General features: G+C 64.8%; 97 protein-coding genes and 3 tRNA genes (1 of these 100 cut by a window edge). 64 read left to right on the top strand and 36 right to left on the bottom strand.

The features are described 5' to 3' along the window. Positions 1-49 precede the first annotated feature (49 nt). On the bottom strand, positions 50-235 hold the full coding sequence (locus ACX17K_RS02625; protein WP_493773559.1) for a hypothetical protein: 186 nt from the start codon (positions 233-235) through the stop codon (positions 50-52). A gap of 27 nt (positions 236-262) precedes the next feature. On the opposite strand from ACX17K_RS02625, the gene ACX17K_RS02620 reads away from it, so the two are divergent. The 4 genes from ACX17K_RS02620 (at position 263) to ACX17K_RS02605 (ending at position 7920) form a co-directional block, all read left to right on the top strand. After that, entirely contained in the window at positions 263-1432 is a 1170-nt protein-coding gene (locus ACX17K_RS02620) for a methyl-accepting chemotaxis protein (RefSeq protein WP_493773558.1), read from the top strand. Between the two features lie 110 nt (positions 1433-1542). After that, positions 1543-1851, top strand: a complete 309-nt coding sequence (locus ACX17K_RS02615; protein WP_493773557.1) for an STAS domain-containing protein — start codon at positions 1543-1545, stop codon at positions 1849-1851. Positions 1852-1858: 7 nt separating this feature from the next. Next, a complete protein-coding gene (locus ACX17K_RS02610) occupies positions 1859-3556 on the top strand; it encodes a SpoIIE family protein phosphatase (RefSeq protein ID WP_493773556.1) in 1698 nt (565 codons plus the stop codon). 68 nt (positions 3557-3624) lie between these two features. Then, a complete protein-coding gene (locus tag ACX17K_RS02605) occupies positions 3625-7920 on the top strand; it encodes a response regulator (protein ID WP_493773555.1) in 4296 nt (1431 codons plus the stop codon). A 224-nt stretch (positions 7921-8144) separates the two neighbouring features. Here ACX17K_RS02605 and ACX17K_RS02600 read toward each other — a convergent pair. Further along, positions 8145-8229 (bottom strand) — tRNA-Leu (locus ACX17K_RS02600). A 182-nt stretch (positions 8230-8411) separates the two neighbouring features. Between ACX17K_RS02600 and ACX17K_RS02595 the strand changes: the two genes are divergently transcribed. Beyond that, positions 8412-9101, top strand: coding sequence for a Bax inhibitor-1/YccA family protein (locus tag ACX17K_RS02595; protein ID WP_463087476.1), 690 nt, complete (start codon positions 8412-8414; stop codon positions 9099-9101). A 126-nt stretch (positions 9102-9227) separates the two neighbouring features. On the opposite strand, the gene ACX17K_RS02590 is transcribed toward ACX17K_RS02595, so the two are convergent. Beyond that, positions 9228-12086 carry a GGDEF domain-containing protein gene (locus ACX17K_RS02590; protein WP_493773554.1) on the bottom strand — a complete coding sequence of 953 codons (2859 nt, stop codon included), beginning with the start codon at positions 12084-12086 and terminating at the stop codon, positions 9228-9230. Between the two features lie 248 nt (positions 12087-12334). Here ACX17K_RS02590 and ACX17K_RS02585 point away from each other — a divergent pair, with 248 nt between their 5' ends. Continuing rightward, positions 12335-13741, top strand: coding sequence for a purine-cytosine permease family protein (locus ACX17K_RS02585; RefSeq protein WP_493773553.1), 1407 nt, complete (start codon positions 12335-12337; stop codon positions 13739-13741). 4 nt (positions 13742-13745) lie between these two features. Here ACX17K_RS02585 and ACX17K_RS02580 read toward each other — a convergent pair whose 3' ends face one another. The 3 genes from ACX17K_RS02580 to ACX17K_RS02570 form a co-directional block, all read right to left on the bottom strand. Next, positions 13746-14984, bottom strand: a complete 1239-nt coding sequence (locus ACX17K_RS02580) for a M23 family metallopeptidase (RefSeq protein WP_493773552.1) — start codon at positions 14982-14984, stop codon at positions 13746-13748. A gap of 163 nt (positions 14985-15147) precedes the next feature. Continuing rightward, positions 15148-15588 (bottom strand): cytidine deaminase, encoded by a 441-nt coding sequence (locus ACX17K_RS02575; RefSeq protein WP_021477646.1) that lies wholly within the window; start codon positions 15586-15588, stop codon positions 15148-15150. 81 nt (positions 15589-15669) lie between these two features. Further along, positions 15670-16608 (bottom strand): ArgP/LysG family DNA-binding transcriptional regulator, encoded by a 939-nt coding sequence (locus tag ACX17K_RS02570; RefSeq protein WP_493773551.1) that lies wholly within the window; start codon positions 16606-16608, stop codon positions 15670-15672. 239 nt (positions 16609-16847) lie between these two features. On the opposite strand from ACX17K_RS02570, the gene ACX17K_RS02565 reads away from it, so the two are divergent. Both ACX17K_RS02565 and ACX17K_RS02560 read left to right on the top strand, forming a co-directional pair. Further along, the gene (locus ACX17K_RS02565; RefSeq protein ID WP_493773550.1) at positions 16848-19199 is read left to right on the top strand and encodes an EAL domain-containing protein; all 2352 of its coding nucleotides are present in this window, start codon (positions 16848-16850) and stop codon (positions 19197-19199) included. A gap of 65 nt (positions 19200-19264) precedes the next feature. Then, positions 19265-19900 (top strand): LysE/ArgO family amino acid transporter, encoded by a 636-nt coding sequence (locus tag ACX17K_RS02560; protein WP_231154125.1) that lies wholly within the window; start codon positions 19265-19267, stop codon positions 19898-19900. On the opposite strand, the gene ACX17K_RS02555 is transcribed toward ACX17K_RS02560, so the two are convergent. After that, positions 19870-20721, bottom strand: coding sequence for a LysR family transcriptional regulator (locus ACX17K_RS02555; protein ID WP_493773549.1), 852 nt, complete (start codon positions 20719-20721; stop codon positions 19870-19872). The genes ACX17K_RS02560 and ACX17K_RS02555 overlap by 31 nt on opposite strands. A gap of 112 nt (positions 20722-20833) precedes the next feature. Between ACX17K_RS02555 and ACX17K_RS02550 the strand changes: the two genes are divergently transcribed. The 3 genes from ACX17K_RS02550 to ACX17K_RS02540 all read left to right on the top strand — a co-directional run bounded on the left by ACX17K_RS02550 (position 20834) and on the right by ACX17K_RS02540 (position 23087). After that, the gene (locus ACX17K_RS02550) at positions 20834-21556 is read left to right on the top strand and encodes an SDR family oxidoreductase (RefSeq protein WP_493773548.1); all 723 of its coding nucleotides are present in this window, start codon (positions 20834-20836) and stop codon (positions 21554-21556) included. A gap of 251 nt (positions 21557-21807) precedes the next feature. Continuing rightward, complete coding sequence (locus tag ACX17K_RS02545) at positions 21808-22359, top strand: neutral zinc metallopeptidase (protein WP_021477100.1); 552 nt, start codon at positions 21808-21810, stop codon at positions 22357-22359. Positions 22360-22361: 2 nt separating this feature from the next. After that, positions 22362-23087 (top strand): hypothetical protein, encoded by a 726-nt coding sequence (locus ACX17K_RS02540; RefSeq protein WP_493773547.1) that lies wholly within the window; start codon positions 22362-22364, stop codon positions 23085-23087. Between the two features lie 19 nt (positions 23088-23106). Here ACX17K_RS02540 and pbpC read toward each other — a convergent pair whose 3' ends face one another. The 3 genes from pbpC to ACX17K_RS02525 all read right to left on the bottom strand — a co-directional run bounded on the left by pbpC (position 23107) and on the right by ACX17K_RS02525 (position 31539). Continuing rightward, a complete protein-coding gene (gene pbpC, locus ACX17K_RS02535) occupies positions 23107-25254 on the bottom strand; it encodes a penicillin-binding protein 1C (RefSeq protein ID WP_493773546.1) in 2148 nt (715 codons plus the stop codon). 73 nt (positions 25255-25327) lie between these two features. Then, positions 25328-25774, bottom strand: a complete 447-nt coding sequence (locus ACX17K_RS02530) for an HIT family protein (protein WP_493773545.1) — start codon at positions 25772-25774, stop codon at positions 25328-25330. Positions 25775-25857: 83 nt separating this feature from the next. Beyond that, positions 25858-31539, bottom strand: a complete 5682-nt coding sequence (locus ACX17K_RS02525; RefSeq protein ID WP_493773544.1) for an alpha-2-macroglobulin family protein — start codon at positions 31537-31539, stop codon at positions 25858-25860. A 417-nt stretch (positions 31540-31956) separates the two neighbouring features. Between ACX17K_RS02525 and tig the strand changes: the two genes are divergently transcribed. From tig to ACX17K_RS02485, 8 genes are all read left to right on the top strand, one after another. Next, positions 31957-33264: a trigger factor gene (gene tig, locus ACX17K_RS02520; protein ID WP_493773543.1), complete on the top strand. Its 1308-nt coding sequence runs from the start codon at positions 31957-31959 to the stop codon at positions 33262-33264. A 21-nt stretch (positions 33265-33285) separates the two neighbouring features. Continuing rightward, positions 33286-33918 carry an ATP-dependent Clp endopeptidase proteolytic subunit ClpP gene (clpP, locus tag ACX17K_RS02515; protein ID WP_493773542.1) on the top strand — a complete coding sequence of 211 codons (633 nt, stop codon included), beginning with the start codon at positions 33286-33288 and terminating at the stop codon, positions 33916-33918. 16 nt (positions 33919-33934) lie between these two features. Beyond that, entirely contained in the window at positions 33935-35215 is a 1281-nt protein-coding gene (gene clpX, locus ACX17K_RS02510; RefSeq protein ID WP_493773541.1) for an ATP-dependent Clp protease ATP-binding subunit ClpX, read from the top strand. Between the two features lie 143 nt (positions 35216-35358). Further along, entirely contained in the window at positions 35359-37773 is a 2415-nt protein-coding gene (gene lon / locus ACX17K_RS02505; protein WP_493773540.1) for an endopeptidase La, read from the top strand. 173 nt (positions 37774-37946) lie between these two features. Further along, on the top strand, positions 37947-38216 hold the full coding sequence (locus tag ACX17K_RS02500; protein WP_011136101.1) for an HU family DNA-binding protein: 270 nt from the start codon (positions 37947-37949) through the stop codon (positions 38214-38216). Positions 38217-38264: 48 nt separating this feature from the next. Next, positions 38265-38340 (top strand) — tRNA-Val (locus ACX17K_RS02495). Between the two features lie 7 nt (positions 38341-38347). Next, positions 38348-38424: transfer RNA gene (locus tag ACX17K_RS02490), tRNA-Asp, on the top strand. A gap of 71 nt (positions 38425-38495) precedes the next feature. Beyond that, positions 38496-40334 (top strand): SurA N-terminal domain-containing protein, encoded by a 1839-nt coding sequence (locus tag ACX17K_RS02485; RefSeq protein WP_493773539.1) that lies wholly within the window; start codon positions 38496-38498, stop codon positions 40332-40334. A 48-nt stretch (positions 40335-40382) separates the two neighbouring features. On the opposite strand, the gene ACX17K_RS02480 is transcribed toward ACX17K_RS02485, so the two are convergent. Further along, positions 40383-41306, bottom strand: a complete 924-nt coding sequence (locus ACX17K_RS02480) for a LysR family transcriptional regulator (RefSeq protein ID WP_493773538.1) — start codon at positions 41304-41306, stop codon at positions 40383-40385. A gap of 88 nt (positions 41307-41394) precedes the next feature. On the opposite strand from ACX17K_RS02480, the gene ACX17K_RS02475 reads away from it, so the two are divergent. From ACX17K_RS02475 to narI, 12 genes are all read left to right on the top strand, one after another. Further along, entirely contained in the window at positions 41395-42159 is a 765-nt protein-coding gene (locus ACX17K_RS02475; protein ID WP_347371892.1) for a sulfite exporter TauE/SafE family protein, read from the top strand. Positions 42160-42245: 86 nt separating this feature from the next. Beyond that, on the top strand, positions 42246-42536 hold the full coding sequence (locus ACX17K_RS02470) for a helix-hairpin-helix domain-containing protein (protein ID WP_493773537.1): 291 nt from the start codon (positions 42246-42248) through the stop codon (positions 42534-42536). Further along, a complete protein-coding gene (locus tag ACX17K_RS02465; RefSeq protein ID WP_493773536.1) occupies positions 42524-43156 on the top strand; it encodes a paraquat-inducible protein A in 633 nt (210 codons plus the stop codon). The genes ACX17K_RS02470 and ACX17K_RS02465 overlap by 13 nt, the downstream gene beginning before the upstream one ends. Further along, a complete protein-coding gene (locus tag ACX17K_RS02460; protein WP_031296362.1) occupies positions 43138-43773 on the top strand; it encodes a paraquat-inducible protein A in 636 nt (211 codons plus the stop codon). The genes ACX17K_RS02465 and ACX17K_RS02460 overlap by 19 nt, the downstream gene beginning before the upstream one ends. After that, positions 43760-45382, top strand: a complete 1623-nt coding sequence (locus ACX17K_RS02455) for a PqiB family protein (protein ID WP_260800000.1) — start codon at positions 43760-43762, stop codon at positions 45380-45382. The genes ACX17K_RS02460 and ACX17K_RS02455 overlap by 14 nt, the downstream gene beginning before the upstream one ends. Then, the gene (locus tag ACX17K_RS02450) at positions 45379-45972 is read left to right on the top strand and encodes a PqiC family protein (RefSeq protein WP_493773535.1); all 594 of its coding nucleotides are present in this window, start codon (positions 45379-45381) and stop codon (positions 45970-45972) included. Before ACX17K_RS02455 ends, ACX17K_RS02450 begins: the two co-directional genes overlap by 4 nt. A gap of 148 nt (positions 45973-46120) precedes the next feature. Further along, entirely contained in the window at positions 46121-47398 is a 1278-nt protein-coding gene (locus tag ACX17K_RS02445; RefSeq protein ID WP_493773534.1) for an MFS transporter, read from the top strand. 20 nt (positions 47399-47418) lie between these two features. Further along, positions 47419-48798: a NarK family nitrate/nitrite MFS transporter gene (locus ACX17K_RS02440; protein ID WP_343478938.1), complete on the top strand. Its 1380-nt coding sequence runs from the start codon at positions 47419-47421 to the stop codon at positions 48796-48798. A gap of 272 nt (positions 48799-49070) precedes the next feature. Continuing rightward, positions 49071-52769, top strand: coding sequence for a nitrate reductase subunit alpha (locus ACX17K_RS02435; protein ID WP_493773533.1), 3699 nt, complete (start codon positions 49071-49073; stop codon positions 52767-52769). Then, positions 52766-54316, top strand: coding sequence for a nitrate reductase subunit beta (narH, locus tag ACX17K_RS02430; protein ID WP_493773532.1), 1551 nt, complete (start codon positions 52766-52768; stop codon positions 54314-54316). Before ACX17K_RS02435 ends, narH begins: the two co-directional genes overlap by 4 nt. An 11-nt stretch (positions 54317-54327) precedes the next feature. Next, complete coding sequence (narJ, locus tag ACX17K_RS02425; RefSeq protein ID WP_343478936.1) at positions 54328-54969, top strand: nitrate reductase molybdenum cofactor assembly chaperone; 642 nt, start codon at positions 54328-54330, stop codon at positions 54967-54969. A gap of 73 nt (positions 54970-55042) precedes the next feature. Then, positions 55043-55729, top strand: coding sequence for a respiratory nitrate reductase subunit gamma (narI, locus tag ACX17K_RS02420; RefSeq protein WP_046156896.1), 687 nt, complete (start codon positions 55043-55045; stop codon positions 55727-55729). A gap of 1464 nt (positions 55730-57193) precedes the next feature. On the opposite strand, the gene ACX17K_RS02415 is transcribed toward narI, so the two are convergent. Both ACX17K_RS02415 and ACX17K_RS02410 read right to left on the bottom strand, forming a co-directional pair. Continuing rightward, a complete protein-coding gene (locus tag ACX17K_RS02415) occupies positions 57194-57841 on the bottom strand; it encodes a response regulator (protein ID WP_046156899.1) in 648 nt (215 codons plus the stop codon). Beyond that, positions 57838-59733 (bottom strand): type IV pili methyl-accepting chemotaxis transducer N-terminal domain-containing protein, encoded by a 1896-nt coding sequence (locus tag ACX17K_RS02410; RefSeq protein ID WP_493773531.1) that lies wholly within the window; start codon positions 59731-59733, stop codon positions 57838-57840. The genes ACX17K_RS02415 and ACX17K_RS02410 overlap by 4 nt, the downstream gene beginning before the upstream one ends. 138 nt (positions 59734-59871) lie before the next feature. Between ACX17K_RS02410 and mobB the strand changes: the two genes are divergently transcribed. Continuing rightward, the gene (mobB, locus tag ACX17K_RS02405; RefSeq protein WP_493773530.1) at positions 59872-60366 is read left to right on the top strand and encodes a molybdopterin-guanine dinucleotide biosynthesis protein B; all 495 of its coding nucleotides are present in this window, start codon (positions 59872-59874) and stop codon (positions 60364-60366) included. Between the two features lies 1 nt (position 60367). On the opposite strand, the gene moaA is transcribed toward mobB, so the two are convergent. Continuing rightward, entirely contained in the window at positions 60368-61342 is a 975-nt protein-coding gene (moaA, locus tag ACX17K_RS02400; RefSeq protein ID WP_493773529.1) for a GTP 3',8-cyclase MoaA, read from the bottom strand. Positions 61343-61626: 284 nt separating this feature from the next. Between moaA and ACX17K_RS02395 the strand changes: the two genes are divergently transcribed. Next, positions 61627-62568 carry a DMT family transporter gene (locus ACX17K_RS02395; RefSeq protein ID WP_493773528.1) on the top strand — a complete coding sequence of 314 codons (942 nt, stop codon included), beginning with the start codon at positions 61627-61629 and terminating at the stop codon, positions 62566-62568. Positions 62569-62641: 73 nt separating this feature from the next. On the opposite strand, the gene ACX17K_RS02390 is transcribed toward ACX17K_RS02395, so the two are convergent. The 8 genes from ACX17K_RS02390 to ACX17K_RS02355 form a co-directional block, all read right to left on the bottom strand. Beyond that, on the bottom strand, positions 62642-63211 hold the full coding sequence (locus ACX17K_RS02390; RefSeq protein ID WP_493773527.1) for a hypothetical protein: 570 nt from the start codon (positions 63209-63211) through the stop codon (positions 62642-62644). Next, positions 63208-63858 (bottom strand): DUF484 family protein, encoded by a 651-nt coding sequence (locus ACX17K_RS02385; RefSeq protein ID WP_231163539.1) that lies wholly within the window; start codon positions 63856-63858, stop codon positions 63208-63210. The genes ACX17K_RS02390 and ACX17K_RS02385 overlap by 4 nt, the downstream gene beginning before the upstream one ends. A gap of 55 nt (positions 63859-63913) precedes the next feature. Next, on the bottom strand, positions 63914-64744 hold the full coding sequence (gene dapF / locus ACX17K_RS02380; protein WP_493773526.1) for a diaminopimelate epimerase: 831 nt from the start codon (positions 64742-64744) through the stop codon (positions 63914-63916). Between the two features lie 171 nt (positions 64745-64915). Beyond that, complete coding sequence (locus ACX17K_RS02375; protein ID WP_493773525.1) at positions 64916-65701, bottom strand: anti-sigma factor family protein; 786 nt, start codon at positions 65699-65701, stop codon at positions 64916-64918. Further along, positions 65698-66168, bottom strand: a complete 471-nt coding sequence (locus ACX17K_RS02370) for a sigma-70 family RNA polymerase sigma factor (RefSeq protein WP_493773602.1) — start codon at positions 66166-66168, stop codon at positions 65698-65700. Before ACX17K_RS02370 ends, ACX17K_RS02375 begins: the two co-directional genes overlap by 4 nt. Positions 66169-66194: 26 nt before the next feature. Beyond that, on the bottom strand, positions 66195-67175 hold the full coding sequence (locus ACX17K_RS02365; protein WP_493773524.1) for a YncE family protein: 981 nt from the start codon (positions 67173-67175) through the stop codon (positions 66195-66197). A gap of 28 nt (positions 67176-67203) precedes the next feature. Beyond that, the gene (locus tag ACX17K_RS02360) at positions 67204-67578 is read right to left on the bottom strand and encodes a COG4315 family predicted lipoprotein (RefSeq protein WP_493773523.1); all 375 of its coding nucleotides are present in this window, start codon (positions 67576-67578) and stop codon (positions 67204-67206) included. A gap of 146 nt (positions 67579-67724) precedes the next feature. Then, on the bottom strand, positions 67725-68288 hold the full coding sequence (locus ACX17K_RS02355) for a C40 family peptidase (RefSeq protein WP_231163544.1): 564 nt from the start codon (positions 68286-68288) through the stop codon (positions 67725-67727). Positions 68289-68608: 320 nt separating this feature from the next. On the opposite strand from ACX17K_RS02355, the gene ACX17K_RS02350 reads away from it, so the two are divergent. Beyond that, positions 68609-69613 carry a substrate-binding domain-containing protein gene (locus tag ACX17K_RS02350; protein WP_493773522.1) on the top strand — a complete coding sequence of 335 codons (1005 nt, stop codon included), beginning with the start codon at positions 68609-68611 and terminating at the stop codon, positions 69611-69613. Positions 69614-69619: 6 nt separating this feature from the next. Here the strand turns inward: ACX17K_RS02350 and ACX17K_RS02345 are convergent, their stop codons facing one another. Together ACX17K_RS02345 and ACX17K_RS02340 are read right to left on the bottom strand one after the other, a co-directional pair. Continuing rightward, positions 69620-70351: a substrate-binding periplasmic protein gene (locus ACX17K_RS02345; RefSeq protein ID WP_493773521.1), complete on the bottom strand. Its 732-nt coding sequence runs from the start codon at positions 70349-70351 to the stop codon at positions 69620-69622. Positions 70352-70569: 218 nt separating this feature from the next. Beyond that, the gene (locus tag ACX17K_RS02340; RefSeq protein ID WP_493773520.1) at positions 70570-72483 is read right to left on the bottom strand and encodes an ATP-binding cassette domain-containing protein; all 1914 of its coding nucleotides are present in this window, start codon (positions 72481-72483) and stop codon (positions 70570-70572) included. A gap of 133 nt (positions 72484-72616) precedes the next feature. Here ACX17K_RS02340 and ACX17K_RS02335 point away from each other — a divergent pair, with 133 nt between their 5' ends. From ACX17K_RS02335 to ACX17K_RS02260, 16 genes are all read left to right on the top strand, one after another. After that, positions 72617-72973 (top strand): hypothetical protein, encoded by a 357-nt coding sequence (locus tag ACX17K_RS02335; protein WP_231163548.1) that lies wholly within the window; start codon positions 72617-72619, stop codon positions 72971-72973. Between the two features lie 5 nt (positions 72974-72978). After that, positions 72979-73437 carry a protein YgfX gene (locus tag ACX17K_RS02330; RefSeq protein ID WP_493773519.1) on the top strand — a complete coding sequence of 153 codons (459 nt, stop codon included), beginning with the start codon at positions 72979-72981 and terminating at the stop codon, positions 73435-73437. Continuing rightward, positions 73434-74702 carry a bifunctional tetrahydrofolate synthase/dihydrofolate synthase gene (folC, locus tag ACX17K_RS02325; RefSeq protein ID WP_493773518.1) on the top strand — a complete coding sequence of 423 codons (1269 nt, stop codon included), beginning with the start codon at positions 73434-73436 and terminating at the stop codon, positions 74700-74702. The genes ACX17K_RS02330 and folC overlap by 4 nt, the downstream gene beginning before the upstream one ends. A gap of 7 nt (positions 74703-74709) precedes the next feature. After that, positions 74710-75471 (top strand): SPOR domain-containing protein, encoded by a 762-nt coding sequence (locus tag ACX17K_RS02320; protein WP_493773517.1) that lies wholly within the window; start codon positions 74710-74712, stop codon positions 75469-75471. A 5-nt stretch (positions 75472-75476) separates the two neighbouring features. Beyond that, a complete protein-coding gene (locus ACX17K_RS02315; RefSeq protein ID WP_493773516.1) occupies positions 75477-75995 on the top strand; it encodes a CvpA family protein in 519 nt (172 codons plus the stop codon). 98 nt (positions 75996-76093) lie between these two features. Continuing rightward, positions 76094-77620: an amidophosphoribosyltransferase gene (purF, locus tag ACX17K_RS02310; RefSeq protein ID WP_493773515.1), complete on the top strand. Its 1527-nt coding sequence runs from the start codon at positions 76094-76096 to the stop codon at positions 77618-77620. A 106-nt stretch (positions 77621-77726) separates the two neighbouring features. Next, positions 77727-78467 carry a substrate-binding periplasmic protein gene (locus tag ACX17K_RS02305; RefSeq protein WP_493773514.1) on the top strand — a complete coding sequence of 247 codons (741 nt, stop codon included), beginning with the start codon at positions 77727-77729 and terminating at the stop codon, positions 78465-78467. A gap of 116 nt (positions 78468-78583) precedes the next feature. After that, positions 78584-79729, top strand: coding sequence for a methyl-accepting chemotaxis protein (locus tag ACX17K_RS02300; protein WP_493773513.1), 1146 nt, complete (start codon positions 78584-78586; stop codon positions 79727-79729). Positions 79730-79768: 39 nt separating this feature from the next. Next, positions 79769-80140 (top strand): response regulator, encoded by a 372-nt coding sequence (locus tag ACX17K_RS02295; protein ID WP_021479097.1) that lies wholly within the window; start codon positions 79769-79771, stop codon positions 80138-80140. A 13-nt stretch (positions 80141-80153) separates the two neighbouring features. Further along, positions 80154-80474: an STAS domain-containing protein gene (locus ACX17K_RS02290; RefSeq protein WP_493773512.1), complete on the top strand. Its 321-nt coding sequence runs from the start codon at positions 80154-80156 to the stop codon at positions 80472-80474. Next, entirely contained in the window at positions 80464-82632 is a 2169-nt protein-coding gene (locus ACX17K_RS02285; protein WP_493773511.1) for a chemotaxis protein CheA, read from the top strand. The genes ACX17K_RS02290 and ACX17K_RS02285 overlap by 11 nt, the downstream gene beginning before the upstream one ends. 30 nt (positions 82633-82662) lie before the next feature. Further along, on the top strand, positions 82663-84318 hold the full coding sequence (locus tag ACX17K_RS02280; RefSeq protein ID WP_493773510.1) for a methyl-accepting chemotaxis protein: 1656 nt from the start codon (positions 82663-82665) through the stop codon (positions 84316-84318). A gap of 11 nt (positions 84319-84329) precedes the next feature. Further along, positions 84330-84869: a chemotaxis protein CheW gene (locus ACX17K_RS02275; RefSeq protein ID WP_166440281.1), complete on the top strand. Its 540-nt coding sequence runs from the start codon at positions 84330-84332 to the stop codon at positions 84867-84869. Positions 84870-84884: 15 nt separating this feature from the next. After that, positions 84885-85736, top strand: coding sequence for a CheR family methyltransferase (locus ACX17K_RS02270; RefSeq protein WP_493773509.1), 852 nt, complete (start codon positions 84885-84887; stop codon positions 85734-85736). Then, a complete protein-coding gene (locus ACX17K_RS02265) occupies positions 85733-86815 on the top strand; it encodes a protein-glutamate methylesterase/protein-glutamine glutaminase (protein WP_493773508.1) in 1083 nt (360 codons plus the stop codon). The genes ACX17K_RS02270 and ACX17K_RS02265 overlap by 4 nt, the downstream gene beginning before the upstream one ends. A gap of 2 nt (positions 86816-86817) precedes the next feature. Beyond that, entirely contained in the window at positions 86818-88026 is a 1209-nt protein-coding gene (locus ACX17K_RS02260) for an EAL domain-containing response regulator (protein WP_493773507.1), read from the top strand. Positions 88027-88102: 76 nt separating this feature from the next. On the opposite strand, the gene ACX17K_RS02255 is transcribed toward ACX17K_RS02260, so the two are convergent. Continuing rightward, complete coding sequence (locus ACX17K_RS02255; protein ID WP_021479089.1) at positions 88103-88690, bottom strand: superoxide dismutase; 588 nt, start codon at positions 88688-88690, stop codon at positions 88103-88105. Between the two features lie 123 nt (positions 88691-88813). Here ACX17K_RS02255 and ACX17K_RS02250 point away from each other — a divergent pair, with 123 nt between their 5' ends. The 7 genes from ACX17K_RS02250 (at position 88814) to ACX17K_RS02220 (ending at position 97400) form a co-directional block, all read left to right on the top strand. Then, a complete protein-coding gene (locus ACX17K_RS02250) occupies positions 88814-89977 on the top strand; it encodes a BaiN/RdsA family NAD(P)/FAD-dependent oxidoreductase (RefSeq protein WP_493773506.1) in 1164 nt (387 codons plus the stop codon). Positions 89978-90056: 79 nt separating this feature from the next. After that, positions 90057-91463: a replicative DNA helicase gene (dnaB, locus tag ACX17K_RS02245; protein ID WP_031297003.1), complete on the top strand. Its 1407-nt coding sequence runs from the start codon at positions 90057-90059 to the stop codon at positions 91461-91463. Between the two features lie 20 nt (positions 91464-91483). Next, positions 91484-91792: a (2Fe-2S) ferredoxin domain-containing protein gene (locus ACX17K_RS02240; protein WP_463087417.1), complete on the top strand. Its 309-nt coding sequence runs from the start codon at positions 91484-91486 to the stop codon at positions 91790-91792. Beyond that, on the top strand, positions 91792-92400 hold the full coding sequence (locus ACX17K_RS02235; protein WP_493773505.1) for an alpha/beta hydrolase: 609 nt from the start codon (positions 91792-91794) through the stop codon (positions 92398-92400). The genes ACX17K_RS02240 and ACX17K_RS02235 overlap by 1 nt, the downstream gene beginning before the upstream one ends. Positions 92401-92457: 57 nt before the next feature. Then, on the top strand, positions 92458-93033 hold the full coding sequence (locus ACX17K_RS02230; protein ID WP_493773504.1) for an HD domain-containing protein: 576 nt from the start codon (positions 92458-92460) through the stop codon (positions 93031-93033). Positions 93034-93189: 156 nt separating this feature from the next. After that, complete coding sequence (locus ACX17K_RS02225; RefSeq protein ID WP_493773503.1) at positions 93190-96270, top strand: response regulator; 3081 nt, start codon at positions 93190-93192, stop codon at positions 96268-96270. Further along, a complete protein-coding gene (locus ACX17K_RS02220) occupies positions 96267-97400 on the top strand; it encodes an HD-GYP domain-containing protein (RefSeq protein WP_493773502.1) in 1134 nt (377 codons plus the stop codon). The genes ACX17K_RS02225 and ACX17K_RS02220 overlap by 4 nt, the downstream gene beginning before the upstream one ends. 105 nt (positions 97401-97505) lie before the next feature. On the opposite strand, the gene rnk is transcribed toward ACX17K_RS02220, so the two are convergent. From rnk to ACX17K_RS02190, 6 genes are all read right to left on the bottom strand, one after another. Beyond that, complete coding sequence (gene rnk, locus ACX17K_RS02215) at positions 97506-97910, bottom strand: nucleoside diphosphate kinase regulator (RefSeq protein ID WP_463087412.1); 405 nt, start codon at positions 97908-97910, stop codon at positions 97506-97508. A gap of 161 nt (positions 97911-98071) precedes the next feature. Next, positions 98072-98929 (bottom strand): flagellin N-terminal helical domain-containing protein, encoded by an 858-nt coding sequence (locus ACX17K_RS02210; RefSeq protein ID WP_493773501.1) that lies wholly within the window; start codon positions 98927-98929, stop codon positions 98072-98074. A 173-nt stretch (positions 98930-99102) separates the two neighbouring features. Then, complete coding sequence (locus tag ACX17K_RS02205; protein ID WP_021479079.1) at positions 99103-99237, bottom strand: hypothetical protein; 135 nt, start codon at positions 99235-99237, stop codon at positions 99103-99105. 123 nt (positions 99238-99360) lie between these two features. Then, on the bottom strand, positions 99361-100569 hold the full coding sequence (locus ACX17K_RS02200) for a vWA domain-containing protein (RefSeq protein ID WP_493773500.1): 1209 nt from the start codon (positions 100567-100569) through the stop codon (positions 99361-99363). A gap of 129 nt (positions 100570-100698) precedes the next feature. Continuing rightward, the gene (locus ACX17K_RS02195; RefSeq protein ID WP_493773499.1) at positions 100699-101712 is read right to left on the bottom strand and encodes an alpha/beta hydrolase; all 1014 of its coding nucleotides are present in this window, start codon (positions 101710-101712) and stop codon (positions 100699-100701) included. Positions 101713-101747: 35 nt separating this feature from the next. Continuing rightward, the gene (locus ACX17K_RS02190; protein ID WP_493773498.1) at positions 101748-102173 is read right to left on the bottom strand and encodes an organic hydroperoxide resistance protein; all 426 of its coding nucleotides are present in this window, start codon (positions 102171-102173) and stop codon (positions 101748-101750) included. A 118-nt stretch (positions 102174-102291) separates the two neighbouring features. Here ACX17K_RS02190 and ACX17K_RS02185 point away from each other — a divergent pair, with 118 nt between their 5' ends. The 4 genes from ACX17K_RS02185 to ACX17K_RS02170 all read left to right on the top strand — a co-directional run bounded on the left by ACX17K_RS02185 (position 102292) and on the right by ACX17K_RS02170 (position 106826). Next, the gene (locus ACX17K_RS02185) at positions 102292-103137 is read left to right on the top strand and encodes an AraC family transcriptional regulator (protein ID WP_493773497.1); all 846 of its coding nucleotides are present in this window, start codon (positions 102292-102294) and stop codon (positions 103135-103137) included. Positions 103138-103279: 142 nt separating this feature from the next. Continuing rightward, complete coding sequence (locus ACX17K_RS02180; RefSeq protein WP_493773496.1) at positions 103280-104707, top strand: coniferyl aldehyde dehydrogenase; 1428 nt, start codon at positions 103280-103282, stop codon at positions 104705-104707. Next, complete coding sequence (locus ACX17K_RS02175; protein ID WP_493773495.1) at positions 104707-105222, top strand: twin-arginine translocation signal domain-containing protein; 516 nt, start codon at positions 104707-104709, stop codon at positions 105220-105222. The genes ACX17K_RS02180 and ACX17K_RS02175 overlap by 1 nt, the downstream gene beginning before the upstream one ends. After that, positions 105219-106826 (top strand): GMC family oxidoreductase, encoded by a 1608-nt coding sequence (locus ACX17K_RS02170; protein ID WP_493773494.1) that lies wholly within the window; start codon positions 105219-105221, stop codon positions 106824-106826. Before ACX17K_RS02175 ends, ACX17K_RS02170 begins: the two co-directional genes overlap by 4 nt. A gap of 37 nt (positions 106827-106863) precedes the next feature. On the opposite strand, the gene ACX17K_RS02165 is transcribed toward ACX17K_RS02170, so the two are convergent. After that, the gene (locus ACX17K_RS02165) at positions 106864-108903 is read right to left on the bottom strand and encodes a site-specific recombinase (protein ID WP_493773493.1); all 2040 of its coding nucleotides are present in this window, start codon (positions 108901-108903) and stop codon (positions 106864-106866) included. Between the two features lie 141 nt (positions 108904-109044). Between ACX17K_RS02165 and ACX17K_RS02160 the strand changes: the two genes are divergently transcribed. From ACX17K_RS02160 to ACX17K_RS02150, 3 genes are all read left to right on the top strand, one after another. Continuing rightward, the gene (locus tag ACX17K_RS02160; protein WP_231154216.1) at positions 109045-109635 is read left to right on the top strand and encodes a TetR/AcrR family transcriptional regulator; all 591 of its coding nucleotides are present in this window, start codon (positions 109045-109047) and stop codon (positions 109633-109635) included. 74 nt (positions 109636-109709) lie between these two features. Beyond that, positions 109710-110201, top strand: coding sequence for a DUF4442 domain-containing protein (locus ACX17K_RS02155; RefSeq protein WP_234004395.1), 492 nt, complete (start codon positions 109710-109712; stop codon positions 110199-110201). Further along, positions 110198-111013 (top strand): crotonase/enoyl-CoA hydratase family protein, encoded by an 816-nt coding sequence (locus ACX17K_RS02150; RefSeq protein ID WP_493773492.1) that lies wholly within the window; start codon positions 110198-110200, stop codon positions 111011-111013. The genes ACX17K_RS02155 and ACX17K_RS02150 overlap by 4 nt, the downstream gene beginning before the upstream one ends. A 57-nt stretch (positions 111014-111070) precedes the next feature. Here ACX17K_RS02150 and ACX17K_RS02145 read toward each other — a convergent pair whose 3' ends face one another. The 4 genes from ACX17K_RS02145 to hemH form a co-directional block, all read right to left on the bottom strand. Continuing rightward, positions 111071-112126: a DUF418 domain-containing protein gene (locus tag ACX17K_RS02145; RefSeq protein WP_493773491.1), complete on the bottom strand. Its 1056-nt coding sequence runs from the start codon at positions 112124-112126 to the stop codon at positions 111071-111073. Continuing rightward, entirely contained in the window at positions 112123-112719 is a 597-nt protein-coding gene (locus ACX17K_RS02140) for a TetR/AcrR family transcriptional regulator (protein ID WP_493773490.1), read from the bottom strand. Before ACX17K_RS02140 ends, ACX17K_RS02145 begins: the two co-directional genes overlap by 4 nt. Before the next feature lie 330 nt (positions 112720-113049). Further along, complete coding sequence (locus ACX17K_RS02135; protein WP_493773489.1) at positions 113050-114252, bottom strand: branched-chain amino acid ABC transporter substrate-binding protein; 1203 nt, start codon at positions 114250-114252, stop codon at positions 113050-113052. A 289-nt stretch (positions 114253-114541) separates the two neighbouring features. Next, positions 114542-114734, bottom strand: partial view of a ferrochelatase gene (gene hemH, locus ACX17K_RS02130; RefSeq protein WP_493773488.1) — the 3' portion only. It continues 896 nt past the right edge of the window; the window shows 193 of its 1089 coding nt (coding positions 897-1089); its start codon lies off the right edge, out of view; the stop codon is at positions 114542-114544.

The raw sequence follows: 114734 nt of genomic DNA, 5'->3' as shown, positions 1-114734 counted from the left end.
GGAGTCGCCATTAAACGACAGCCGCGAGCGGCTGGCAAAGGACGAATCTTCAGGCGACGGCTGATTGCCATTCAAGCGTGGCGACATTCTGCAAGCGTGTCTCTTGCTGATCGGCGTCAAAGCCGCGCGTGTTTTTTGCAACGGGCTGTTTGACAGGGGTCGCCTTATGCGCCATATCGCAATAATCGGCGGCGTCCAATTCTATTGGCATGCCGCATGTATCGTCGGCTTTCAACCTGCTACTCCACATTCCGGCTGAGTGATGAATCCTTCCGACATCAAGGCGGATCCTAGACCCAAGATCCTGTTGTGCTGCGCCGCGCTGTGGCTATGCGCTTGCGGCTTGCTGGCCCTGCTTGGAGGCAGTGTGCCAGGTTATCTGGCAGTGTCCTTGCTGGCCGCGGGGTGTCTGCTGGCGGTTTGGCTGCTGGGCGCGCCGCCGCCTCCGCCGCTTGTCGACGATGGCGTGTCGGCGGCGCGGGAGCGGATGCTGAGCGGGCTGGGCCTGCTGGGCCACGGCATTTCCGACATCTCCGGCGCGGTGGAACGGGACGTGTCGCAGATGCAGACCATTCTGAGCGACGCCATCGTCAAGCTGGTGCAGGGCTTTTCCGACATCGAGGCGATGCTGCGCGAGCAGCAGGCTCTGGCGCTGAAGATCGTCCAGCATGGCGATCATGGCGACGGCGCCGGTTTCGACGCGTTTCTCAAGCGCACCTCGCAGAGCATGACGGAGTTCGTCGACAACACCGTCAGCACCAGCAAGACGGCCATGGTGCTGGTCGATCGCATGCACGAGATCAAGAAGCGGGTCGACGCGGTGGAGGGCGCGCTCAGCGACATGGCGGAAATCACAGCCCAGACCAATATGCTGGCGCTGAACGCCGCGATCGAGGCCGCCCGCGCCGGCGAGTCCGGACGGGGATTCGCGGTGGTGGCCGACGAGGTGCGCAAGCTGTCGCAGCGCTCATCCGATTTTTCCGGGCAGATACGCCAGTCGATAGATCTGATGGTGCAGGCCATCGAGCATGCCAAGTCGGAGATATTCGAGATGGCGTCCCGCGACATGAATTTCGCGCTGGACGCGAAGACCCAGATCGAGGACATGCTGGGACAGCTGTCGCGGATGAACTCGGATACGGGCCAGGCGGTGGACCAGCTGTCGCAGATCGCCGGACGCGTCGGGGACAGCGTGCGCGCCACGGTGACCGCGCTGCAGTTTCAGGATCTGGTTTCACCCTTGGTGCGTAATGTCAGCAGCCGGATGCAGGGCTTTTACCAAGTGGGCGACAGCATGCGCCAGATGGATGGCAAGGACGAAATCGAGAGGCTGGAGGACATGCGCCGCCAGTTGCAGCAACTGGTCGACAGGCACCGGGCCAACGGCGCCGCTCCACAGGGGATGTCGGCCGGCGACATCGATCTGTTCTGAGCGGAGCGACAGATCCCGCCAGGGTGAGCAGTCAACCGCGCGATCGAACCGAAAGCCGCGGCGCCGGAACAAACCGCTTCTGATCAGAGCGGCCAATGGAGGGCGGCGAGATGGGAGTCAGGCTGGGCAAGACGGCGGACAAGTCGGTGATCTCGGTAGAGGGCCGTTTCGATTTTCAGCAGCACGAGGCGTTTCGGGCATGTCTGGACGAGGCCCTGGAGCGCGGAGGCGGCCTGGGGCTCGAGGTGGACTTGTCGCGGGTGGATTATCTGGAAAGTTCGGCGCTGGGCATGCTGTTGGTGATGCGCGACCGGGCGAAGGCGCTTGGGATAGACAACATCGCGTTGCTGGGCTGCCGCGGTTTCGTGCGGCAGATTCTGGTCGTGGCCAGCTTCGACAAGTTCTTCTCCCTTCGCTGAGCGCCCCATGGACCGCACATTCACCGTGCTGGTGGCCGAGGACGTCGAGCCCACCCGGTTGTTGATGGGCTTGGTGATCGAGGAGATGGGCCATCAGGTCTGGTATGCCGAGAACGGCCTGCAGGCGGTTGAACAATGCCGGCAGGAACTGCCGGACATGGTGCTGATGGACATGATGATGCCGTTGATGGACGGCCATGAGGCCACCCGGCAGATTCGCCAGCTGTGTCCGGACCGCTGGCTGCCCATCATCTTCCTCAGCGCGCGCAGCGACGAGGAGGCCCATATCAGCAGCCTGGATGTGGGCGCCGACGATTACCTGCCCAAGCCGATCAATCTGACCATGCTGGCCGCCAAGATCCGCGTGATGCAGCGGATCAGCGAGATGCAGCGGCGGATTTCCGACGATGCCCGCCAATTGATCCGTTATTACCACACCAACGAGCGCGAACAATTGTTCGCCAAGCACGTGCTGGACAGCATAGTCGGCAGCGAGGAGCTGGATCTGCCGGAGGTGCGCAGCTGGCAGCAGTCCGCGGAGCAGTTCAGCGGCGACGTGCTGGCCCGCGCGCTGTCGCCGACCGGGCAGCTTTGCCTCATGCTGGCGGACAGCACCGGACACGGATTGTCCGCGGCGTTGTCTTGCCTGCCCGCGGTCGACATTTTCTACGCGATGGCGCGGCGAGGCTTCCCACTGACCTCGATGGCGCGCGAAATCAATACCAAGCTCAATCGCTTGTTGCCGGTGGGGCGCTTCGTCGCCGCGGCGCTGATCACCATAGATTGGGAACTGGGATGCGTGGAAGTCTGGAACGGCGGCATTCCCTGCGTGATGTTCGTCGATGACGATGGCTGTCCGACGAAAGAGTGGAAGTCGCAATATCCGCCATTGGGCATCTTGTCCGTCGACGAGTTTTGCTGGGGCAGCGAGACATATTTCTGGGAGCAGAGCGGGCAACTGGTGGTGTGTTCTGATGGATTGACCGAGGCTGAAAGCCCGGGGGGCGAACAGTTCGGCTTCGGTGGACTGCTGCAGGCGCTGATATCCAGCCCGGCCTCGCCGCTGGACGGCATTCGACAGGCTGTGCTCGGGCACTTGGGCGGCGCCAACAATCGCGACGATATCTCGCTGGGGGTGGTCCGGCTGGAGGCGGGCGTGAATGCCGCGCTGGACCGGGTGGCCGATCACCAGGGGCGAGATGACGGCGGCCAGCTGGGCAGCTGGAAAGTGTGCCTGGTCTTCGGCGCGGAGGAGTTGCGGCGCGATCAAAGCATTCCGCTGCTGATCGGCTGGCTGAACCAGCTGGGTTTTCGCGGACGGCAGTTCAAGGAAGTGTTGCTCATCGTGTCGGAGCTGTTCAATAACGCGTTGGACCATGGCGTGCTGGGGCTGGATTCCGGGATGAAGGACCAGCCGGACGGCTACGAGCGCTATTTCATGCAGAGGCGCGAACGATTGGCCGGCTTGGAGCAAGCGGAGCTTGAGCTTGTGCTGGAGCGTCGGCGCAGGGATGGCGGCGATGCGGTGCTGATACGCCTGCGGGACAGCGGCGCGGGATTCGATAGCCTGGCCTTGATGGCAAAACTGGATGGGCAGGCCGGCAGTCATCGCCATGGCCGTGGCGTCACCCTGGTGAAAGCCTTGTGCGCGCGATTGGCCTATCACGGCAACGGAAACGAAGTGGAGGCGGAATTCAGGCTGTAAGGTTTCGCCATCGATTAAGAGGGAGCCGGCTGTAAGGTTTCGCCATCGATTAAGAGGGAGCCGGTCTGATGATGTCCTTGCCCGACAGCCTGTCTGCTCCGTCCAGACGCGGCGCCGCCGCCTTGGCCGGCGCCGTCGCGCTGTCCACGTTCTGGGCGCTGGGGCTGGCTCGCGGCCAGGGTCTGATCGTTCCCCTTTACGGCAATGCGCTGGCCTTGCTGCTGCTGTGGCAGGCCTGGGCTCGGCCTGATCGCCATGCGCTGGCGCTGGCCGCATTCTGGCTGGGGGGCTGGGCCCATCTGGGCGCGCTGCCCGCCGCCGAGTTGGCCGCTGTCAATTGGCTGCAGGCGGCCGGCGCCGGATGGTTGCTGAACCGCGCCCTGGAGCGGGGGCCGAGGGAGGCTGGCGGCGGTATCGGCTTGCTGGCGGCGGCGCTGGCTCCGGGCCTTCCGGGCGCGTTGCTGCTTTGGATGCATCCATGGCTGGACTCGGGCGGCTGGTACGCGGGCGGCATTGTGGCGGGGCTGTCGCTGTTGCCGCCATGGATGGCGTTGCGCCGCTTCGGCGCCGCGGGCTTGAGCCTGGACCGCGTATTGATGTTCGTCGCCCTGGCGCTCGCCTGGTGCGCGCTGATGGCGAAGTGGCGGCCGCTGGGCATTGCCGATCTGGCGCTGCCCGTATTGCTGGCCTGTCTGCTGCTGGATACGGCAGGCGCGATGCTGGCGCTGCCGCTGATGGCCATTCTGGCCTGCGAAACCCTGATCCGCCTGTTCCCGGAAGCGATGCCGGCGCCGCTGCGCCAGCCAGAGCCGCTGGTCTGGCTCGCCCAGATGCTGTTCTGGCTGGGCGCCGCGTTTTTGCCCCATGCAGCCAGGCAGGTTCGCGGCGCGCGCGCGGAGCGGTCGCTGGGGAGGAGGCGCTTGTCGCAGGCGCTGAATGGCATTGAAAGCCATGGCGCGCTGCTAGACGGGGAAGGACGGCTGATCGAGGCGGGCGATGGCCTGCGCCGCTTGCTGGGCGACGGGCTGCGTGGCCAGGACATGGCGGCTTGCTGCGTTCCGGATGATGCGCAGCTCTGGCGCGAAGCCCTGGCCCGGCGCGGGGCGGCGCAGCGGTTGCGCTTGCGGCTGATGGCTGGCGAGGATGATTTTTGCCATTGCGAATTGGACCTGACGCCGCTGGAGGAGGGCGTGGACGGCATAGCCTGGCTGTTGCGGGTGGAGGTTCTGGCGCCGCAGAGACAGGATGGGCGCGAGGCTGAGGTTATCCAGGCGCAGTTGGAGTCGTTGGCGGCCGCATTCGATATCGGGCGGTGGACGTGGGACGCGGAGTCCCAGTCGCTGGCGTGGGATGGGCGGATGCGCGTGCTGCACGGGGCGGAAGGCGAGGACGAGGTCAGCTGGGCGCGCTGGCGGAGCTTCGTGCATCCGGATGAGCTGCTTGCCTGGGATGGGCTCTGGGCCGACGAGTTGCGCGAGCTGGCCGCTGAAGGGTGGGATTACCGCATCGTTGACGGCGAAGGCCGTTTGCGCTGGTTCCGGCTATGCGCACAGGTGGATCGGGACGACGCGGGAAGGGTGCTTTGGGCCGAAGGAGTGTGCTGGGACGCGGGCAGCCTTCAGGAGGGGCGGGCCGAATTGCGCCGCGTGCGCGACGAGTTGCAAACCGTGCTCGACTCGATGCCGGCAATGGTCAGTTATTGGGACGGCAATCTGCACAATGTTTTCGCCAACCGAGCCTATCTGGACTGGATGGGGCTGGAGATAGGCGACGTGATGGGGCGTCATCTGCGCCATGTGATCGGAGACGAGCGCTATCGCGCCAACCAGCCTTATATCCAGGGCGCGCTGGACGGCGTAGCCAGCCTGTCCGAGCGCTGCATCATCGACCTGAGCGGCCAGGAGCGGCATCTGCTGGCGCATTACGTTCCGCATTGGCAGCAGGAGCAAGTCAGCGGATTTTACGTGTTCGTCACCGACATCACGCCGCTGAAGCAGGCGCAGCGGGAGCGGCAAGAGGTGCAGGCCAGGCTGCAGGGCATCATCGATTCCGCCAGCGATTTCGCGATCATCGCCACCGATCTGCGGGGCGAGATCAGCATTTTCAGCGCCGGCGCCGAGCGCATGCTGGGATATCGCGCCGATGAGCTGACGGGGCTGGCCACGCCGATGATCCTGCATCTGCCGGAGGAGGTGGCCAAGTACGAGCGGGAGCTGTCGGAAGAGCTGGGAAGGCCTGTCGCCGGCTTCGACGTTTTCGTGGAGAAAACGCGGCGAGGCGGCAGCATCATCCAGGAGTGGACCTACCGCCACAAGGATGGCCGGCACATCCCGGTCAGCCTGGTGACTACCGGCATCTGGCAGGACGGCTGGCTGTATGGCTTCGTCTGCATCGCCAAGGATGTCCGCGCGGAGCGGGAGGCGACGCGGATGCTGGAACTGGCCAAGGAGCAGGCCGAAAGCGCCAGCCGGGCCAAGAGCGAATTCGTCGCCAACATGAGCCATGAAATCCGCACGCCGATGAACGGCGTGCTCGGCATGCTGGAGCTGCTGTCCAGCACCAGGCTGGACGGCGCTCAGCGCGACTACCTGGACATGCTGCAGCTGTCCTGCCGATCGCTGATGGCCATCCTCAACGACATCCTGGACTTTTCCAAGATGGAGGCTGGCAAGCTGGAGGCGGCCCGCGTCGATTACGACCTGAACGAGGTGCTGGGCGCGCTGGCGGCGATGATGTCGATGAACGCCGCGCGCAAGGCGCTGGAACTGGTGATCGCCGTCGAGCCTGATGTGCCCGCGAGTCCGGTCGGCGACCCTCTCAAATTGCAGCAGGTGCTGGTGAATCTGGCGGGCAATGCGATCAAGTTCACCGAACGGGGCGAGGTGGCGGTAACGGTGGCGCTGGAGAGGGGCGCGGCCGGCGACAAGCTGTTGTTCTCCGTCCGCGACACCGGCTTGGGGATGGACGAGGCGCTGTTGAAAACGGTATTCGATCCCTTTATCCAGGCAGACTCCTCCAATACGCGGCGTTTCGGCGGCACTGGCCTGGGCTTGACGATTTCCCGGCGACTGGTCGAACTGATGGGCGGCGAGATGGGGGTGGAAAGCCGGTTGGGCGAGGGCAGCCGTTTCTGGTTTTCCTTGCCTTTGCAGGCCGCCGGCGAGGCGCGCGCGGCTGCCGCCCCGTTTGGGCGCGTGCTGGTGGTGGACGACAACGCAGGCAGCCGGCAGGCGGTCTGCTGGCATGCGGCGCGCTTGGGAGGATCGCCTGAAGGGGCTGCGGGCGCGGGCGAGGCGCTGGCCGCCCTGGGGGAGGAGGCGGGGACGGCGTTCGGGGTCGCTCTGGTGGACTGGCGATTGTCGGGGGAGAGCGGGCTGGAGCTATGCGGCGAGATACGCCGGCGTTGGCCGGACCGCGACATCGTCCTGATCGCGATGGCGGGAGCCGATGACAGGGTCAGGTTGGACCGGGAAGCGGGGCGGGAGGCACTGGACGGCGTGCTGGTGAAGCCAGTGACGGCCGGCGCGCTGGCCGACGCCTGGCGAAACGCGCGCGCGCGCGAAGCTGAGTCCGGCGCGGGGCCATCCCGCGCCAAGCCCGCTGGATGGCGGCCGGCGCGGGTTCTGCTGGTGGAAGACAATCTGATCAACCAGCAGGTGGCTTGCGGCTTGCTGCAGCAGGCGGGCTTGCAAGTGGAGACCGTGGAGAACGGCCGGTTGGCGGTGGAGGCGCTGAGGGAGCGGGGCGAAGATTACGCGCTGGTGTTGATGGACAGGCAGATGCCGGTGATGGACGGCGATACCGCGGCGGCGTTGATACGCGGAGAGCTGGGACTGAAACTGCCCATCATCGCGATGAGCGCCGGCATGTCGCCTGAGGAGCGGTCGCAGTGCCTGCAAGCGGGCATGGACGAATTCATCGCCAAGCCGATACAGCTCGACCGCCTGTACGCGGTGCTGGACCGTTACCTGGCTTGGCCGCCGGAGGCCTCGGCGTCCGCCGAGGCGGATAAGGCGGTGTTTTCAACCGAGTTGCTGCGCCTGGCCGGTTCCAGCCCCGCCGCGCGCGAACGGGTGCGCAAGCTGATGCAGATGCTGATCGATACCAGCGGATCGGAAATGACGCGCATCCAGGCCAGTTTGGAGCAGGGCTTGCTGGATGCCGGCGCCAGGCAGCTGCACGCCATGCGCGGCAGCGTGGGCTCGTTTGGCGCGGCCGACCTCGTGTCTTTGCTCAAAAGCCTGGAGAAAGCGGTCAAGGAGGGGCGGAGCCAGAATTGGCCGTCATTGCTGCAGGATATCGAACGTGAGTTGGAGCGAGTGGCGAGCGCCGCACGGGCCTGGCTGGCTGACAACCCTGTCTGACGCGCGGCGCGGGCAGCAGAGTTCGCAAGGCTGGCCTTTGGCGCGCAAGTCGCAAGCCGTTTGTCGTCTCTTGGCTGCCATTTCTGGTCCAATTGTTGAGCCAAGCTTCGCGTATTACAGTGGTTCGTGCAGGGGTGTGGCGGGAAGTCGTTTCTTACGAAAGCCTTTGTTTGCGGGCTTTGATGTGATGTGGGGGCTGCTGAGGGGAACTTTAAAACTAGGGTTGGTGCGAAAGGAGAGACTCGAACTCTCACGCCTTGCGGCGCTGGAACCTAAATCCAGTGCGTCTACCAATTCCGCCACTCTCGCATCCAAATGGCTTGCAAACGCGGGCTGCCGCCCACATCTGTGCCTTGAGGGAAGGCGATATTACCCCAAGGATTCGTTCAAGACAAGCAGGAAGGAGAAATGGAAACTTATTCCCTTCGGCATGGTCTGTTGCTTACAATCCCAAAAGTCGTTCCAGAATAATCAACTCAGGAGAGTTTCACATGCACCCGGATTTTCAAACGGCCTACCAATCGACCCCGATGGCCGATGTTCGCAACAAAGTGTTGCGCAACACCTATGGCCTGCTGGGCCTGTCGATGATCCCGACCGTCATGGGCGCCATCGTGGGCACCCATATGAGTTTCGCGTTCCTGGCCGGCAGCCCCATCATCGGCATGCTGCTGATCATGGCGGTGTTCTACGGCCTGGTCTTCGCCATCGAGAAGAACCGCTACAGCTCGCTGGGCGTGTTCCTGATGCTGGGCTTCACCTTCATGATGGGCGTCCTGCTCGGACCCTTGCTGCAGTTCGCGCTCAAGTTCTCCAACGGCGGCCAGCTGATCATGACCGCCGGCGCGGCTACTTCGGTTGTGTTCTTCGTGATGGCCGGCATCGCCACCACCACCAAGCGCGATCTGTCCGGCCTGGGCAACTTCCTGACCGTGGGCGCCATCGTGCTGATGGTGGCTGTGGTGGCCAACCTGTTCCTGCGCATGCCGGCATTCCAGTTGATGATCTCCGCTGCGTTCGCGCTGTTCAGCTCGCTGATGATTCTGTGGCAAGTGAAGACCGTGGTCGACGGCGGCGAAAACAGCTACATCTCCGCCGCGCTGTCTATCTACATCAGCATCTACAACCTGTTCACCAGCTTGTTGCAGCTGCTGCTGGCCTTTGGCGGCAATCGCGACTGATCGCTCGATACCGGCAATCCAAACCCTCCGCCTCGGCGGAGGGTTTTTTCATTGCGGCTGCTGAGACGGTTTCCAATCCATGGGCCATGGCCGAGCGATTGGCGGCCTGGCAGGCGGCATTGCGCCTCAGCCCACCTGTATCAGCCGGTAGGTGTTTCGCCCGGCGGCCTTGGCCTGGTACAGGCCTTCGTCGGCGACTTCCAGCAGCCGCTCCGGCGTGATGTCGGGCATGTAGGCGTAGGCGACGCCGATGCTGGTGGACACGCGGCGGGGCGAGCCGGACAGCTCGGCATCCTGGCAGACGGCCGTCATCAGCTTGTCGACCACGGCCATCGCGGTGCGCTCGGTATCCAGGCCGACCAGCAGCACGACGAACTCGTCGCCGCCCAGCCGGGCCACGTGGTCTGTGCCGCGCACGTTTTGCCGCAGCCGCCCTGCGAAAATCTTGATCAGCTCGTCGCCGGTGGCATGTCCCAGCGTGTCGTTCACTTGCTTGAAGTGATCGATGTCTAGAAACAACAGCGCCAACGCCTGGCGCTTCAGGTAGTGGTGCTTGATCTCGTCGCCCAGGATGTCCATGAAGGCCGAGCGGTTGAGCAGGCCGGTCATCGCATCCTGGGTGACCTTGTTGCGCAGCTCTATTTCCCGCGCGCGTGACTGGGTGATGTCCCAGATCATCACGTAAAACCCCGACACCGTGCCGTCCGCGTGCTGTTGCGGAATGTAGCGGCCCTCCACATAGCGCTGGCTGCCGTGCAGGAACATCTCCATCTCGAAGGAGGCGGCCTGGCCTTGCAGCGCCTGCTCGACATAGGGCCGCACCGCCGCATAGCTTTCCTCCCCAAGGAAGTCTCGCATATTGCGGCCTATCACTTGCTCCGGCGCGATGCCGAACAGCCGGGTGTAAGTCTTGTTGCAATAGCGGTAGCGCTGATCGACGTCTACGAAGGCCACCAGCGCAGGAATGGAGTCGGTGACGGTCTTGAGCAAGGCCTCGCGCAGGACCAGATCCAGCTCGGCCAGCTTCTTTTGCGTGATGTCGCGCACGCTGATGCTGATGCCGTCTCCGGCGCGGACGATTTCCTGGTGGATCCAGGTGGGGTGGCTCGCGTCGTAGGCCTTGGGCACTTCTTCCGACAGCGGCATGCCGCTGTCGATGACCTGCTTATAGCTTTCGAAGTGGTTGGAGACATTCAGCGAGGCCGCCAGCGCTTTCCAGTTCCGGCCTATCGTTTCATCCCGGCGCAGCTGCCACATCCTTTCCGCCTCGGCGTTGATGTAGACCACGCGAAAATCGTTCACCACACCGATGTGGTCGTGCAGCGCCTCCATGATGATGAACGCGTCCATATTGGCTTCGGCGGCGTTGCGGAAGCGCTCGGCCGCCAATTCCGCCATCCGGTTGGACTGCAGCACCTCGCGCAGCAGCGGCGAAGTGCGCCAGCGCAGGATCAAGGTGCCCAGCGTGATCATCGCCAGCATGATCAGCGCGTCGATCTCCAGATCATGGCGGATCGGCGCCAGCAGGTCCGCGACCCTGATCTTGTAGCTGAAGGCGAGCCCGCTGTCGCCGACCGGCGCATAGGCGCTGATCACGTCGCGGCCGGAGTAGTCGACCGTGTGCAGCGAGCCGCTTTTCCCGGAAAAGGCCGGCCACATGGTGAAGTGATGGATGTTGCCGGCGATTGGGATCGTGGGGCCAGGCTCCCGAGGCGACTGCGAGAAACAGCGCAGATCGTGGTCATCGTGGCCGCACAGCGCGTACAGGCCGCTGAGGCCGTCGCGCGGGGCGGTATCCAGGACGATGCGGTCGAACATGTCCAGCCGCTGTTCCAGCACCAGCCGGGACGAGCCGGCCGAAGTGCGGTAGACCTCCACGGTGCGGTACAGATAATGGCCGTTCCACAGCAGCCAGGAGCCGGCGGGCGAGCGCAGCGCCAGGGATTGGCGGGGCTGGGTTTCGAAATAGCCGACCTGCACCAGCGCGCGGCCGGACGCATCCTGGATGGCGATGCCGTTCAGCGTCATATGGTTGCGCGCCGCCAGCTCGGCGGCTGCGGCGCTGGCGTCCAGCTTGCCCCGGCTGGCGTCTTCCAGCAGCTTTTGCATCGAAGGCCGCTGGTAGATGCGGCGGGCGATGTCGTCGCTGATGCCGAACTGGGCCACCAGCAGCGCGGCGCGCTGCCGCACGCTGTTGGCCATCACCGTGCTCAGGCTGCGCTCGTGCGCCTGGCTGGAGACGCGGTAGATCAGCAGGCCGGTGGCCAGCGAGATGGAGATCAGCAACGCGGTGGCGGCCACCGAAATCGAATCGGCCATGTCTTGGGAGCGCAGGTGGCGGCGCAGCGCCAGCTGCGTCAGCGCGTTCAATCCCAAAGCGGCGGAGATGACGCCCAGCGCGGTCAGCAGCGCCATCCGCACCGAGGCGCCCCAGCTGTACAGCAACTCCAGATTGACCAGATACGCCACTGCGCCCAGCACGCCGAGCAGCAGCGGCAGCAATACGCAGATTTTCACCGCCCGGCGCCGGGCCGGCGTGGCGCCTGGCTGCAGCAGCAGGCCGCAGCCCAGCGCGGCCAGCGCCAGCGCGGTCGACGGCGCCATCCGGCCCGGATGGGGCGCCATGTCATGCTGCCAGGCGTGCAGTTGGGATAGGTCCAAACCCAGGGATCTGCCGCTGAGATGCTCCAGCAATGCGATTGCCGCCATCGCCAGCACCAGCGCCGCGAGCAGCTGGTGCGCCCGCCATTGCGGCCGCCATAAGGCCAGCGGCAGCGCGAGTCCGTACAGGATCAGGCAGAACGCGGTGGCGATCACCATGTGGATGTTTTCCGGAATCAGGGCGGGAGTGCGGAGAAGCCAGCCGCTGATGACGCCGGTTCCCAGCAGGATCAGGAAAAGACTTGCCGCTATGGCCAGCAATCGGTACCGGTCATGCAGCAGCTGGCGTTTGAGTTCGGTGATGGATAGGGTGAATCGGTGCACTTCATTCCATTCTGCGAGCCGGCGCGAAGGGTTCCTATACAAAATGTTAGGACAAATATCGACGATGGCTGCCCGAGGGCGGGAATAAACGGCCTGGGGAGCATGGACAACCATGAGGAATCAATGATGCGATGCCGCATGGTTTGGATTTGCCCGCCTTCATGCGGACGGTATAGATTGTTTGGCGCAGGCCCGGAGCCGCGCCGCGGCAAGACGGCGTTCCGGATGCGGACAAAGGAGAAACCGTCATGAAAGCGAAAACATCCGTCGGCGCGCCGCTGATCGAGCGCCGTTCCATAGACTTTATTCCGGAAGGCGAGCGGCATGGCCGCGTGTTCAGCCAGTTCACGCTGTGGCTGGCCGCCAATCTGCAGATCACCGCCGTGGTCACCGGCGCGCTGGCGGTGGTGCTGGGCGGCGACGTTGTCTGGTCCATCGTCGGCCTGCTGCTGGGGCAGATCGCCGGCGGCGCGGTGATGGCCTTGCACGGCGCGCAGGGCCCCAGGCTGGGGCTGCCGCAGATGCTGGCCTGCCGCGCGCAGTTCGGCGTCAAGGGAGCGGTATTGCCGCTGGCGCTGGCTTGCGTCATGTACCTGGGCTTCAACGCCACCGGGATGGTGCTGTCCGGCCAGGCGCTGGGCCAGCTGTTCAAGATAAGCGACGCCGCAGGCAGCCTGTTGTTCGCGCTGGCGGTGCTGCTGGCCGCGGCGCTGGGCTATCGGGCGATACACCGGCTGGGGCGCGCGGCCAGCCTGCTTGGCCTGCTGGCTTTCTGTTATTTGTTCATGCGTTTGCTGGGGCGGGTGGATTTGCTGCCGCTGTTGGCGGCGCATACCCGTTTCGAGCCGGCCGCCTTCACCGTCGCGATATCGCTGTCGGCATCCTGGCAGATCGCCTTCGCGCCCTATGTGTCCGACTATTCGCGCTACCTGCCGTCGGCCACGCCGCCGGCGCGGGTGGCGTTGGCGATAGGCTTGGGTTCCGGCCTGGGCGCGCAGATCGCGATGTCGTTGGGCGTGCTGGTGGCGGCCGTCGGCGGCGCGGCGTTCCGCGGGCATGAGGTCGCCTACTTTGTCGGCCTGGGCGCTGACGGCGTGATCGCCGCCGCGTTGTTTTTCTGCGTGGCGTTAGGCAAGGTCACGATTTCCACGCTCAACGCCTACGGCGGTTTCATGTGCGCGGGCAGCATCGCGTCGGCGTTCGGCGCGCGGCCGGAAGCTTTGGGGCCGCGCCGGCGCTGGCTGATCGTCGCGGCGATGGCGTTGGTTTCTCTGTCCGTCGCGGTATGGGCGCAGCAGGGCTTCCTGCCGCTGTTCAAGTCTTTCCTATTGCTGCTTTTGGCTTTGTTCACGCCGTGGAGCGCAGTCAATCTGGTGGATTTCTATCTGTTGCGCGGCGGCAAGCTGGACGCGGCGGCGCTGGAGGGCGCCGATTACCGCTGGCCCGGCCTGCTGGCCTATCTGGCGGGCGTATTGCTGCAGTTGCCGTTCATCGACAGCGCCTTGTTCAGCGGGCCGATGGTCCGCGCGCTGGGAGGGGCGGACATTTCCTGGCTGGTAGGGTGGCTGGGGACGGCCGGCCTGTACTGGCTGATGATGCGCCGGGGCGCGGCCGCGTGGGCGGCTGTCCCCGGCGGGGGGCGAAGCGCAGGCTAGGCGTTTACCATGGCCGCGCTGGCGACGGGCATTGCGGCACGACGGGAGCGTTGCTGCCGGTGTCGATGAAGCCGTCGCTGATCCAATGGCCGGCGGCGGTGCGGTTCCAGATGTCGGTGCGGCCCCAGACGCCGTCCACCGCCTCGCCGCGCGCGTGGCATCGCAGCGGCACCTGCTCGCCGCGGGCGGCGCTGCCGACGATTTCTGCGGTCAAACTGGGGCCGCCGCGCAGGTTGACGTAACCGTCGCCGCCGCGCGGCGTGGCGACGCCGCTGGAGCCGCCCGGCGTCGGCGCGGGATCGCTGCCGCCATTGTAGTGGGTCAGGCGTCCGCCCACGTTCACCCGGCTGCCGTTGCGCGCGGCGTAGCCCTGGTAGGCGCGGCTGCCGGAGAAGAACTGCCACCCGCCCAGCCACTTGCGGTTCACCGGCTCTGCCTTGCCTTGGTGGATCAGCGAGAAGTGCACGTGGGGGCCGGTGGTGCTGCCGCCGCAGGGCAGGCCGTTGCCTATCTTGCCCAGGTAGGCCCCCTTGGCCACCCGCTGGCCGTCGGCCACCGTGTTGAGGTTGATCATGTGGTAGTAGGTGGATGAGTAACCGTTGTCGTGCACCAGTTTGACCAGCCCGCTGCCGTTGCGCAGGCAGCTTTTGTAGATCACGCCGGCCTGGGGCGCCAGCACCCGGCCGTCGCCGCCGGCGAAATCTATAGAGTCGTAGGGCTGGCTTTCGCCGCTGTAGCCGTGCGGGCCGCCGGTCATGCTCCAGCTTGATCCTTCCTGCCAGGGCAGGCCCAGGCCGGTGGCGTCGGGCGCCAGCCGCTTGGCCCGAATGGCCTGGCTGCGCCACGCGCGCCGCTCATCGGCGCTCAGCCAGCCGTCGGGCGCGGCCTCCAGCAGCGCGGCGAAGCCGTCTTCGCCCTCCATGGCCAGTTGCCAGCCTTGCTCGGTTTGATGGGCGAGGAACAGCCGCGACAGCGGCACCTGGTCGGCATCCGCGCCGGCCATGACGGGCAGAGGCTGGGTGGCCGAGCCCAACACCCAGCGGCGGTCGGCGCTTTCGCGGTTCACTTCCAGCAGGGGTTGCGGCAGGCCTCCCTTGGCCAGCGGCTGCGGCGAGAGCCGCGCCAGCGCGTCGGCGGCTTGTCTGCGCAGCGCAGGGTCCTGGGCTTCCTCGGCGGCATGGGCGGGCGCCGCGCCCAGGCAGATCAGCAGCACGGATAAATATGAAATGGCGGGTTTCATCATCACGGACTCCTTATCGTTCTGAACAGGAACTGCGTGACCGACCATATAGCGGGCGATGCTGGTTTTCAGCTGTCCCTAAGAGACGCGGAGGCGGGGGAACCTTTCGGCGGGCATGAAAAACGGGAGCTCTGGGGCTCCCGTGGGATGTGGGCAGGCGGGGCGCTCAGCGCTGGCCGGCGTCCTGCAGGTTCTTGGGGCCGAAGGCCGAGGGCAGCAGCGCGTCCAGCGTAGTGTCGATGATGTCCTCGCCGTCGCAGATCGAGCGCACATGCATGGCGGGGCCGAATTCGTTCAGCACCTGGCGGCAGGCGCCGCAAGGCGAAGTGGGCTTGTCTGTGGGGGTGTAGATGCAGACCGCCACCACATCTTGCATGCCATGGTTGGCGCGGGCGGCGAAGATCGCGGTGCGTTCGGCGCAGTTGCTCAGGCCGAAGGAGGCGTTTTCCACATTGCAGCCGATGTGTATCTTGCCGTTGCCGTCCAGAATGGCGGCGCCGACGGAAAAGCGGCTATAAGGCGCGTAAGCCTGGCGGGAGGCCAGTTGCGCGGCCATTTCCAGTTCGGCCCATTGTTCGTTGCTGGGTGCGTATTGCTTGCTGGTCATGCTGCCTCCATAAAACCAGGTCGGCGACGGATGATGCGCCAGGGGCCGGGCCTTGTCAACGCGGCGGACGCGCCGCGCGGATCAGGCATCCTGCTGCGATTCTCCAACAGATGCGTGATATGCCGCTTTGTCCTGGCGCAAGTGCCGGCCGCAGTAGTCCAGCATCGCCTCGGTCAGCGCCTGCGATAGCTCGGACTCCACCCGCCAGTGGTGCCAGTACAGGGGCAGGTCCATGTATTGGCCGGGAAACAGGTCCACCAGCCGGCCGTCCTCCAGATCGCTGTCCAGCATCAGTTCCGGCAGCAGGCTGTAGGCGACGCCCTGGCGGGTCAGCTCCACGAAACCTTGGGCCGAGGGCACGGTGAAGCTGGGAAAACCGCCCTCGTAGCCGGCCGCCTGGCGCAGGAACTGCCCGTGCACCGCGTCCTTGCGGCTGAAGAGGATGCTGGGCGCGCGAGCGAGCGCCGCGTGATCCACACCGTCCGGAAAATGGCGCGCGGCGAAGCGAGGCGTGGCCAGGCACAGGTAGCGCATCGCGCCCAGATAGTGCTGGACGCCGCTCTGGATCGGCACCGGGCGGGTGCTGACGCAGCCCATCACGTGACCGGTGCGCATCAGTTCGTGGGTGTGGTCCTGATCGTCTACCACCACGTCCAGCAACAGGTCGTGCGCCTCCAGCACCGGCGTCACCGCCTGCAGATACCAGGTCGCCAGGCTGTCGGCGTTGACGCCCACCGCCAGCGTGGTGAACTCGCGCTGGCGCGGCGCGGGGCTGAGCTTTTGCAGCAGCTGGTTTTCCATCAGCAGCAGTTGCTGGTAGTGCCGCAGCAACTGGCGTCCTGCCTCGGTGGCTTCCGCCGGCGAGGTGCGGGTGAGCACCGGTTGCCCCAGTTGCTCCTCCAGTTGGCGTATGCGCTGCGATACCGCCGACTGGGTCAGAAACAGCTTCTTGGCGGCCTTGTCGAAGCCGCCGGTTTCCGCTACCGCGGCCAGGGTTTGCAGTTGTCTGGGGTCGAACACTTTCGCTTTCCGTAGTCTTTCGACGATAAGAGATCGTTTAATAATGCGGCCGGACTTGCTTAAAAGCCAGCGCCGTGGCATGTTGCAGCCTTTGGCGGCCGGCCTTGTCTGATGGGGGTTTCAGACAGACCGCGCCAGTAGATACGGTACAAGAAATACCTGCTCCTGGGCAGGTGGGCGAGATAGTAGGGACGGCGGCCGGGCAGGCCGGGTCCCAGCCACGACAGGCGCAGAAAACAATGCATACGGATGAAATGGCACTCTTGGCGAATATGTGCCGCTTTATCGGAATCCGGACCGAACACCTGGCGCAGTTGCCGCGCCACGCCGATGCCGGCATGGCCCGCAGGGAGCTGCTGGGCAAGGAGCTTTACTGGCATTTGCTGAAAAGCCCCGGCGAAGCGGAGCGCCTGCAGCGGCATCATGGCTGCTGCCAGGACGAGCTCGCAGCGATGCTGCTGGCAGAGTGGGACGCGCTTTTGAGGATGCCCTTGGATCCGGCCGTGGCAGCGGCTTTGGTCGAGCAGGGCGAACTGTATTGCCGGCTGGGCGTGAGCCTGGGCTGGCTGCAGGGCCTATACGAGCGCTGCCAGCCGCATTTGCTGGCCAGCCTGGAGCAAGCGGCGGGCTTGGACGCGGCGCGGCTGCTGCGCAAGCGCATCTTGCTGGACCAGATGCTGAAGACCCACGGCTACCAGCAGGCGCTGAAGCGCGAGGCTTCGCGCCATGGCGAGCACTTCCAGGCGATGTCCGGCCTGTACGCGACCCTGAGCGGCGTCAGCCTGGCGCTTGCCGACAGCGCCGATCGCCGCATCCTGCTGCAGACCATCTGCGACGTTTGCGTGCGCGAGGCCGGTTTCGAGTTGGCCTGGGTGGGGTTGCTGGACGCCGACGAGAAGCGGGTGGAAGTGGCGGCGTTGTCCCGCGGCGAACGCGCGGCCATGCCCGGCGAACTGCCGGCGCATGCCGAGGACGCGCAGGCGCCGGGCCTGGTGTCGCGCGCGTTGCGCAGCCGCGCGGCCCAGGTCAGCAACGACGCGCAATCCGACCCCGCGCTGCGGCCCTGGCACGGCGCGCTGAGCCGCCAAGGCATCCGCAGCCTGCTGGTGGTGCCGCTGCTGGTGCGCCAACAGGTGGTGGGGACGCTGGCGCTGCATGCCGGCGAAGAGGGTTTCTTCGACCAGTCCCGCCGCGCCTTGTTTGAACTGATGGCGCGCGAGATCGGCCGCGGGCTGGAGCGCCACGACGCGCTGGAGCGCAGCCACCGCGCCGAAACCGAACTCGCCTTCCTGGCCCAGCACGATGCGCTGACCGGTCTGCCCAACCGCAGCCGCATGCAGGAGCTGATCGCCCGGCTGCTGAAGTCGCGCCGCGACGGCGGCCAGGTGGCGGTGCTGGCGATCGCGGTGGAGGGCTTTCACGACATCAACGCCCGCCTGGGCTACGAGGGCGGCGATCTGGTGTTGTGCGAGATGGCGCGCCGCCTGCGGCAGGCCATCTATCCGTTCGGCCATGTCGGCCGGGTCGGCGCCGCGCGCTTCGTCGCCTGCTCGGAACGCACCGACAGGCTGCAGGAGCTGGTGGACGAGCTGATGAGTTTGCTGCCGCAGCCGGTGGATGCGATGGGCGCCCAGGTGGAGATACGCTGCAGCGTCGGCGTCGCGGTCAGCGGCGACGCGCTGTGCGACGCGGCCAACCTGTTGCGCCGCGCGGGACTGGCCTTGAACCGGGCCAAAGATGAGGGCGGCGGCCATTCCCGTCATTACGACGCGGCGATGGACGAGGAAATCCACAAGCTGCACGCGCTGCGCAGCGCCTTCGCGCTGGCCATTCCGCGCGGCGAGCTGGCGCTGTACTACCAGCCCAAGATCAATCTGCAGAACCACCGCATCGAAGGCGCGGAGGCGTTGGTGCGCTGGGTGCGCAATGGCCGGCACGTGCCGCCGGGCGAGTTTTTCAACGCCATCGAGCATACCAATCTGATGCGCGAGCTGGACTGGTGGGTGCTGCGGGAGGCGGTGCGCCAGATGGGCGAATGGCGGCGGCGCGGCTTGTCATTGCCGGTCAGCGTCAACTTGTCGGCGGCCACGCTCAAGCACGAGGATTTCCTGTTCGGGCTGGAGGCCTTGCTGGAGGCGAACCCGCTGCCGGCCGGCTTTCTGGAGCTGGAGGTGCTGGAAACCGTCACCCAGCAGGAGGCGGAGCAGATCACGGCCAAGCTGGAGCGTTGCCGCGACCTAGGCCTGTCCATCGCGCTGGACGACTTCGGCACCGGGGCATCGTCGCTGGTGCATCTGCAGCAGCTGCCGTTCGACACCATCAAGATCGACCAGCGCTTCGTCCGGCTGTTGCTGGACATGCCGGGCAACGAAGCCATCATTCGCAGCATGCTGTCCTTCGCCCACTACACCGGGCGCAAGCTGGTGGTGGAGGGGGTGGAAAGCCAGGCGATCTGGAGCAGGCTGCGCGAGATAGGCTGCCACGACGGTCAGGGCTACGGCATTTCGCCGCCGTTGGCCGCGGGCGAGCTGCCGGAGTGGCTGAAGCAATGGAGCAAGAATGCTGCCATTAATTCTTCTTATGTATCATGATTTTTATTAGTTTTACTTAAGGAAATCCGGACGTTAATCTGCTTGCAAATAGTTTGGAGCAGGCAATGTTCAATTTCAGTGTTTTCCTTTCCGCGCTGGGCATCTCTTTCAGCCAGATCGTCGGCATCGGTCCGCAGAACGCCTATGTGCTGCGGCAGGGCATAGGGCGCAGCCATGTGCTGCCCATCGTCGCCATCTGCATCGTCGCCGACGTGCTGCTGATCGCCGCCGGCGTGCTGGGCGTGGGCAAGGTGGTGGCCGGCATCCCCGGCTTCGTCAGCGTGGTCACCTGGGCCGGCGCGGCCTTCATCCTGTGGCTGGGTTTCAAGTCCTTCCGCTCCGCGCTGAACGCGGGCGGCATGACGCTTGACGGCGGCGTGGAGCGTGATCGGAAGAGCGCCATTCGCACCATTCTGGTGGTGACCCTGCTCAATCCCTATGTCTGGCTGGACACCGTGGTGCTGATCGGCAGCGTGTCCTCGGTGTACGGCGAGCACGGCGCGCTGTCTTTCCTGATCGGCAGCCTCAGCGCTTCCGTGCTGTGGTTCGGCGCCATCGGCCTGTTCGCAGGCAAGCTGGCCCCGCTGTTCACCAAGCCGTTCAGCTGGAGGGTGCTGGATTGCGTGATCGGCTTCGTGATGCTGTTCACCGCCGCCATGCTGATCTACAACTACGGCCTGTCGGCGCCGCTGCCGCTGTGACCGTTCAGCGTTTCCTTGAGCGCCTGCAAGGCCGGCAGCTCCAGCGCTTGCGCCGCGTAGCATAGCCCGACGCGGCGGGCCGGCGTGGCGCCTGCCAGCGGGATGGCTTTGAGGCCGGGGTGGTCGTCGGCCAGCGAGGCGGGCAGCAATGCGACGCCAAGTCCGGCCGCCACCATGTGGGCGGCCAGCCTCAGGCTGCCGGCCCGGGCCGCCGCGGCCAATGCCGCCGCCGCCGCGCCATGCAGGTCCAGCAGCCGCTGGTGGCTGGGATGATGCGGGCAGGTGATCCACTCCGTCTTGTCCAGCAAGGCCACATCCACCTGATCGCGTGCCGCCAGCCGGTGGCCCGCCGGCACGGCCAGCACGAAATCTTCCTCCCACAAGGGCAGAAACAGCTCATCCTCGCAGCGGCCGTCCTCGGCCGCCAGCCGCGCGTCGCCGCAGCATCCCTCCCGCACTTCCAGCAGAATCGCCGGCGCGGCGCGCGCCGCGCGCGCCAGCAGCGCCTCCAGTTGGCTGCGGCCCACATCCGCGTCCACGCCCAGGCATAGCGGCGCGCAATCGCGGCGCTGCCGGAACATCCTCGCCAAGGCGTCAGCCTGGGCCAACATCCTGCGCGCTTGCGGGTAGAGCAGGCGAGCGTCTTCGCTGACGTCCACGCCGCGGGGCAGCCGTTCGAACAGGGTGACGCCCAGCGCGTCCTCCAACTGGCGTATGGTGACCGACAGCGTCGGCTGGGTGACGAACAGCCGTTGCGCCGCCAGCGTGACGCTGCGTTCCTCGAAAACGGCGACAAAGGCCTTCAGTTGACGAATATCCATAGAAACAACCTATATCAGGCAGAGGTTTTTATCATTTTTCAGTAAATTTCATGGTGAATATACTGCATAGCATCTGTTTCGTATCGATAAATTTTATGGAAGGAGAGTGTCCATGAACAAACCCCTGATCGTGATCACCGGCGCCAGCTCCGGCATCGGCGCCGCCGCCGCCAAGTTGTTTTCCCAAGCCGGCCATCCGCTGCTGCTGCTGGCGCGCCGCGTCGAAAAGCTGGAAGCGTTGGAGCTGCCTGATACCCTGTGCCGCAGGGTGGACGTGACCGATCGCGCCCAGCTGCAAGCGGTGCTGGCCGAGGCCGAGGCGCGCTTCGGTCCCGCCGACGCCATCGTCAACAACGCCGGCGTGATGCTGCTGGGCGCGATGGCGCAGCAAGACCCGGACGAGTGGCAGCGCATGCTGGATGTCAACGTCAAGGGCCTGCTCAACGGCATCCACGCGGTGCTGGCGGGTATGGTGGCGCGCGGCCGCGGCACCATCATCAACATCAGCTCCATCGCCGGACGCAAGACCTTTCCCAACCACGTGGCCTACTGCGGCACCAAGTTCGCCGTGCACGCGATTTCGGAAAACCTGCGCGAGGAAGTGGCCGGCAGCGGCGTGCGCGTGATCACCATCGCGCCGGGCGCAGTGGAAACGGAGCTGCTGGGCCACACCACCGACGAGGCGATCAAGGCCGGCTACCAGGAGTGGAAGCAGCAGATGGGCGGGGTGTTGGAGGCGGATGACGTGGCCGAAGCCATCGCTTACGCCTACGGGCAGCCGCAGCGCGTGTGCGTGCGCGAAATCGTGCTGGCGGCTACCGGGCAGTCGGCGTAAACATCGCCGCCGGCGATGCCGCGCGCAGTGCGCAGGATCGGGCGGAAGGCAGGGGAAAGGGTGGGACGCGATGGCGGCTCGCCCTTTTGCATGGATATTTTGATTACGAAACAAATGTATTTTAGCGTTAAAACAATGACATAAAGTTAGAATATCAAATTGAAATTTTATAAATAATAATTCTTTCCAGAATGATTATTCATTTGCCATAAAAAGATCTCCGTGACGCAATACTCAAGGAGAAAGAGATCATGACAAGGAAAATCATCACGCTGTGCGCGCTCGGCGCGGTTATCGCTGGCCAGATCGGCGCGGCCCTGGCCCTGCCGGTGAACAACAGCTACATCCAGTCCAGCGCCAACGAGATCCGGGGCTTCCTCGGCTCTTACGCGCGCCCGACGGTCTATGTGGACCAGAACGCTTGCGGCGAGCCGCAAACCAGCGCGATGGCGTGCGGCCCGTACACCATCAGCGTCGGCACCGGCTTCCTGCAGCAGCAGGAAAGCAGCTATGGCAACTACGTGGCCAAGTTCATCCTGGCGCACGAGTGGGGCCACTCCGTCCAGTTCACCCGCGGCATCAACCGCCAGCCGCCGATGCAGGAGCTGCAGGCTGATTGCGTGGGCGGCACCTTCGCCAAGTACGCCGAGACGAATCTGCGCTATCCGAGCTTCATCGAGAACGCGGTGGCGTCGGCGCGCGACGCGGCCGACTACGCCGAACACGGCACGCCGTCGCAGCGCGACTACTACTCGCGCTACGGCTACGCCAACGGCTTCAACGTCTGCATGACGCGGATCTGACGATGAAGAGGGCAACCTTGTTGATCGCAGCGGCCGCAGGGACGGCGGCCGTGGCGGCATGGCTATGGCTGCCCGCTCACTTCGCGACGGCGGGCGGCGCGTCCGGACAGGCGCAGTCCGTCGCCGCGAAGGGGGCCGGGACGGAAAAAGGCGCGGCCCAGGCATCCGCCAAGCCCGCCGCCGGCGGTTTCAGTTTCGCGGTGGGTGGCGATCCGTCCGCGCAGCAGCAATCCGCCGCCGCGCAACCGGAAACGCCGGCCGAGCGCGCGCGCAAGCAGCAGCTGCGCAAGCTGGGCTACATGATAGACGCGCGTTACTACCAGATGTCGCTGGCCGACCTGCGCATGGCCGCCAGCCGCGGCGACCCGCAGGCGCTGACGCATCTGGCCGAGCGTTATCTGTTCCAGTTGGACGGCCATCCGCGCGAGCCCGACTACGAGGCGGATTTCCGCTATCGGGAGGAGGCGCGCGAAGCGCTGCAGCAGGCCTACGCGCGCGGCAATCTGCACGCGGCGGCCATCATCTCGGAGAGTTATCTGCTGGACAAGCAGCCGGAAGAAGCCGCTGCTTGGAATCTGGTGGCGCGCCGCTCCGGCGACACGCTCAGCGCAGACTGGCTGTTGAAGACCAAGGACTACCAGGCCTTGACCGATCAGCAGAAGGCCAGCGCCGCGCAACGCGCCAACCAGCTGTGGCAGTCGCTGCAGCGGCGCAAGGGCGCCGGCTAGTTTGACGGGAAGCGGCGCTTCAACGCGGCCTGCCGGGCCGCAGCGAGGCGCCGCGAACCTCGAATTTCACCGCCTGCACCACCTTGCCGTCGCCGCCGCGCAATTCCAGCCGATGTCGGCCGGGCCAGGGGAACCAGGCCAGCTCCGCTCCGGCTCCCAAACGTTTTCCATCCAGCCACCACTGCGGTTTGGCCACGCCGCGCGCGCGCAGCACCATGCGCTGGTTGGCCGGCGGGATGTCGGGATCGAGCGCGAAGATGCTGCCGTCCACCGGCGCGGCGATGCCCGGCGTCAGGTCGGCGGCGGAGCCTTTCTGCGGCACGATCAGCGCGCGCTGGGTACCGGCCAGGAACCACTCGGTCCGCGGCGCGGCCACGTCGCCCTGATAGCGCACCCGTTGATGAACCAGGCCGGCTGGCGGCGAGGGCGGCGGCAGGGGAGCGGCCGATTGCTGGGCGCGATCCAGCACGGCTTGCCATACCGGCGCCGCGCCGTGCATGCCGGACACGTCCCACATCGGCTCGCCGCTGGCATTGCCCACCCAGGCCGCGACGGTGAAGCGGCGCGAGAAGCCCACCGCCCAGTTGTCGCGCATGTCCTTGCTGGTGCCGGTTTTCACCGCGCTCCAGTAGCGGGTGGACAGCGCGCTCTCCAGACCGAAGGTGAGCGCGCGCGCGGTGCGGTCGGACAGGATGTCGGCGATGATGAAGCTGCTGGCAGGATCGAGTAGACGCTCGGGCTTGGCTTTGGCGTCGGCCAGCGTCCAGCGCGGCGGGTTGGCCAGGCCCTGGTTGGCGAGCGTGCGGTAGGCGTTGGCCAGGTCCAGCAGACGGATGTCGGCCGCGCCCAGCGCCAGGCTGTAGCCGTAGTAGTCGCCGTCCTCGGTCAGGCTGGCGAAGCCCAGCTTGACCAGCCGGTCGCGCGCGGCGTTGGGGGTGACCATTTCTATCGTCCGCACCGCCGGGATGTTCAGTGAAGACGCCAGCGCGGTGCGCACCGGCACCAAGCCCTTGAAATCCTTCGAGTAGTTTTGCGGCGCGTACAGGCCGCTGCCGGTTTGAAGATCCAGCGGGCTGTCGTCCAGCAGCGAAGCCGCGGTCAGATAATGTTTTTCCAGCGCTTGCTGGTACAGGAAAGGCTTGAGCGTGGAGCCGGCTTGGCGCAGCGCGGTGACGCCGTCCACTTGGGCGGCGTTGGACAGGCCGCGGCCGCTGGAGCCCACCCAGGCCAGGATGTCGCCGCTCTGGTTGTCCAGCACCACCAGCGAGCCGTCCTGCACATTGCGCTGCGACAGCGCGGACAGGTGGCGGCGCAGCGCGGCGGCGGCGAAGCGTTGCAGCGGCAGGTCCAGCGTGGTGGCCACCCTGCTGCCGGCGGCGAAGCGGCGCGCCTGCTGCAGTTTCTGCGCGAAGTGCGGCGCGTCCTGCTCTGCCAGCGGATTGGCGGCGCGGCTTCTGGCTAGCGCCTGGGTGGCGCGCACGCCCAGCGCCGCGCAGTCCGGTTTGCGGCCCATGTCTTGCAGGATATGGCAGGCGCGGCCAGCCACCTTGTCCGGCGCGGCGTTGGGCGCGCGGATCAGCGCCACGGCGATCGCCGATTCCTCCAGATTCAGCCCGGATGGCAATTTGCCGAACAGCGTCGATGACAGCGAGGACAGGCCCACCAATTCGCCGCGGAAACCCACAAGATTGAGATAGGCCTCCAGGATTTCAGCCTTGGTCCAGTGTCGTTCCAGCCAGGCGGCGGACCAGGTCTGGCCCATCTTCTGCCATAGGCTGCGGCCGCCCTTGCTGACTTTCAGATCGTCGTCCAGCAGTCCTGCCAGCTGCATGGTCAGCGTGGACGCGCCGCGGGTGCGGGTGTTCCACAGATTGGCCCAGGCCGCCGCCGCCACGCCGGACCAGTCCACGCCGCTGTGCTGGTAAAAGCGCTTGTCCTCGGACAGCACCAGCGCCTGGCGAAAGGCGGGCGAGGTGTCGGCCAGGCCGACCCAGTCCTGCCGCCGCGCCTGCTTGTCGACGCGCAGCCGCTGCAGTGTCTGGCCGTGGCGGTCCAGCAGCGTCACGTCCGACGGTTGCCAGGCGGCTTTCACCTCTTTGAACGTGGGCTGAGCCCAGGCGGGGGCGGAGAGCAGGGTAAGGATGATGAAGATGCTGGGTTTGGTCACTGCTTGTGCTTTTCTCAATTGCGGGCGGGCACTGGGTATTGGCGCAAAGGTTATGGCGCGGAGCATTCGGGGTTCATTGGCGCGAACTCTGCTGCTGGGCAGCGCTTGCGCGGCCTATCGTTTCTCTCAATGCGGCTGCCGTTCGAGCGAGTCGGTGATCTCTCGGCTTGGCGGGTTCGGTCGAATAGAATTCTGAAAATGGACGCTTTTTATCTCTGGGCACGACATGCATGTGGAAATGGGTCAGTTCATTGAAGACGCCGCCGTTCTGGCAGAGGGTGATGCCGTCCGGGCGGTATAGCGATTTGATGGCCCTGGCGACGGTTTGGGCCGCGTTCATGATGGCTTTCATCAAGTGCTCGTCCAGCTCCTCAAGCTCCGTGACATGAAGCTTGGGGACGATCAGCGCATGCCCTTCGCTGAAGGGATCGTGGTCAAGGAAGCACGTGACAAGGTCGTCTTCGTAAACTGTGTGTATAGTTTCTTTCCCATTCGCCAGGCGGCATCCCAGGCACTCCATCCTTGCTTCCCCTGTTTTCGAGCGATGTTCGGTTCATGAACGAATGCGGCCTCTCCCCGAAGCGATGGGGAGAGGCCCACGCGTCACTTCCCGCCATCCACCACTTTGAATACTCCGTTCGGCGACATGCCGAACACCTCCGGCGCGTACATCGCCTCCACTCTGGTCGGCGGCAGTTTGAAGACGCCGGGGTTGTTCAGCCGCATCGTGTATTCCACTTTCAGCTCGCCGCGCGGCACATAGCTGTAATAAGCGCGGTAGCCGGCGAAGCGGCGTTCGATGTAGTCGGCGTAGTCGCCGCCGTTGCCGGATTTGGCGTCGATCGCTGAGTCGCGGCCCAGGCCGCCGCCCTGGATCGCGGCGCCGGCCGGGATCGGGTCGTCCACCACCACCCAGCTCATATCGCTCTGCGCCTGGATGGTCAGCGTCACTTTGACCACGTCGCCTGGCTGATATTGGCCGTCCACCTTCTGGCTAACCGGCGTCAGCGTCTTCTTGATGCTGTAGCCGGCGTAGCGCGGCGCTTTGAGCGGGATGGCCGCTTCGGCCTGGACGGTGGCCCATGGCGCGCCGGAGCCGGCGTGCTTGAGCTGCAGCTTGCCGCCGCCGGCGGGCCACGGCAGCAGACCCAGCTGTTTGACGCCGTCCTGCGGCCAGGCGAGGCTGAGGCTGGATTTGCCGAGGACGGCGCTGGTCTGGCCCGTCACCGGCACGGTTTCGAACTGGCGCGAGAACTGCGCGGCGGCCAGAGATCCCCACAAGTTGGCGGTGGTGGTGTCCCAATGGCCTTTCTGTTGGCGGCCGAGCAGGCCGGTCAGCAGGCGCGGCATGTCTGCCTGCCAGTCCGGCAGCTTGCGCGCGGCCAGCAGCAGCTTGGCGGCGTTGACGTCGCCGTTGCCCATCAGCCACCAGGCGTTGTCGTTAGCCTCGGTACTGAAGCCCATCCGCGTGCCCTGGTAGGTCAGGCGGGCGCGCAGCAGGTTGGAGGCTTCCGCGATGCGGCCTGCGCGCTGCGGGATGTCCGCCGCGCGGTTCAGCAGCGATAGCCAGTCCACCAGCATGGCGGTGCCCATCTTCTGCGGATTCAGGTCCAGCACGTCCAGCATCGCCGGGCGGAAGCGGCCGTAGCGCGATAGCGCGTCCATCGCGGCCAGCCGGCGCGCGTCGGCGTCCTGGCGGCTGCCGGGCAGGTCGCGCTTCAGCTTGCCTTCGACGAAGGCGGACAGGCCGTCCAGCATCTTGCCGCGCGGGCTTTCCGGAATTTCCATCCCAGCTTCGTTGGCGACGGACAGCAGATAGCTGGTCAGCACGTCGCTGCCGCGGTCCGGCGCGCCTTCGGCGAGCGGGAAGTAGGCGGCCAGGCCATTGCCGTCCAGATACAACGGCAGCTCGCCCATCAGCTGGTTCCAGCGTTTGCCGTCGGCCAGGCCGATGGCGATGGAGCTGCGCTGCTCCAGGCAGGCGTAGGGGTAGTCCTCGAACCAGCGGCGCACGCCGGGCAGACTGTTGCCCAGTTTGGCCTGCAGGCTGACGCGGATGCCGCCGCGGCCCGGCAGCGCGCCCGGCGGCGGCGCCGCGGGGATGGATAGATCAGGCGACACGCGCTGCAGCGTGGCTTGTTCCACCGTGACCGGCACGGCAGGGTCGATCTGTTGCTTGACCGCCAGCTTGTCGGCGGCCTTGCCGTCCACCTGCTGGGCGGCGAAGGTCCATTGCGCCTCCTTCAAGCCTTCCGGCACCGTCACGTTCCAGCTGACCAGCCGCGCCTCTCCCACTGGCAGGCTGATTTCCCTGGCCGGCAGCGCGGCGAAGCCGGACGCGGCGGCGGATACCTTGACCTTCAGCGGCTTTTCGCCGCCGTTGCGCACGGTGACGCCGGCCTGGAACTGGTCGCCTTCGCGCGCCAGCGGCGGGATGCCGGAAGTCAGTTGCAGATCTTGCGTGACGTTGAAGCCGGATTCGCCGGTGCCGAACATGTCATTGCCGATATCGGCCACCGCCACCAGGCGGAAGCGGGTGAGGGCGTCGTTGATCGGCACCTTGATCCGGGCGCTGCCGTTGGCGTCCAGCTTCACGCCAGGCTGCCAGAGCAGCAGGGTATCCAGCAGCTCGCGCGTCGGCGCCTTGCCGCCGCCGCCACCCGGCGGCAGCGATTTGCGTCCGTAATGGCGCTTGCCCACCACCTCCAGCTGGGCGGTGGCGGTTTCCACGCCGTAGCTGTGTCGCTGGTACATCGCCTGCATCAGCTCCCAGCTGTGGTTGGGCTGCAGTTCCAGCAACGCTTCGTCGACGGCGGCGAAAGCCACTTCGGTGCCGGCCGGCGCCGGTTTGCCGCTGGGCAGCTTCACCTTGACGGCGACTTCGGCGGTCTCGCGGATGCCATAGCTCTTCTTGGCCGGCGTTACCTCCACGCTCAGCCGCTTGGCGGCGTCGCCCACTTGTATCTCCGCCACGCCGTATTTGAAGGCGGGGCGCGACAGGTCCACCATCGCGGTCGGCGGCGCGTAATCGCCGCCTTCGTTCCAGTAGGCGTCCCACCATTCCGATGGGCTCTTCCAGCCCCAGGTGAAGAACGAGTACCACGGCACGTCGCGCACGCGGCCGCGCACAGCCAGCACCGATACATAGACGTTGGGCGTCCAGTCCGGGCCGATTTTCAGTTCCACCGTCGGGTCCTTGCCCTCCAGCTCCACTACGCGGGTTTCCAGGATGCCTTCGCGCTCGATGGCCAGCCAGGCGGTGGCTTTGCGGAAGGGCATGCGCACCTGGAAGCGGGAGGTTTCGCCGGGCAGATAGCTGTTTTTTTCGGGCAGGATGTCGATGCGGTCGTTATTGTCGACATCGAACCACAGCTCGTCGTGCTTGCTGACCCAGACCGATTGCGCGGCCTGGGCGACGTTGCCCTGGTCGTCCTTGGCTTCGGCGATCAACTCCATGTCGCCGGCGTCCTTGAGGTTGATGTCGCAGAACACCAGGCCGCGGGCATCGGATGTGCCGCTGCATACCTTGCCCTTGTCGTCGGTTTCCTCGTTGTGGTCCCAGGCGTAGAAGCCGCCGACCAGCCGTTTGCGGCTGGACAGGTAGCGGTGCTCGCGCAGCGTGACCTTGACGTCTTTGTTGGCGATGGGCTTGCCGGCGGTGTCCAGCACCACGGCCTTCAATTGCAGCGCGCGGCCGGCGGTGATCCAGCTGTCGACGCTGACGCCCACCTGCAGCGCCGCCGGCCACAACGGTATGCGTCGGGTGATGGTCTGGGTTTCGCCATTGGGGTCGCGGTAGGCGGCCTCGGTCACCAGATCGTAGCGGCGGTCCAGCTTGGGCAGCTTGTCGATGGTCGCCTTGCCGTTGCCGTTGGCGTCCAGCTTCAGCGCGGCCTTGTCCAGCACCACCTTGCCGTCCAGCGAACCGTCGCTGTTTTCGCGGCTGCGCTGCGGCGGCGAGAAGGTGAAGCCGTCGTAGGCCTTGATGCGGGTGTAGGCGTCGGCCAGCATCGCGCTGACCTCCACCGGCCAGTCTTTGGCCGGGCCGCCGTTGCCCCAGGACATCGACACGTTCAGCGGCACCTGTTTGGCGCCGATATTGGCGCCCTTGGCGGTGAAGATGCGGCCGGTCATCACCGGCAGGCGGAATTCCTCGACGCGGAAGCTGCCGCTGTGCAGCGAATAGCCGTCCAGTTCCGGGCTGGCCGGCTTGGCCTTGTCGTCCGGGCCGCGGGCGCCCTTGCGCTCCAGATACAGCGTGTATTCGCCGAGTTTGGCTTCCTTCGGCAACGTGTAGCTGCTTTCGGCGTAGCGGCCGTTGCGCCAGGTCAGCGGCAGATTGATTTCATCGCCGCTGCCGTCATGGACGATGCGCAGCTGCTGCGGCAGCTGGTTGGGTTTCAGCTGGGCCAGGCCCTTGCCGGCCTGCAGCCGCAACAGGTGCTTCATCGATACCGTTTCGCCGGCGCGGAACAGCGGACGGTCCAGAATGGTGTGAGCCAGAATGGACGGGCTGTCGTTCCATTGCGTGGGGAAGGGGAAGCGCCACGATTCGATGCCGCGATTCCAGCCGGAACGGACGAAGGACACGTCCTCGTTGCCCTGCGCGTCCTTGGCGCGGGCGGTGACGAACAAGCCAGACAGCGCCTCGTCGGACGAGCATTCGCCGCCGTTCAGCTGCTTGTTGATGTTGGCGATGCCGTTCTTGTCGGCCTTGCCGGACCACAGCGCCTCGCCCTTGCAGTCGTAGACGTTGATTTGGGCGTCCGGCACCGGTTTGCCCTTGTCCAGCGTGGTCACCCATACCGAGGCGTTCTCGCTGGAGCGCTTCAGGTGCACGGCCATATTGGTGACGAGGGCGGCGGTGCGCACGTACATCGGTTTGTCGGCGCCCAGCAGCGACTTGCCCAAGAGGCGGGACGACACTTCCACCACGTAGAGGCCGGGCTTGGGCAGCGGGATGCCCACCACCTCGAACGGCCATTTGCCGTTCTTGTCCGGCTGCGTCGGCAGCTTCAGCGGCGCGGCGTCGCGGTTCTTGGAGAGCAGCGACACGCGCCGGCTTTCCACGGTCTTGTCCTTGCCGGCCGGCAGATTGCTTTCATGGTAGCGCTGCACCTTGGCCAGCCATTCCATGATGTCGGCGTCGCGGGTGAGGCGCAGCGCCTGGCCGCCCAGCTGCACCGATTTGATGTGCAGATCGGCCTCCACGCCGCGCAGCGTGATCGGCAAGGCGGCGTCGGCGCCGGATTCGATGATGCCGAAGGGCGCGGCGGAGAACTTGGCCAGCGGGGGGTAATCGCCCAGCTTGAGCGACAGCGGGAAGCGGCCGGCGTTGACCAGCGGCCGGCCCACTTCGTCGCGGAAGTCCTTGGGCAGGGTCAGCGTCAGCGCGCCTAGCGGCGGGAACGGCGGCGCGAAGCTGATGCTGTCCACCGGCTCGCCCTTGCTGCGCTCTTGCGCCTGCGGCGCACGGTCGGCGCCGCCGCCGGACAGCCGCACCGCCATCGCCATTTTTTCCGGCACCGGCGAGCTGAAGTTCAGCGTGACGGGCTTGAACGGGATGCAGGCGCCCTTGGCGCTTTCACGCTGGCAGCTCATGCTGGCGCCGAAGGCGGGGCGGACCTGGAAGTCCAGCTTGTCCGGCTTGCCGGCACCGCGCAGGTGGACCAGCGACAGCTTGCTGTCCGGCGCCAGGCGCTGGTCGCAGCGCACGGTCAGCACCTGAGATGCAGACTTTTGCAGATCGAGATGCTTGAGCAGCGCGGCGCGCTCGGCGATGGCGAGCGTCCGCACCGGGATGCGCTCGGGCAGGCTGGACGACTGGCAATAGAGCGAGGACGGCGACACATTGGCGGCGTTGAATTTCAGCACGAAAGCCTGGTCTTCTTCGATCCGCCCCTCGTCCGGCCAACTGCGGCTGACGATGGGAAGGCCGGTGAAGAAGCGGAAGGCCGGACCGCTGACCGCGCCGCCCTGCGCATCCTTCAGGCCGGGCTTCAGCGTGAAGCGGCAGTCGGTGTTGGCGGCGGGCGTCTCCGGCAGGTCCAGCGCCCAGGTCTTGTCGTCCACCCAGTGGCCCTTGCCTTTCAGGCCGCAGCTCCAGGCGAACGGTGCCGGCGCGGCGCTGTTGCCCAGCGCGATCATGCTGGCGGAGAAGGTGGCGCGTACCTGGCTGATTTCCTTCACTTCGCCCTGGGGGCTGAAGGTGACCACGCCGGCGTGAGAGGCGACGGGGGCGGCGAGAACGGCGAGCAGCAGGCTGCGGCGCAGCAATGTTTTCATGGCGTCACCGAGGGATGGTTGGGGCCGGGAGGCGCGGTTTCGGGCGGGAATGCTCATTCTTTCAGGATATTTTCTCTGCCGGAAATGGCAATTTGCATGAAGCGGGATGATAGCAGATGGCGCCGCCAACCGCGCGCGCGCAGGGAAAATCCTCAGCAATATCAAGCCGGAATCCTGTCGGCTTCGCGGCGAGGCGCTCGCCTGAGCCGCAGCCGCGCGAGCCTCCCGGCCTAAGCCGGAGCGGCGCAGGGGCAGACAAGCCGGCCCTGCGTGCTATACTCTTTGCTTCGTTGGGTGCGTGGTGTAACTCCACGCAGCGCCGCTTCCAAGCCGTCCGGCGGGTGCCGGAAACCTGGCGGGAGTGGGCGTCGTACCGTCCCAGATGACTAAAACCTGTCACACTTATTAGGAATCAACATGCAAGTACAGCTGGAAACTCTGAGCAATCTTGAACGCCGCATGAACATCGCACTGCCGATGGCCGCTATTGAAACCCAGGTTGCCGAGCGCCTGAAGCGCGTGGCCCGCGGCGCCAAGATCCAAGGTTTCCGCCCGGGCAAGGCTCCGCTGAAGATCGTGGAAATGAACTACGGCGCCCAGGTGCGTGAAGAGGTGATGGGTGAACAGGTTCAGCAAGGCTTTTACAAGGCCGTGACCGAACAAAGCCTGCGCGTTGCCGGCTACCCGCGTTTCGAGCCGGTTGCCGCCGGCGACGACAAGGAAAACTTCAAGTTCGCCGCCACTTTCGAAGTGTATCCGGAAGTGAAGGTCGGCGAGCTGGCCGGCAAGGAAATCGAAAAGCCGAATACCGTGGTTGGCGACGCCGAAATCGAAAAGACCATCGACATCCTGCGCAAGCAGCGCACCCGCTACAACCGCGTTGAGCGCGAAGCCGCCGAAGGCGACCGCGTGATCATCGACTTCAAGGGCGCCATCGACGGCGTGGCCTTCGAAGGCGGCTCTTCCGAGAACTTCCCCTTCGTTCTGGGCCAGGGCCAGATGCTGGCCGAGTTCGAAGCCGGCATCGTCGGCGCCAAGGAAGGCGACATCAAGAGCGTGGAAGTGAGCTTCCCCGAGGACTACCATGGCAAGGACGTGGCCGGCAAGAAGGCCGTGTTCGAGATCCTGGTGAAGAACGTGGCTGAGGCCACCCTGCCGGAAGTGAACGAAGAATTCGCCAAGATGCTGGGCATCGCCGAAGGCGACGTGGAAAAGATGCGCGGCGAAATCCGCAAGAACGTCGAGCGCGAAGTGAAGCGCCGCCTGCAGGCCCGCATCAAGGAAAACGTGATGCAGGCGCTGATCGACGCCACCGAGCTGGAGCTGCCGAAAGCCCTGGTGAGCCTGGAAATCGGCCGTCTGGTCGAGCAAGCCCGCCGCGACATGCAGCAACGCGGCATGAACGTGAAAGACATGCCGTTCCCGCCGGAACTGTTCGCCGCCCAGGCCGAGCGCCGCGTGAAGCTGGGCCTGATCCTGTCTGAAATGGTTGACGCCAACAAGCTGGAAGCCAAGCCGGAGCAGGTTCGCGCCATGATCACCGAATTCGCCGACAGCTACGAGCAGCCGGAAGATGTTCTGTCCTGGTACTACGAGAGCCAAGACCGCCTGGAAGGTCCGACTTCGATGGTTCTGGAAGACAACGTGGTTGAATTTGTGCTGTCTCAGGCCAATGTTGTAGCCAAGGACCTGTCCTTCGATGAACTGATGGGCAGCCAAGCCTGATAACAACTTTTGGAGTGGCCGATGAAATCTATGATGGAACCGCAAGGTCTGGGCTTGGTGCCCATGGTGGTGGAGCAGAGTGGTCGCGGCGAACGCGCCTATGACATCTACTCTCGCCTGCTGAAGGAGCGCATTGTCTTCCTGGTCGGCCCCGTCACCGACGAGTCGGCCAACCTGGTTGTGGCGCAGATGCTGTTCCTGGAGTCGGAAAATCCGGACAAGGACATCCATTTCTACATCAACTCGCCTGGCGGTTCGATTACCGCCGGCATGTCGATCTACGATACGATGAACTTCATCAAGCCGGATGTTTCCACGCTGTGCATCGGGCAGGCGGCCAGCATGGGTGCCTTCCTGCTGGCGGCGGGCGCCAATGGCAAGCGTTTCGCGCTGGAGAACAGCCGGGTGATGATTCACCAGCCGCTGCTGTACGGCGGCGGCCTGTCCGGCCAGGTGACCGACATCGAGATCCATGCCCGCGAGCTGGTCAAGGTGAAGGCCAAGATGAACGAGCTGCTGGCCAAGCACTCGGGCCAGACGCTGGAGCGTGTGCAGTCCGACACCGAACGCGACAACTTCATGTCGGCGGAAGAGGCTCGTGCGTACGGCATGATCGATAAAGTGCTGTCTTCCCGTCGGGACGTGACGGCCTAAGTAGTGGAATAGGCTAATGGCTGACAAAAACAGCAACGAGAAGCTTCTCTACTGCTCTTTCTGCGGAAAGAGCCAGCATGAGGTGCAACGGCTGATCGCCGGACCGCAGGTGTTCATTTGCAATGAATGCGTCGAACTGTGCAATGACATCATCCGCGAGGAGCTGGAAAAAGGCGCCGGCGGCGAGGTGATAGGCGGCAGTGGCGACGATCATCCCTTGCCGACGCCGCAGGATATCCGCTTGGATCTGGACCAGTACATCATCGGCCAGGATTTCGCCAAGAAGACCCTGTCGGTTGCGGTGTACAACCACTACAAGCGGCTGTACAACAAGGGCGGCAAGGACGACGTCGAGCTGGCCAAGAGCAACATTCTCTTGATCGGCCCGACCGGCTCCGGCAAGACCCTGCTGGCCCAATCGCTGGCGCGTCTGCTGGACGTGCCCTTCGTCATCGCCGACGCCACCACGCTGACCGAGGCGGGCTATGTGGGCGAGGATGTCGAGCACATCATCCAGAAGCTGCTGCAGAAGTGCGACTACGATGTGGAGAAGGCCCAGCGCGGCATTGTCTACATCGACGAGATCGACAAGATCTCGCGCAAGTCGGAAAACCCGTCCATCACCCGCGACGTATCGGGCGAGGGCGTGCAGCAGGCCTTGCTGAAGCTGATCGAGGGCACGGTCGCCTCGGTGCCGCCGCAGGGTGGCCGCAAGCATCCGAACCAGGAGTTCATCCAGGTCGACACCACCAACATCCTGTTCATCTGCGGCGGGGCTTTCGATGGTCTGGACAAGATCATCCGCCAGCGTTCCGAGAAGGGCGGCATCGGCTTCGGCGCCGAAGTCTCCTCCAAGGACGACGGCAAGAGCCTGACCAAGCTGTTCCAGGAGGTTGAACCGCAGGACATCATCCGCTTCGGCCTGATTCCGGAGCTGATCGGTCGCCTGCCGGTGGTCGCCACGCTGGAGGAGCTGGACGAGGAGGCGCTGGTTTCCATCCTGACCCAGCCGAAGAACGCGCTGATCAAGCAGTACCAGAAGCTGTTCTCGCTGGAAACGGTGGAGCTGGAGGTGCGTCCGTCGGCGCTGCGCGTGATCGCCAAGCAGGCGCTCGCCCGCAAGACCGGCGCCCGCGGCCTGCGTTCCATCCTGGAGCGCGCGCTGCTGGACACCATGTACGAGCTGCCGTCGATGCAGGACGTGGAGAAGGTCGTCGTCGACGAGAAAGTGATCGAGAAGGGCGACAAGCCGCTTTTCATCTATCGCGAAGGCGGCGGTGTGGCACAATCCGCCTGACGGCCTGGCCTGAATGACTGAACCGCCCGTCAGGGCGGTTTTTTATTTGTCACCGACGTAATCTGTTTTAGTATGGGGTGTTGATATTCTGGCCTTTCGCCCCATTTTCCAAGCATTGTTTCCCCAAGCTAAGGTTAGGTGATATGCCGCAACCCGCAGAAATCAGAGAAGAGACCACGCTGCCGCTGCTTCCGCTGCGCGATGTGGTGGTCTTTCCGCACATGGTCATTCCGCTGTTTGTCGGACGGGCCAAGTCGATCCGTGCGCTGGAACTGGCCATGGACGAAGGCAAGCAGATCCTGCTGGTAGCCCAGCGCTCGGCCTCCAAGGACGAGCCGTCGGCCGAGGACCTGTACGGCGTGGGCACCATCGCAGCGGTGCTGCAGATGCTCAAGCTGCCCGACGGCACGGTCAAAGTGCTGGTGGAGGGCCGCCAGCGCGCCACCATCAAGGAAGTGGGCGAAGAGGACGGTTGCTTCGTAGCCGAGTTTGCGCCGCTGTCCAGCGAGCTGGAAGAGTCCAACGAAACCGAGGCGATGCGCCGCGCGCTGCTCGCGCAGTTCGAGCAGTACGTCAAACTGAACAAGAAAATCCCGCCCGAGGTGCTGAATTCGCTGGCCGGCATCGACCGCGCCGGCCGCATGGCCGACAGCATCATCGCCCATCTGCCGCTGAAGCTGGAGCAGAAGCAGGAAGTGCTGGAGATGTTCGACGTGCAGACCCGCCTCGAGCATCTGATGTCGCAGCTGGAAGGCGAGATCGACATCCTGCAGGTGGAAAAGCGCATCCGCGGCCGCGTCAAGCGCCAGATGGAGAAGAGCCAGCGCGAGTACTACCTGAACGAGCAGGTCAAGGCCATCCAGAAAGAGCTGGGCGAGATGGACGAGGCCAGCGACCACGACGAGCTGGAGCGCCGCATCAAGGCCGCCGGCATGAGCAAGGAAGGCCGCGAAAAGGCATTGTCCGAGCTGAAGAAGCTGAAGATGATGTCGCCGATGTCGGCCGAGGCCACCGTGGTGCGCAATTACATCGACACGCTGCTCGAGCTGCCGTGGAAGAAAAAGACCAAGATCAGCAAGGATGTGGCCGCGGCCGACGCCGTGCTGGACGAGGACCACTTCGGCCTGGAGAAGGTCAAAGAACGCATTCTGGAGTACCTGGCGGTCCAGCAGCGCGTCGATCGCCTGAAGGCGCCGATCCTGTGCCTGGTGGGCCCTCCGGGCGTGGGCAAGACCTCGCTGGGGCAGTCCATCGCCCGAGCCACCAACCGCAAGTTCGTGCGGATGGCGCTGGGCGGCGTGCGCGACGAGTCCGAGATCCGCGGCCATCGCCGCACCTACATCGGCTCGATGCCGGGCAAGGTGCTGCAGAACATGGCCAAGATCGGCGTCAAGAACCCGCTGTTCCTGCTGGATGAAGTGGACAAGCTGGGCGCCGACTTCCGCGGCGATCCGTCGTCGGCGCTGCTGGAGGTGCTGGATCCCGAGCAGAACCACGCCTTCATCGACCATTACGCGGAAGTCGAGTACGACCTGTCCGATGTGATGTTCGTCGCCACCGCGAACTCGCTGAATATCCCGCCGGCCTTGCTTGACCGGATGGAAATCATTCGTCTTTCCGGCTATACCGAGGACGAAAAGGTGAACATCGCGCTGAAGTACCTGCTGCCCAAGCAAATGGAGGCCAACGGAGTGCGCGAAGGCGAGCTGGTGGTGCAGGAATCGGCGATCCGGGACATCGTCCGCTACTACACCCGCGAAGCCGGCGTCCGCAGCCTGGACCGCGAAGTAGCCAAAATTTGCCGCAAGGTGGTGACCGGCGCGCTGCTGAAGCCGACCAAGACGGCCAAGGTGACGGTTTCGGCCAAGAATCTGGACAAGTATCTGGGCGTGCGCCGCTTTGACTACGGCCTGGCCGAGGAGCAGAACCGCATTGGCCAGGTGACCGGCCTGGCGTGGACCGAGGTGGGCGGCGAGTTGCTGACCATCGAGGCGGTGTCTCTGCCCGGCAAGGGCAATATCGTGCGCACCGGCCAGCTGGGCGAGGTGATGCAGGAGTCGATCACGGCGGCGATGAGCGTGGTGCGCAGCCGTGCCAGAAGCCTGGGCGTCAAGCCGGACTTCTATGAGAAGAGCGACATGCACATCCACGTGCCGGAAGGAGCGACGCCGAAGGACGGCCCCAGCGCGGGCATCGCGATGACCACGGCCATCGTGTCGGTGCTGACCGGTATTCCGGTGCGCGCCGATGTGGCGATGACCGGCGAGATCACGCTGCGCGGCGAGGTGCTGCCGATCGGCGGCCTGAAGGAGAAGTTGCTGGCGGCGCACCGCGGCGGCATCCGTCACGTGCTGATTCCGAAAGGCAACGAGAAGGATTTGGTGGAGATTCCGGCCAACATCAAACAGAAGCTGGAAATCCATCCGGTCAAGTGGATCGACGAGGTGCTGGCGCTCGCGCTGGAACGTCAACCGGAAGAACTGTCGCAAGAAGAACAATCTGGCGACATTCCGCCTGCTCAGGATGCGGGCAGCAATGTCCCGGTGCTGAAGCATTAAGAATCATGGTCTTACCGAAGCCGTGAATAAGCTGTGTTTTCACGGCTTCCCGTTGTGCTTGCGAATTAGCAAAATGGCCGTGGAAGCCGCTTGACACAAGGATTTCCGCCTTGCTATAAAGCAAGCGTTTTTATCTGAACTACGTAGACCGAGAACGACGAAAGGGGACTTACGTGAACAAGTCTGAACTGATTGACGCCATCGCGGCAGAAGCCGACATCTCCAAGGCTGCTGCTGCCAAGGCTCTGGACGGCATGGTTGCTGCCGTTACCTCTGCCTTGAAAAAAGGCGATACCGTGACCCTGGTGGGTTTCGGCACCTTCTACGTGGGCGAGCGCGCTGAGCGCAGCGGCCGCAACCCGAAGACCGGCGCCACCATCAAGATCCCGGCGGCACGTTCTCCGAAGTTCCGCGCTGGCAAGGCACTGAAAGACGCGCTATAATTTGCCACTCCGCCGGGGCCTGATTTTTCAGGGTTCGGCGGAGCGCACGGGCGTTTAGCTCAGTTGGTAGAGCGTCTGCCTTACAAGCAGAATGTCGGCGGTTCGACTCCGTCAACGCCCACCAACGGCACGGAGTGGTAGTTCAGTTGGTCAGAATACCGGCCTGTCACGCCGGGGGTCGCGGGTTCGAGCCCCGTCCACTCCGCCAAATACACAAGAGAAGGTGAACCGTTTGCGTGTTCACCTTTTTTTTTACAGGGGTGGCCTTAGCCAATCGTCATGTTCGAGTTTGTCCAGAACAACAAAACCGTCATTCAAGTGATCCTGGGCGCTGTGGCCCTGACTTTCGTGGGCTTCGGCGTCGGCAGCTATTCCAGCGCCACCGACGATCCCTATCTGGTCAAGGTGGGCAAGACCAAGATCTACAAGCGAGATCTGGATCGCGCGCTGGAAGGCCAGCCTAGCGACCCAGCCGCCCGTCAGGCCGCGCTGGAAAACCTGATCCGCCAGGAGCTGCTGCTGGCCGAGGCTCGCGACCACGGCGTCGCCGTCAGCCCGGAACAGCTGCGCAAGGTGATCGCTTCCATTCCCGCCTTCCAGGAAAACGGCCAGTTCAGCTCTCAGCGCTACAGCGAATTCCTGAAGAGCCGCTATCCGAATCCGGAAGCCTTCGAGGCCGACATCAGCCGCGATATCCTGCTGCAAAGCCAGCTGAACAGCGTGGCCGGCACCCAGTTCGTGTCCAACACCGTGGTGGCCCGCGTGGCGGGGCTGCTGGGCGAGGGGCGCGAGCTGCAGCAGCTGGTGCTGAAGCCGTCTGATTTCGGCGCCGAGGTGAAGACCGACGCCGCCGCGATCAAGGCGTACTACGACGCGAACGCCAAGCGCTTCAAGCTGCCGGAGCAGGTGAAGCTGGATTACGTGGTGCTGTCCCAGGATGCCTTGGCTCAGGGCATCAAGGTCAGCGACGCCGAGGTGCAGAAGTACTACGACCAGCACAAGGCCGACCTGGCCGGCGAGCAGCGCCGGGCCTCCCATATCCTGCTGACGGTGGCCAAGGACGCCAAGCCGGAACAGAAGGCCAAGGTCAAGGCCGAGGCCGAGGCCATCCTGAAGGACGTGCGCGCCAATCCGGCCAAGTTCGCCGAGTTGGCCAAGGCCAAGTCGCAGGATCCGGGCTCCGCGGAGAAGGGCGGCGACCTGGGCTTCTTCGGCCACGGCATGATGGTCAAGCCGTTCGACGACGCGGTGTTCAAGCTGAAGCCGGGCCAGATCAGCGATCTGGTGGAAACCGAGTACGGTTTCCACATCATTCGCCTGGACGCCGTCAAGTCGCAGAGCCTGGAGGACGTCAAGGGCGCGATCGTCGACAAGCTGCAGAAGCAGAAGTCCGCGGCGCTGTTCCGCGAACAAGCCGACAAGCTGAACGAAGTCGCCTACCAGCAGGCCGACTCGCTGAAGGGCGTCGTCGACGCGCTGAAGCTGGAGGTCAAGCACTCCGACTGGATGCAGCGCAACCAGCCGTCTCAGGACGAGCTGCTGGGCAACGCCAAGCTGCTGTCCGCCGTGTTCAGCGACGATGTGCTGAAGAAAAAGCACAACAGCGAAGTGGTGGACATCGGCGGCAACCGCCTGGTGGTCGCCCGCATCGCCGAGCACCAGCCGGAGCGTCAGCAGCCGCTGGCCGACGTCAGCGACGCGATCCGCAAGGAGCTGGTGGAGCGGGAAGGCGCCAAGCTGGCCGACAAGAAGGGCCAGGCTCTGCTGGCCGAGCTGAAGGCCGGCAAGGGCGTGGATGCGCAGAAGTGGGGCCAGTCCGCCACGGTGTCCCGCCGTGCGGCCTCTGGCATGCCGGCGGCTGACGTGCGCGCGGTGTTCGCCGTGGCCGGCAGCAAGCTGCCCGGCTTCGCGGGCGTGCGCCACGACACCGGCGAGTACGTGATCTATCGCGTCAACAAGGTGGTTCCGGCCCCGGCCGTCACCGACGCCGACCGCGCGCAGCTGGGCAATGTGCTGGGCGAGCTGAGCGCCAACAGCCAGCTGGCCAGCTACTTGAAGGCCTTGCGCGAGAAGTATCCGGTCACCGCCGGCAAGCAGTCGCTGACCGACAACGACTGATCCGGCCAGTCCGGAAGCCAAGCCCCGCGCATGCGGGGCTTTTTGCTTTCAGCGCGGCGGATGGAGGCCGAAGCCGCGCGCCCGGGCCTCCTGGCGCAGCGCGTCCAGCAGCAGCCTCGCCTTGCGCGGCATGCCGCGGCTGGCGAACACCGCATGCATCTGCGGATCGTCGCCATGGCTGGATACGATGCGGAAATCCGGGCACAGCCGCACCAGCTCGCCGCGCGCGGCCAGCGGCTCCGCCAGCCAGTCTCCCAGCCGGGCGATGCCCATGCCGGCGCGGACGGCGTCCAGCACGCCGTTGCCGGAGTTGCTGCGGTGCCAGGCGTTCAGGTTGAGGCTGACGTTTTCTTCGCTTGATACGAAATTCCAGGCTTTCAGCACCCGCGGCGCGCTATGGATCACCACCCGGTGCTGGGGCAGCTCGGCGGGGTGATCCGGCGCGCCGTGGCGGGCGACGTAGTCCGGACTGGCGTACAGGTGGCGGCGGTAATGCCACAGCGGATGGCCGATCAGCTCGCTGGAGGCGGGGAAGGCGCCGCGTATCGAGAAGTCCAGCTTGTCCCGTATCGGTTCCAGTATCGAATCGCTGTACAGCACTTCGAAGCGCAGGCCGGCGTGGGCATCGGCCAGGCTGGCCAGCACGGCGGGCAGCAACTCGCGCCCCAGCGTCTCCGGCGCGGAGAAGCGCAACAGGCCGCGAGGCGCGCCGGCCTGCTGGCTCAGCTCCTCCTCGGCCTGCTGTTGCAGGTCGAGCATCTGCCTGGCCGCGGGGTAGTAGGCCTCGCCCGCCATGGTCAGCTCCACCTGCTTGCTGGAGCGGGCCAGCAGCATCGCGCCCAGCTCCTCTTCCAGCGCCTGCAGCGCGCGGGTGGCGCTGCTGGGCGAGGTGCCCAGCTGGCGGGCGGCGGAGACGAAGCTTTTCTGCTCCACCACCGCGCAGAATATGCGGATTCCCCATAGCGGCTTCATTGCGGCTCCAATGTTGCGTTTTTTGCAATATTACATTGCAAGCATTGTTTCGGGCCAGCACGTACAATTTGCGTCGAGGAGGATGACAATGTTGTTGAGCTTGAGCTTTTTGTGCCTGATCGCCTTTTGCGCGGGCTTGGTGGACGCGGCCGTCGGCGGCGGCGGCCTGATCCAGATTCCCGGCCTGTTCAGCGCGCTGCCCAATGCGGCGCCGGCCACCATCTTCGGCACGAATAAACTGTCGGCGGCGGTGGGCACGCTGTCGGCGGCGCGTTCCTATCTGAGCCGGGTGCGGCTGCCGTGGCGGCTGGTGCTGCCGGCCGCCGCCACCGCCTTCGTGTTTTCGTTCGCCGGCGCGGCTGTCGTATCGCAGATTCCCAAAGGCGTGATCCGGCCGCTGGTGCTGGTTCTGCTGCTGGTGATGGCGGTGTATACGTTGTGGAAGAAGGACTTCGGCAAGCTGCACAAGCCGGTGGCCATCGGCCGCCGGGAAATGGCGGTAGGCATGGCCATAGGTGGCGCCATCGGTTTCTACGACGGTCTGTTCGGCCCCGGCACCGGCAGCTTCCTGATGTTCCTGTTCATCCGCTTCTTCGCCTTCGACTTTCTGCACGCGTCGGCGGCGGCCAAGGTGGTGAACCTGGCCACCAATGTCGCGGCGTTGATCTTCTTCGTCGGCGCCGGCCACGTGCTGTATCAGCTCGCGCTGCCGATGGCGGCCGCCAATATGGCCGGCGCGATGGTCGGCACCCGGCTGGCGATGAAGAAGGGCGCCGGCTTCGTGCGGGTGCTGTTCCTCGGCTTGACCAGCGTGCTGATCTGCAAGCTGGCCTGGGACATTTTCCACGGCTGAGCGTTTTGCCCGGGAGCGGCCGCTTTGAACTGAGGCGGCCGCTCCTTTATCATGTAGTCTGAATGACTACGCCACGGCCGTTTCCCATGCACCCATCCCGCTGTCCGCCGCCGGACGCCGCCACCGATCTGCTGCAATTGCCCAATGTCGGCCCGCGCGCAGCCGCCGATCTGCGGCTGCTGGGTCTGAGCCATCCGGCCGACCTGCGGGGCCGCGATCCCCACCGGCTTTATCTGCAGCTGTGCGGCGCCACCGGAGCGCGCCACGATCCCTGCGTGCTCGACGTGCTGATGTCGGTCTGCCACTACATGGATACCGGCGAGGCGCGCGCTTGGCCAAGCTTCACCGCGGAGCGCAAGCGCAAATGGACGGTGTGAGCGGGGAGGGGCGGCTGACGGCCTGCCACGATTGCGATCTGCTGCTGCGCCTGCCCGGCGCGCAAACCGGCCGCGTGCGCGTTTGCTGCCCGCGCTGCGGCGCCCAGCTGTACGAATGCTCGGATAGCGGCCCCGAGGTCGGCGTGGCGCTGCTGGCGGCCGGCGCGGTGATGTTCGCGATCTCAAACATCTACCCGGTGCTGGTGCTGGAGATCGCCGGCAACCGCAATGCCGCCACGCTGTGGCAGACCGCGCTGGCGCTGCATGGGCAGGGCATGCCGGAGGTGGCGCTGCTGGTGCTGTTCACCGGCATCGTGATGCCGGCGCTGGAATTGGCCAGCATGCTCTACCTGCAGCTGCCGCTGTTGTTCGGCCGCGCGCTGCCGGGTTTCCCGGCGATGATGCGGCTGCGCGGCCTGGTGCGGCCCTGGTGCATGGTGGAGGTGTTTTTGCTGGGCGTGCTGGTTTCGCTGGTGAAGCTGGTGCATCTGGCCAGCGTGCAGCCGGGCATAGGCTTGTGGGCGTTTTTCGGCTTGATCGTGCTGATGGCGGCCAGCGCCAGCCGTTTCCGGCCGCATGAACTGTGGGAGCGCTACCGCTCATGCCGCATTATCCATTGAGCAGCGCGGCGTCGCGCAATCTGTGCCTGTGCCACGGCTGCGGGCTGCTGGTGAGGATCTCGACGTCCGAGGCCGTCGCCTGTCCGCGCTGCGCGGCTCCGCTGCATCTGCGGCGGCCGGCGGCGCTGCAGCGCTGCTGGGCCTTGCTGCTGGCGGCGATGATCAGCTATCTGCCGGCCAATCTGCTGCCCATCATGGAAACCACGGCGCTGACCGGCGTGCAGCGCGACACCATCATGAGCGGCGTGGTCTATCTGTGGAACAACGATTCCTGGCCGCTGGCGCTGGTGGTGTTCACCGCCAGCGTGCTGGTGCCGATGCTGAAAATACTGGCCTTGCTGCTGCTGTTGTGCAGCGTGCAGTGGCGCTGGAGCTGGGCGCCGCGCCAGCGCACGCGGCTGTACCGGATGATAGAAGTGATCGGCCCGTGGTCGATGCTGGACATTTTCGTGGTGGCGCTGATGGTGGCGCTGGTGCAATGGCAGTCCTTGGCCAGCATCAAGGCCGGGCCAGGCGCGATCGCCTTCGGCGCGGTGGTGGTGCTGACCATGCTGGCCGCGATGAGTTTCGATCCCAGGATGATCTGGGACCCTGTAGAGGAACATGATGAGCAGTGAAAATCCGCAAAACCCTCCAGAGCCGGACCTGCCGCAGGCGGTGCCGGTGCGCCGCGGCCGCTGGGCGCCGTCGCTGGTCTGGCTGATTCCGGTCGTGGCGGCCTTGATAGGCGGCTGGCTGGCGGTGCACGCGGTGTTGTCGCGCGGCCCCACCATCACCATCTCCTTCCAGAACGCGGAGGGGATAGAAGCCGGCAAGACCCGGATCAAGTACAAGGACGTGGAGATCGGCGAGGTGACCTCGGTCAAGCTCAGCCCCAACCGGCAGGCTATCGTCGCCACCGCGCAGCTTCGCAAGGAGGCCGCCGATTACCTGGCGGAGGACAGCCGTTTCTGGGTGGTGCGGCCGCGGGTGTCCGGCGGCGGCGTGTCCGGCCTGGGCACGGTGCTGTCCGGCTCCTACATCGGCATGGACATCGGCAAGAGCGAGGCGCGGAAGGCCGATTTCGTCGGCCTTGAAACCCCGCCCATCATCAACGCCGACCTGCCGGGGCAGACCTTCACGCTGCGCGCCGACAATCTGGGGTCGCTGAACACTGGCTCGCCGGTGTATTTCCGCCGGGTGCCGGTGGGACAGGTGGTCGGCTACGAGCTGGATCCCAAGGGCGGCTACGTCAAGGTGGCCGTCTTCATCAACGCCCCTTACGACCATTTCGTGTCCGCCAACAGCCGCTTCTGGCACGCCAGCGGCGTCGACGTGTCGCTGAGCGCCAACGGCCTCAACGTCAGCACCCAGTCGCTGGCGGCGATCGCGCTGGGCGGCATCGCCTTCGAGACGCCGCTGGCCGACAATGCCGGCATTCCGCTGTCGGACCGCAACTTCATCCTGCACGATACCCGCGACAGGGCGCTGCAGAACCCGGACCGCGAGATGCAGCCGTTCCGCCTGCGTTTCCGCCAGTCGCTGCGCGGGCTCAGCGTCGGCGCGCCGGTGGACTTCCGCGGCATCACGATAGGCGAAGTGACGGCGATAGGCGTGCAGTACGTGCAGGACCGCAAGGACTTCGACATGACGGTGGACATCCGCACCTATCCCAGTCGGCTCGACAGCCTGTCGCGCGGCGGCCGCATCACCGGCAAGCTTTCGCCGCAGGCGCTGGTGGCCAACGGCATGCGCGCCCAACTGCGCTCCGGCAACCTGATCACCGGCCAGTTGTACGTGGCGCTGGACTTCTTCCGCGACGCGCCGCCAGCCCGGCTGGTGGTGAAGGGCGGGGTGCCCGAGCTGCCGACCATTCCGGGCGACCTGGAAGAACTGCAGCGGGTATTGCAGCGCATCGTCAAGAAACTGGACGCGGTGCCGTTCGACAGCATAGGCAAGGAGGCCGACGCCTCGCTGAAATCGCTGCACCAGACGCTGGACAGCGTGAAGCGGCTCAGCGACGGCCTGAATAACCAGACGGTGCCGCAAGCGAGCAAGACGCTGGAGCAGTTGCAGCAGACGCTGGAGGCCACCCGCCAGACCATGCGCGCCGATTCGCCGCTGCAACAGGACATGCGCTCCGCGGCGCAGGAAGTGAAGGAGACCGCGCGCAGCTTCCGCGCGCTGGCCGATTATCTGGACCGCCATCCCGAGGCGCTGGTGCGCGGCAAGGAGGCGCAGCCATGATGATGAAAACGATGTTCGCCGCGGCCATGATCGCGGCGCTGGCGGGCTGCGCGTCGCCGCAGTCGCGCTTTTACGGGCTGGACGCGCCGGCCGCGCCGCAGGCGCAGGCGCAATTCGGCAAGCGGGTGCTGCTGGGGCCGGTGAGCCTGCCGGCGGCGCTGGATCGCCCCCAGCTGGTGATGGACATGGGCGGCGGCGAGCTGAAGCTGCAGGAGTTCGAACGCTGGAGCGCGCCGCTGGACCGCTTGCTGGCGCAGCGGCTCAGCCAAGGCGTGGCGCGCGCCAGCGGCGTGGCCAGCGTCTACGCCTACCCGCAGCCCGGCATGGACGGCGGCGATCTGCGCATCGCCGTCGACGTGCGCGGCCTCAGCCTGAAACCGGGGCAGGGCGCGATGCTGGAGGCGGCGTGGCAGCTGCAGAGCGCGGCCGACGGCAAGATACTGGCCCGCGGCGGCTTCAGCCGCAGCCAGGCGGTGGCGTCTAACGAGCCGGGCGCGCTGCTGGCCGGCTTGCAGACCTTGCTGGATGGCCTGGCCGCAGACATCGCCGCGCCGCTGGTCCAGCATCCGGAATGGTGGCGCGCGGGCTGATTCTCCCCCATTGGGAGTAGCCGGCCCCGGCCGTAAGGGGTAATCCGCCTCGTCCGTTGGCAGGCTGATAATCCTGCGACCGACGAATACCGGCGCGCGCCGCCGTCGCTTATCGTGGCAACCATGACCACTCCATGGGTATGGCGCCATGACTTCCCCGACATTCAAACGCTACAGCGTGCTGGCCAGCAGCACGCTGGCCTTCACCCTCTGTTTCATGGTCTGGATGATGTTCGCGGTGCTGGGCATCCCGATCAAGCAGCAGCTGGGCCTCAATGAAACCGAATTCGGCATCCTGGCGGCGACGCCGGTGCTGACCGGCTCGCTGATCCGCGTGCCGCTGGGCATCTGGACCGACCGTTACGGCGGCCGCCCGGTATTGTTCGCGCTGATGCTCAGCTGCGTGATTCCCATCTACCTGATGCAGTTCGCCAGCGCTTACTGGCAGTTCCTGCTGGCCGGCCTGTTCGTCGGCCTGGCCGGCGGCTCGTTCTCGGTCGGCACGCCCTATGTGGCGCGCTGGTTCCGCAAGGAGCAGCAGGGTCTGGCCATGGGCATCTTCGGCGCCGGCAATGCGGGTTCGGCCTTGACCAAGCTGGTGGCGCCGGCGCTGATCGTCGCCTGGGGCTGGCAGAGCGTGCCCACCGCCTACGCGCTGATCATGCTGGCCGCCGCCATCCTGTTCTGGCTGTTCTCCTTCAGCGATCCGGCGCACAAGGCGCCGTCCACCATCACGCTGCGCCAGCAACTGGCGCTGATGAAGCACCCGGCGGTGCTGCGCTATTGCCAGTACTACTCGGTGGTGTTCGGCGGCTACGTGGCGCTGGCGCTGTGGATGACCAAGTACTACGTCGGCGAGTACGGGATGGACCTGAAGCACGCGGCGCTGCTGGCGGCCTGCTTCTCCCTGCCGGGCGGCGTGCTGCGCGCGGCGGGCGGTTATCTGTCCGACCGTTTCGGTCCCTATGTCGTCACCTGGGCGGTGATGTGGGTGTGCTGGGTGGCCTTCTTCCTGTTGTCCTATCCGCAGACCGAGATGCGCGTCGCCACCGTGAATGGGCCGATGAGCCTGCACATCGGCCTCAACGTCTACCTGTTCACCGGCCTGCTGTTCCTGGTAGGGGTGGCGATGGCCATTGGCAAGGCATCGGTGTTCAAGTTCATCGCCGACGAGTTCCCGGATTCCATCGGCGCGGTGTCCGGCGTGGTGGGCCTGTCCGGCGGTCTGGGCGGCTTCCTGCTGCCCATCCTGTTCGGCGTGCTGCTGGACCTGACCGGCGTCCGCTCCAGCGCCTTCATGCTGCTGTACGGCACGGTGTGCGTCAGCCTGGTGTGGATGCATTTTTCCTTCAAATCGGCGGCTAAGGCCAAGGCGCGCGCGGCCGCGCCGGTCCATCCCATTCCCTTGACGAGCGAGCGCGGCTGAGCGCGGCGCGGGAGACACTCATGACTTATCTGATCAAACACTGGGAGCCGGAATCGGCCTCGTTCTGGCAGCAGAAAGGCCGCGCGGTGGCGCGGCGCAACCTGTGGATTTCGATTCCGGCGCTGACGCTGGCCTTCGCGATCTGGCAGGTGTGGAGCGTGGCGGTGCTGAACATGCCGAACATCGGCTTCGGCTACAGCCAGAACCAGCTGTTCTGGCTGGCGGCGCTGCCGGCCTTGTCCGGCGCCACGCTGCGCATTTTCTATTCCTTCATGGTGCCGGTGTTCGGCGGGCGCAAGTGGACGGCGATTTCCACCGCCAGCTTGCTGATTCCCGCGGTGGGCATCGGTTTCGCGGTGCAGGACCCCAGCACCAGCTACGTCACCATGGTGACGCTGGCGCTGTTGTGCGGCTTCGGCGGCGGCAACTTCAGCTCCAGCATGGCCAATATCAGCTTCTTCTTTCCCAAGGCGGAGAAGGGCACCGCGCTGGGCCTGAACGCCGGCCTGGGCAATCTGGGCGTGTCCATCGTGCAGTTCGTGGTGCCCATCGTCATCACCATGGGCCTGTTCGGCCAGCTGGGCGGCGATCCTCAGCATTGGGCGAAAGGCGCGCTGTCCAAGCAGATGTGGCTGCAGAACGCCGGCTTCGTCTGGGTGCCGTTCATCGCCGTGTCGGCGCTGGCGGCCTGGTTCGGCATGAATGACCTGGCCTCGGCCAAGTCTTCGTTCTCCGAGCAGGCGGTGATCTTCACCCGCAAGCATAACTGGCTGATGTGTTGGCTGTATGTGGGCACCTTCGGCTCCTTCATCGGCTTCTCCGCCGGCTTTCCGCTGCTGGTGAAAGGCCAGTTCCCGGAAATCGACCCCACCCGTTACGCTTTCCTCGGCCCTCTGGTCGGCGCGCTGACCCGCCCGCTGGGCGGCTGGCTGGCGGACAAGATAGGCGGCGCCAAGGTGACGCAGGCTGCGTTTTCGCTGATGGTGTTGGGTGTGCTGGGCGTGATCTTCTTCCTGCCGCACGGCGGCCAGGGCGGCAGTTTCACCGGTTTCTTCGCGATGTTCCTGTGCCTGTTCGCGCTGACGGGAATCGGCAACGGCTCCACCTTCATGCAGGTGCCGGCCATCTTCCTGACCCTGCATCAACGCATGGCCGGCCCAGGCGAGGCGGCGCAGAAGCAGGCGACGCAAGACGCCACCCGCGAAGCGGCGGCGGTGCTGGGCTTCACCAGCGCCATCGGCGCGTATGGCGGCTTCTTCATTCCCAAGAGCTACGGCACCTCGATCGCGATGACCGGCGGCGTGGAGGCGGCCCTGTACGTGTTCATCGCCTTCTACCTGAGCTGCCTGGCGATCAACGGCTGGTACTACGCCCGCAAGAAGGCGGAGGTGCGTTGCTAAGCTGGCGGCGGTTACTGGCCGGGCATTGCTGCCTATGGCTTGGATGGTATCGAAAGGGCGCCCGCGGGCGCCTTTTTCACGTCCGGCTTTCGTTCTACTTCGGACTACTCCTTAAGGCTTAGCCGGCCCCCTTCCTCTGCAGGCGTCGTTCACCCCTACTGGCCGATTGGGCGGCTTGCTGGGGAACGGTAGGCTAAGAACTATCGCAACCAGTACCAGCAGCCGGGCGGTAGCGACTTGAAACAGAGTTCCCCGGCGCGCATGGAGGCAAGATGAGTCATTTTCTCGACAGACTGAATTTTCTCGGCAAGGTGAAGAGCACCTTCTCCGACGGCCACGGCGCGGTGGTGAACGAGGACCGCGGCTGGGAAGACGCGTACCGCCAGCGCTGGCAGCACGACAAGATCGTCCGCTCCACCCACGGCGTGAACTGCACCGGCTCCTGCAGCTGGAAGGTGTATGTGAAGAGCGGCCTGATCACCTGGGAAACCCAGCAGACCGACTACCCGCGCACCCGCCCCGATCTGCCCAACCACGAACCGCGCGGCTGTCCGCGCGGCGCGTCTTACAGTTGGTACGTGTATTCCGCCCAGCGCGTCAAATATCCGATGCTGCGCGGCGAACTGGCCCGGATGTGGCGCGACGCGCGCCAGACCCTGAGCCCGGTCGAGGCCTGGGAAAAAATCAGCCAGACGCCTGCGCTCGCCAAACAATACAAGTCCGCGCGCGGCCAGGGCGGTTTCGTGCGCGCCAGCTGGGACGAGGCCAACGAGATCGTCGCCGCCGCCAACGCCTTCACCATCAAGAAATTCGGCCCGGACCGCGTGGTCGGCTTTTCGCCGATCCCGGCGATGTCCATGGTGTCCTACGCCGCCGGCAGCCGCTACCTCAGCCTGATCGGCGGCGTGCCGCTGTCGTTCTACGACTGGTATTGCGACCTGCCGCCGGCTAGCCCGCAGACCTGGGGCGAGCAGACCGACGTGGCCGAGTCCGCCGACTGGTACAACTCCACCTACCTGATGGTGTGGGGCTCCAACGTGCCGATGACCCGCACCCCGGACGCCCACTTCTACACCGAGGTGCGCTACAAGGGCACCAAGACGGTGGCGGTGTCGTCCGACTTCGGCGAAATGGCCAAGTTCGGCGACATCTGGCTGGCGCCCAAGCAGGGCACCGACGCCGCGCTGGCGATGGCGATGGGCCACGTGATCTTCAAGGAATTCCATCTCGACCAGCCGTCCGCCTACTTCACCGACTACATCCGCCGCTACACCGACATGCCGATGCTGGTGACGCTCAAGCGCGACGGCGAGCGTTGGCTGCCGGACTACTTCCTGCGCGCCTCGCATCTTGACGGCCAATTGGGCGAAGACAACAACCCGGACTGGAAAACCCTGCTGATCGACGAGGCCAGCGGCGACATCGTCGCGCCCAATGGATCGATCGGTTTCCGCTGGGGCCAGGCCGAGGGCAAGGACGGCAAGTGGAATCTGGAGCAGAAGGCCGAGGGCGCGCGCGAGGTGTCGGGCCGCTTGTCGCTGATCGAGCATCGCGACGAGGTGGTCGGCGTAGGCTTCCCGTATTTCGGTTCCGAGCACGATGAACTGCTGACCCGCAATGTGCCGGCCAAGCGCGTCAAGTTGGCCGACGGCGGCGAGGCGCTGGTGGCCACGGTGTTCGACCTGATGGCCGCCAACTACGGCCTGGACCGCGGCCTGGGCGGCGGCAACCTCGCCATCGACTACATGGACGACGTGCCGTACACACCGGCCTGGCAACAGAAGCACACCGGCGTGAAGCCGGAGCTGGTGATCCAGGTGGCGCGCGAGTTCGCGAAGAACGCCGACCAGACCCAGGGCAAGTCCATGGTCATCGTCGGCGCGGCGCTGAACCACTGGTACCACATGGACATGACCTACCGCGGCATCATCAATATGCTGATGCTGTGCGGTTGCATCGGCCAGTCCGGCGGCGGCTGGTGCCACTACGTCGGCCAGGAAAAGCTGCGGCCGCAAACCGGCTGGGCGCCGCTGGCCTTCGCCGGCGACTGGAACCGCCCGGCGCGGCAGATGAACGGCACCAGCTTCTTCTACGCCCATACCAGCCAGTGGCGGCATGAAAAGCTGGGCGTGGGCGAGATCCTGTGCCCAACCGCCGACGGCAAGATGGCCGACATGGCGCTGATCGATTACAACGCCAAGGCCGAACGGATGGGCTGGCTGCCGTCCGCGCCGCAGCTGTCCGCCAACCCGCTGGACATCACCCGCGCCGCCGCGGAGGCGGGCCAGGACCCGGTCGCCTATACCGTGGACGGTTTGAAATCGGGCCGGCTGGACATGGCCTGCAATGATCCGGACAACCCGCAGAACTTCCCGCGCAACATGTTCGTCTGGCGTTCCAACATCCTGGGCAGCTCCGGCAAGGGCCACGAGTACTTCCTCAAATACCTGCTGGGCACCCAGAACGCGGTGCTGGGCTCGGAAGACGAATGCATCAAGCCATCCGAGATCACCGTGCGTCCGGCCGCGGAGGGCAAGCTGGACCTGATGGTGGTGCTGGACTTCCGCATGTCCACCACCTGCCTGTACGGCGACATCGTGCTGCCCACCGCCACCTGGTACGAGAAGGACGACCTCAACACCTCCGACATGCACCCCTTCATCCACCCGCTGTCCGAGGCCGTGCAGCCTTTGTGGCAGGCCAGGAGCGACTGGGAAATCTACAAGGGCTTCGCCAAGAGCCTGTCCGAGATCGGCAAGGATTATCTGGGCACGCAGAAAGATCTGGTGCTGACGCCGCTGATGCACGACAGCCCGCAGGAATTGGGCCAGCCTTTCGACCCCAAGGACTGGAAAAAGGGCGAGTGCGAGCCGGCGCCGGGCAAGACCATGCCGGCGATGACGGTGGTGGAGCGCGACTACGGCGCGATCTACGACAAGTTCACCACCATCGGCCCGTTGCTGGAAAAGGCTGGCAACGGCGGCAAGGGCATAGGCTGGAAGACGGCCCACGAGGTGGATATCCTGCGCGGCCTGAACCAGGTGGCGCAATCGGGCGCCGGCAAGGGCCAGCCCCGGCTGGAGACCGCCATCGACGCCGCGGAGATGATTCTGACGCTGGCGCCGGAGACCAACGGCCATGTGGCGGTGAAAGCCTGGGACGCGCTGTCGAAAATCACCGGCCGCGACCATACACACCTTGCCCGCCCGCGAGAGCATGACACCATCCGTTTCCGCGACGTGCAGGCGCAGCCGCGCAAGATCATTTCCTCGCCGACCTGGTCCGGCCTGGAAAGCGAGGAAGTCAGCTACAACGCGGGTTACACCAATGTCCACGAGCTGATTCCGTGGCGCACGCTGACCGGCCGCCAGCAGTTCTACCAGGACCACCAGTGGATGCGCGCCTTCGGCGAGGGATTGTGTGTGTATAAGCCGGCGGTCGATTTGAAGACCACGCAGGCGGTGCTGGGCAAGCATGGCAACGGCAATCATGAGCTGGTGCTGAACTTCATCACCCCGCACCAGAAATGGGGCATACACAGCACCTATTCCGACAATCTGCGGATGCTGACGCTCAGCCGCGGCGGGCCCCACGTCTGGCTGTCCGAGATCGACGCCGCCAAGGCCGGCATCGCCGACAACGACTGGATCGAGGTATTCAACGTCAACGGCACGCTGACCGCCCGCGCGGTGGTGTCGCAGCGGGTGCCGGAAGGCATGACGCTGATGTACCACGCCCAGGAGAAGATCATCAACGTGCCGGGCGCCGAGGTATCCGGCAAGCGCGGCGGCATTCACAACTCGGTGACCCGGACCGTGACCAAGCCCACCCACATGATAGGCGGCTACGCCCAGCTGTCCTGGGGCTTCAACTACTACGGCACGGTGGGCGCCAACCGCGACGAGTTCGTGGTGGTGCGCAAGATGGACAAAGTCGACTGGATGGACGTTCCGGCGGGAGAGAAGCAATGAAGATACGCGCGCAAATCGGCATGGTGCTGAACCTGGACAAGTGCATCGGCTGCCACACCTGTTCGGTCACCTGCAAGAACGTGTGGACCAGCCGCGACGGCATCGAGTACGCCTGGTTCAACAATGTGGAAACCAAGCCCGGCATCGGCTACCCCAAGGACTGGGAAAACCAGGACAAGTGGCAGGGCGGCTGGAAGCGGCGCAGCGACGGCAAGCTGGAGCCGCGCCAGGGCGGCAAGCTGAAAATTTTGGCCAATATTTTCGCCAACCCCAATCTGCCGGCCATTGACGACTACTACGAGCCGTTCACCTACGACTACGAGCATTTGCAGAACGCGCCGCGGATGCAGACGCCGCCGACCGCGCGTCCGGTGTCGGTGCTGACCGGCAAGAAGATGGACAAGATCGAGTGGGGCCCGAACTGGGAGGACGACCTGGGCGGAGAATTCTCCAAGCGCGCCAAGGACGCCTTGTTCGAAGGCATCCAGAAGGAGATGTACTCGGCCTTCGAGAACACCTTCATGATGTATCTGCCGCGGCTGTGCGAACACTGCCTGAACCCGGCCTGCGTCGCCTCCTGCCCGTCCGGCTCCATCTACAAGCGCGAAGACGACGGCATCGTGCTGATCGATCAGGACAAGTGCCGCGGCTGGCGGATGTGCGTGTCTGGCTGTCCGTACAAGAAGATTTATTACAACTGGACGTCCGGCAAGGCCGAGAAGTGCATCTTCTGCTACCCGCGCATCGAGTCCGGCCAGCCTACCGTGTGCTCGGAAACCTGCGTCGGCCGCATCCGCTACCTGGGCGTGCTGCTGTACGACGCCGACAAGATCGAACAGGCGGCGGCGGTGGAAGATCCGCAGGATCTGTACCAGTCGCAGCTGGACCTGTTCCTGGACCCGAATGATCCGGCCATCGCGGCCGAGGCTCTGAAGCAGGGCATCCCGCAAAGCTGGCTGGACGCCGCCCGCCGCTCGCCGGTGTACAAGATGGCGATGGAGTGGAAGGTGGCCTTCCCGCTGCACCCGGAGTACCGGACGCTGCCGATGGTGTGGTACATCCCGCCGCTGTCGCCGATCCAGAGCGCGATGGAGAACGGCCTGATAGGCGAGGGCGGCATCATCCCGGACGTGCAGAGCCTGCGGATACCGATCAAGTACCTGGCCAACCTGCTGACGGCGGGCAAGGAAGAGCCGGTGGTCAAGGCGCTGGAAACCATGGTGGCGATGCGCCGCTACATGCGCAAGAAGAGCGTGGAGAAGGTCCGCGACGCGTCGACCTTGGCCGGCACCCACCTGACCGCAAGCCAGGTGGAAGAGATGTACCAGGTGATGGCCATCGCCAATTACGAAGACCGCTTCGTGATTCCGTCCAGCCACAAGGAAATGGTGGAGGAGGCGTTCGAGGACAAGGCCAGCTGCGGCTTCAGCTTCGGCAACGGCTGCTCCGGCGGCGAATCCGAGGCCAGCCTGTTCGGCAAGAAGAAGGCCACGCCCATCGTGTTCCACGACATGCGGCGCGACCGCAAGTCCAACGCCGGCAACTGAGGGAGACCATCATGCGCATCCACGCCATTCTATCCGCGCTGTTGTGCTACCCGGAGGCCGAACTGGTCGCCGCGGTGGACGAGATCCGCGCCGAGGCGGCCGAGCACCTGCAAACCGCCAGCCTGCTGGAGCCGTTGTTGCAGGCGCTGGAGAACGAGGACCTGATCGAGTTGCAGCAGCGTTACGTGCTCACCTTCGACCGTAATCCGTCCCACTCGCTGCACTTGTTCGAGCATATCCACGGCGAGGACCGCGCCCGCGGCCAGGCCATGGTGGACCTGCTGGAGGAGTACCGCCGGCACGGCTTCGAGCCGGCCTGCAGCGAGCTGCCGGACTACCTGCCGCTGTTCCTGGAGTTTCTGGGGCAGTGCGACAAGGCCGAGTCCGAGCGGCTGCTGGGCGACGCGGTGCATGTGATCGGCCACGTCGCCGGCAGGCTGAACGAGGCGGAGTCGGCATACGCCGGCCTGTTCGACGCGCTGCTGACGCTGTCGCCGGTCAAGCCGGAGCCGCTGCAGGCGCCGCCTATCCGCGACATGGACGAAATGCTGGAAACCTTCGGCCCAGGCGCGGACGGCGTGGAGCCGCTGCTGCGCCCGGCGCCGCCGGCGATCGCCCCGGTCAATTTCTATCCGCGCGGCGCGCGCGCCTGAAACCTTGCCCCCTCTTCGCTGAATGGGAGAGGGGCGGCGGGCGGCGCTGACGCCCCGCCATCGGGAGACAAACATGGACTACCTGCATAGATTCGTATTCGGCATCTATCCCTACATCGCGCTGGCCATCTTCCTGCTGGGCAGCCTGATCCGCTTCGAGCGCGAGCAGTACAGCTGGAAGAGCGAGTCGTCGCAACTGCTGTACCGCGGCCAGCTGCGCCTGGGCAATATCCTGTTCCACCTGGGCATCATCGGCCTGTTCTTCGGCCACCTGGCCGGCCTCTTGACGCCGCTGGCGGTGTGGGATGCGCTGGGTGTCACGCACAGCTTCAAGCAGGTGTTCGCGATGAGCGCCGGCGGCCTGATGGGCGGCTTGTGCCTGATCGGCATCGTGCTGCTGCTGCACCGCCGCTTCATGTGCGACCGCCTGGCGGCCAACACCACCTGGCGCGACAAGCTGGTGCTGCTGTGGATACTGGCCACGCTGCTGCTGGGCCTGTCCACCATCTTCGTGTCGGCCCAGCATCTGGACGGTCACGAAATGGTGTTGCTGATGAGCTGGGCGCAGCACATCGTCACCTTCCGCGGCGACGCGGCGGATTTCATCGTTTCCGCCTCGCCGGTGTTCAAGCTGCACCTGTTCATGGGCATGAGCCTGTTCGTGATCTTCCCCTTCACCCGGCTGGTGCACGTGTGGAGCGGCTTCGGCGCGGTGACCTACCTGGGACGCGCCTGGCAGCTGGTGCGCCCGCGCGGCTAAGGATCTGGGCCTGGGCATGGAAAACGCCGCGCATCCTGAGAGGGAGCGCGGCGTTTTGTTTGGTTAGGATTCGCGATACCAATGGATATAGAAAGCCTCAACCGTTGTTTGTAGAAAAATTTCCTCCGCTTTACACAAGCAGGCAAGGTGATCTATGCCGAGGGGGTATTTAACCCAAATGAGGGGGCGATTTGAAACTCATCGCGGTCAGGATATGGCCCCAATGGGTCCGATAGACAATTTCCCATGGGTACCTAACGTTTGATGTTAGGAGCCACTGCAGCGGCGAAGCCGCGAAGGTAACTCAGAAGCGCAGCTTGTGGGTGGATGGAGTGGTTAGGCCGAATTTGACCTTGATGTACGTTGAATCTCTAGTGCTCGTTGCATGCCTGATTGTGTAAGTGAGACAAGGTCGGATGTGCTATACGGGTTTAGCGAGACGAGGCCCTTTTTTTCAAGGCTATGAACTACGTTTAATACTTCAAGCCGACTAAGGTTGATGGCTTTGTAATTAATGTGATCGAGATTCAACGAGTCGCGGGGATTTTGGCCGAGCGCATAAAGAAGATTGACTTCATCCTGACTCAATTTTTGAGCACTGATTTTTTTCGACGTTGAAGTAAATTTGCGCCCTACTATGTGGAAGGCTCCGGATACTGCCCATGTGAATAGCAAGAAACCCGAGAACGCTAAGACAGCAACTACGATAAAAGCCCACTCCTTTGGAACGGGGTCTACGTAAAAAGGAGCAAACCTAGGGCCGAAATACATAACGCAAGCTGTAGCAAATGCAGCGCCAATCGCTGACCGTGAAATTGCAAGATGCTTAAGCAGGGATGGTATCCAATCCATATGTGTAGTGGGCCTAACTTGTAATAGACACGCGAAAAGTTGGATGAAGCCACCAAATTCTGGTACATAAAAAATATGCCGTCAATATTTTCATATTTAAATCAGAGCGATGCCGGCTGGTATGACCTCTTGGGGAGACTTAAGAATTGACAAAGCACACCACCTGCCAGGCAGGGGCATTCCACTCTGAACTCGTAATGCATGAGAGGGTAGCGCGGGTTGGTTCTAGAGCCTGTTCATGATCTTTGGCTTTGGGTCTAGTTTGTAAAAAACACGCTTTCAATGCGCCCGGTCCCTTCAAGTCTGCCGTCGGGTGAGAGGCCCGAGGTTTTAAGCGGCTGGATGTTCGAGCCCCGACGCTAGTGCGGGGAGTTCAGGCACGCATCGTGCCTGGCGGGAGCCGATGGGAAGCCACAGGCCAGGCTTGCAGGGGGTCAGGATGTCCGGACATGTTGTATCACTCAACAAATATCCCCTCCCTGCACGCCGGGGCGACCCGGCAATAAAAATGGCTATCCGCGAAGCGGATGCAAAGCCCAACAGAACGTGAACATGTTTTAGGCCCCCGAGCGACGGTAAGCATGAAAGCGAGGGTGCCAAACCTGGCGAGCATCAGACCTTGTCCAACCCATGCTCGACGGCATAGACCGCAGCCTGCACCCGGCTGCTCAGCGACAGCTTGCGCAGGATGTTCTGCACATGCACCTTGACCGTGCTCTCAGCCAGGTCCAGCGCGCGGGCGATTTCCTTGTTGCTGGAGCCGCGGGCCAGCCAGCTCAGCGTTTCCCGCTCGCGCGGGGTCAGCGCGTCGGCCTCGCTGGCCTTGGCTGCCGGCTGGCGCAGGCGGGCCAGCAGCTTGGCGGTCATTTCCGGCGACAGCACGCTGTCGCCGTCCACCGCGCGACGAATGCTGTCCAGCAGGAAGTCGGCGTTGATGTTCTTCAGCAGGTAGCCGCGGGCGCCGCCGCGCATGCATTCGGCCAGATCGTCTCCATCCTCGGACACGGTCAGCATCAGCACCGCGGCGTCGGGACAGCCGCTCAGTATCTGCGCCAGCGCCTCACGGCCGTTCATCACCGGCATGTCCAGGTCCAGCAGCACCACGTCGGGCCGCAGCAGCTCGGCCTGCTTGACGCCATCCAGCCCGTCGGCGGCTTCGCCGACCACCAGAAAGTCGTCCTGGCGTTGCAGCAGCGCCTTCAGGCCGCTGCGGAACAGCGTGTGGTCGTCGATCAGTAAAATGCGTATGGCTTGTGTCATGCGCTGGTGCGCTCCTCTTTGGGCAGGGTCAGTTCCACTGTGGTGCCTTGTTTCGGCGCGGAGCTGATCTGAATCTGGCTGTGTATGCGGTTGGCCCGCTCTTGCATGATGGACACGCCGACGTGGCGCGCGGATTTCGCCGCCAGCTGGCCGGAATCGAAGCCGCGGCCGTTGTCGCGGATGCGCATGCTGAAGCTGGCGGTGTTGTCGATCTCCACTTCCACCTCGCTGGCCTCGGCGTGCTTGCGGATATTGGACAGCGCTTCCTGCAGGATGAAGAACACTTGCAGCTGCTGTTGCGGGTCCAGCGGCTTGCCTTCGCCGCGCATTTCCAGCGCCACCGGCACCCGGGTCTGCTGCTCGAAGCGCTGCAGCAGCGTACGCACCGCTTCCGGGAATTCCTGGCGACTGATGCGGGTGCGGAAGTTGAGCAGCAGCTCCCTGACGTCTTCGTAGCACTCCTGCACGCCGGCGCGGATGAAGGCCAGGTTCTCGCGGGCCAGCTCTTCCTCGCGTGAATTCATCGCCTCTTCCAGCATCTGCGCCTGCAGATTGAGGAAGGACAGCGACTGGGCGATGCTGTCGTGCAGGCCCTGAGCCATCAGATTGCGCTCCTCGGATACCGCGAACTGGCGCTCCACCGCGCCCAGCCGCTGGTTTTCGATGGCGACGCCCAGATGCTGGCCCAGGGTTTCGATCAGCATTTGCTCGGCCATCGACAAGACGCGCTTCTGGCGGAAGTACAGCGTGAAGATGCCGACATCCTCGCGCTGGTTGCGGATATGGAACACAGCGATGGAGGCGAAGCCGGCCTTGCCGCAGTGGCGGATCTCTTCGCCTTCCAGCTCGCCGATATGGCGCAGCACGGCGAACGGCTGTTGCGCCGCTTCGCCGCAGTGACAGGCGTCGTCGGGGATGCATTCCTCGACCAGCGCCATCTCCTCGGGCAGCCCCTGCTGGGCGATCTGATCCAGCTTACCGCGCTCGGGGTCCACCAGCCTGGCGTTGGCCGCGTCGGCGCCGGTCAGCTGCATCAGCCGGCCGATGAAGCCGTGGCAGGTTTCGTCCAGCGCGCGCTGCTGGTGCAGGAAGGAAGTCATGTCGTACAGCGTTTTCAGCCGCAGGTTCTGTTCTTCCACCTCGCGGGTTTTCTGCCGGACCTTGCTTTCCAGGTTCTGGTACAGGTCCTGCACCCGGCCGGCCATTTGGTTAAAGCCTTCGGCCAGCATGCCGAATTCGTCCTGCCGGTCCACCTTGACCCGCGTGTCCAGCTCGCCCTCGCGCAGGCGGCGTATCGCGTCGCTCAGGGTGTTGACCGGGTTGATCACCATCAGGAACAGCATGTAGGCCATGGTCACCGCGCCGGCCAGCGCCATCGCGATCAGCACCATCTGGAACATGCGCAGCAGATTGGTGTGGTTTTCGTTGTCGCGCTCCAGCAGGCCGACCAGGCTGTCTATCTCGGCGACGAAGGCGTGCAGCTGTTGGGTGGTGGGCCGGCTGCCGGCGGCCTGCAGCCGCGGGCGGATGTCGCTGCGCCAGCGTTGCTCCAGGCGTTGTTCCTGGGTGCGGATGTCGTGGTTGTCTGGGAGGAACAGCGGCCGGGCCGGGTCGCCGCGCTTCAGCCGGGCCAGCGTCTGATCGAAGCCTTCTATCTCGTCGCGCAGCAGGCGGTCTGGGGCCTGGGTGGACAGCAGGTAGGCAGCGCGGAAAGTGCGCATGCGCAGGCTGCCCACGTCGTTGATCGCGGCGGCGCCGCCCTCCAGCCGCCAGGACAGCGCCAGCGTGTAGCCTATCGAGACCAGCGCGATGAAGAGCGCCAACAGCGACAGCACCAGCAATTTGCTGGCCAGGGTCTGGAAGCGGGGAGGCGCGAGGCGGATGTCGGGCATGGGCGTGATTCTGCTTTTGGCGGATGGCGAACGGCGGCGGCGGGCTGCACAATAGGCAGTCGCGGTTATGGTTTAAATATTGATTGTCTTAACATAGCTTTTATCGGTGTTCGTGACAATCCGCCAAAAGGAGAAGGCATGCAAGCGGTACTGGGCATATGCGGTTATTCGGGCAGCGGCAAAACCACTTTGCTGGAGGCCTTGCTGCCCGCGTTGATTAGAAGGGGGCTGCGGGTGTCGGTGATCAAGCACAGCCACCACGACGTGCAGCTGGATTCGCCCGGCAAGGACAGTTTCCGCCATCGCCAGGCCGGCGCCTGCGAGGTGATGATCGTGTCCCCGCACCGGGTGGGCGTGTTCGCCGAGACCGCGCGCGAGCTGACGCTGGAGGAGCAGCTGGCGCGCCTGTCGCCGTGCGATCTGGTGCTGCTGGAGGGGCAGAAGAGCCTGGCTGTACCCAAGCTGGAAGTGTACCGGCCGGCGCTGGGCAAGCCGGCGCGCTATCTGGATGACCGGGATGTGATCGCGGTGGCCAGCGACGCGCCGCTGGCGGCCGACATCCCGGTGCTGGATCTGAACGACGCGGACGGGGTAGCGCATTTCATTGCCGCCTGGCTGGCGGATAAGCGGTGATTCAGCCGCCGGTCTGCGACATGAAGCGCATCACCTTGGCCGGCGCTTCGCGGAAGTCGTGTTTTTCCGGCTTCAGCTCGATGGCGGCGCGGATGGCGTTGTCCAGCTCGGCGTCGCTGCAGCCGGCGCGCAGCAGCGGCCGCAGCTCGAAACGCTGCTCCTGGCCCAGGCACAGGTAGAGCGTGCCGTCCACCGACATCCTCACCCGGTTGCAGCTGGCGCAGAAGTGCTGGCTGATCGGCGTGATCAGGCCCAGCGTGAAGCGGCCGTCGCGCGATCCCCAGTAGCGGGCCGGCCCGCCGCCCAGACTGACGCTGAGCTCGGACAGGCCGAAGCGGCGGCCCAGCCGCTCCAGTATCGGCGCCAGCTCGCTGCCGCGGGTGTCCCGGCCGCTGTCGCCCATCGGCATCGCCTCGATCAGGCGCAGGATGAAGCCGTGCTCGATGCAGAATTCCGCCATCGCTTCGATATCGCCGTCGTTGACGCCGGCGATCGGCACCATATTGATCTTGATCCGCTCGAAGCCCGCCGCCTTGGCGGCGGACAGGCCGGCTAGCGCCTTGGGCAGGCTGTCGCTGCCGGTCAGCTCCGCCACGCAGTCGCGGCGCAACGAATCCAGGCTGACATTGAGCCGGCTCACGCCGGCGCGGCGCAGGCCCTCGGCATGGCGTTCCAGCTGGGTGGCGTTGGTGGACAGCGAGAGATCGGAGAGGCCGGGCAGGGCGGATAGCCTGCCGGCCAGCAAAGGCAGGTCGCGCCGCAGCAGCGGCTCGCCGCCGGTCAGGCGGATGCGGCGCGTGCCCAGGCGGACGAAGGCGGCGGCGACGCGTTCGATCTCGTCGAAGCGGAGCCAGTGCGCGGGCTCTTCGAAGCCTTTGAAACCCTTGGGCAGGCAATAGCTGCAGCGCAGGTCGCAGCGGTCGGTGACGGAAAGCCGCAGGTAATCAATGGCGCGGCCGAAGCGGTCGGACAACATGGTGCATCCTTAGGGGACTGCCGATATGGTGGAAATTGTATGCCGGACTCGGCGGCGCGACAGTTCCCTGGAGGTGGGAGGCGGTCTAGCTATTTAGTCGTAGAGGGTGTGTGTTGGCTTGATTTGGCTCTGGCGAACGTAGTTTGCGCGATTTTGTTCTTTCTTGAACTTTTCTTCCTGGCATGATTTTTTAATATATAAAATATTCCATTATTTGATTATTTATTGAAATAATACGTCTTTGAATTATTGTAAAATGGCACAAATTATTTACATTTGCCGCCATGCCCGCCATTCATTCTCAACGCAACGCTTACATCCTGCTGGTGCTGACCATGCTGATGTGGTCCACCAACTTCGTCATCGCCCGCGCGCTGCATACGCAGCTGGGGCCGTTCACGCTGGCTTTCGCCCGCTGGGGCATCGCCCTGGCCTGCGTGCTGCCGTTCGCCCTGCCCAGGCTGGGCCGCAACTGGAGCAAGCTGCGCGCGCAATGGCCGTTGCTGCTTGTCCTGGGCCTGTTCGGCATCGGTCTGACCAATACCTTCGTCTACTGGGCGGTACAGACCACTACCGCCACCAACGCGGTGATCCTCAACAGCGCGACGCCGGTGATGGTGCTGCTGCTGGGCTCGCTGTATTTCCGCCAGCGCTTGAGCAGCCGGCAGTGGATGGGCATGACGCTGGCGTTGTGCGGCGCGCTGTTGATCGTGTTGAAAGGCAATCTGCTGGAGATCGGCGGCTTTCATTTCAGCGGCGGCGACCTGTTCGTGCTGGCCGGCGGCCTGAGCTGGGCCATCTACACGCTGGGCCTGCGCAAGCTGAAGCAGGGCATCGATCCAATGGTGCAGATGGCCGCGCTGCTGCTGGTGGGCGAGGCGGTGCTGCTGCCGCTGTTCCTGGGCGAGCTGTCGTCGCGCGGCCTGCCGACGCTGGACGCCGGCGCCGCGGCTAGCTTGCTGTATCTGGGCGCGCTGCCTTCCGTGGTGGCTTATCTGCTGTACAACCGCGCCATCGCGATGGTAGGCACCGCCAAGGCGGCGGCTTTCCTGTACCTGATGCCGGCTTTCGGCGCGATGCAATCGATCGCGCTGTTGGGCGAAGAGCTGCATTGGTATCACGCGGCCGGGCTGGCGGCGATTTTCGGCGGCATCGCGCTCAGTTCCCTGAGCCGCGGAACTGCCCGGGCGAGCGCCGGCGCGGCGCTGAGGGCGAAGGAGTCCTGATCCGGCAATCCGGCCAAAACGACAAGGCGGCGCTTTTTAGCGCCGCCTTTTTTATGGCCGATAGCCGGTCGGGCTAGGTCAGGTACAGCAGCAGCGGCATCACGCGCACCGTCAGCCAGGCCAGCGCGACCGGCAGGATCAGGCACAGCCCGCCCCAGAAGATCCAGGAGGTCTCGCAGTCGGCGCGTCGGCGCATTTCCATCAACTGCAGCCGGTAGACGAGATAGCTGATGACGGCGACCAGCGGCGACACCAGCACATAGGCGGCCATCGGCCGCCATTCCAGCCATGGCGACAGCGCCATCACGCCTAGGTGCAGCGCCAGCTGGCTGGAGCACAGCGCCGCCAGCCGCAGGTCGCGGCCCGGGAAGCGCCAGGCGCGCCGGCCCACGCGCATGTGGACCGCCGCCCACATCGCCGCGGCGATGCCCAGCCAGGCGTAGGGATAGAACAGCGGCAGGACCAGAGGCTCGATCGATACCGGCTCCGGATGGTGGTCCAGCAAAGCGGCCAATATCAGATAGGCGGCCAGGAAACAGGCGACGGCGGTGCCGTCGCGGCTGTGGACCAGCCGCCAGGCCATGTGCAGCGAAAACAGGATGAGAACGAGCAGCAGCAGAATTCCGACAGGCGTCGCCGTCATGCAGCCTCCAGCGCCGACAGCAGCGCGGCGGATACCAGCTCGCCGATCTGGGCCAGGTACTGGGTGTGCATGTCAAAGGTGAAACGCTGGGAGTCGTCGCTGGCCAGCACCAGGATGCCGAAGGGCTGGCCGCCGGCATCTTTCAACGCCACTTGGGCGAAAGATTGCAGCACCGGCGTGGGGGGGAACCAGCTCAGCACCTCGTCGTTGACGTAGGGCCCGCAATACGGCGCGACCAGATTGCGGGCCAGGCCCTGCACTTCGCTGCGGGCGTTGTAATGCTCGGCGTCCTTCTCGGCGGCGGGGTGCCACAGTTTCAGCGCGGCGCGGTCCAGCTGGAATTCCTGGCGCAGCTTGCCTTTCAGCTCGGCGATCAGCTCGCCGGGGCCGCGCGCGGCCAGCAGGGCCAGCGTCAGGCGGTGCAGCCGGGCCAGCAGGAGGTCATTGTCCTGGCCGCGTTCGATCAGCTGCTGCAGCTGGGCCTCCAGCTGGCGGTTCTGGTCCTTCAGCTCCAGCATCTGGCGCTCGACGAAGGAGATCACGCGCTCGCCGTTCTGCGGCGTGGCCTGCAGGCTGTAGCGCGCGGCGTGCTGCTGCAGGAAGTCGGGATGCTCGTCGAGAAACGCCAGGACTTGTTCGCTGTGCATCTGCCTTGTCCTTTCCTTATCGGGATGCGGAAATGGGTTGGTGTGGCGGCGGGGGTTAAAGTTCGATTTCGCCCTGGAAAACGGTGACGGCCGGGCCGGTCATGATCACCGGGCTGCCTTCGCCGGCCCATTCGATCACGATGTCGCCGCCGCGCGCGTGCACGGTGACGCGGGCGTCCAGCAGGCCCCAGCGGATGCCGCAGGCCACCGCCGCGCAGGCGCCGGTGCCGCAGGCCAGCGTCTCGCCGGCGCCGCGCTCGTAGACGCGCAGGCGGATTTCGCCGCGGTTGACGATCTGCATGAAACCGGCGTTCACCCGTTGTGGAAACGCGGGATGGCTCTCGATGCGCGGGCCGATTTCGGCCACCGGCGCGGCGTCCACGTCATCCACCAGTTGCACCGCGTGCGGATTGCCCATCGACGCGATGCCGATCTCGCAGGCGCGGTCGCCAAGCGGCAGGGTGTAGGCCGGCGCTTCGGCGTCGGCCAGGAAGGGAAGGTCGGCGGGTGAGAAGCGCGGCACGCCCATGTCGACGCGGGCCAGGCCGTCGCCCAGGTATTCCGGCGCGATCACGCCGCGCGCGGTTTCCACTTCGATCCGGGTCTTGCCGGTCAGGCCCTGGTCGCGGACGAATTTGGCGAAACAGCGCGCGCCGTTGCCGCATTGCTCGACTTCGCCGCCGTCGTTGTTGAAGATGCGGTAGCGGAAGTCGTGGCCCGCTTCGCGCGCCGGCTCCACCAGCAGCAGCTGATCGAAGCCGATGCCCAGCTGGCGGTTGCCGAGCAGGCGAATCTGCTCAGGGGCGAGGGACACGGCCTGGCGCACGCCGTCGATGACCATGAAGTCGTTGCCGAGGCCGTGCATCTTGCTGAATTTCAGTTTCATCGGTGTCGCGTGGCGATGCATTGTGGATGGGCCAGCTTAGCACAGCCGGGCGCGAGTTACATCGGCCCGGCCGCGCGGCTGGCCTCCTTCCTGACGTTGCATTGCGCCGGCTTGTCGCAGCCTGCGTCGGCGCGCCCAAGCCCGGATGCTCGGCTGGGCTTTGCCAGCGGCTCAGCCGCCCGCCAGCTGCCGTTGCGCCAGCGCCGCCAACTCGGCCAATTTGCCGCGCGGCATGCCGGCCGACAAGGCGTAGCCGCGGCCGCGCTCCCACCAGTAATAGACGTTGACCGGCCCCTGGCTGGCGAAGTGGAAGCCTTGCTCCGCTTGCGGCCGGGCGCCGTTGGCCACATAGAGCGTCACCCGCTGTCCGGAGGCGTCGTGGTACATCAGTTGGGCCACCGGGCCTTGTTCGCCGGGCAGCAGGCGCCCGCCTATCAGCTCATAGCCGGCCTGGGCCAGCCGTGGAGGCGTGATCGGGCTGCGCATGCGGCGCGAAAGCCAGGCGACCATTTGCGTTTCCTGGTCCGCGCCGATCTCGACCGGACGCTGGATGTCCGGGCTGTAGACCACGTGCGCCATCGCGGCTTGGCGCGGCAGGCTGTCCATCGCCTGGCTTGCGATCTGCGCGGGCGGTTCGGCCTGGTAGGCTTGCCGTCCGTACCAGCCGCCGCCCAGGCCCAGCGCGAACACCAGCCCGGCGGCCATGGCCTGGCTCAGCCACGGCGGAGAGTAGCGACTGGCGGGCGGCCTAGCCGCGGCCAGCAGCCGGCTGGGCATGGGCTCGCGCTCAGCCAGCGCCCACAGCTCGCGCAGCGCGTCGTCCTGGCCGCGCCATTGGCCCAGCCGCTGGGCGGCATCGGGGTGCTTCTCCAGCCACGCTTCCAGTTCCGCCGCCTGTTGCGGAGGCAATTCGCCGTCGAGATAGGCTTGCAGCATTTCCTCGTTCGGTTCGGTCATGGCTCTGCGCCTCCATATTCAACCATCAATTGCCGCAGCCGCTCCCGTCCCCGGTGCAGGCGCGACATCACGGTGCCCACCGCCAGTCCCAGCGTTTTGGCAACATCCTGGTAGCGCATCTCTTCCACCGCCACCAGGAGCAGGACCTCTCTTTGCTCCTCGGGCAGCCGCGCGATGGCGCGGTCGAGGTCGCGCAGCCGGAGTTCCCGCTCATGGGCGGGCGGGACGGCCAGTTGCGTCCACTCTTCGCCGGATAGCTCGCAAGGCGGGCGGCTTCGCCGGACATGGTCCACGTGCCGGTTGTGCATGATGCCGAACAACCAGGGGCGGATGTCGGAGCCTGGCCGCCATTGCCGCCAGTTGCGCCAGGCCGATTCCAGCGTGTCCTGGACCAGGTCGTCAGCGTGCGCCGCGTTACGCTCCAGCACGCGGGCGTAGCGGCGCAGCCGGGCGAGGTTGTCCAGCAGCAGTCGATGAAACTGCCGCTCCGGTTCTAATTCGCCGATGGCTTGAGCTCCCTGGTGATCCGGCGCGTCGCCAAGTCGAGTTCCGCTACGCTCAGGTCTTCGTTCAGCACCCAGGCCTTGCGGCTGTCCTTGCTGAATGAGATGGCTTGGCGCGGGCCGGACAAGCCGCCGATCTGCGCGGCCGGCCGGAATGCCGGCAAGGCGACCTCGGTGAGCGAATCGCTCTTCAAATTGCCAGAGTACAGGACTTTGCCGTCGGGGCGCAGAGCGGCGCCATAGGGCTCGCGGCCTACGGCGACGGTGGCCGTGATCTTGCCGGACCGGGTATCCACCTTGGCCAGGGTGTCGTCGCCGCTGTTGGCCGCGTACAGGGTGCCGCCGTCGGCGGAGATCGAAATCGCGCGTATCTTGTTGAAGCCGCCGATCTCCCGGAGCACGGACAGGGACGAGGTGTCCACCACGCTCAGCTTGTCGCTGCGGAAGTTGGTGACGTAGAGCTCGGCGCCGTCCGGCGACAGCTTGACGCCCTGGCGCGGACCGGAGAAACCGGTGATCACCTTGCTGACCCGCCAGGCATTCAAATCGACCACGCTGACGGTATTGGATGCCTGATTGTTGATATAGAGGCGGGCGCCCTGGCGGTCGATGGCGCTGCCGAAGGCGCCGGGGCCCAGGGCCAGGCTGGCCTCCAGCGTCAGCGTGCCAGCATTCCATCGCTCCAGCAGGCCTTTGCTGCTGTCGGTGACGTAAAAGCGGCGTCCATCTGGCGCGAACACGATGTTGCGCGGGGTGATGAAGCCGGGCAGCGCGGCCTTGAGCCGTCCTTGCGCCAGGTCGTATACCTTCAGCTCGGCTGTCTGGCTATTGCCGGCTATCGCCAGGCTTTCATCGGGGCTGACCGCCAGCGTGTTGTTGCGGATGTCCGGATCGAAAGCCTGGGCGGCGGTTGAGATTTGCGCAAGCGCCCACAGCGCGGAGGCGGCCAAAAGGGAGGCGGTTTTTCGCATGCTGGTTTTCCTGGTTTGTCAGAGGGGGTCAGGGACGGGCGACTTGCCAGAGTTGCTTGAAGTTGTCGCCCTTGCGCTCGCCGGGCGCGAGGTCCTGGGTGAAGCGGTAGAGCGGCTTGCCGCGCCACGACCATTGCCGCGAGCCGTCGTCGCGGGCAATCAGGCCCAGATCGCCTTCCGGCTGGGCGTCCGCTTCGGCGGCCAGCGGCGGCCACAATGCCGCGCATGCGCCGTTGCAGGCGCTGCGGCCGTTTCCGGCCTGGTCTTTCGTGAAAACATAGAGCGTCATGCCGGCGGGGTCGGTCAGCGCGCCTTCGCGGGTCGATATCGGGGACGGCGCGGCCTGGATCTGCGCGGCGGCGAGCGCGGCGAGCATGCCGCCTAGCAACAGGGTGCGTTTCATCGATGGCTCCTGGTCGTGTGGTAGGAAAGCGGGACGTTTGGTCCGCGCTTGCAAGGGGTATACGCAGGGATGCCGCCGATTATTCCCGGCAAGGAGAAATTTTTTTGTTGGGGGGATGGCGAGGCCGCCGGGAGGCGGCCCGGTAATCAGGCGCGCAGCACGGTGCGCGCGCCTTGGTAGCGCGGCGCGAAGTAGACGTTGTCCAGCCGCGCGACGCGTATGGTGCTGTTGGTGCGCGGCGCGTGGACGAACTTGCCGTCGCCGATGAAGATGCCCATGTGCGAGAACGGCCGGTTCATGGTGTTGAAGAACACCAGGTCGCCGACCTGCATCTGGTTGTCGGATATCGGCCGCGCGATGCCGGCGATCTGCGCGGCGTTGTGCGGCAGGCGGATGCCGACGGCGTTCTGGTAGATGTAGCTGACCATGCCGCTGCAATCGAGCCCCGCTTCCGGATTGCTGCCGCCGAACTGATAGCCGCCGTCCAGCAGGCCTATCGTATACAGCAGGATTTCGCGGCCATTGCCGTCGGCGGTGATGTTGGACAGCGAGGTGTCGCCGCCAGGCTTGCCTGGGCGCGGGCGCTGCTGGCTGGTTTTCACCGGCGTGGTGCCGCAGGCGGCGAGCAGGGCCGCCAGGCCCGCCAGCGCAGCGCCTTGAAGCAGGCGGCGGCGGCTTGCGCCGTCGTCATTCAGCTGGGTGTCTTCCATTGTCGCTTGGACTCCTGTTGTTTCCATGCCGCGGAGGGTCTGTCCCCCTCGCATCGCGCGCCGCGGCGATTCGTCTTGCCCCCGCGCGCGGCGCGGGAAGGGCTGCTTTGGGGGCAGTATAGCGCGCGTCGGGGCGCGGGCCCGCGTCCCAGTGTAAATGCGGAAGCAAATCCGCTTATGGCCGGCGGATGGCGGATGCGGAAAGAATGGCGCGCCGGCGGGCATGGCGGCGCGGGGCCGCCCGTGATTTCCCATGGACATCGCGGCCGCCCGGCTAAAATGGAAACTCGATTCGAAATCTCTCCAGCGGGGGATGCGGCATGAATATTGTAACGGTCTCCACAATCGTTTTGAGGATCGCGTCGCTGATGCGCCGCGCCTTGCCGCGGGCATTGGCGATCTTCATCGGACTCGCCCCGCTGCATGCCCTGTCCGCTGAAATCGCCTACATCACCGCCAAGGCGGATCTGCCATTCTGGGATACGGTCGGCAAGGGCGTGAAGGCGGTGGCGGAGGCGAACGGCTACGCGTTTTCGGAGCTGGACAGCAAGCTCAGCGCGGAGATGCAGTTGAACAACGTCCGCCAGGCCATCGACCGCCACGTCGCGGGCATCGTGATTTCCCCGACCAACAGCAAATCGGCGGAGGAAGCTCTCACCCTGGCGCGTCGGGCCGGCATTCCGGTAGCCATCGCCGATATCGGCACCAGCGGTGGGGATTACGTCAGCTTCGTCAAATCGGACAACTACCGCGGCGCATACGATGTGGGCGCGGAGCTGGCAAAGGCGATGAAGGCGCGTAACTGGAGCAGCGGCGCCTACGGCATGGTCACCATCGAATTGTCGCGGAAAAACGGCCAGGACCGCACCAATGGATTCCGCGACGCGATGAAGGACGCCGGCTTTCCGCGGGAGATCGTGCTGCGGCAGATGAAGGACTACTCCGCCGAGGAGACTTACCGCTACGTCAAGGAAATGCTGGCAGTGCATCCGGCGGCGCGGGGTTTCTTCATCGAAACGGACCAACCGGTGGACGGGGCGATGCGGGCAATACGGGAGGTGGGCAAGGAAAAACAGGTGATGCTGGTTTCCTTCGACGCGATGCCGGACGTCGTCCGCCTGCTCAAGAGCGACGCCTTGGTCGCCGTGGGCATGCAGCAACCTTATCTGATGGGCGGCTCCGCCGCCGGCGCGCTGGTTTCACATCTGCGCGGCCATCCGCCGGCCAAGGAGATCCTGGTGCCCATCCTGGTGGCCACCAGCCGCAATGTCGACCAACTAATGCCGGTCGCCTCGAAAACGGTGTTCGGCAAACCGCTCAAGTGATCGGCCTCACGGCATCATCCGGGTCATTTCATTGTTGCGGATCAGATCGCGGATGGTGGCGTTGAACGACTGCTGCAGCGCGCGGCCGTCTTTCGACGCGCGGCTGAACTCGAAGTGCAGGCCGGTGGGCGTGTCGCCGGGCAGGTCGGCGCGACGGAGCGCCGGCCCGTTGAACAGGTCGCGCAGCGTGGCATCGCGTTCCGACAGGCTGTCGACCACTTCGCGGATTTCGATGAAGACGTCGCAGCGGCCTTCGGTGACCTTGGCGATCGCGCTGCGTTCGTTTTTCGAGCCGATGTCCTGGCGCGAGGGGTCGATGCCGAAGGTGTCCAGGCGGTTGCCGAACAGGCCGCACACGGTATAGCGCTTGAGGTCGGACAGCGCGCGCAGCGGCGCGCCCTCCGGGTGCTTTCTGGCGGAATAGAAATACAGGTGATGGACTTCGGCGTAGGCGTCGGTGGCCAGAAAGCGTTTCTCGTCTAGCTCGCGGGAGGGGACGTCGATGGCGATGTCGATCTGGCCGTGGGCGACCATTTCGCGGCAACGTTTCCACGGCAGTCTTTCGATGACCGCCGGTTCGCGTCCCGCCCGCCTCAGCGCGCGCTGCAGCACGTTGATGGCGAGCCCGGTATCCTGGGCGCCGCCGGCGAAGCCGGACGACGAGGTGAACACATACGGCGGAAAATCCACATCGGACGCGCAAGCGAGCGGCGCCGCCTGCGCGGCGCCGACGGTCATCGCCAGCGCTGCCGCGAGCCGCCAGCCTTGCCCATGCCGCGGTTTTCGGCTCTCGAGTGGCGCCACATGTCCTCCGCCCCGTGTCTGGTTGGGTCTTGGCGACGCAGGCCGCGGCCGGCGCGGGAGGCTGGATGGAGTCCGGGCGTCGCCTCTGCTCCTTCCGGTGTAGCCCATCCGCGGCCGGGCGGCAAAGCGCCGCCAAGCCCAACGGGCTGGGCTTAGCCGCCGCGTTGCTCCAGATCTTCCCAACGGGCCAGCTGTTCCAGCAGCAGCTCGTCGATTTCCTCAATGCGCTGTTGCCAGGCGATGGCTTCCTTGGGCGTGTCGCGGTAGCAGTTGGGATCGAGCAGGCGCTGGTTCAACTCGGCCTGCTCCGTCTCCAGCGCGCTGATCTGGTCCGGCAGCGCCGCCAGCTCGCGGGTTTCGTTGTAGGACAGCTTGTTGCGCGCGGCCTTGGGCTTGTCCTGGCGCGCGGGCGCGGGGGCCTGAGCGGTCTCCTTGGCCTTTTCAGCGGTAGTGAACTCGGCCATGCGTTTCTTGGCGTCCAGCCAGTCCTGGTAGCCGCCCGGATACTCTTCCAGCCGGCCTTCGCCCTCGAAGGCGATCACCTGGGTGACCACGTTGTCGAGGAAGGCGCGGTCGTGGCTGACCAGGAACACGGTGCCCGCGTACTGGGCGATCACGTCTTCCAGCAATTCCAGCGTGTCGATGTCGAGGTCGTTGGTCGGCTCGTCCAGCACCAGCACATTGGCCGGACGGGTGAACAGGCGGGCCAGCAACAGGCGGTTGCGTTCGCCGCCGGACAGCGAGCGCACCGGGCTCCTGGCGCGCTGCGGCGAGAACAGGAAGTCTTCCAGATAGCTCATCACGTGTTTCTTCACGCCGCCGATCTCGACGAAGTCGTTGCCTTGGCTGATCACGTCGGCCACGCTCATTTCCTCGTCCAGCTGCTCGCGGAACTGGTCGAAGTAGGCGATTTCGAGCTTGGTGCCTTGCTTGACCGAGCCGGAGTCGGGCTCGAGCTCGCCCAGGATCAGTTTGAGCAGCGTGGTCTTGCCGGCGCCGTTGGGCCCGATCAGGCCGATCTTGTCGCCGCGCAGAATGCGGCTGGTGAAGTCGCGGATCAGCTGCCTGCCGCCGAAGCCCTTGCCGACATGCTCCAGCTCGGCGACCAGCTTGCCGGAGCGCTCGCCGGCGTCCAACTGGAAGTTCACCTTGCCGACGCGTTCGCGGCGGGTGGACCGCTCGCGGCGGATCGCCTCCAGCCGGCGCACGCGGCCTTCGTTGCGGGTGCGGCGCGCCTCGATGCCCTTGCGGATCCACACTTCTTCCTGGGCGTGGAATTTGTCGAACACGCGATTTTGCTCTTCTTCGATGGCCAGCTCTTCGGCCTTGCGGGTTTGGTAGGCGGAGAAGCTGCCCGGGTAGCTGCGCAGGATGCCGCGGTCGAGTTCGATGATGCGGGTGGCGACGTTGTCGAGGAAGCGGCGGTCGTGGGTGATCAGCAGCACGCTGCCGGAGAAGCCTTTGATCAGGCTTTCCAGCCATTCGATGGCGGAAACGTCCAGGTGGTTGGTCGGCTCGTCCAGCAGCAGCACGTCCGGCTTGGACGCCAGCGCGCGCGCCAGCGCCACCCGTTTTTTCCAGCCTCCGGACAGCGCCGAGATGCGCGCGTCGGCGTCCAGGCCCAGATGGCTCAGCGTGGACGAGATCAGCGCGTCGAACTGCCAGCCGCCGCGGGCCTCCAGCTCGTGCTGGATGGTTTCCATCCGCGCCAGCGCCTGTTCGTGGTCGGCGTCGGCCTGTGTCAGCTGCTGGGTGACGTGATGGTATTCGGTCAGCAGCGCCTTCAATTCGCCCAGGCCCTCGGCCACCGCCTCGAAGACAGTGTGCTTGGGGTTGAATTCCGGTTCCTGCGGCACGTAGGCGACCTTGACGTCGCCCTTGGTGTTGATGCGGCCGTCGTCCAGCTGCACCGCGCCGGCGATGCCTTTCAGCAGCGACGACTTGCCCGCGCCGTTGCGGCCGATCAGGCCGACCGCCTCGCCCGGTTCCAGGGCGAAGTCTACGTTGTCCAGCAGCGCGTGGTGTCCGAAGGCGAGGCATGCCTTCTCGACGGTAATCAGGGCCATGTTCTGTGTGTCTTGCTAGATGGGAAAATACCGGCCAGTTTAACACGATGGCCCTGCCGGCGGACGGGTCGCCTGGCGGCTTCGGGGCTGATACAATGCGCGCCGAATCAACATTTGTCCGAAAGGTCCCGCCATGTATTTCGTCGACCGCGCCGTTGCCGTGATCAAACCGAAGCAACCGTTCCTGGATTGGCTGAACCAGCTGCCGGACACCGACATGATCGACCTGTCGCTGGACAGCCTGCGCAGCGATTGCACCGCCATCCTGCTGCCGGAGTTCATCGAGCCGGAAGAGGGCGTCGCCCACATCGACGAGATCAGCGAACAGCTGTTCAAGATGGAACTCGCGTCCTGGGACGAGGACGAAGCCCTGTGGCCCAAGGATTTGTCGCTGAAGGCGTTCTGGGAGTGGTTCGATGTGGAAATCCATTCCACGGTGATCGACAGCGTCGACGACGACATCACCAACAGCCCGGCCAGCGAGCTGTAAAGCCCATGCGCGAACGGCCGCTGCTGCAACCCTTCTCGGTGCCGCTGCGGCCGTCGCGGTGGTGGCTGGTTCTGGTGTCGGCCGTTTTCGCCGCCTACGCGGCCGTCGTGGCCTGGCACCTGCCGGCGGCTTATCTGATCAGCGTGCCGGCCGCCGCCTGGCTGGCCCGGCGCGCGCTGAGGTCCGACGGATGGCTGCGGGGCGACTCGCCGGAGCGGCTGGAAATCGATCCGCGCGGCCGCTTGTTCCTATGCCGCGGCGGTGAGCGGCGCGAGGCGGAGGTGCAGGACGATTGTTTTGTCACGCCGCTGCTGACGGTGCTGAGCGCCAGGCAGGACGGCAGGCGCCGCAGCGTGATGCTGTGGCCGGATTCGGCCGGCGCCGAAGCGCGCCGCCTGCTCAGAGTTTACCTGCTGTGGTTCCATCCGCCGCAGCCTGAAGAAGAGACGGAAACCCACCGATGACGATGAGAAAGACGCTGGACGACTGGCTGAGCTGGCAGGAAAGCCTGCATGGCGCCGTGATAGACATGGGCCTGGCCCGCGTGTCCCGAGTGCGCGACGCGATGGGTCTCAAGCCCGCCTGTCCGGTGATCATGGTTGCCGGCACCAACGGCAAGGGTTCCACCTGCGCGATGCTGTCCAGCATTTTCCGCGCCGCCGGCTTCAAGGTCGGCGCGTATACCTCGCCGCACATCCTGCGCTACAACGAACGCATCGCCATTGATCTGAAGCCGGCCAGCGACGAGCGCATCATCGCCAGCTTCGAGGCGATAGACGCCGCGCGCGGCGACACCACGCTGACCTATTTCGAGTTCGGCACCCTGGCCGCGGTGCACAGCTTCGTCGCCGAAAAGGTGGACGTGATCATCCTGGAAGTGGGGCTGGGCGGCAGGCTGGACGCGGTCAACATCTTCGAGCCGGACGTCTCCGTCGTCGTCAGCGTGGATCTGGACCATCAGGCGATTCTGGGCGACAACCGCGAGGACATCGGCTTTGAAAAGGCCGGCATCTACCGCCCCGGCAAGCCGGCGATCTGCGTCGATCCCGAGCCGCCCAAGCGGCTGCTGGACCACGCGGCGGCCATCGGCGCGGAGCTGAAGCTGTACGGCCGCGATTTCGGCTATACCCGGATGGACAACCAGTGGTCGTTCCGCTGCGGCGACCACGCCCGCCACGCGCTGCCCATCCCGGCGCTGCGCGGCGCTTACCAGATGGTCAACGCCTGCGGCGCCCTGGCCGTGCTGGAGGCGATCCGCGACAAGATGCCGGTGGGCATAGGCGCGATCAAGCAGGGGCTGGTGGAGGTGGAGTGGCCGGGCCGCTTCCAGGTGCTGCCGGGCCGCCCGGCGGTGGTGCTGGACGTGGGCCACAATCCGCACGCGGTCAAGGCGATGGTGGCTGCGCTCAAGCAGCTGCCGTACGCGGAGAACCGCTACGCGGTGTTCTCGATGCTGGCCGACAAGGACATGGCGGCGGTGGTTGAACTGGCGAAGGGCGAATTCGACCACTGGCTGGCCGCCGGGCTGGACCTGCCGCGCGGCCAGAGCGGCGAAGCCATCGCCGCGGCGCTGAAAAATGCCGGCGTCGCGTCGGTGTCCGCATTCGATACCGTCGCCCAAGCGTGGTCGGCAGCCTTATCGCGGGCCGGCGACAATGATAGAATCGTCGTTTTCGGATCATTCCACACCGTAGCGGAAGTGGAAGCGGCCCGGCGACACCCGGTTTGAGGAATGCATGGCACTGTCCAGCCACGATGAACTGATATTGCTGAGAAAGCGCGCCCGCCGCCGCCTGGTGGGCGCGGTGGTGCTGGTTTCCATCGCCACCGTCGTTTTGTGGAACGTGGTGGGCCATCTGCCGGAACAGCAGATGAAGCCCGAGTCCATCGAGATCATGGGCGGCGCGTCCGCGCCGGTGGCCGCTTCCGCGCCCGCCGCTGCTGCGAAGCCCGCCGCGTCGCAGGCGGTGGCGGACGCCGCCGTTCCGGCGCCCGCGTCCGGCGCCACCGAGTTGCCGGCCAACCTGTCTTCCGTCATCGCGCCGCCGCCGGCGGAAACCGCCAAACCCGCCGCGAAGCCGGCCCCGGTCGTGGCGGAAACCGCGCCGAAGCCGGAACCCAAACCCGAACCGAAGCCAAAACCAGAGCCAAAACCGGAAAAACGCAAGGAAGAGCCAAAGGCCGAGAAACCGCGCAAGGCGGACCCGGCGGCCATCCTGGAAGGGCGCGTCGATCCGGACAGCCATCCGTCCAAGTCCGAGCCGGCCCACGGCAAGTCGGTGATCCAGCTGGCGGCCTTGTCCGATCCGGCCAAGGTGGACGCGCTGCGAGGCAAGCTGTCCGCCATCGGCGTGACCGCCCACTTCTCCAAGGTGGAAACCAGCAAGGGCGAGGTGACCCGCGTCCGCGTCGGTCCGTTCGCCAGCCAGGCTGAGGCGCAGGCCGCGCTGCAGAAACTGGCCAAGTCCGGCATCAACGGCATCATTATCAACAAGTAGCCGCCATGACCGTGTTCGACTATATCGCAATAGCCATCATCGCCGGATCGGTGCTGATGGCCCTGATGCGCGGTCTGATCGCCGAAGTGCTGTCGCTGGGCTCGTGGCTGATCGCCTTCTGGTGCGCGAAGCAGTTTTCGCCGCTGGCGATGGCTTTCCTGCCGGCCAGCCTGCAGGGCGAGGGTTTGCGGATGGTGGCGGGCTTCGTGCTGGTCTTCTTCCTGGTGTGGCTGGCCACCGCCTTGCTGCGGGTGACGCTGACCGGGCTGGTGGACAGCATAGGCCTGGGCGCGGTCAACCGGCTGCTGGGCGGCATGTTCGGCCTGGCGCGGGGCATGGTGCTGGTGACGGCGCTGGTGCTGCTGGGCGGCTTGAGCAATCTACCGCAGAAACCTATGTGGAGGAACGCCGTGCTCGCGGCGCCATTCGAATCTCTGGCCTTGTCATTGAGGCCATGGTTGCCGCCAACGATGGCGGACAATTTGCACTACGACTCGCCCGGCGGCTTGCCGCCGGATAGTTAGGCGAGAGAGGCGGAATATCTTGATATCTTTACTTCAAGATTCCGCCTTTTTCTTTTGGGCTTTTCCTTTTCAGCAAGTTGGGATAGAGGGCATTAAAGATGTGTGGAATTCTAGGCGTGGTCGGTCAATCGCCGGTCAATCAGCTGCTGTACGACGGTTTGCAGGTGCTGCAACACCGCGGACAGGACGCGGCCGGTATCGTTACCGCCAATGGCAAGACCTTTCACATGCACAAGGGCAGCGGCATGGTGCGCGACGTGTTCCGCACCCGCAACATGCGTTCGTTGTTGGGCAACGCAGGCATCGCCCATGTGCGCTATCCGACGGCTGGCTCGGCTTCCTGCCTGGCGGAGGCCCAGCCGTTCTACGTCAACTCGCCCTTCGGCATCGTGCTGGCGCACAACGGCAACCTGACCAATACCGATGAGCTGAAGGCGGACATGTTCCGCAACGACCTGCGGCACATCAACACCAATTCCGACTCCGAAGTGCTGCTGAACGTGTTTGCCCACGAAGTGGCGCAACGGGTGACGGGCCACGAATTGACGGTGGACGCGGTGTTCGGCGCGGTCGAGGCCGTGCATCGTCGCGTCAAGGGCGCCTACGCGGTGGTGGCGATGATCGCCGGCTTCGGCCTGGTGGCTTTCCGCGACCCCAATGGCATCCGGCCGCTGGTGATGGGCTGCACCGAAAACGACGGCAAGACCGAATACATGTTCGCGTCGGAATCGGTGGCGCTGGATTGCTCCGGCTTCAGCCTGCTGCGCGACGTGCAGCCCGGCGAGTGCGTGTACGTGACCTTCGACGGCGACATGCACAGCCAGATCTGCGCCGAGAACACCCGCCTCGCGCCTTGCCTGTTCGAGTACGTGTACTTCGCCCGTCCGGATTCGGTGATCGACGGCGTGTCGGTCTACCAGTCCCGCCTGAACATGGGCGAGATGCTGGCGGAGAAGATCCGCCGCGATCTGCCGGGGCTGGACATCGATGTGGTGATCCCGATTCCCGACTCCAGCCGCCAGAGCGCGCTGCAGCTGGCCAACGCGCTGGGCCTACCGTACCGCGAGGGCTTCATCAAGAACCGCTACATCGGCCGCACCTTCATCATGCCGGGGCAGGCGGTGCGCAGGAAGTCGGTGCGCCAGAAGCTGAATCCGGTGCCGCTGGAATTTACCGGCCGCAATGTGCTGCTGGTGGACGACTCCATCGTCCGCGGCACCACCTCCAAGGAAATCGTGCAGATGGCGCGGGATTCCGGCGCCAAGAAGGTTTATTTCGCCTCGGCCGCGCCGGCGGTGCGTTTCCCCAATGTCTACGGCATCGACATGCCCACCCGGGCTGAGCTATTGGCCACCGGCCGCGACGAGGCGGAGATCGCGCGCGAAATCGGCGCCGACGTGGTGATCTACCAGGATCTGGACGCGCTGCAGGACGCGGTGCGCAGCGTCAACCGCGAGTTGGGCCTGTTCGAGAGCTCCTGCTTCGATGGCCAATACATCACCGGCGACATCACCGAAGCCTATCTCGACGCCATCGAGTGCGCGCGGCTGGACTTGAAGGACAATGGCGGCAGCGAGCAGATGATAGACCTCAACCTGAACGTGGCTGAGCAGAATCTGATCTGACCCGCCTGAAGGCCTGGACTATCTTGAAGAGTCCAGGCCGGTTCTGCGCCAAAGAGGGCGTTCCGGAATCGGGACGTCCTCTTTGTCTTTATGGAGCGCGCGAATCTTGTCCCGCTTGCTCGTCTTGCTGTGCCTGCTGTCCGCCTTGGCTGCCGCCGGCGAGCGGCCGCTGGAGCTGGTCACGCTGCAATACCCGCCTTACCAGTACCAGGATGGGGCCGAGGTGAGGGGCATCGCGGTGGATGTCGTGCGCGAGGCCTTCCGCAGGATGGGGCGGTCCGTCCGCGTCGGCGTCTATCCCTGGGGACGCTCGCTGGCGATGGCGGAGTCGGGCCAGGCGGACGCCGTCTTCACGCTTTACAAGACGGCCGAGCGCGAAGCCCGGCTGGACTATTCCCGCCAGGTGCTGATGCCGCAGGAGGTTTCGCTGTTCGTGCTGCAGGATTCCCCGATCCGTTTCGATGGCCGATTGAGCCAATTGGCCGGCTATCGCTTCGGCGCGGTGAGGGCCGTCAGTTACGGCGCGGTCTTCGACGCGGCGGTGAGGCAGGGCGGCATTCGCATCGCGGAGATGGCCGCCAGCGGCGAGCAGAACCTGGACAAGCTGCTGGCGCGGCGTTTCGACATCCTGGTCAGCAACCGGCTGGGCGCCTGGGACATCATCCGGCGGCAGCATGCCGAGGCGCTGGTGCGCGAGCTGAAACCGCCGGTGGAGCAAATTCCCAGCTACATCGCCTTCGCGCGCAAACCTGAACTGGCCGGCATGCGGGATCGTTTCGACGCCGCGCTGGAAACGATGAAGCGGGACGGCAGCTACGGCCGCCTGGTTTCGATCGAGGGGCCCTGAATTCCATCGGGTTTCTTGACAGTCCTGTCGGCGGCAACTTAAGTAAAACCACACACCCGCCGGTCGCGACGGGCGGCGCCGACTATAAGATTCCTCATTGGCGGGGGCATGTTTGAATGGGAAACAGGAGCAAACCGCTGTTCATCTTCGCCGGGCTGAGCCTGGCGGCGATGGCGGCGTTGGTGTGGGTGTCGCCTTGGCTGGGCTGGCTGATCCCCGTGCTGGGTGGCGGCGGGCTGCTGTTGGCCTGGGGCGGGGGCGACGCGCCCGAGGCGCTTCTAGAGGCGTCCGCCGCGGCGCCTGCGGCGGATGACGACGAAAGCCTTGAGTTGCTGCAGCAGGTGATCGCGCGCTGGGAGGGCAACCTGCAATTGGTGATCGAGCAGTCGGTGAGCGGCGGCAATCAGCTGGCGGGCACGTTGACCGGGATCGCGGATGGACTGCACGCCACTATCCAGGCGGCGAGCTCAACCTCGGACGACGTCGGCAGCGTCAGTCTGGAGCAGATGGTCGCGGACGCCGGCCTGCGCAGCAAGGAAATTTCATCGGTGCTGGCGGAGATCGTCGGCCACCGCCAGCAGTTGATCGAAGAAGTCTCCCGTCTTTCCACCTATTCAGGCGAACTGCTGGGCATGGCGGACCAGGTCGGCCGCATCTCCAACCAGACCAATCTACTGGCCTTGAATGCCAGCATAGAAGCCGCGCGCGCGGGCGAAAGCGGCCGGGGCTTCGCAGTGGTGGCGGACGAGGTGCGCAAACTGTCGCAGCAATCCGAGCAGACCGGCAAGCAGATGTCGGAAAAGGTGGTGGAGATCAACGGCGCGCTGGAGCAGACCCGCCAGACCACCACCAGCCTGGGCGCGCAGGACGCGGACCGGGGCAACAACGCGCTTGGGCTGCTGGATGATTCGGTTAGGGACTTCAGCGCCGCCGCGGAAAGGCTGGCCCAGGTCAACCAGAGGATGCAGACCGAAGGCTCTCGCGTGGAAAAGGAGCTGCACGCCTCGCTGATCGCCCTGCAGTTTCAGGATCGGGTCAGCCAGATCGTCCAGCATGTGGCGCAGGATCTGAAGCACATGCTGACTCATCTGGAGGCGGTGCGCGAGGCGCGCCGGCGCGGGGAAAAAGGCCCCCGAATCGAGCCCCGGGAGTGGCTCAAGCGCCTGGAATCCACTTACACCACGCTGGAGCAGGCCGCGCTTCATAAGGGCGGCGACGGCGGAAAGCCCGCGGCGTCGAGCGGGGATGTCGACTTCTTCTGATGTTTGATCGAGTTTTTCGGACTTATCCCGGAGAGATTCATGCCCAGCAAATCCATTTTGATCGTTGACGACGCCGCCAGCATCCGCGCCACCGTCAGCATCGCGCTCAAGGGGGCGGGTTACGAGGTGATCGAGGCCTGCGACGGCAACGACGCGCTGGCCAAGCTGAACGGCGTCCGCGTCAATCTGGTCATTTCCGACGTCAATATGCCGGGCATGGACGGCATCACCCTGCTCAAGCGGCTGAAGGAGGGGGCGGCCACCCGTTTTCTGCCAGTGATCATGCTGACCACAGAAGGCAGCGACGACAAAAAGATGCAGGGCAAGGAGGCCGGCGCCAAGGCCTGGATCGTCAAACCTTTCGACCCGGCCAAGCTGTTGGATGCCGTGTCCAAGCTGATTCAGCCCTGAACCGGAGCGCGCCATGGCCTTGCTGCTGCAACAGGATGGCGGAACGACGCGGGCGGCGCTGGACGGAGAGCTGACCATTTTCACCGCGGAAGAAATACAGGACGAGCTGCTCGGCCTGCTCAATCACGAGCAGGTGGAGCTGGATATGTCCGGGATCACGGAGCTGGACGGTTGCGGCGCGCAGTTGCTGAGCATCATGCTGGCCGAAGCCGCCAGGCTGGAAAAAACGGTGGCGATCACGGCTGGCAACCCCTTGGTGGACGAAGTGGGCGCATGGCTGGGCTTCCTGCCGCCGGGCGGGAATGGGCAAGGAGAGGCGGTCGATGGATCTTAGCAAGGCCAAGGAGGTTTTCTTCGAAGAGTCGCGCGAGCTGTGCGATGGGTTGGAATCGGCGCTGCTGGACCCGGTCGCCTATCCGCCGGGAGAGGAAACCTACAATCTGCTGTTCCGTACCGCGCACACCATCAAGGGCTCCGCCGGAATCTTCGGCCTGGACGCGCTGGTGCGCTTCGCGCATGTGATGGAAAACGTGCTGGAGCGGCTGCGCTCCGGCCAGGTTTCGCTGAGCGACGACCTGATCACGCTGCTGCTGGCCTGCAACGACCATCTGCGCCGCCTGCTGGACGCCAGCGCGGTCAGCGACGAGATGGCGCAGCGCGATCTGCCGGAAGGCGAACCCTTGCTGGCCGGCTTGAAGCGCTATCAGGAGGGCCGGGCGAATGAGGCGCCGGCCGAGAGCGCGGAGGCGGTGGCCGCGGCGGCGGAGACGGGATCGGACGCGGGCGATGTCGAGACGGGCAGTCCGTATTGGCAGCTATCGCTGCGCTTTCACCCGGACACCTTCCGCCACGGCTTCGACCCGCTGTCTTTCCTGCGCTATCTGGGCAGCTTCTGCGTCTTGCGCGATGTGACCCCCGTCTGGCGGAACTGGCCGCCGCCGCAGTTGCTGGACGTGACCGAATGCTTCATCGGCTTCGATCTGGCGCTGGAAACGGACGAGGGCCGGCAGCGCATCGCCGACACTTTCGAATTCATCGCCGAGGACAGCCATATCGGCATCCTGGCGCCGCGCGCGCCGCTGGCGGACTATCTGGCCGAGGCGGAGGCGCTGGGCGAGCCGCTGGAGGAGCAACTGCAGCGCTGGACCGTGCGCGGCGCGCTGACCGCGGACGAGGCGGATCGCCTGCGCAGCGGCGATGTGACGGATCCGGTGGAGGATGCCGGATTGCCGGATGCGCCGGCTGCCGCGCCCCGGGAAGCGCCTCAGGCCGGCTCGGTTCCGGCCAAAAGCGGACGCGGCGACAGCTATATCCGCATCGAGGCCAGCAAGCTGGACCGGCTGATCAACCGCGTGGGCGAGCTGGTGATCGCGTCGGCGGGCACCAAGCTGATCGCCCAGAGCCGCGGCGACGGCGAGTTGCTGGAATCCGTGGCTGTGATCAACACCCTGGTGGAAAGCATACGCGATGACGCGCTGACGCTGCGCATGGTGCCGGTGGACGAGATATTCAGCCGCTTCCCGCGGATGGTGCGCGAGGTATCCAAACAGCTGGGCAAGGCCATCCAGCTGGAAATCAAGGGAGGCGACACCGAGATCGACAAGTCCATGGTGGAGAAGCTGAACGATCCCTTGATGCACATCGTCCGCAACGCGGTTGACCACGGGCTGGAGTCGGCGGAGAAGCGCCGGGCAGCCGGCAAGCCGGAGCAGGGCACCGTGACGCTGAACGCCTATCACGACGCCGGTTCGGTGGTGGTGGAGGTCAAGGACGACGGCGGCGGCATCAACCGCGAGAAAGTGTTGGCCAAGGCCATTGAGCGAGGACTGATTGCCGAGGGCCGGCTGTTGAGCGACCAGGAAACGCTGCAGCTGATTTTCCTGCCCGGCTTTTCCACCGCCGACGCAGTCAGCGACCTGTCCGGCCGCGGCGTCGGCATGGACGTGGTCAAGCGCAATATCGAGGCGCTGCGCGGCGAGATAGAAATCCAGTCCCAGCCAGGCATGGGCTCCACCTTCCGCCTGCGGCTGCCGCTGACGCTGGCCATCATCGACGGCTTCCGGGTGGAGGTGAACGATTCGGCGCTGGTGATGCCGCTGGACATGATGATCGAGTGCGTGGACATGCCGGACGGCGCGATGAGCCACCATGCCCGCCAGATCAATCTGCGCGGCGACTGGCTGCCCTTCGTGTCCTTGCGCGAGCTGTTCGGCCTGCCGCCGTCGGACCATTCCGAATACATCGTGATCGTCCATTACGGCGAATACCGGGCCGGCATCGTGGTGGACAAGCTGATGGGCGAGGTCCAGGCGGTGATCAAGCCGCTGGGCGAGTTGTTCAAGTCGCTGCGCGGCATCAGCGGCTCCACCATCCTGGGCAACGGCAAGCCCGCGCTGGTGCTGGATATTCCGCAGTTGATACACCACGCCTGCCGGCGGGAGCGAAGGCAGATCAGACAGAGCGCCGAGGCGCTGCTGGGCGACAAGCAATAAGACCGATATTCGGGGTTTCAGGAGACAGATATGAATTCGTTTCACAATATGCAGGTCCACATCAAGCTGGCGATAGGCTACGGACTCATCCTGCTGCTGATGCTGGCGATCCTGCTGGTGGGCATGCGCGGCATGACGACGATGAGCAGCAACACCAACGAGATCGTCTCCGACCGCTACGCCAAGGTGGCCTTGTCCAACGACATCATGCAGAACACGCTGAACAATGGCCGTTACGTGCGAAACCTGCTGTTGCTGACGGAACCGGCGGAAGTCGAGAAAACCAAGCAGATGGTCAACAAGCTGCGCGATGACAACAAGCAGCTGCTGCAGAAGCTGGACCGGATGATCGACACCCCCAAGGGGCGCGAGCTCTACGACAAGATCGTGTCCGCCCGAGACAACCTGAATACCAAGTATGGGGATCTGTATTCATTGCAGGCCAAGGACCATGCGCTGGCGGCTACCTATCTGCTGAAGGAATTCGCCCCGGCCAACAACACGCTGATCTCGACTCTGGACGAGATGGGCGACTTCCAGTCCCAGCAGATGAAGGACCTGAGCCGCGAGGCCGCGGCCAGCGCCGAGAACGCGCGCAACCTGATGATATCGATAGGCGTGGCGGCGCTGGTGGTCACGGTGTTGTTGGCGCTGGCCATCATCCGCAGCATCCTGAGGCAGTTGGGCGGCGATCCGTCCTACGCGATGCAGGTGGTGGCGCGCGTGGCGGATGGCGACCTGGCGGTGCCGATCAAGCTGCGCGCCAATGATGAGAGCAGCCTGCTGTTCTCGATCAAGGGCATGGCGCACCGCTTGTCCGACACGCTGGCCGAGGTGAGCTCGATGTCGGAGTCCATCGGCGCGGCGTCGGAAGAGGTGGCTTCCACCGCCAGCTCGTTGGCGCAGACAGCGTCGGAGCTGGCCTCCAGCGTCGAGGAAACCAGCGCCTCGGTCGAGGAAATGGCGTCCACCGTCACTCAGAACGCCGACAATGCCCGGGTTACCGAGGGCATCGCGTCCAAGTCGGCCGACAGCGCCACCGAGAGCGGCAAGGCGGTGGGCGACATGGTGCACGCGATGAAGGAAATCGCGTCGAGGATCACCGCGATCAACGACATCGCCAACAAGACCGACCTGCTGGCGATCAACGCCGCGATCGAGGCGGCGCGAGCCGGCGAGCACGGCAAGGGCTTCGCCACCGTGGCGGTGGAGGTGCGCAAGCTGGCGGAACGCTCCCAGGTGGCGGCCAAGGAAATCGGCGATCTGGCCGGGCGCTCGGTCACGGTCGCGGAGCGGTCCGGCGTATTGCTGCAGGAAATGCTGCCCGGCATAGATCAGACCGCCTCCCTGGTTCAGGAAATCTCCGCCGCCTCGCGCGAGCAGCGCACCGGCATCGACCAGATCAACACCGCGGTATCGCAGATCAGCACCGGCATGCAGTCGTCGGCCTCGTCGGCGGAGGAGCTCAGCTCCACCTCGGAAGAGCTCAGCTCCGCCGCGATGCAGCTGCAGGACCTGATGCAGCAGTTCAAGCTGCGAAGCAGCCGCAATGCGCGCAAGAGCGTGATGATGCATTCCGGAGGACATGGGGGGGGCAGCCACAAGGCGGCGCAGCCGCCGTCCAACCGCGCCTTCGACGAAGACTTCGATGAAGAAGTGGACGACGGCAAGTTTTCCAAATACTGAGGAGCACGGGCATGAGCGAGCGTTCCGATCCGGCAGGCGCGGCGCAGGGCGGCAAGTTCCACTGCGTGACCTTCATTTTGGGCGAGGACTTGTTCGGCATTCAGATCAACTTCATCCGCGAGATCATCGAGCTTGACGGCATCACCCACGTACCGATGATGCCCAACTTCGTGCGCGGCATCATCAATCTGCGCGGGTCGGTGGTGCCGGTGATCGACCTGTCGATACGCTTTGGCAGGGGGCTGACCGAGCTGAAGCCGTCCTCTTGCGTGGCCATCCTGTCCCTGCCGGGGCTGGAGGGCGGCTACAACGATGTGGGCATCCTGCTGGACGCGGTGTGCGAGGTGCTGGAGATACCGGACAGCGATATCGACCCTTCTCCTACTTTCGGGGTCAGCATCCGCGGCGATTTCATCCAGGGCATCGCCACCATCAACGAGCGTTTCGCCATCCTGCTCAATGTCCAGCAGGCCTTGTCGGTGTCGGAGTTGAGCGCGATGGCGGAGACCGTTTCCCTGCAGCATTTCAGCGACGACGCCGAGGTGGCCTGATGCCGGAGAGTCCGCATGCACACCTCTGATCCCGTGCTGAACGATGCGGAATTCGCCCGTTTCAAGCAATTCATTCTCAGCGAGGCCGGCATAGACCTGCCGGCCAGCAAGCGTTCGCTGGTGCAGTCCCGCTTGTCCAAGCGGCTGCGCCATCTGGGCCTGGACAGCTATTCGGCGTACTGGAAACTGTTGAGCGATCCGCGGGGCCAGGCGGAGCGGCAGCGGGCGGTGAACCTGCTGTCCACCAACGAAACCTATTTTTTCCGCGAGCCCCAGCATTTCCATTGGCTGGAGCAGCAGGCGCAGGCGTTGCGGGATCAGAGGGCAGGCGCGGTGAAGGTTTGGTCCGCGGCCAGCTCCACCGGCGAAGAGCCTTACACCATCGCGATGGTGATGGCGGAAACCCTGGGCTTGGCCGGCAACTGGAAAATCTGCGCCACCGACATCAACACCAAGGTGCTGGCCGCCGCCAAGCGCGGGGTTTATCCGCTGGACAGGGTCAGGCGCACGCCGCCCAGGCTGTGGCAAAAGTACTTTCTGCGCGGACACGACGAGTACGAGGGCATGGTGAAGGTGTCGCCGGAACTGGCGCGCAGGGTGGAATTTTCCAAGTTGAATCTGCTGCACTGCGACAAGTTTCAGCAAGCGGATTTCGATATTGTCTTTTTGCGCAATGTGCTGATTTACTTCAATGAAGGCACCAAGCGCGACGTGCTGGCCCGGGTGTGCACCCGCATGCGCGATGGCGGGCATCTGCTGATCGGCCATTCCGAATCGCTGCACAAGCTGGACCTGCCGCTGGTGCAGGAAGTGCCGTCGCGCTACCGTTTCGAAGCTGCCCGCCTCAAGAGTGGAGGTGCAAGATGAGCGTCTCTGTGTTGATCGTCGACGATTCCGCCGTGGTGCGCGAGGTATTGTCCCAGATGCTGTCATCGGCCCCGGATATCGAGGTGCTGGGCGCCGCGCCCGACCCGCTGTTCGCGATGAACCGGATGAAGCTGCGCTGGCCCGACGTGATCGTGCTGGATATCGAAATGCCGCGGATGGATGGGCTGACCTTTCTGCGCAAGATCATGGACGAGCGCCCGACGCCGGTGATCATCTGCTCGTCGCTGACCGAGAAGGGCGCGCGCATCACGCTGGACGCGCTGTCGGCCGGCGCGGTGGCGGTGATCACCAAGCCGGCGTTCAACCAGCGTGCCTTTCTGCTGGAGGCGGCCAAGGAGCTGGTGCAGGAGGTGCGCGACGCGGCGCGGGCGAAGATGGGCGTGGTGAAGCGCATTTCGCAAACGTCGGGGGCGTCTGCATCCTCGCCGGCGCCCAAGCTGACTGCCGACGTGGTGCTGGAGGCGCCGTCCGGACTGGAGAAATACCGCACGACGGAGAAGATCATCGCGATAGGCACGTCCACCGGCGGCACCCAGGCGCTGGAATATCTGCTGCCGCGGCTGCCGCCCACCTGTCCCGGCGTGGCCGTGGTGCAGCACATGCCGGAGAAATTCACCGCCTCGTTCGCCCAGAGGCTGAACGGGCTGTGCCGGGTGGAGGTGAGGGAGGCGAAGAACGGCGATCGGCTGATTTCCGGCGTGGCGCTGATCGCGCCGGGCGGCAAGCATTTGCTGGTCAAGCGCAACGGCGCGCAATACGTGGCGGAGGTGAAGGACGGGCCGCTGGTGTCGCGCCACCGGCCGTCGGTGGATGTGTTGTTCCGCTCGGTGGCCGTCTGCGCCGGAGGCAACGCGGTGGGCGTGATCATGACCGGGATGGGGGACGACGGCGCGCGCGGCATGCGCGAGATGCATGACGCGGGCGCCCGCACCATCGCCCAGGATGAGGAGTCCTGCGTGGTGTTCGGCATGCCTGCCGAGGCAATCAACCACGGCGGCGTGGATGAGGTGATGTCGCTGGAGCGCATTACCCACATGCTGGCGGGCATCAGGGGCTGATCATGGGATATCTGGACAAGTGGAAGGATCGGTCCGTGATGGTGGTGGATGACTCCGCCACGCACAGGTTGTTGGCGGTAAGCCTGTTGAACGATATGGGATTTCGCGTGGTCCATGAGGCCGAGAACGGCCTGGACGCGATGGGCAAGCTGTCCGCGCTGGACAGGGTGGACCTGGTGGTGACCGATCTCAACATGCCCTATATGGACGGCGTCAAGCTGTTGGAGAGCATCGCCAGCAAGCTGAAGGGCAAAGTGCGCTTCGTCGCCGTGATGAGCGGCGTGCCGCGGGATGTGCTGGACACGGTGCAGGGCGTGGTGGATGCGTCCGAGCTGAATCTGCTGGCGGTATTTCCCAAGCCGCTCAAGCAGGAGGAGCTGATTCGGGTGCTGGACGGCTACAACCCCGAATGGCCGGGTGCGAGCGACGCAATGAGCAAGATCGACATGAGCGAGCAGGATGTCGCCGACGCTCTGAAGCAGCGCCAGCTGGTGCCGTATTACCAGCCCAAGGTGTCCATCAAGGATGGCTCCCTGTTCGGCATGGAGGCGCTGGTGCGCTGGAATCATCCGCAGTACGGCGTGTTGCCGCCGGCGGCGTTTGTCCATCATCTGGAGGAGGGCGAGCTGGCCATCCGCTTCTTCTACCAGTTCCTGCGCGATGTCTGCGTCGATATGAAGCAGTTCCTGGCTTTGCGTCCCGGCTTGCATGCGTCCATCAATCTGCCGGTGCCCTTGCTCAACGACGCCAATCTGGTGGATGAAATGACCTCCATCGTCCAGTCCAGCGGCCAACCGAGCGACAGCGTCGCGCTGGAGGTGACGGAAACCTCGCTGATGTCCAATCTGGCTGCTTCGCTCGGCACGCTGGCCAGGCTGCGCTTGAACGGCTTCGGTCTGGCGATGGACGATTACGGCACCGGCTATTCATCGATGAAACAGCTGTCGCGCAGCCCGTTCACCGAGTTGAAAATAGATCGGGAGTTCGTCCACGACGCGGGCAGCAGCCCCAAGAAGCTCGCCATCCTGACCTCCGCGGTGGCGATGTGCCAGAAGCTGCAGTTGCTGTCGGTGGCGGAAGGCGTGGAGACGGAAGAGGATTGGCAGCAACTGGCGGCGCTGGGTTGCGACGTGGCTCAGGGCTATTACCATAGCCGCCCGCTGCCGTTCGACCAATTCGTGCAGTGGATGCGGGACAACGGCCATATTTAGCGCGGTTGACAAGCCGCTATGGCGGCGGGCATGAAAAAGGGGCCGAAAGGCCCCTTTGGATCGACAGCAGCGGAAATCAGGCGAAGTTCTTGGCCACGAAGTCCCAGTTCACCAGCGTCCAGAAGTGTTCCAGATAGTTCGGGCGGCTGTTGCGGTAGTCGATATAATACGCGTGTTCCCACACATCACAGGTCAGCAGCGGCTTCTTGTCGGTGGTCAGCGGGGTGGCGGCGTTGCTGGTGGATACCAGGTCGAGGCTGCCGTCGCTGTTCTTCACCAGCCAGGCCCAGCCGGAGCCGAAGGTGCCGATGGCGGTCTGGGTGAAGGCCTTCTTGAACTCGTCGTAGGAGCCCCATTTGGCGTTGATGGCGTCAGCCAGCGCGCCGGACGGTTTGCGTTCCGCGCCGGAAGCGTTCGGGGCGAAGCCGAACCAGTAGAAGGTGTGGTTCCATACTTGAGCGGCGTTGTTGAAGATGCCGCCGGAGGATTTCTTGACGATCTCTTCCAGGGAGGCGTTTTCGAACTCGGTGCCCTTGATCAGATTGTTCAGGTTGGTGATGTAGGTCTGATGGTGCTTGCCGTAGTGGAATTCCAGGGTTTCCTTGGAGATGTGCGGGGCCAGGGCGTCCAGCGCGTACGGCAGTTCAGGCAGTTTGTGTTCCATTATGCTCTCCTTGTTGAGTAGAGTAATCCGCATAAGCGGTGGCTTTAATCGCAGTTTACTGGAATATGTTCTGCGTGGCCAATAGTTGACTAAAATGATAAGGATAAGTTTTTGCAATTTGATGTGATTGTCATCGGGGCCGGCGCGGCCGGCCTGATGTGCGCGGCGACGGCCGGCCAGCGCGGCCGCAGCGTGCTTTTGCTGGACCACGCGGCCAAGCTGGCGGAGAAGATCCGCATCTCCGGCGGCGGGCGCTGCAACTTCACCAACGTCAACGCCCGGTTCGATTGCTACCTGTCGGCCAACCCCAATTTCTGCCGTTCCGCGCTGGCTCAATACACGCCGCAGGACTTCATCGACATGGTGGAGCGCCATGGCATCGGCTACCACGAGAAGAAGCTGGGCCAGCTGTTCTGCGACGACGGCAGCGAGCGCATCATCGCCATGCTGGACGAGGAGTGCCGCAAGGGCGGCGTGGACCGCCGGATGGAGACCGCGATACAGGGCGTGTCCCGGACCGGAGAGGGCGGTTTCGCGGTTGAGACCAGCGGCGGATGCTTTCAATCGCAGTCGCTGATCGTCGCATCCGGCGGTTTGTCGATTCCCCAGATCGGCGCGACGCCGTTCGGCTATCAATTGGCCGAACAGTTCGGCCTGGCGGTCACGCCGTTGTCGCCGGCGCTGGTGCCGCTGACTTTCCATGTCGAGGATGCCGAGATCTTCACCCCGCTGGCCGGCGTGTCGGTGGATGTGGAGGCCAAGGCGGGCAAAGGGCGTTTCCGCGAGAATGTGTTGTTCACCCACAAGGGCGTGTCCGGTCCGGCCATCCTGCAGGTGTCGTCGTACTGGCAGCCCGGCATGGAGCTGCTGCTGGACTTGATGCCGGACGGCGACGCCGAGCGCTGGCTGGAAGAGAAGGGCGACAGCGAGCAGCTGATCGCCAACGCGCTGACTGAACTGGGTTGGTCGCGCCGCTTCGCCGACGCCTGGCTGGACCGGGTTGGCCTGAACAAGCGCGCGAAGGACCTGGGGCCGAAACAGCGCCGCCAGCTGGCCGAACAGCTGCACCGCTGGTGCGTGAAGCCCAATGGCACCCAGGGCTACAAGAAGGCCGAGGTGACGTTGGGCGGCGTGTCGACCAAGGCCTTGTCGTCCAAGTCGCTGATGGCGAACGATGTGCCCGGCCTGTTCTTCATCGGCGAAGTGGTGGACGTCACCGGCTGGCTGGGCGGCTATAACTTCCAGTGGGCATGGTCGTCCGGCTACGTGGCCGGGATGAACTGCTGAGCGGGCCCGGTTTGTTTCGGGTTAGAATTGCGTTTTGCCTTGAGCGCGCCGCTTGCCGCGCGCCTTCCTCCGGGTCTACATGACAGAACAGTACGATAATTTTGACAGCGAGATGGCGTCCATCCGCACGCCGCCGCATTCGGTGGAGGCCGAACAGTCGGTGCTGGGCGGCCTGTTGCTGGACAACAGCGCCTGGGACAAGATCGCCGACGTGGTGTCCGAGGCCGACTTCTACCGCCATGACCACCGGCTGGTCTACAAGCATATCGCCAAGCTGGTGGAGATGGGCCGTCCGGCCGACGTGGTGACCGTGTCCGAAGCCTTGGACAAGAACGCCGAGCTGGCCGAAATCGGCGGTCTGGCTTATCTGGCCACGCTGGCGCAGAACACGCCGTCGGCGGCCAATATCCGCCGCTACGCCGAGATCGTCCGCGAGCGTTCGGTGATGCGCCAGCTGGCCCAGGTGGGCACCGAGATCGCCGAGGCCGCCTACGCGCCCATGGGCCGCGACGCGGCGCAATTGCTGGACGAAGCCGAGGGCCGCGTGTTCCAGATCGCGGAATCCACCGCCAAGTCCAAGCAGGGCTTCCTGGAGATGCCGGGTCTGCTGAAAGAAGTGGTGGAGCGGATCGACATGCTGTACAGCCGGGACAATCCGGACGAGGTGACCGGCGTGCCCACCGGCTTCTTCGACCTGGACGCCAAGACCTCCGGCCTGCAGCCGGGCGACCTGATCATCGTCGCCGGCCGTCCGTCCATGGGCAAGACCGCCTTCTCGATGAACATCGCCGAACACGTGGCGGTGGAAACCCACCTGCCGGTGGCGGTGTTTTCGATGGAAATGGGCGGCTCGCAGCTGGTGATGCGTATGCTGGGCTCGGTCGGCCGACTGGATCAGCACGTGCTGCGCACCGGCAAGCTGGGCGACGATGACTGGCAGAAGCTGACCTACGCGATCGGCAAGCTGTCCGACGCGCCCATGTACATCGACGAGACCGCGGCGCTGACCGCGCTGGAAGTGCGCGCCCGCGCGCGCCGGCTGGCCCGCCAGCACGGCGGCAAGCTGGGCCTGATCGTGATCGACTACCTGCAGCTGATGAGCGGCTCCGGCCGCGGCGACAACCGTACCGCCGAGCTGGGCGAAATCTCGCGGGGCCTGAAGGGCCTGGCCAAGGAGCTGCAAGTGCCGGTGATCGCGCTGTCGCAGTTGTCGCGGGCGGTGGAGCAGCGGCCGAACAAGAGGCCGATGATGTCCGACCTGCGGGAATCGGGCGCCATCGAGCAGGATGCCGACTTGATCATCTTCATGTACCGCGACGAGTACTACAATCCGGATTCGCCGGACAAGGGCCTGGCCGAGGCGATCATCGGCAAGCATCGTAACGGTCCGACCGGCGCGGTGCGGCTGGCCTTCATCGGCCATTACGCCAAGTTCGACAATGCGGCCACCGTCGGCGCGGCCGGCTGGGCGGACAACGACGGTTAAGCGGATAACGGGACACAGTCATGAGCTTTTTCGACAAGCATGTATTCATCTGCTGCAACCAGCGCGCCGCCGGCGAAAGCTGCTGCAACAACTTCGGTTCCAGCGAACTGCTGGGCTATATGAAGGACAAGGTCAAGGCGCTGGGGCTGGCCGGCGAGGGCAAGATCCGCGTCAACAAGGCCGGCTGCCTGGGCCGCTGCGACGATGGCCCGGTGATGGTGGTCTACCCGCAGGAGACCTGGTACACCTTCGTGGACAAGGACGATATCGATGAAATCGTCAGCGAGCACATGGTGCATGGCCGCGTGGTGGAAAGGCTGAAGATCTGATGTTGAAGGCTCTGAACAAGATCAGCGTCGCCGGCCCGGTCGGCGCGCTCGACACCATTCTTGTGCCGGCCCAGGGCGAGGCGACCGGCGTCGCCGTGATCTGCCACCCCAATCCGCTGCAGGGCGGCACCCATATCAACAAGGTGGTGCAGACCGCGGCCAAGGCCTTGTCGCAGCTGGGCTACGTCTGTTATTGCCCGAACCTGCGCGGCGTGGGCGACAGCGAGGGCGAGCACGATTACGGCAATGGCGAAGTGGACGACGCCATTGCCGTAGTGGAATACGCCAAGGCCCAGCATCCGGGCCTGCCGCTGGCCTTGGCCGGCTTCTCCTTCGGCGGCTTCGTCGCCGCGCGCGCGCGCGACCGCATCGAGGCGGACAAGCTGCTGCTGATGGGCGTGGCGGTCGGCAAGTACCCGATCCCGACGCCGGCGGTGCCGGCGGACACGCTGGTGATCCATGGCGAAGAGGACGAGGTGATTCCGCTGTCCGCGGTGATGGAGTGGGCGCGGCCGCAGAATCTGCCGGTGCTGGTGTTTCCCGGCGCGGGCCACTTCTTCCACGGCCGGCTGGTGCAGCTGGCGCAGATGATTCAACGGTGCTGGTAAGCGCCGGAACAAGCAGACTTCGGTCTGCTTTTTTTGTATCGATGGAAAGAAAACAATATGCAGAACATCGTTGATTTCGTGCTGGAGCTCGACAAGCTCAAGCAGGTGACGCGCAAGACGCGCGTGTTGAACAGCGACCGCTATGAGAACTCGGCAGAGCACAGCTGGCAGATCGCGCTGCTGGCGTCTTCGCTGGCGCCGTACGCGGTTGAGGCGGTGGATATGGACCGCGTGGTGGCGATGCTGCTGGTGCACGACATCGGCGAAATCGAGACCGGCGACACCATCGTCTACGCCGAGGGCGGCTGGGAGGAGCGCAAGGCGCAGGAGCTGGCTTGCGTCACCCGCCTCTTCGGCATGCTGCCGGCCGAGCAAGGGCAGCGCTTTCTCGCGCTGTGGAACGAGTTCGAGGCCGGCGAAACCGCCGAGGCCCGTTTCGCCCACGCGGCGGACCGCGCGATGCCTGTCTTGCTGAACCTGGCCAACAGCGGCCAGAGCTGGCGGGAGAACGGCATCCGCCATCAGCAGGTGGTCGACCGCATCGGCCCGCCGGTCCGCCAGGGCTGTCCGGCCTTGTGGGATTACCTGGAGGACCGTCTGGCGCAGGCGCGCGAGCGGGGCTGGCTGGCCTGAGGCCCGGCCGACATTGATGGTTTGAATCCGGCGAGCGGCATATGTCGCCGCCATGGCTGTGCTATACCTCAGATGCCGGGTGCGGAATCCGGCGCGTCCGCCTCCAGCATGCGCGGACGGGCAGACACCGGAACCGCAGCGCGGAGATCGTTGTTTATGCAGCCATCAGATTCGACGACCGACCACAGACTCGAATTCCTGTCCTCGCTGCCCCCTACGCGCGGGCAGTCGCGGCTGGCGATCGGCGTCATCGTGGTCTCGGTGCTGGCCTTCCTCGCCATCTTGCCGTTCGCCAAGATCCAGTTGCCCAAGGTGTGGGCCTTCATTCCGCTGTACCAGTCCGCTCTGGCCGTCAACGATCTGATCACCGCGGTGTTGTTGTTCGGCCAGTTCGCCATCCTCCGCCTGCGTTCCCTGCAGATATTGGCGACGGCCTATCTGTTCACCGCCCTGATGGCGATGCTGCATGCGCTGAGCTTTCCCGGGCTGTTCGCAGAGCATGGCTTGTTCGGCTCCGGGCCGCAAACCACGGCCTGGCTGTATATGTTCTGGCACAGCGGTTTTCCGCTGCTGGTTATTCTTTATTGCGTGCTGGGCGTTGGCGGCGTGCGGGCCGGAACCGGCCGCGCCATCGCGCTGCCGGCCTCTCTGGCGCTTCTGCTGGTGGTCTTGCTGGGCGCGCTCGCCACCCAGGGCCATGATTTTCTGCCGGTTATCATGCAGGGCAGCCGCTATTCGCCGCTGATGTGGGGCGTGATCACCTGTGTCTGGGGCTTGTGCATGCTGGCCCTGGTCGCGGTGGCGCTGCGCCGGCCGCGCAGCATGCTGGACTTGTGGCTGATCGTGGTGATGGTCAGCTGGGTTCTCGACATCGCGCTGTCCGTGGTGTTCAACGCCGGCCGTTTCGATCTGGGCTTCTACGCCGGCCGCATTTATGGATTGATGGCGGCCAGCTTCGTGCTGATGGCGCTGCTGCTGGAATATAGCCTGCTGTATGCGCGGCTGGTCGACAACTCGGCCCAGTTGCGCGAAGCCAAGCAGGCGGCCGAGCAGGCCACCCGGGCCAAATCGCTGTTTCTCGCCAATATGAGCCACGAGATCCGCACGCCGATGAACGCCATCATCGGCATGTCCTATCTGGCGCTGCGGACCGATCTGGACGACCAGCAGCGCAATTACATCGGCAAGATCCACAACGCCGGCACGTCGCTGCTGGGCATCATCAACGACATCCTCGATTTCTCCAAGGTGGAAGCCGGCAGGCTGGAGCTGGAGTCGCAGCCCTTCTGGCTCGACGACGTGCTGGACGGCGTGTCGGCGCTGGTGGCGCAGAGGGCGGCGGACAAGGGGCTGGAGTTGTTGTTCGAAACCGCCAGCGACGTGCCGCAAGGCTTGCTGGGAGACGCGTTGAGGCTGGGGCAGGTGTTGACCAATCTGGCCGGCAACGCGATCAAGTTCACCGAGGCCGGGCAGGTGTCCATCATCATCGGCCTGACCGAGAGGATCGGCGACAAGGTGCAGCTGAAATTCTGCGTGCACGATACCGGCATCGGCATGAACGAAGAGCAGCAGGGCCGGCTATTTCAAGCGTTCAGCCAGGCTGATGGCTCGACGACCCGCCGTTTTGGCGGCACCGGCCTGGGTCTGACCATCGCGAAGCGGCTGGTGGAGCTGATGGGCGGAGCGATGTTGGTGGAGTCTTCTCCTGGCTGGGGCAGTTCCTTCATTTTCAGTTGCTGGCTGGGCGTTTCGGCGGAGACGGACTCGCGCCGGCAATCGCTGCCCAAGGAAATCCGCGGATTGCGGGTATTGGTGGTGGACGACAACCAGTCCGCCGTCGACGTGCTGTGCGCCCAGCTCAAGCAGTTGGGCTTCGAGGTGCAAGGCTGTCTGAACGGCAACGAGGCCTTGTCGCGGGTGAGGCAGGATTGCCTGCAAAAACCATTCGATGTCGTCTTTGTCGACTGGATGATGCAGGAGATGGACGGCGTTGAGACGGTGCGCCGGATGCGGCAGATCAGCCGCAAGATGCGCATCGTGATGGTGACGGCTTTCGGGCGCGACGATATACGGCTCAAGGCCCGGGCGGCTGGTTGCGACGCCTTCATGGTCAAGCCGGTCAATCTGTCGCAGTTGTTCGACGTATTGCTGGAAGTATTCGGTTTTGGCCGCAGCGGCGGGTTGCCGTTGTTCGAGGAGATCGACCAGCTTCCCCGTTTCGACGGAGCCCACCTGTTGCTGGTGGAAGACAATCATATCAACCAGCAGATCGCGATCGAACTGCTGGAGGGAACCGGCGCCACCATCACGGTGGCGGGAAACGGGCAGGCGGCGCTGGACAAGCTGCTCGCGTACGGCCCCAAGGCTTTCGACGCGGTGCTGATGGATGTGCAGATGCCGGTGATGGACGGGATCGAGGCCACCAGCCGCATCCGGGCGCTGCCCGGATTCATCGACCTGCCCATCATCGCGATGACGGCCGACGCGCTGGTCGAGGAGAGGGAGCGCTGCCTGATGGCGGGGATGGTCGACCATATCGCCAAGCCCATCGATCCGCACATCCTGTTTTCCACGCTGGCGCGCTGGGTGGGAAAAGCCGGCGAGCCGCAGGCCTGGGGCGGGACGGCGGCAGACAAGACGCCTTTGCCGCAGGTGGATGGACTGGACCAATCAGCCGGCCTGCGGCGGGTCGCCGGCAACCGCCAGCTTTATCGGCACCTGCTGAGGCAGTTTGTCGAGGAGGAGGCCGGCGCGGCGGTCCGGTCCGGCATGGCTCTGGAAGAAGGGGATTTCCAGACTGCCGAGCGCATTGCGCACACGTTGAAAGGCGCGGCGGGCAGCATAGGCTTCGTCGATCTGCAAAGCGCGGCGATGCGGCTGGAGATGGCGATCCGGACGCGCGAGGAATGGCGAGGCCTGTTGGTTGAGATGGAAATCGAGCTGGGGCAGGTGGTGGCGGCTTTGCGCGCCGGGCTGGCGGAGCTGGGGCGTCCCGAAACGGATGCCAAAGCCGACGATGCGTTGCTTGAACGGCTGGCGGCGCTGCTAGCGGTCGGCGACGGCGACGCGCTGGGATATTTTCTCGAACACGCGCCCCGCATCCGGGCCTGCTTCCCGGATGGCGCGTGCGTGCCCTTCGAACAGGCCTTGAACGGTTTCGATTTTGTCTCCGCGCTGGGCGCCTTGCGCGAACTGGCGCGGGCTTATGGCAAGAAGCTGCCTGAGGATTCGAGATGAGCGACGCGAACGCGCCCGATCGGCAAACCGTGCTGCTGGTGGATGACAGTCCGGAGAGCCTGACGCAGATGTATGGCCTGCTGAAGCCGCGCTATCGGACGCTGATCGCGAACAGCGGCGAGCGAGCGCTGCAGATCGTCGAGGGCGACGTGCTGCCGGATCTGGTGTTGCTGGACGTGATGATGCCGGGGCTAGGCGGGCTGGAAGTATGCCGTAGGCTCAAGGCCGACCCGCGCACCGAGCCGATTCCGGTAATTTTCCTGACCGCGATGAGCGAACACGAGGACGAGCAGGCCGGTTTCGACGCCGGCGCCGCGGACTACATCATCAAGCCGGTGTCGCCGCCCATCATGCTGGCCAGGGTGGGCACCCACTTGCGAGCCAAGGCGGTGGCTGACTTTTTGGAGGATAAAGCCGCTTTTCTGCAAGAAGAGGTGGAGAGGCGGACGCGGGAAGTGCAGGTGATACAAGACGTCACCATCATGGCGCTGGCTTCGCTGGCCGAGACGCGCGACCACGAAACCGGCAACCACCTGCGCCGCACCCAGAACTATGTTCGCGCGCTGGCGCTGGAGCTGCGCAACCATCCGCGTTATCGGCCGCTGCTGGATGACGAAACCGTGCAGCTGCTGTACAAATCCGCTCCGCTCCACGATATCGGCAAGGTGGGCATTCCCGACGACATCCTATTGAAGCCGGGGCCGTTGACTCCGGAGGAGTTCGAAGTGATGAAGACCCACACGGTGCTGGGGCGGGACACCATCGCCACCGCGGAGCGCATGCTGGACGCGCCCAGCAGCTTTCTGCGGCTGGCGCGGGAAATCGCGTATTGCCACCAGGAAAAGTGGGATGGCAGCGGTTATCCGCAAGGTTTGGCCGGCGAGGCCATTCCCCTGTCCGCCAGACTGATGGCGGTGGCCGACGTGTACGACGCCTTGATTTCCCGGAGAGTGTACAAGCCGCCGTTTTCGCATGACAAGGCTGTGGAAATCATACGGGATGGGAGCGGCAGGCATTTCGATCCGGAAATGGTGAAGGCGTTTTTGCAGGTTGCGGAGAGCTTCCGCGAGATTGCGCTGCTTTATTCCGACTCGGACGTGGGCGCCAAGCTCGCCGCCGAGCGCGGCTGAGCTTTCGATATCCGCCTGGCCGGGCGCGATGCGCGCGCGTCCGGCTCCCTGGAGCATGCCTCTTCGGCCATCTGCGTTTTGGCTCGCGAGTCCTCGATCAGGCTCTTAGCGGTGATACTCGCCAGCGGCTTCCGGCTGATAGGTGATTTCCAGCACGCTCAATTCCGTATGTCCGGATGGGGTGGGCCATTGCATGCTTTGACCTACAGAGAGCCCGAGCAGAGCCGCGCCTATCGGCGCCAGCACCGAAATCCGGCCTTGCTCGCTGTCCGCATCCTTGGGGTAAACCAGCGTCAGCAGCTTTTCCTGGCCATCGCCCAGGCGAATGCGGACGGAGCTGTTCATGGTGACCACATTCGACGGCATGGCCTGCGGGTCCACGACGTCGGCGCGCTCCAATTCGTCTTCCAGGCGGCCGGCAACCGGGTGGTCGTGCTCGCAGCTCTCCAGCAGGACGGACAGCCTGTCGTAGTCTAGGGAGGAAATGGTGATTGCCGGCGTGGTCGACATGTGAGCTCCTTGCAAATGGACAAAGGGCACCGCTTGCGGTGCCCGATGGACAAATCCCGTGAGGGATTCAGCTGTCGATGATAATGGAATCAAAGGCCGGCAAACAAGAGATGATTGGAATTATTTTTCTCTGGCGGCCGGGAACTTTTGCGTAAAGTTGCTCAGCCAAGCAAGGACAGCGCTGCTTGGGGCGCGACATTGGCCTGCGCCAGCGTGGCGGCGCCGGTGCGGCCCAGAATCTGCTGCGCGGTGAGCTGAGCGGTCGCGGCGGCGAAGTCGGTATCGCTGATCCGGCTCTGCGCGGCGGCGGTGTTCAGGGTGGAGTTCTGCAGATTGCTGACTACCGTGTCGAAGCTGTTGCTGGCCGCGCCCAGCGTCGCGCGTTGCGACGAGATGGCGTTGAGATCGTTGCCGGCGTTTTGCTGAGCGGTCAGCGCATTGGCCTGCGTGGTGATGTCTATGGTGTTGGTCGCGGCCAGATTGGCATTGTAGCCGTTCAAGCCCCCGCTGGCCGGCGCGGCGGTCAGATCGATGCCCGGCACCGTGATCTGGTTGCTGCTGGTGCCGTTGGGGCCGACCTGGAAAGTGCTGGCGTTGCTGTTGTTCAACAACTGGGTGCCGTTGAACTGTGTGCTCTGGATGATTTGCGAGTTGCTCTGAGTCAGCTGGTCCACCTGCTGTTGCAGCGCCTGGCGGTTGCTCGCGCTCAGCGCGCCGTCGCCAGCCTGGATGGCCAGGGTCTGGATTTGCTGGGTATTGTCCTGCAACTGGCCCAAGGCGGAGTCGGCGGTTTGCAGCATCGACACGCCGTCATTGGTGTTGTTGATCGCCTGATTGTTGCCGTTGATCTGCGCTTGCAGTTGCTGGGCGATGGCCAGATTGGCGGCGTTGTCGGCCGCGCTGTTCAGCTTTGATCCAGAACTCAGCTGGGCCAGCACTTGCTTGGTGGCCTGCTGGGTCTTGTTCAGCTGGTACTGTCCAATCAGCGAGGCCGAGTTGGTGTTGACAGTCAGCGCCATGGTGTTTCTCCGTCGCGAATCTATTGAATGCAATGATGCTCATCTAGTTTAGAAACAAAGACTTGTGCGGGCAAGCGCCATTTCTTAACGATTGTGTCTAATCGCGTCATCTTTGGCGAGGAGGCAACAAAAAAGCGCGTCTTGGACGCGCTTGGGTTCTGGCTGGCTGAGTCTCAGCGGCGACGGCGTGTTTCCTCGTCGCGAATGCGGATGGGCACCAGCTTGGCTTGCTGTTGTACCGGGGCAGCCAGCAATTTGGCGACGGCGACCACCGCAACGGCAAGGGCCGCGATAAGAAGGATTTGCATGGTATGACTCCCCGTAACTGAATCTGAGGCCGGTTTCGGACTTGCGTTGTGGCCCCTCGACTTCATTCTGGGCTACAACATGCTGCCGACTCAAGGAAAAAGTTGTGAGTCAACGTTAAATTTTCAAGCGGGCGCGGCAGTTTTTTTCAAATTTCGCATCGCCTGGTCCAGGCCGGCCAGGGTCATCGGATGCATTCTCTGTCCCATCAGCTGTCTGACCATGCCCACTGATTGCGTGTAATTCCAGTGCTCTTCGGCTAGAGGGTTGATCCAGACCGCGTGGCGGAAATGCTCCAGCAGCCGTTTGAGCCAGACTTCGCCGGACTCCTCGTTCATATGCTCGACGCTGCCGCCGGGAAAGGCGATTTCGTAGGGGCTCATGCTGGCATCGCCGACGAAGATCAGCTTGTAGTCGCGGCCGAAGGTGTGGATCAGGTCCCAGGTGGGGAAGCGCTGGCTCTGACGGCGGTTGTTGTCTTTCCACACCGATTCATACACGCAGTTGTGGAAATAGAAATACTCCAGGTGCTTGAATTCAGCCTTGACCGCGGAAAACAGTTCCTCGCATTCGCGGATGTGGTCGTCCATCGAGCCGCCCACGTCGAACAGCACCAGCACCTTGACGCTGTTGTGCTGTTCGCGCTGCATTCTCAGATCCAGCATCCCGCCCTTGCGAGCGGTGGCGGCGATGGTGGCGTCCAGGTCCAGGATTTCCTCGGCGCCATCGCGGGCGAACTCGCGCAGGCGGCGCAGCGCCAGCTTGATGTTGCGGGTGCCGAGCTCCGCCTTGTCGTCGAAATTGCGGAATTCGCGCTGATCCCACACTTTCACCGCGCGGCGATGGCGCGACTGGTTCTGGCCGATGCGCACGCCTTCCGGATGGTATCCCCAGGCGCCGAACGGGCTGGTGCCGCCTGTGCCTATCCATTTATTGCCGCCCTGGTGCCTTTCTTTCTGCTCCTCAAGCCGCTGGCGCAGCGTTTCCATCAGCTTGTCCCAGCCCATGGACTGCAGTTTTTTCTTTTCTTCTTCGCTGAGATATTTTTCCACCTGCTTGCGCAGCCAGTCCTCGGGGATGGCGCGTTGCAGGTCGTCCAGGCTCAGTTCCAGGCCTTTGAAATGATGGCCGAACACTTGGTCGAAGCGGTCGAAGTACTTTTCGTCCTTCACCAGCGCCGCGCGCGACAGATAGTAGAACTCGTCCAGGTTGCCGAAGGCGACGTTGCGTTGCAGCGCCTCCAGCAGCAGCAGGAATTCTTTCAGGGTGACCGGCAGGCCGGCGTTGCGCAGCGCGTAGAAGAAGTCGATCAGCATGTGGAGCGGTAAGGGCAAGGGTTTCGTAACGGGGATATCCTGTCGCGAATCATACTATGTCCGGGCATTCGCGGCATGCTTGGCATTTTGCGGAAAAATGGGCGGACCGCGCCGAAACCGGGTCAGGTTTGGGCGCGGCGGCGTGGTTTAGCGAAGACGGGACTTCAGCTCCTCGGCGGCCTGATGCAGGGCCGCGCGCGTGGCGGGCAGGCTAGACAAGGCATTGAGCAAGCCGAAATCGTGGATCATCCCGTTGTAGCGGGTGGCCACCACATCGACGCCGGCTGCGTCCAGCTTGCGGGCGTAGGCCTCGCCCTCGTCGCGCAGCACGTCCTTCTCCGCGGTCTGCACCAGCGCGGGCGGCAAGCCCTGCAGCTGCTGCGGCGCGGCCTGCAACGGCGAGGCGTAGATTTCGTGGCGTTGCTGCGGATCGGCGGTATAGGCGTCCCAGAACCACTTCATCATCGGCTTGGTCAGGAAGTGCCCGTCGGCGAATTCGTTGTACGACGCGCTTTCGAAACCGGCGTCGGTTACCGGCCAGAACAGCACTTGGGCGCGCAGCTTGGGTCCGCCGTCAGCTTTGGCCATCAAGGCGACCGCCGTCGCCATATTGCCGCCCACGCTATTGCCCGCCACTGCTAGGCGCTTGCCGTCGACCTGGATCTGATCGCCGTGCTCGGCCACCCACTTGGTCGCGGCATAGGCCTGCTGGATCGCCACCGGATAGCGAGCTTCGGGCGACGGCGTGTAGTTGACGAACACGGCCACCGCGCCGGATTCCGCCACCAAGTCGCGCACCAGGCGTTCATGGGTGGGGTAATCGCCCAGAATCCAGCCGCCGCCGTGGAAGAACATGAAGGCAGGCAGGATGCCCTTGGCGCCGACTGGGCGCACGATAGTCAGTTTCAATGGCTTGCCGTCGGCGGTGATGGTTTTCTCGCTGACATCGGCCGGCGGCAGCTTGGCGCCTTGCTGCGCGCCGATCAAAACCTGGCGCGCGGCGGCGGGAGACAGCGTTTCCAGCGGCTGGCCGCCGCTCTTGGCCAGGGCTTCGAGGAAGGCTTGGGTATTGCGTTCGACGCCTGGGCTGCCAGCGGCCAGCGCGGAGCCTGCGATCAGCGCGGAGGCGGCCGCGGCAGCGATGGTGAGTTTCGGTTTCATGGCGATTCCTTGAGTTTGGGTTGTCGAGAGTCGGTTCACACGAGGCTCAGGCGCACGTCGATGTTGCCGTGGGTGGCGTGGGAGTAAGGGCAGACGATGTGAGCCTGTTCGACCAAGGCCTGAGCGTCCTCGATCGCCAGGCCTGGCAGGCTGATCCGCAGCTCGGCCTCGATGCCGAAACCGCTGGGGATGAGGCCGATGCCGACGGCGGCTGTCACGCTGGCTTCGGCCGGCAGCGTCATTTTTTGCTTGGCCGCGACGAACTTCATCGATCCCAGGAAGCAGGCCGCATAGCCGGCGGCGAACAGCTGCTCGGGATTGGTGCCGGGGCCGCCGGCGCCGCCGAGTTCGCGCGGCGTGGACAGCTGGATTTTCAGCGCGCCGTCCGGGGACTCGGCGTTTCCTTCGCGGCCGCCGCTGACGGTGGCCTGAGTGCGGTACAGAATCTTTTCAATCGACATGGTGCGCTCCTGATGATTTGGCGGGTTTGCGTTGAGCCGTTTGGCAGGAACCACTTTACGCCAATGAAAAATACGATAAGCTGCATAAAGTCCTGAAAATTTGATCGAGAGTTTTGAAATGGCTGAGGCATGTGTCGATAGGCTGGATGCGCTGTTGAATCGCTTCCCGGTTCGCGCGCGGATGTTCCATTCCGGCGCCTTGTGCGGCGTCACCGATTTTTCCCGTCCTGGCGACGGAGGCCAGCTGCACTTGGTCAGGGCGGGGACCGTGGATGTGATTCATGCCGGACGATCGGCCGACCTGCATGTGAACGTTCCCAGCCTATTGTTTTATCCGCGTCCGATGCCGCGCCGCTTTGTCTCGGATGAGCATGGCGGCGCCGATCTGGCCTGCGCGGAGCTGCATTTCGATGGCGGAGCGGAAAACCCCATCGTGGCGGCGTTGCCGGATATCGTCTGCCTGCCGTTGGACCGCATCGCCGGGGCCGCGCCAGTGTTGGCAATGCTGTTCGATGAGGCTTTCAGCGACAATTGCGGCCGGCATGTGGTGGTCGACCGGCTGTTCGAGGTTGTGCTGGTTCAGCTGCTGAGGCATTTGATGGAAACCGGCGAGCTCCGCGGCGGCATGCTGGCCGGGATGTCTCATCCCAAGTTGAGAAAAGCGCTGGTAGCGATGCATGAGCAGCCTGAGTGGGAGTGGTCGCTGGAAGGGCTGGCCGACATCGCGGGGATGTCGCGCAGCGTTTTCGCCGGCAGTTTCCGCGATGTTGTCGGCTGCACCTCGGGCGCGTACTTGCAAGGCTGGCGGATCAGGTTGGCGCAGCAGGCGCTAAGGCAGGGCCGGCGCTTGAAAATGATCGCCATCGAGGTCGGCTACGGCAGCGAGGCCGCGCTGTCGCGGGCATTCAAGGCGCAGTGCGGGATGACGCCGCGAGAGTGGCGGCTGGCGCAGGACGCCGATTGAGGGGTTGAGCGGCAAGGCGATTTCGCCGAAGCCGCGGCGCATGATATGCGGGTGTGATGACAGTAAGGCGGGCTGGTGCTAATCTTGGCTAGAGCACAGGCTCTAAACGTTTGTTTGGCTGGTATCAACAAGGATAATTACTATGGATGCCATCAAGATACCCTCACAAGAAGAAAGCGCGCTGCTGGACGCTTTTACCCGGCTCAATACAGTCGCCCGCGCCGCGCCTTGCCCCTCGCAGGAAACCCGCAAGTCCTGGTTGAACGCGCTGGAGCGCCTGATCCAGGAAAACCTCCAGGCGCTGGTGGATGCGGTCAATCTCGATTTCGGCCAGCGCAGCAGCGTGGAAACCCGCCTGGCCGAACTGTTCCCGTCTCTGGAGGGCGTGCGCCATGCCCGCCGCCATCTGAAAAATTGGATGAAGCCGCGCCGGCGCGGCGTTTCGTTCTGGTTCGCGCCTGCCAGCGCCAGCGTGCATCCCCAGCCGCTGGGCGTGGTGGGCGTGGTGGTGCCGTGGAATTACCCGCTGTTCCTGGCTTTCGGCCCGATCATCGCGGCGCTGGCGGCCGGCAACCGGGTAATGGTGAAGATGTCGGAATACACGCCCGCCACCGGGGAGCTGCTGCAGCGGCTGGCTCGCCAGCATTTCGGCGACGACCTGCTGGCTGTGGTGAATGGCGGGCCGGAGCTGGCCCAGGCTTTTGTCCGGCTGCCGTTCGACCATCTGTTGTTCACCGGCTCCACCACGGTGGGCCGCCACGTGATGCGCGCCGCGGCGGAAAACCTGACCCCGGTGACGCTGGAGCTGGGCGGCAAATCGCCGGCGCTGGTGGCGCGCGGCGCCAATCTCAAGCGCGCGGCGGAGGCCATCGTTGCCGGCAAGATGATGAACGCCGGCCAGACCTGCGTGGCGCCGGATTACGTGCTGGTCAACGACAAGGATTGCGCGTTGCTGCTGGACGAGGTGCGTGAGGCCGCCAAGCGCGCTTATCCCACCCTGGCGAGCAATCCCGATTACAGTGCCATCGTCAACGACAGGCATTACCAGCGTTTGCGGGGCTGGCTGGAGGGCGCGCGAGAGGCCGGCGCCCGCATCGACGAGATCAACCCGGCCGGCGAGGAGCTGGCCGCGGTCCGCAAGCTGCCGCTGACCCTGGTGCAGCGCTGCCCGGAGGATTGCGCGCTGATGCAGGAGGAAATCTTCGGCCCGATCCTGCCGGTGGTGGCCTACGACAAGTTCGACGAGGCGCTGGCTTATGTGAACGCCCGGCCGAGGCCGCTGGCGCTGTATCTGTTCGATGACGATCCATTGCGCATCGACCGGGTGCTGCAGGAGACGATTTCCGGCGGTGTCAGCATCAATGACACGCTGTTGCACGTGGTGCAGGAAGATCTGCCATTCGGCGGCGTGGGGCCATCCGGCATGGGCCATTACCACGGCCGCGAAGGCTTTCTGACCTTTTCCAAACTCAAGCCGGTATTCCGCCAGAGCCGTTTTTCCGGCGCCTGGCTGACGCGTCCGCCCTACGGCGCGGCAGTGGAATGGCTGCTGAAACTGATGCTGCGTTGATGGCCAGTCGTCGCCAATTTCTGCAGGCGGGCGCGCTGGGAAGCGCCGCTTTGCTGCTGGCGGGGTATTGGGCGGCGCCGACGGCCGATCCTCGTCCCGCGGCAGGCGGGAAACTGGAATGGCTGACGCCGCTCGACGCGCAAATCGTTTCCGCGCTGGCGCCGGTGCTGCTGGGGCTGCCTGGCGTGCCGGCGTCTGCGGTGGCGGCGGGAGTGGATCGGGCGGTGGCGGGCCTGCCGTCCGCGACGCAGCGCGAAGTGCGCCAGCTGTTCGATCTTCTCGGCAACCGCTGGGCGCGGCGCTGGCTGGCCGGCGTGCGCTCTCCCTGGCAACTGGCCACCTCGCTGGAATTGACGCAATTCCTGCAGCGTTGGCGAGAGAGCCGTTTCGCCCTGCAGTGCAGCGCCTACCAAGGCCTTCACCGGCTGATTCATGCCGGCTGGTACGGCAATCCGGCCAGCTGGCCGGCGCTAGGCTACCGGCAGCCGGCGGCGGTGATGGAGATGCTGCCTTGAGCGGCAAGATACCCGATCCTGTGCGGGAGGGCCTGGCAAGCGGCTGGAAGGTGTTGGACGGCGCCAGGCAAGACAAGGACCTGGCGCTGGAGGCCGATGTGGCGATCATCGGCAGCGGCGCCGGGGGCGGCATCGCGGCGGAGGTGCTCAGCCGGGCCGGGTTGAAGGTGCTGCTGCTGGAGGAGGGTGGGTTATACAGCTCCAGCGACTTCCGTCTGCTGGAAGCCAAGGCCTATCCGGAGCTGTATCAGGAGTCCGCCAGCCGGCAGACGCTGGATAAAGGCATCACCGTTTTGCAGGGGCGGACGGTGGGCGGCGGCACTACGGTCAACTGGACCAGCAGCTTCCGCACGCCGCCGGACACCTTGCTGTGGTGGCAGGAAAACCACGGGCTGGCGACCTTGTCCGTCGAAAGCATGCGCCCATGGTTCGACAAGGCGGAGCAGCGGCTGGGCATCGGCCCCTGGCAGGCAGAGCCCAACGGCAACAATCTGGTGCTGGAGCGCGGCTGCCAGGCGCTGGGCCTGCGGCATGCCCGCATCGCCCGCAATGTGAAAGGCTGCTGGAATCTGGGCTATTGCGGCATGGGCTGCCCCACCAACGCCAAGCAGTCGATGCTGGTCACCTGCATTCCCGATGCCTTGTCCCATGGCGCCAGGCTGCTTTGCCGGGCGCGCGTGGACAGGCTGCTGGCGGACCCGGGCGGCAAGCGCATCGCGTCCGTTCAGGGCAGCCTGCTCGGCGCCGACGGCAACACGCCGACCGGCCGCCGCTTCAGCGTGCGGGCGCGGCAGGTGGTGCTGGCCGCGGGCGCCATCGGCACGCCGGCCATCATGCTGCGCAGCGGTCTGGCGGATGCCGCCGGCCAGACCGGCAAGCGCACCTTTCTGCACCCGGTGGCGCTGAGCGCGGCGCTGATGCCGGAAATGGTGGAGCCTTACAATGGCGCGCCGCAAACGGTTTACTCCGATCACTACATGCACACGCAGCCGCTGGACGGGCCGCTGGGCTTCAAGCTGGAAGTGCCGCCCATCCATCCCTTGCTCGCCAGCGTCACCTTTCCGGGCTTCGGCATCGAGCAATTGCAGCTTTTGCAACAGCTGCCGCATCTGCATGCGACATTGGCCTTGCTGCGCGACGGTTTTCATCCGGATAGCCGGGGCGGGGAGGTGAAGCTGCGCGGCGATGGTTCGCCGGTGCTGGATTACCCGCTCAACGACGTGATCTGGGATGGCGTGCGGCGCAGCTGGCTGGCGATGGCCGAGTTGCAGTTCGCCGCTGGCGCCAGCCTGGCGATGCCGCTGCATGAGCGCGCGCAACCGGTGTCGAGCTGGAGGCGGGCCAGAGAGATGATAGAAGGTTTGCCCTTGCAGGCACTGCAGGCCAGGCTGGTCAGCGCCCACGTGATGGGCGGCATGGCGATGGGCGACGATCCCGCCCGATCGGTGCTGGACGACTGGGGCAATCACTGGGAATGGCGAAACCTCGCGGTGCTGGACGGGTCGATTTTTCCGACCAGCATCGGCGCCAACCCCCAGCTGTCCATTTACGCTTTCTCCTGGCGCGCCGCCGATCGCTTGGCGAGGGAGCTGGCCAAGGGATGAGTCCGGCGGGCGCGTTTGCGTCCGCCGGCAGCCTGCTTTATCCGCGGGTTTCGTCCAGCGGCGGCGTTTCCGCGGCGGGGGCGGGCAGGAGGGGGGGCGGCACGAAGAAGCTCAGTGGCCGGCGCAGGAAACGCTTGGCCAGCATCGGGATCAAGGGCAGCAACAGCGAACCGGACAGTTTGCGCGAGCGCAACGCCACCCACAGCGCCAGGAAGAAGCTGACCCCCAGGTTGACGAGGCCGATCAATGCCACCCCGGCGCAACCCAGCAGCACGGCGGACAGCGGCACCTGGAAATCCAGCGACACGCTGGCGAAGGCCAGGTTGGCCGACGAGAACGTGATGTGGCGGATGTCCAGCGGCAGGCCCAGTATCGTGCCCACGGTGCCGGTGAGGCCCAGAAACATGCCGAAGTAGAAGTTGCCGGCCAGCGCCCCCAGATTGTGCTCGATGTAGTTGCCCAGCCGCCAGGCGCGGTTTTCGCCCAGCATGCGCTTGAGCAGGCGGTGGTTGGCGATGCGTTCCGGTATGCGGCGGTAGATCGCCTTGTTGTCGTAGTAGCCGGCGATCAGGCCCGACAGGAACAGGAACACGCCGGCGATGGCGGCGTGCGGCAGCGCCAGGCTGTGCACCGGATCGATCTCGTGCAGCAACTTTTGCGCCTTGGCCGCGTCCACCACCGGCGCGCCGAACAGCGCGTTCCAGGCCAGCGCGATCAGCGCCGCGGTGGGAATGGCCAGCAGCACGTTGCCCATGATGGCGACGAATTGCGTGCGCACCACCTTGACGATCAGCTCCGACAGCTCTTCCAGCTGCTTCTTGCGGCCGTATTGGGCTTGCAGCACGGCAGCCAGCCGGGCCGCCGTCATCGCCGGCTGCTTGGTGGCGATGGTGAAGTGCAGGATCTGCACGATGATGAAGCCGATCGCGTAATTGAGGCCGAAGGCGATGCCTTCCCACAGCAGCGGCAAGTGGCTGCGCGCCAGCATCAGCTTGATCAGCGCCATGAAGCCGACGAGCAGGCCGGCGCCCATCGCCGCCTTGCCCATCCGCGACCATTCCTTGCGGTCTTCGGCGATGTAGTGCTCGCCCTGGCGGCCGGCGTGCTCGGTTACTTGCAGCGCCAGCAGCTCGGTGTTGGACTTGAATAGATCGCGCAGGCTGTACTTGCGGTTTTCCGCGCGGGCGAAATCCACCAGCAGCTGGAACAGCTGCGGCCGCTCGGCCGGGTTGTGTCCGGGCGACAGCAGCTCCAGCAGCGCGCGCAGCCGGGCGATGCTCTGCGCCAGCCGCAGGCCGTGATAAGTCAGATTGACCGAGATGCCGTAACGGGCCGCGTTTTTGCGGACTTTGCCCAGGATGGCCTCGCATTGGTCCAGCAGCACTAGTACCTGTTTCTCGTCCTCGGGCGGCTCGACGCCGTCGATCAAGGCCTGGCGGTAACCATCGACATAGCGCTGCACCTCGGCGTTCAGATGCATGAAGGGCGACGCGAAACGCTCCACCTCGGGGCAGACGCGCACCAGCTCCGGCTCCAGGCCGATGGCGGTGATGCGGGCGGACAGCACCTGCACCGACTCCAGCAATTGCAGCCGGGTCTGGCGTTCGCTGTCCTGGCGCGGCGATTCCTGCCAGGCCATCGCCCGCCACAGCGCGTGCCAGGTGGCGTCGGGCACGGTTTCCAGCCACAGATAGTCCTGCTTGTCGCTGAACAGCAGGCCGAAGCGGTCGCGCAGCGAATCGGGATTGTAGGGCATGGGCAGCGCGCGCTCGCCCAGGCGGTGCAGCAGCGTGGTGCCGAAACCATCATTGGCCAGGATGCCTGCGTCGGTGTACAGCGGGATTTGCCGGCTTTCCGCCAGCAAGGTGCAGAGCGCCTGGCGCAGGGCTTCGCGGAATTCGGCGTGATGCTCGAGCAGGAAGGACAAGGCCTGCAGATTGACGGTGGCTTGCAGAGCCGGCTGGCGGTCGCCGGGGCGCAGCGCGGCGATCAGCGCCGCCAGCGCTTCGGTCTGGCCGGGTGTTTCGCACAGCTGGCGCAAAGAGGATTCCAGGTCGGGAACGGTGTGTTCGGTCATGTTCTACCAGAGTGGTCGCGCGCGAAGGCGCGAATGGGAAAGAGTGTCGCTTGTATTTTAGGGCATGCGCGGCCTGAGAGGGCAAGATGCCCCGCCGGCGGGCCGATTGACACCTTACTGACCAGTAAGTAGAGTGGCCTGATGCATAATGGTTCCGACAGCAAGAACGACACCCGCAAGCGCATACTCGACCTGGCCGAGGAGCTGCTGCTGACGCGCGGCTTCAACGGTTTCAGCTATCAGCACATCAGCAGCGCGCTGGGCGTGCGCAACGCGGCCATCCACTACCACTTTCCCAAGAAAAGCGATCTGGGCGTGGCGCTGATCCAGCGTTACCGCCGCCGTTTCCAGCGTTTCATCGAGCAACAGGGAGAGTGGGACGCCGCCCGCCGGCTGGAGGCGTATTTCGGCTTGTCGGACCAATATTACCTGCAGCACAAGCAGATCTGTCCGAGCGGCATCCTCAGCACCGAGTTCCAGACCCTGCCTGACGACATGCGCGAGGAGGCCTCGGCCTTCATCGACGAGATGCGGCAATGGGCGGTGGCCATCGTCAGGCTGGGGCGGGACACAGAGCGGATGGCATACGCCGGGACGCCTGAGGCCGTCGGCATGATGCTGTTTTCCGCGCTGCAGGGCGGGCTGCAGCTGGCGCGCATCGACGATGGCGCGCTGCCGCTTTTGAAGAGCCAGGTCAGGACTACGCTGGGCATGCCCGAGACGCAAGAATAAGCGGCCGGCGGCAAGCCGGGCGCAGACAGCACGAGAACAACAAAGGGGGTAGCATGGAGTACAGAAAGAACAGCATGAGCCGGATCGCCGACAAGGTGGGCCGCTTGCCGGTTGGCTGGCGCCGGCCAGTGCTGTCAATGATGTTCGGCAAGATCGTTCCCTTCCTGTCGACGGCCGGGCTGCGGTTCGAAGAGGTCGGCCATGACAGGCTGACGGTATCGATCCGCAACCGCAAGAAGGTGCAGAACCACATCCGCGGCGTGCATGCGGCGGCGATGGCGCTGCTGGCCGAGACATCCACCGGCTTCGTGGTGGGCATGAACATGCCGGACGACAAGCTGATGCTGCTCAAGTCGATGAAAGTCAATTATGTCAAGCGTTCCCAGGGCGACATGAAGGCCGTGGCGACGCTGACGCCGCAGCAGATCCAGACCATGTACGAGCAGGAAAAGGGCGAGGTGCTGGTGGAGGTGCTGGTGACCGACGAATCCGGCGAGTCCCCCATCGTCTGTGAGATGCTGTGGGCCTGGGTTCCCAAGAAACGTCCGGAGGCGAAAGCGGCATGATCAATCTGCAAACCCTGTCAGTGGAGCTGGACGATAAGGTCGCTCTGCTGCGTTTCAACCGCCCCGACAAGGCCAATGCGCTGAACCTGCAGATGTGGCAGGATTTGCGCGCCGCGCTGGATTGGGCCGATGGCGAGCCCGGCGTCCGCGCCGTGGTGCTGGCCGGCAGCGGCAAGCATTTCTGTTCCGGCATCGATCTGGCGATGCTGGTGGGGTTGCAATCCAGCATCCAGGACGAGTGCGAAGGCCGCAAGCGCGACAAGCTGCGCCGCTTGATCCTGGATCTGCAGGATTGTGTGACCAGCCTGGAGCGCTGCCGCAAGCCGGTGATCGCCGCGATACACGGCGCCTGCCTGGGCGGCGGTCTGGATATCGCGCTGGCGGCGGATTTCCGTTTCGCCGCCGAGGGCGCGGTGTTCGGCGTGCGCGAGGTGGATTTGGGCATGGTGGCCGACGTCGGCTCTCTGCAGCGCCTGCCGCGTGTGGTGGGAGAGGGCGTGGCTCGCGAGCTGGCGCTGACTGGCCGCGATATGGTGGCCGAGGAGGCGCTGGAGGTCGGCCTGGTCAACCGCGTGCTGGCGGATGCCGACGCCGTGTTGGCCGCCGCGTTGCAGAGCGCGAAGCTGATTGCGGGCAAGTCACCGCTGGCAGTCAGAGGCAGCAAGGAAGTGATGAATTACAGCCGCGACCACAGCGTGGCCGACGGGCTGCAGTTCGTCGCTGGCTGGAACGCGGCGATGCTGATCTCGGAAGATATCCAAAAGGCCGGCATGGCCGCGATGATGAAGCAGGAAGTCAGCTTCCGGGACTGAGAGTTACGAAGACCTTGCCTTCCGGCAGGATGGTTTTCTGCCGGAAGTAGGCGATTTTCAAGGCGCGGGCCGGTCGCAGACGCGCCGCATCAGCCATTCCAGCGGGCCGTGGCGGAAGCGCTTGGACCATAGCCAGGCGAAGGCCACGGCGGCGGCGCAATACAGCGCGGCCGCCGGCGGCACCCGCGCGAGCTCGCCGCTGTCCAGCCATCCCATTTCCTCCAGAACGCCCATGCCGATCAGGATGTGGGCGATGTACAGCGTCAGCGTTTGCCGGCCCGCCGCCAGCAGCGGCGCGAGCCGGGCGGCCAAGACAGGGCGCGACGCCAGCGCCAGGCAGCCGCCTATCGCCGCGCTGGCGATGCCGCCTGCGTTCAGCATGTACAGCGGCCCGGGCGGCAATGGCTTCGTTCCCAGAAACGGCGAAAGCCGAGCGGGCGACAAATCCTGCAGCCAGGCCGACAGCAGGCCGCTGGCCAGCGCCAGCAGCGCGCCGCCCGCCATCAGCTTCCATTGCGTGTCGGAGCTGGCCAAGGATTGCCGCGACAGCCATAGCCCCCATATCGCAAAGCCCAGCCAAGGCAACACTGGATGCCAGCCATTGAGCAGCAGGTTGCGCGCGAAGCCTAGAGGCGTCCAGAAGCCTTCGTAGCTGAGGGTGTCCCAGTTCCAGCCATGTCCATAGTCCAGCGTTAGTTGCATCGTGAAGGCCGCCGCCAACGTCAGGCACAGCGCTGCCAGCAGCCATCGCTCAGGCAGTTTCAGCAACAGGCAGGCGGCGAAGAAATAGAAGGCGTAGTAATGGATGATGTCGGCGGGGAACAAGGTGAAGTTGAGCAGCCCGACCGCCAGCAGGAACACGGCGCGCCGGCAGGTCTGGCTTATGGCCTGGACGCGAGCCAGCCGCGCGGTGGCCAGGCCCAGGCCAATGCCGGCCAAGGTGACGAAGGTGGCCGCGGATCGTCCCTCAAGCAGCGAGAACCAGGACAGCAGCGGGTCTTGGGCGGACGGGAAGGGTGCGATCGCCAGGCGAAAGTTGACCAGCACCATGCCGATCAGGGCCAGGCAACGGGCCAGGTCCAGGCCGTCCAGACGGTTGGGGCGCGGGCTCATCGTTTTCCTCCCGAGGGCGACAATAGCTTGTCGATCAAGGCCGAGATGTCAACGTCGTCCAGTTGGGCGCCCAGCAGGGCGCGATTGACGGCGCAGCCTTCAAGCGCGTCCAGCAGCCAGTGGGCGCAGGCGGCAAAGGGCAGGCCGTTGTCTATGTCTCCCTGTTCGGCGCCGCGGCGCAAGGCATCGGCCAGGGCGCTGGCCAGGCGACGGCGGTTGGCTGCGAACAGCCGGGCCAGCTCGGAATCGCGCGCTGCTTCCGCCAGCACTTCGGCGGTCAGGCTGACGTCTTCCAGGCGCTCGCACAGCCGCAGATAGCTTTCGGCGAAACCCCGGACGGCGGGGGCGGCTGGGTCCGCCGCCAGCGCGTCGATCAAGTCCTGTTTTTCCAGCGCTTCCATCGCGGCGATTTCCGCGATCAAGGCCTGCTTGTTTGGGAAGTGATTGTACAGATTGCCCAGGCTGACGCCGGCGGCGTCCGCGATGTCGCGCATGCCGGTCTGGTGGAAGCCTGAGGCGATGAAACAGGCAAGCGCCGCCTCGACGATTTGTCCGCGGCGGTTTTCGGTTTGCTGCTGGCGCTTGGGCGTCATGCGGTTTCCTTTGTATAAAGGTGGCTTTTTCAATCATATAATGAACGAACGTTCATTCAATTTTTGGCATCAAAAAACAGTAGGAATGGCGGATTCATGTGGCGGAAAAACAAAATTGGCGTCAGAGCGCCTGCGATGCGTGCTTGAGGTGAGGACATCCGGGCGTCAGCAGCATCTGGCCAGAGTTTTCATGCAGAGGGCGCGAAGAAGGCTGCGCCAAATCCGGCGGGGGACTGTTCTTGCAAGATTGAGGGGCTGCCCCGGCTGGCCAGCAAAATGAAAAGAGGCGCCGAAGCGCCTCTCTTGTGTTGCGGAGCCGGGGGGCTGCGTTTATTTAGCCTCGCCGCCGACGGTGGACACCACTTCCCATTTGCCGTTCTTCACCTGGTAGACGGTGACGGCGCCGTTCTTGATGTCACCCTTGTCGTCGAAGGCGATCTTGCCGGTCACGCCCAGATAGTCGGTTTTGCCGACTTCAGACAGATAGGTCTTGGGATCGTAGGACTTGGCGCGCTTCATCGCGTCCACCAGCACCATCACAGCGTCGTATTCGAACGGCGCGTAGATCTGCACGTCGGTGTTGAATTCCTTCTTGAACTTTTCGTCGAAGGCCTTGAAGCCGGGCATCTTGTCGCGCGAGATGCCGCAGCTGGACGCGTATTGGCCTTCGGACGCGTCGCCGGCCAGCTTGACGAATTCCGGAGTCTGCCAGCCGTCGCCGCCCATCAGCTTGGCCTTCAGGCCCAGGCGCTGCATCTGCTTGGCCAGAGGGCCCGCTTGCGCATCCATGCCGCCGTAGAAAACCAGATCCGGGTTGGAGGCCTTGATCGAGGTGAGGATGGCGTTGAAGTCGGTGGCGGTGTTGTTGGTGAACTCGCGTTTCACCACCTGAGCGCCCTTGGACTTGACCGCGCCTTCGAACTGGTCGGCCAGGCCCTGGCCGTAGGCGGTGCGGTCGTCGATGATCGCGATTTTCTTGGCGTTCAGCGTGCCGGCGGCGAATTCGCCCAGCGCCTTGCCCTGCTGCACGTCGTTGGCGATCACGCGGAAGGTGGTCTTGAAGCCTTGCTTGGTGTAGTCCGGGTTGGTTGCGGACGGGGAAATCTGCGGGAGGCCGGCGTCGGAGTAGATCTTGGAGGCCGGGATGGTGGTGCCGGAGTTCAGGTGGCCGACCACGCCGACCACGCCTGCGTCCACCAGGCGCTGCGCGACCTGGGTGCCGATTTTCGGATCGCCCTGGTCATCCTCGGATACCAGTTCGAACTTGACCTTCTTGCCGCCGATTTCCACGCCCTTGGCGTTCAGGTCTTCGATGGCGAGCTTGGCACCGTATTCGTTGTCCTTGCCCAGGTGGGAGATCGGCCCGGACATCGGCGAGACTTGGCCGATCTTGACCACGGTTTCGCCGCCGGCAGCGGCTTGGCTCGGAGCGGAGGCGGGCTGGCTGCCCGTCGCCGGTTGTTCCTGCTTGCTGCAGGCGCTCATGGCGATGACGGCGGTGGCGATCAGGCTGTAGCGAGCGTATTTGTTCATTGAGAGTTCCCCTGAATCTTATCTGCGTAGACTTTGATGATCTCTTTGGTAAACCAACAACACCATTAAGAGGCTGTTAGTTGCGACTGATTATGGTGACCAGTTTGCGAGGGTGTCAATCTGGCCCGAAGCGCACTCAATGAATATAGGACCAATCTTGGCATTTTGCGGCAAACAAGTTGAAAACGGGCGTATGGCCATTCGGTCATACGCCCGTGTTTTCAGCTTATCCGACTGATTTTAAAAGATTTGTGCGGCGCGATTAAAATCGGCGGGGCCTATGTTGATGTCAGGAGGATGCCCCCATGTCATGGGCGAGGACGGCTCTTTTGCGGCTATCTTCTGTCTCGATTTCTGTCCATCCGGTCAGATTGTTTCTGACGATCGTCGCAAGAGAGGTTATCCATTGCGGGTCTTCGTTCAGACAGGAGATGTAGCGGAATTCGCCACCGCCGCTGCTCAAGAAGGTTTCCTTGCCTTCC

This window comes from Chromobacterium sp. INPA-IVC, from assembly GCF_059047085.1.
Note: the sequence above shows the minus strand (reverse complement) of the source record. Positions and strands in the feature narration are given on the sequence as shown.

Coding starts and splice junctions, on each gene's coding strand:
- ACX17K_RS02620 (WP_493773558.1), top strand. CDS start 263: ATGAATCCTTCCGACATCAAGGCGGATCCTAGACCCAAGATCCTGTTG.
- ACX17K_RS02615 (WP_493773557.1), top strand. CDS start 1,543: ATGGGAGTCAGGCTGGGCAAGACGGCGGACAAGTCGGTGATCTCGGTA.
- ACX17K_RS02610 (WP_493773556.1), top strand. CDS start 1,859: ATGGACCGCACATTCACCGTGCTGGTGGCCGAGGACGTCGAGCCCACC.
- ACX17K_RS02605 (WP_493773555.1), top strand. CDS start 3,625: ATGATGTCCTTGCCCGACAGCCTGTCTGCTCCGTCCAGACGCGGCGCC.
- ACX17K_RS02595 (WP_463087476.1), top strand. CDS start 8,412: ATGCACCCGGATTTTCAAACGGCCTACCAATCGACCCCGATGGCCGAT.
- ACX17K_RS02585 (WP_493773553.1), top strand. CDS start 12,335: ATGAAAGCGAAAACATCCGTCGGCGCGCCGCTGATCGAGCGCCGTTCC.
- ACX17K_RS02580 (WP_493773552.1), bottom strand. CDS start 14,984: ATGATGAAACCCGCCATTTCATATTTATCCGTGCTGCTGATCTGCCTG.
- ACX17K_RS02575 (WP_021477646.1), bottom strand. CDS start 15,588: ATGACCAGCAAGCAATACGCACCCAGCAACGAACAATGGGCCGAACTG.
- ACX17K_RS02565 (WP_493773550.1), top strand. CDS start 16,848: ATGCATACGGATGAAATGGCACTCTTGGCGAATATGTGCCGCTTTATC.
- ACX17K_RS02560 (WP_231154125.1), top strand. CDS start 19,265: ATGTTCAATTTCAGTGTTTTCCTTTCCGCGCTGGGCATCTCTTTCAGC.
- ACX17K_RS02555 (WP_493773549.1), bottom strand. CDS start 20,721: ATGGATATTCGTCAACTGAAGGCCTTTGTCGCCGTTTTCGAGGAACGC.
- ACX17K_RS02550 (WP_493773548.1), top strand. CDS start 20,834: ATGAACAAACCCCTGATCGTGATCACCGGCGCCAGCTCCGGCATCGGC.
- ACX17K_RS02545 (WP_021477100.1), top strand. CDS start 21,808: ATGACAAGGAAAATCATCACGCTGTGCGCGCTCGGCGCGGTTATCGCT.
- ACX17K_RS02540 (WP_493773547.1), top strand. CDS start 22,362: ATGAAGAGGGCAACCTTGTTGATCGCAGCGGCCGCAGGGACGGCGGCC.
- ACX17K_RS02530 (WP_493773545.1), bottom strand. CDS start 25,774: ATGGAGTGCCTGGGATGCCGCCTGGCGAATGGGAAAGAAACTATACAC.
- ACX17K_RS02525 (WP_493773544.1), bottom strand. CDS start 31,539: ATGAAAACATTGCTGCGCCGCAGCCTGCTGCTCGCCGTTCTCGCCGCC.
- tig (WP_493773543.1), top strand. CDS start 31,957: ATGCAAGTACAGCTGGAAACTCTGAGCAATCTTGAACGCCGCATGAAC.
- clpP (WP_493773542.1), top strand. CDS start 33,286: ATGAAATCTATGATGGAACCGCAAGGTCTGGGCTTGGTGCCCATGGTG.
- clpX (WP_493773541.1), top strand. CDS start 33,935: ATGGCTGACAAAAACAGCAACGAGAAGCTTCTCTACTGCTCTTTCTGC.
- lon (WP_493773540.1), top strand. CDS start 35,359: ATGCCGCAACCCGCAGAAATCAGAGAAGAGACCACGCTGCCGCTGCTT.
- ACX17K_RS02485 (WP_493773539.1), top strand. CDS start 38,496: ATGTTCGAGTTTGTCCAGAACAACAAAACCGTCATTCAAGTGATCCTG.
- ACX17K_RS02480 (WP_493773538.1), bottom strand. CDS start 41,306: ATGAAGCCGCTATGGGGAATCCGCATATTCTGCGCGGTGGTGGAGCAG.
- ACX17K_RS02475 (WP_347371892.1), top strand. CDS start 41,395: ATGTTGTTGAGCTTGAGCTTTTTGTGCCTGATCGCCTTTTGCGCGGGC.
- ACX17K_RS02470 (WP_493773537.1), top strand. CDS start 42,246: ATGCACCCATCCCGCTGTCCGCCGCCGGACGCCGCCACCGATCTGCTG.
- ACX17K_RS02465 (WP_493773536.1), top strand. CDS start 42,524: ATGGACGGTGTGAGCGGGGAGGGGCGGCTGACGGCCTGCCACGATTGC.
- ACX17K_RS02460 (WP_031296362.1), top strand. CDS start 43,138: ATGCCGCATTATCCATTGAGCAGCGCGGCGTCGCGCAATCTGTGCCTG.
- ACX17K_RS02455 (WP_260800000.1), top strand. CDS start 43,760: ATGATGAGCAGTGAAAATCCGCAAAACCCTCCAGAGCCGGACCTGCCG.
- ACX17K_RS02450 (WP_493773535.1), top strand. CDS start 45,379: ATGATGATGAAAACGATGTTCGCCGCGGCCATGATCGCGGCGCTGGCG.
- ACX17K_RS02445 (WP_493773534.1), top strand. CDS start 46,121: ATGACTTCCCCGACATTCAAACGCTACAGCGTGCTGGCCAGCAGCACG.
- ACX17K_RS02440 (WP_343478938.1), top strand. CDS start 47,419: ATGACTTATCTGATCAAACACTGGGAGCCGGAATCGGCCTCGTTCTGG.
- ACX17K_RS02435 (WP_493773533.1), top strand. CDS start 49,071: ATGAGTCATTTTCTCGACAGACTGAATTTTCTCGGCAAGGTGAAGAGC.
- narH (WP_493773532.1), top strand. CDS start 52,766: ATGAAGATACGCGCGCAAATCGGCATGGTGCTGAACCTGGACAAGTGC.
- narJ (WP_343478936.1), top strand. CDS start 54,328: ATGCGCATCCACGCCATTCTATCCGCGCTGTTGTGCTACCCGGAGGCC.
- narI (WP_046156896.1), top strand. CDS start 55,043: ATGGACTACCTGCATAGATTCGTATTCGGCATCTATCCCTACATCGCG.
- ACX17K_RS02415 (WP_046156899.1), bottom strand. CDS start 57,841: ATGACACAAGCCATACGCATTTTACTGATCGACGACCACACGCTGTTC.
- ACX17K_RS02410 (WP_493773531.1), bottom strand. CDS start 59,733: ATGCCCGACATCCGCCTCGCGCCTCCCCGCTTCCAGACCCTGGCCAGC.
- mobB (WP_493773530.1), top strand. CDS start 59,872: ATGCAAGCGGTACTGGGCATATGCGGTTATTCGGGCAGCGGCAAAACC.
- moaA (WP_493773529.1), bottom strand. CDS start 61,342: ATGTTGTCCGACCGCTTCGGCCGCGCCATTGATTACCTGCGGCTTTCC.
- ACX17K_RS02395 (WP_493773528.1), top strand. CDS start 61,627: ATGCCCGCCATTCATTCTCAACGCAACGCTTACATCCTGCTGGTGCTG.
- ACX17K_RS02390 (WP_493773527.1), bottom strand. CDS start 63,211: ATGACGGCGACGCCTGTCGGAATTCTGCTGCTGCTCGTTCTCATCCTG.
- ACX17K_RS02385 (WP_231163539.1), bottom strand. CDS start 63,858: ATGCACAGCGAACAAGTCCTGGCGTTTCTCGACGAGCATCCCGACTTC.
- dapF (WP_493773526.1), bottom strand. CDS start 64,744: ATGAAACTGAAATTCAGCAAGATGCACGGCCTCGGCAACGACTTCATG.
- ACX17K_RS02375 (WP_493773525.1), bottom strand. CDS start 65,701: ATGACCGAACCGAACGAGGAAATGCTGCAAGCCTATCTCGACGGCGAA.
- ACX17K_RS02365 (WP_493773524.1), bottom strand. CDS start 67,175: ATGCGAAAAACCGCCTCCCTTTTGGCCGCCTCCGCGCTGTGGGCGCTT.
- ACX17K_RS02360 (WP_493773523.1), bottom strand. CDS start 67,578: ATGAAACGCACCCTGTTGCTAGGCGGCATGCTCGCCGCGCTCGCCGCC.
- ACX17K_RS02355 (WP_231163544.1), bottom strand. CDS start 68,288: ATGGAAGACACCCAGCTGAATGACGACGGCGCAAGCCGCCGCCGCCTG.
- ACX17K_RS02350 (WP_493773522.1), top strand. CDS start 68,609: ATGAATATTGTAACGGTCTCCACAATCGTTTTGAGGATCGCGTCGCTG.
- ACX17K_RS02345 (WP_493773521.1), bottom strand. CDS start 70,351: ATGACCGTCGGCGCCGCGCAGGCGGCGCCGCTCGCTTGCGCGTCCGAT.
- ACX17K_RS02340 (WP_493773520.1), bottom strand. CDS start 72,483: ATGGCCCTGATTACCGTCGAGAAGGCATGCCTCGCCTTCGGACACCAC.
- ACX17K_RS02335 (WP_231163548.1), top strand. CDS start 72,617: ATGTATTTCGTCGACCGCGCCGTTGCCGTGATCAAACCGAAGCAACCG.
- ACX17K_RS02330 (WP_493773519.1), top strand. CDS start 72,979: ATGCGCGAACGGCCGCTGCTGCAACCCTTCTCGGTGCCGCTGCGGCCG.
- folC (WP_493773518.1), top strand. CDS start 73,434: ATGACGATGAGAAAGACGCTGGACGACTGGCTGAGCTGGCAGGAAAGC.
- ACX17K_RS02320 (WP_493773517.1), top strand. CDS start 74,710: ATGGCACTGTCCAGCCACGATGAACTGATATTGCTGAGAAAGCGCGCC.
- ACX17K_RS02315 (WP_493773516.1), top strand. CDS start 75,477: ATGACCGTGTTCGACTATATCGCAATAGCCATCATCGCCGGATCGGTG.
- purF (WP_493773515.1), top strand. CDS start 76,094: ATGTGTGGAATTCTAGGCGTGGTCGGTCAATCGCCGGTCAATCAGCTG.
- ACX17K_RS02300 (WP_493773513.1), top strand. CDS start 78,584: ATGGGAAACAGGAGCAAACCGCTGTTCATCTTCGCCGGGCTGAGCCTG.
- ACX17K_RS02295 (WP_021479097.1), top strand. CDS start 79,769: ATGCCCAGCAAATCCATTTTGATCGTTGACGACGCCGCCAGCATCCGC.
- ACX17K_RS02290 (WP_493773512.1), top strand. CDS start 80,154: ATGGCCTTGCTGCTGCAACAGGATGGCGGAACGACGCGGGCGGCGCTG.
- ACX17K_RS02285 (WP_493773511.1), top strand. CDS start 80,464: ATGGATCTTAGCAAGGCCAAGGAGGTTTTCTTCGAAGAGTCGCGCGAG.
- ACX17K_RS02280 (WP_493773510.1), top strand. CDS start 82,663: ATGAATTCGTTTCACAATATGCAGGTCCACATCAAGCTGGCGATAGGC.
- ACX17K_RS02275 (WP_166440281.1), top strand. CDS start 84,330: ATGAGCGAGCGTTCCGATCCGGCAGGCGCGGCGCAGGGCGGCAAGTTC.
- ACX17K_RS02270 (WP_493773509.1), top strand. CDS start 84,885: ATGCACACCTCTGATCCCGTGCTGAACGATGCGGAATTCGCCCGTTTC.
- ACX17K_RS02265 (WP_493773508.1), top strand. CDS start 85,733: ATGAGCGTCTCTGTGTTGATCGTCGACGATTCCGCCGTGGTGCGCGAG.
- ACX17K_RS02260 (WP_493773507.1), top strand. CDS start 86,818: ATGGGATATCTGGACAAGTGGAAGGATCGGTCCGTGATGGTGGTGGAT.
- ACX17K_RS02255 (WP_021479089.1), bottom strand. CDS start 88,690: ATGGAACACAAACTGCCTGAACTGCCGTACGCGCTGGACGCCCTGGCC.
- dnaB (WP_031297003.1), top strand. CDS start 90,057: ATGACAGAACAGTACGATAATTTTGACAGCGAGATGGCGTCCATCCGC.
- ACX17K_RS02240 (WP_463087417.1), top strand. CDS start 91,484: ATGAGCTTTTTCGACAAGCATGTATTCATCTGCTGCAACCAGCGCGCC.
- ACX17K_RS02235 (WP_493773505.1), top strand. CDS start 91,792: ATGTTGAAGGCTCTGAACAAGATCAGCGTCGCCGGCCCGGTCGGCGCG.
- ACX17K_RS02230 (WP_493773504.1), top strand. CDS start 92,458: ATGCAGAACATCGTTGATTTCGTGCTGGAGCTCGACAAGCTCAAGCAG.
- ACX17K_RS02225 (WP_493773503.1), top strand. CDS start 93,190: ATGCAGCCATCAGATTCGACGACCGACCACAGACTCGAATTCCTGTCC.
- ACX17K_RS02220 (WP_493773502.1), top strand. CDS start 96,267: ATGAGCGACGCGAACGCGCCCGATCGGCAAACCGTGCTGCTGGTGGAT.
- rnk (WP_463087412.1), bottom strand. CDS start 97,910: ATGTCGACCACGCCGGCAATCACCATTTCCTCCCTAGACTACGACAGG.
- ACX17K_RS02210 (WP_493773501.1), bottom strand. CDS start 98,929: ATGGCGCTGACTGTCAACACCAACTCGGCCTCGCTGATTGGACAGTAC.
- ACX17K_RS02205 (WP_021479079.1), bottom strand. CDS start 99,237: ATGCAAATCCTTCTTATCGCGGCCCTTGCCGTTGCGGTGGTCGCCGTC.
- ACX17K_RS02195 (WP_493773499.1), bottom strand. CDS start 101,712: ATGAAACCGAAACTCACCATCGCTGCCGCGGCCGCCTCCGCGCTGATC.
- ACX17K_RS02190 (WP_493773498.1), bottom strand. CDS start 102,173: ATGTCGATTGAAAAGATTCTGTACCGCACTCAGGCCACCGTCAGCGGC.
- ACX17K_RS02185 (WP_493773497.1), top strand. CDS start 102,292: ATGGCTGAGGCATGTGTCGATAGGCTGGATGCGCTGTTGAATCGCTTC.
- ACX17K_RS02180 (WP_493773496.1), top strand. CDS start 103,280: ATGGATGCCATCAAGATACCCTCACAAGAAGAAAGCGCGCTGCTGGAC.
- ACX17K_RS02175 (WP_493773495.1), top strand. CDS start 104,707: ATGGCCAGTCGTCGCCAATTTCTGCAGGCGGGCGCGCTGGGAAGCGCC.
- ACX17K_RS02165 (WP_493773493.1), bottom strand. CDS start 108,903: ATGACCGAACACACCGTTCCCGACCTGGAATCCTCTTTGCGCCAGCTG.
- ACX17K_RS02160 (WP_231154216.1), top strand. CDS start 109,045: ATGCATAATGGTTCCGACAGCAAGAACGACACCCGCAAGCGCATACTC.
- ACX17K_RS02155 (WP_234004395.1), top strand. CDS start 109,710: ATGAGCCGGATCGCCGACAAGGTGGGCCGCTTGCCGGTTGGCTGGCGC.
- ACX17K_RS02150 (WP_493773492.1), top strand. CDS start 110,198: ATGATCAATCTGCAAACCCTGTCAGTGGAGCTGGACGATAAGGTCGCT.
- ACX17K_RS02145 (WP_493773491.1), bottom strand. CDS start 112,126: ATGAGCCCGCGCCCCAACCGTCTGGACGGCCTGGACCTGGCCCGTTGC.
- ACX17K_RS02140 (WP_493773490.1), bottom strand. CDS start 112,719: ATGACGCCCAAGCGCCAGCAGCAAACCGAAAACCGCCGCGGACAAATC.
- ACX17K_RS02135 (WP_493773489.1), bottom strand. CDS start 114,252: ATGAACAAATACGCTCGCTACAGCCTGATCGCCACCGCCGTCATCGCC.